The sequence below is a fragment of the Malikia sp. genome, assembly GCF_028687635.1.
Lineage (GTDB): Bacteria > Pseudomonadota > Gammaproteobacteria > Burkholderiales > Burkholderiaceae_C > Malikia.
The window spans coordinates 148,682-264,024 of record NZ_JAQTZS010000002.1; the positions used below are offsets into that span (position 1 = coordinate 148,682).

89 protein-coding genes, 3 tRNA genes and 2 pseudogenes (1 of these 94 cut by a window edge) are annotated in these 115,343 nt (G+C 67.5%); 53 read left to right on the top strand and 41 right to left on the bottom strand.

Going from position 1 to position 115,343, the window contains the following annotated elements; translation table 11 throughout:
• The 4 genes and pseudogenes from PHR85_RS02170 to PHR85_RS02180 all read right to left on the bottom strand — a co-directional run.
• Positions 1-9,585 (bottom strand): Ig-like domain-containing protein (locus tag PHR85_RS02170; RefSeq protein ID WP_300049849.1); only part of this gene is annotated, 9,585 nt, incomplete at its 3' end.
• A gap of 99 nt (positions 9,586-9,684) precedes the next feature.
• Positions 9,685-9,801, bottom strand: a pseudogene (locus tag PHR85_RS15215) (ESPR domain-containing protein); the annotation flags it as partial.
• An 81-nt stretch (positions 9,802-9,882) separates the two neighbouring features.
• Positions 9,883-10,713: an efflux RND transporter periplasmic adaptor subunit gene (locus PHR85_RS02175; RefSeq protein WP_300049851.1), complete on the bottom strand. Its 831-nt coding sequence runs from the start codon at positions 10,711-10,713 to the stop codon at positions 9,883-9,885.
• A gap of 14 nt (positions 10,714-10,727) precedes the next feature.
• The gene (locus tag PHR85_RS02180) at positions 10,728-12,221 is read right to left on the bottom strand and encodes a TolC family protein (protein WP_300049853.1); all 1,494 of its coding nucleotides are present in this window, start codon (positions 12,219-12,221) and stop codon (positions 10,728-10,730) included.
• Positions 12,222-12,456: 235 nt separating this feature from the next.
• Between PHR85_RS02180 and PHR85_RS02185 the strand changes: the two genes are divergently transcribed.
• From PHR85_RS02185 to PHR85_RS02195, 3 genes are all read left to right on the top strand, one after another.
• Positions 12,457-13,284 (top strand): response regulator, encoded by an 828-nt coding sequence (locus tag PHR85_RS02185; protein WP_300049855.1) that lies wholly within the window; start codon positions 12,457-12,459, stop codon positions 13,282-13,284.
• Complete coding sequence (locus PHR85_RS02190) at positions 13,277-15,535, top strand: sensor histidine kinase (protein ID WP_300049858.1); 2,259 nt, start codon at positions 13,277-13,279, stop codon at positions 15,533-15,535. Before PHR85_RS02185 ends, PHR85_RS02190 begins: the two co-directional genes overlap by 8 nt.
• Positions 15,536-15,782: 247 nt before the next feature.
• Positions 15,783-18,635, top strand: coding sequence for a PAS domain S-box protein (locus PHR85_RS02195; protein WP_300049861.1), 2,853 nt, complete (start codon positions 15,783-15,785; stop codon positions 18,633-18,635).
• 21 nt (positions 18,636-18,656) lie between these two features.
• On the opposite strand, the gene PHR85_RS02200 is transcribed toward PHR85_RS02195, so the two are convergent.
• Entirely contained in the window at positions 18,657-19,436 is a 780-nt protein-coding gene (locus tag PHR85_RS02200; RefSeq protein ID WP_300049863.1) for a hypothetical protein, read from the bottom strand.
• A gap of 156 nt (positions 19,437-19,592) precedes the next feature.
• Here PHR85_RS02200 and PHR85_RS02205 point away from each other — a divergent pair, with 156 nt between their 5' ends.
• From PHR85_RS02205 to PHR85_RS02220, 4 genes are all read left to right on the top strand, one after another.
• Entirely contained in the window at positions 19,593-21,497 is a 1,905-nt protein-coding gene (locus PHR85_RS02205; RefSeq protein ID WP_300049865.1) for a SurA N-terminal domain-containing protein, read from the top strand.
• A 42-nt stretch (positions 21,498-21,539) separates the two neighbouring features.
• Positions 21,540-21,615 (top strand) — tRNA-His (locus tag PHR85_RS02210).
• A 31-nt stretch (positions 21,616-21,646) separates the two neighbouring features.
• Positions 21,647-21,722 (top strand) — tRNA-His (locus tag PHR85_RS02215).
• A 226-nt stretch (positions 21,723-21,948) separates the two neighbouring features.
• Positions 21,949-22,140 (top strand): hypothetical protein, encoded by a 192-nt coding sequence (locus PHR85_RS02220; RefSeq protein ID WP_300049868.1) that lies wholly within the window; start codon positions 21,949-21,951, stop codon positions 22,138-22,140.
• A 48-nt stretch (positions 22,141-22,188) separates the two neighbouring features.
• Here the strand turns inward: PHR85_RS02220 and PHR85_RS02225 are convergent, their stop codons facing one another.
• The gene (locus tag PHR85_RS02225) at positions 22,189-22,824 is read right to left on the bottom strand and encodes a S24 family peptidase (protein ID WP_300049870.1); all 636 of its coding nucleotides are present in this window, start codon (positions 22,822-22,824) and stop codon (positions 22,189-22,191) included.
• Between the two features lie 153 nt (positions 22,825-22,977).
• Between PHR85_RS02225 and arfB the strand changes: the two genes are divergently transcribed.
• From arfB to PHR85_RS02250, 5 genes are all read left to right on the top strand, one after another.
• Positions 22,978-23,382: an alternative ribosome rescue aminoacyl-tRNA hydrolase ArfB gene (gene arfB / locus PHR85_RS02230; RefSeq protein ID WP_300049872.1), complete on the top strand. Its 405-nt coding sequence runs from the start codon at positions 22,978-22,980 to the stop codon at positions 23,380-23,382.
• Positions 23,383-23,445: 63 nt separating this feature from the next.
• Positions 23,446-24,135, top strand: coding sequence for an ABC transporter ATP-binding protein (locus PHR85_RS02235; protein WP_300049875.1), 690 nt, complete (start codon positions 23,446-23,448; stop codon positions 24,133-24,135).
• A gap of 4 nt (positions 24,136-24,139) precedes the next feature.
• The gene (locus PHR85_RS02240) at positions 24,140-26,770 is read left to right on the top strand and encodes an FtsX-like permease family protein (protein ID WP_300049878.1); all 2,631 of its coding nucleotides are present in this window, start codon (positions 24,140-24,142) and stop codon (positions 26,768-26,770) included.
• A 7-nt stretch (positions 26,771-26,777) separates the two neighbouring features.
• The gene (locus PHR85_RS02245; protein ID WP_300049880.1) at positions 26,778-27,977 is read left to right on the top strand and encodes a carotenoid 1,2-hydratase; all 1,200 of its coding nucleotides are present in this window, start codon (positions 26,778-26,780) and stop codon (positions 27,975-27,977) included.
• 91 nt (positions 27,978-28,068) lie between these two features.
• A complete protein-coding gene (locus PHR85_RS02250) occupies positions 28,069-28,767 on the top strand; it encodes a glutathione S-transferase N-terminal domain-containing protein (protein WP_300049881.1) in 699 nt (232 codons plus the stop codon).
• Between the two features lie 25 nt (positions 28,768-28,792).
• Here the strand turns inward: PHR85_RS02250 and recD are convergent, their stop codons facing one another.
• From recD to PHR85_RS02270, 4 genes are read right to left on the bottom strand one after another with little or no spacing between them, the layout of a single operon-like run.
• Entirely contained in the window at positions 28,793-30,916 is a 2,124-nt protein-coding gene (gene recD, locus PHR85_RS02255; protein WP_300049883.1) for an exodeoxyribonuclease V subunit alpha, read from the bottom strand.
• The gene (recB, locus tag PHR85_RS02260; RefSeq protein WP_300049885.1) at positions 30,913-34,665 is read right to left on the bottom strand and encodes an exodeoxyribonuclease V subunit beta; all 3,753 of its coding nucleotides are present in this window, start codon (positions 34,663-34,665) and stop codon (positions 30,913-30,915) included. The genes recD and recB overlap by 4 nt, the downstream gene beginning before the upstream one ends.
• Positions 34,666-34,703: 38 nt before the next feature.
• Positions 34,704-38,198: an exodeoxyribonuclease V subunit gamma gene (recC, locus tag PHR85_RS02265; protein ID WP_300049886.1), complete on the bottom strand. Its 3,495-nt coding sequence runs from the start codon at positions 38,196-38,198 to the stop codon at positions 34,704-34,706.
• A 34-nt stretch (positions 38,199-38,232) separates the two neighbouring features.
• Complete coding sequence (locus PHR85_RS02270) at positions 38,233-40,701, bottom strand: transglycosylase domain-containing protein (RefSeq protein ID WP_300049887.1); 2,469 nt, start codon at positions 40,699-40,701, stop codon at positions 38,233-38,235.
• A 165-nt stretch (positions 40,702-40,866) separates the two neighbouring features.
• On the opposite strand from PHR85_RS02270, the gene PHR85_RS02275 reads away from it, so the two are divergent.
• Positions 40,867-43,323 carry an EAL domain-containing protein gene (locus PHR85_RS02275; RefSeq protein ID WP_300049889.1) on the top strand — a complete coding sequence of 819 codons (2,457 nt, stop codon included), beginning with the start codon at positions 40,867-40,869 and terminating at the stop codon, positions 43,321-43,323.
• Between the two features lie 19 nt (positions 43,324-43,342).
• Here the strand turns inward: PHR85_RS02275 and PHR85_RS02280 are convergent, their stop codons facing one another.
• Both PHR85_RS02280 and PHR85_RS02285 read right to left on the bottom strand, forming a co-directional pair.
• On the bottom strand, positions 43,343-44,386 hold the full coding sequence (locus PHR85_RS02280) for an AI-2E family transporter (RefSeq protein WP_300049891.1): 1,044 nt from the start codon (positions 44,384-44,386) through the stop codon (positions 43,343-43,345).
• Between the two features lie 4 nt (positions 44,387-44,390).
• Complete coding sequence (locus PHR85_RS02285; protein WP_300049894.1) at positions 44,391-44,897, bottom strand: C40 family peptidase; 507 nt, start codon at positions 44,895-44,897, stop codon at positions 44,391-44,393.
• A gap of 100 nt (positions 44,898-44,997) precedes the next feature.
• Here PHR85_RS02285 and clpS point away from each other — a divergent pair, with 100 nt between their 5' ends.
• Both clpS and clpA read left to right on the top strand, forming a co-directional pair.
• Positions 44,998-45,345, top strand: coding sequence for an ATP-dependent Clp protease adapter ClpS (gene clpS, locus PHR85_RS02290; protein ID WP_300049897.1), 348 nt, complete (start codon positions 44,998-45,000; stop codon positions 45,343-45,345).
• Between the two features lie 78 nt (positions 45,346-45,423).
• Entirely contained in the window at positions 45,424-47,760 is a 2,337-nt protein-coding gene (gene clpA, locus PHR85_RS02295; RefSeq protein ID WP_300049899.1) for an ATP-dependent Clp protease ATP-binding subunit ClpA, read from the top strand.
• Between the two features lie 75 nt (positions 47,761-47,835).
• Here clpA and PHR85_RS02300 read toward each other — a convergent pair whose 3' ends face one another.
• From PHR85_RS02300 to PHR85_RS02315, 4 genes are all read right to left on the bottom strand, one after another.
• Positions 47,836-48,441 (bottom strand): M15 family metallopeptidase, encoded by a 606-nt coding sequence (locus PHR85_RS02300; RefSeq protein ID WP_300049901.1) that lies wholly within the window; start codon positions 48,439-48,441, stop codon positions 47,836-47,838.
• A 149-nt stretch (positions 48,442-48,590) separates the two neighbouring features.
• Positions 48,591-49,292 (bottom strand): hypothetical protein, encoded by a 702-nt coding sequence (locus PHR85_RS02305; RefSeq protein ID WP_300049903.1) that lies wholly within the window; start codon positions 49,290-49,292, stop codon positions 48,591-48,593.
• A 51-nt stretch (positions 49,293-49,343) separates the two neighbouring features.
• Complete coding sequence (locus PHR85_RS02310; protein ID WP_300049905.1) at positions 49,344-49,988, bottom strand: transposase; 645 nt, start codon at positions 49,986-49,988, stop codon at positions 49,344-49,346.
• 3 nt (positions 49,989-49,991) lie between these two features.
• Positions 49,992-50,294 (bottom strand): hypothetical protein, encoded by a 303-nt coding sequence (locus PHR85_RS02315; RefSeq protein ID WP_300049907.1) that lies wholly within the window; start codon positions 50,292-50,294, stop codon positions 49,992-49,994.
• 353 nt (positions 50,295-50,647) lie between these two features.
• On the opposite strand from PHR85_RS02315, the gene sbcB reads away from it, so the two are divergent.
• The 17 genes from sbcB (at position 50,648) to clpB (ending at position 67,464) form a co-directional block, all read left to right on the top strand.
• Positions 50,648-52,105 (top strand): exodeoxyribonuclease I, encoded by a 1,458-nt coding sequence (gene sbcB / locus PHR85_RS02320; protein WP_300049910.1) that lies wholly within the window; start codon positions 50,648-50,650, stop codon positions 52,103-52,105.
• A gap of 79 nt (positions 52,106-52,184) precedes the next feature.
• Complete coding sequence (locus tag PHR85_RS02325; protein ID WP_300049911.1) at positions 52,185-52,910, top strand: YebC/PmpR family DNA-binding transcriptional regulator; 726 nt, start codon at positions 52,185-52,187, stop codon at positions 52,908-52,910.
• An 11-nt stretch (positions 52,911-52,921) separates the two neighbouring features.
• On the top strand, positions 52,922-54,202 hold the full coding sequence (gene purD / locus PHR85_RS02330; protein ID WP_300050064.1) for a phosphoribosylamine--glycine ligase: 1,281 nt from the start codon (positions 52,922-52,924) through the stop codon (positions 54,200-54,202).
• On the top strand, positions 54,199-55,119 hold the full coding sequence (gene hemF / locus PHR85_RS02335; protein ID WP_300049914.1) for an oxygen-dependent coproporphyrinogen oxidase: 921 nt from the start codon (positions 54,199-54,201) through the stop codon (positions 55,117-55,119). Before purD ends, hemF begins: the two co-directional genes overlap by 4 nt.
• On the top strand, positions 55,116-55,775 hold the full coding sequence (gene nadD, locus PHR85_RS02340) for a nicotinate (nicotinamide) nucleotide adenylyltransferase (RefSeq protein ID WP_300049916.1): 660 nt from the start codon (positions 55,116-55,118) through the stop codon (positions 55,773-55,775). Before hemF ends, nadD begins: the two co-directional genes overlap by 4 nt.
• Positions 55,772-56,497, top strand: coding sequence for a ribosome silencing factor (gene rsfS / locus PHR85_RS02345; protein ID WP_300049917.1), 726 nt, complete (start codon positions 55,772-55,774; stop codon positions 56,495-56,497). Before nadD ends, rsfS begins: the two co-directional genes overlap by 4 nt.
• Positions 56,494-56,961 carry a 23S rRNA (pseudouridine(1915)-N(3))-methyltransferase RlmH gene (gene rlmH / locus PHR85_RS02350; protein WP_300049919.1) on the top strand — a complete coding sequence of 156 codons (468 nt, stop codon included), beginning with the start codon at positions 56,494-56,496 and terminating at the stop codon, positions 56,959-56,961. The genes rsfS and rlmH overlap by 4 nt, the downstream gene beginning before the upstream one ends.
• A complete protein-coding gene (locus PHR85_RS02355) occupies positions 56,958-57,572 on the top strand; it encodes a nucleoside triphosphate pyrophosphatase (RefSeq protein WP_300049921.1) in 615 nt (204 codons plus the stop codon). The genes rlmH and PHR85_RS02355 overlap by 4 nt, the downstream gene beginning before the upstream one ends.
• Positions 57,573-57,590: 18 nt before the next feature.
• Positions 57,591-59,111, top strand: coding sequence for a ribonuclease G (gene rng / locus PHR85_RS02360; RefSeq protein ID WP_300049923.1), 1,521 nt, complete (start codon positions 57,591-57,593; stop codon positions 59,109-59,111).
• Positions 59,112-59,143: 32 nt separating this feature from the next.
• Positions 59,144-60,457: a Tol-Pal system beta propeller repeat protein TolB gene (gene tolB / locus PHR85_RS02365; protein WP_300049925.1), complete on the top strand. Its 1,314-nt coding sequence runs from the start codon at positions 59,144-59,146 to the stop codon at positions 60,455-60,457.
• Between the two features lie 79 nt (positions 60,458-60,536).
• Positions 60,537-61,076 (top strand): peptidoglycan-associated lipoprotein Pal, encoded by a 540-nt coding sequence (pal, locus tag PHR85_RS02370; protein WP_300050066.1) that lies wholly within the window; start codon positions 60,537-60,539, stop codon positions 61,074-61,076.
• A gap of 5 nt (positions 61,077-61,081) precedes the next feature.
• A complete protein-coding gene (gene ybgF / locus PHR85_RS02375) occupies positions 61,082-61,873 on the top strand; it encodes a tol-pal system protein YbgF (protein WP_300049928.1) in 792 nt (263 codons plus the stop codon).
• Positions 61,870-62,733 carry a tRNA threonylcarbamoyladenosine dehydratase gene (locus PHR85_RS02380; protein ID WP_300049931.1) on the top strand — a complete coding sequence of 288 codons (864 nt, stop codon included), beginning with the start codon at positions 61,870-61,872 and terminating at the stop codon, positions 62,731-62,733. The genes ybgF and PHR85_RS02380 overlap by 4 nt, the downstream gene beginning before the upstream one ends.
• Positions 62,734-62,755: 22 nt before the next feature.
• Positions 62,756-62,831 (top strand) — tRNA-Lys (locus PHR85_RS02385).
• 113 nt (positions 62,832-62,944) lie between these two features.
• Positions 62,945-63,502 carry a lipocalin family protein gene (locus PHR85_RS02390; RefSeq protein ID WP_367278697.1) on the top strand — a complete coding sequence of 186 codons (558 nt, stop codon included), beginning with the start codon at positions 62,945-62,947 and terminating at the stop codon, positions 63,500-63,502.
• Between the two features lie 44 nt (positions 63,503-63,546).
• Positions 63,547-64,566, top strand: a complete 1,020-nt coding sequence (locus PHR85_RS02395) for an adenosine kinase (protein ID WP_300049933.1) — start codon at positions 63,547-63,549, stop codon at positions 64,564-64,566.
• A gap of 294 nt (positions 64,567-64,860) precedes the next feature.
• Complete coding sequence (clpB, locus tag PHR85_RS02400; RefSeq protein WP_300049935.1) at positions 64,861-67,464, top strand: ATP-dependent chaperone ClpB; 2,604 nt, start codon at positions 64,861-64,863, stop codon at positions 67,462-67,464.
• Between the two features lie 511 nt (positions 67,465-67,975).
• Here the strand turns inward: clpB and PHR85_RS02405 are convergent.
• From PHR85_RS02405 to PHR85_RS02425, 5 genes and pseudogenes are all read right to left on the bottom strand, one after another.
• Positions 67,976-68,719: pseudogene (locus PHR85_RS02405) on the bottom strand (peptidylprolyl isomerase); the annotation flags it as partial.
• Between the two features lie 23 nt (positions 68,720-68,742).
• Entirely contained in the window at positions 68,743-69,012 is a 270-nt protein-coding gene (locus PHR85_RS02410) for a BolA family transcriptional regulator (protein WP_300049938.1), read from the bottom strand.
• Positions 69,013-69,546 carry a septation protein A gene (locus PHR85_RS02415; RefSeq protein ID WP_300049940.1) on the bottom strand — a complete coding sequence of 178 codons (534 nt, stop codon included), beginning with the start codon at positions 69,544-69,546 and terminating at the stop codon, positions 69,013-69,015.
• Positions 69,547-69,553: 7 nt separating this feature from the next.
• Positions 69,554-69,961, bottom strand: coding sequence for a peptide-methionine (R)-S-oxide reductase MsrB (gene msrB, locus PHR85_RS02420; protein WP_300049942.1), 408 nt, complete (start codon positions 69,959-69,961; stop codon positions 69,554-69,556).
• A gap of 49 nt (positions 69,962-70,010) precedes the next feature.
• On the bottom strand, positions 70,011-71,525 hold the full coding sequence (locus PHR85_RS02425) for a YdiU family protein (protein WP_300049944.1): 1,515 nt from the start codon (positions 71,523-71,525) through the stop codon (positions 70,011-70,013).
• Between the two features lie 96 nt (positions 71,526-71,621).
• Between PHR85_RS02425 and PHR85_RS02430 the strand changes: the two genes are divergently transcribed.
• The 5 genes from PHR85_RS02430 to PHR85_RS02450 all read left to right on the top strand — a co-directional run bounded on the left by PHR85_RS02430 (position 71,622) and on the right by PHR85_RS02450 (position 75,848).
• A complete protein-coding gene (locus tag PHR85_RS02430; protein ID WP_300049946.1) occupies positions 71,622-72,569 on the top strand; it encodes a branched-chain amino acid ABC transporter permease in 948 nt (315 codons plus the stop codon).
• Complete coding sequence (locus tag PHR85_RS02435) at positions 72,569-73,834, top strand: branched-chain amino acid ABC transporter permease (RefSeq protein WP_300049948.1); 1,266 nt, start codon at positions 72,569-72,571, stop codon at positions 73,832-73,834. The genes PHR85_RS02430 and PHR85_RS02435 overlap by 1 nt, the downstream gene beginning before the upstream one ends.
• A gap of 5 nt (positions 73,835-73,839) precedes the next feature.
• Positions 73,840-74,619, top strand: a complete 780-nt coding sequence (locus tag PHR85_RS02440; RefSeq protein ID WP_300049950.1) for an ABC transporter ATP-binding protein — start codon at positions 73,840-73,842, stop codon at positions 74,617-74,619.
• Positions 74,612-75,322: an ABC transporter ATP-binding protein gene (locus PHR85_RS02445; protein WP_300049953.1), complete on the top strand. Its 711-nt coding sequence runs from the start codon at positions 74,612-74,614 to the stop codon at positions 75,320-75,322. The genes PHR85_RS02440 and PHR85_RS02445 overlap by 8 nt, the downstream gene beginning before the upstream one ends.
• An 88-nt stretch (positions 75,323-75,410) precedes the next feature.
• Complete coding sequence (locus PHR85_RS02450; protein WP_300049956.1) at positions 75,411-75,848, top strand: PaaI family thioesterase; 438 nt, start codon at positions 75,411-75,413, stop codon at positions 75,846-75,848.
• 12 nt (positions 75,849-75,860) lie between these two features.
• Here PHR85_RS02450 and PHR85_RS02455 read toward each other — a convergent pair whose 3' ends face one another.
• Positions 75,861-77,606, bottom strand: a complete 1,746-nt coding sequence (locus tag PHR85_RS02455; RefSeq protein ID WP_300049959.1) for an alpha/beta fold hydrolase — start codon at positions 77,604-77,606, stop codon at positions 75,861-75,863.
• Positions 77,607-77,811: 205 nt separating this feature from the next.
• Between PHR85_RS02455 and PHR85_RS02460 the strand changes: the two genes are divergently transcribed.
• The 5 genes from PHR85_RS02460 to PHR85_RS02480 all read left to right on the top strand — a co-directional run bounded on the left by PHR85_RS02460 (position 77,812) and on the right by PHR85_RS02480 (position 85,722).
• A complete protein-coding gene (locus PHR85_RS02460) occupies positions 77,812-78,177 on the top strand; it encodes a hypothetical protein (protein ID WP_300049961.1) in 366 nt (121 codons plus the stop codon).
• A 36-nt stretch (positions 78,178-78,213) separates the two neighbouring features.
• A complete protein-coding gene (locus PHR85_RS02465) occupies positions 78,214-79,977 on the top strand; it encodes a DUF262 domain-containing protein (RefSeq protein ID WP_300049963.1) in 1,764 nt (587 codons plus the stop codon).
• Between the two features lie 37 nt (positions 79,978-80,014).
• The gene (locus PHR85_RS02470) at positions 80,015-80,455 is read left to right on the top strand and encodes a hypothetical protein (RefSeq protein ID WP_300049965.1); all 441 of its coding nucleotides are present in this window, start codon (positions 80,015-80,017) and stop codon (positions 80,453-80,455) included.
• The gene (locus PHR85_RS02475; RefSeq protein ID WP_300049966.1) at positions 80,452-83,193 is read left to right on the top strand and encodes a ParA family protein; all 2,742 of its coding nucleotides are present in this window, start codon (positions 80,452-80,454) and stop codon (positions 83,191-83,193) included. Before PHR85_RS02470 ends, PHR85_RS02475 begins: the two co-directional genes overlap by 4 nt.
• Positions 83,194-83,337: 144 nt before the next feature.
• A complete protein-coding gene (locus PHR85_RS02480; protein ID WP_300049968.1) occupies positions 83,338-85,722 on the top strand; it encodes a Tex family protein in 2,385 nt (794 codons plus the stop codon).
• 33 nt (positions 85,723-85,755) lie between these two features.
• Here PHR85_RS02480 and PHR85_RS02485 read toward each other — a convergent pair whose 3' ends face one another.
• From PHR85_RS02485 to pedF, 6 genes are all read right to left on the bottom strand, one after another.
• Positions 85,756-86,145: a DUF779 domain-containing protein gene (locus tag PHR85_RS02485; protein ID WP_300049971.1), complete on the bottom strand. Its 390-nt coding sequence runs from the start codon at positions 86,143-86,145 to the stop codon at positions 85,756-85,758.
• A 34-nt stretch (positions 86,146-86,179) separates the two neighbouring features.
• Positions 86,180-87,631, bottom strand: coding sequence for an NAD(P)(+) transhydrogenase (Re/Si-specific) subunit beta (locus PHR85_RS02490; RefSeq protein WP_300049974.1), 1,452 nt, complete (start codon positions 87,629-87,631; stop codon positions 86,180-86,182).
• Entirely contained in the window at positions 87,628-87,960 is a 333-nt protein-coding gene (locus PHR85_RS02495) for an NAD(P) transhydrogenase subunit alpha (RefSeq protein WP_300049976.1), read from the bottom strand. The genes PHR85_RS02490 and PHR85_RS02495 overlap by 4 nt, the downstream gene beginning before the upstream one ends.
• Positions 87,961-87,985: 25 nt before the next feature.
• Entirely contained in the window at positions 87,986-89,134 is a 1,149-nt protein-coding gene (locus tag PHR85_RS02500; protein ID WP_300049979.1) for a Re/Si-specific NAD(P)(+) transhydrogenase subunit alpha, read from the bottom strand.
• A gap of 92 nt (positions 89,135-89,226) precedes the next feature.
• On the bottom strand, positions 89,227-90,096 hold the full coding sequence (locus PHR85_RS02505; RefSeq protein ID WP_300049981.1) for an ABC transporter substrate-binding protein: 870 nt from the start codon (positions 90,094-90,096) through the stop codon (positions 89,227-89,229).
• 24 nt (positions 90,097-90,120) lie between these two features.
• Positions 90,121-90,606: a cytochrome c-550 PedF gene (pedF, locus tag PHR85_RS02510; protein ID WP_300049982.1), complete on the bottom strand. Its 486-nt coding sequence runs from the start codon at positions 90,604-90,606 to the stop codon at positions 90,121-90,123.
• A gap of 331 nt (positions 90,607-90,937) precedes the next feature.
• Here pedF and PHR85_RS02515 point away from each other — a divergent pair, with 331 nt between their 5' ends.
• Positions 90,938-93,142, top strand: coding sequence for a sigma-54-dependent Fis family transcriptional regulator (locus PHR85_RS02515; protein WP_300049985.1), 2,205 nt, complete (start codon positions 90,938-90,940; stop codon positions 93,140-93,142).
• On the opposite strand, the gene PHR85_RS02520 is transcribed toward PHR85_RS02515, so the two are convergent.
• Positions 93,115-94,176, bottom strand: a complete 1,062-nt coding sequence (locus tag PHR85_RS02520; RefSeq protein ID WP_300049987.1) for a hypothetical protein — start codon at positions 94,174-94,176, stop codon at positions 93,115-93,117. The genes PHR85_RS02515 and PHR85_RS02520 overlap by 28 nt on opposite strands.
• Positions 94,177-94,185: 9 nt before the next feature.
• Positions 94,186-95,253 carry an alpha/beta fold hydrolase gene (locus PHR85_RS02525; protein ID WP_300049989.1) on the bottom strand — a complete coding sequence of 356 codons (1,068 nt, stop codon included), beginning with the start codon at positions 95,251-95,253 and terminating at the stop codon, positions 94,186-94,188.
• 131 nt (positions 95,254-95,384) lie between these two features.
• Here PHR85_RS02525 and pqqA point away from each other — a divergent pair, with 131 nt between their 5' ends.
• From pqqA to PHR85_RS02555, 6 genes are all read left to right on the top strand, one after another.
• Positions 95,385-95,459 carry a pyrroloquinoline quinone precursor peptide PqqA gene (gene pqqA, locus PHR85_RS02530; protein WP_082876953.1) on the top strand — a complete coding sequence of 25 codons (75 nt, stop codon included), beginning with the start codon at positions 95,385-95,387 and terminating at the stop codon, positions 95,457-95,459.
• Positions 95,460-95,543: 84 nt separating this feature from the next.
• On the top strand, positions 95,544-96,461 hold the full coding sequence (gene pqqB / locus PHR85_RS02535) for a pyrroloquinoline quinone biosynthesis protein PqqB (protein ID WP_300049992.1): 918 nt from the start codon (positions 95,544-95,546) through the stop codon (positions 96,459-96,461).
• Positions 96,458-97,183 carry a pyrroloquinoline-quinone synthase PqqC gene (pqqC, locus tag PHR85_RS02540; RefSeq protein ID WP_300049995.1) on the top strand — a complete coding sequence of 242 codons (726 nt, stop codon included), beginning with the start codon at positions 96,458-96,460 and terminating at the stop codon, positions 97,181-97,183. The genes pqqB and pqqC overlap by 4 nt, the downstream gene beginning before the upstream one ends.
• The gene (pqqD, locus tag PHR85_RS02545; RefSeq protein WP_300049998.1) at positions 97,176-97,430 is read left to right on the top strand and encodes a pyrroloquinoline quinone biosynthesis peptide chaperone PqqD; all 255 of its coding nucleotides are present in this window, start codon (positions 97,176-97,178) and stop codon (positions 97,428-97,430) included. The genes pqqC and pqqD overlap by 8 nt, the downstream gene beginning before the upstream one ends.
• Positions 97,414-98,574, top strand: coding sequence for a pyrroloquinoline quinone biosynthesis protein PqqE (gene pqqE, locus PHR85_RS02550; RefSeq protein ID WP_300050000.1), 1,161 nt, complete (start codon positions 97,414-97,416; stop codon positions 98,572-98,574). Before pqqD ends, pqqE begins: the two co-directional genes overlap by 17 nt.
• Positions 98,575-98,877: 303 nt before the next feature.
• The gene (locus PHR85_RS02555; protein ID WP_300050002.1) at positions 98,878-99,996 is read left to right on the top strand and encodes a porin; all 1,119 of its coding nucleotides are present in this window, start codon (positions 98,878-98,880) and stop codon (positions 99,994-99,996) included.
• 108 nt (positions 99,997-100,104) lie between these two features.
• On the opposite strand, the gene PHR85_RS02560 is transcribed toward PHR85_RS02555, so the two are convergent.
• The 7 genes from PHR85_RS02560 to PHR85_RS02590 form a co-directional block, all read right to left on the bottom strand.
• Positions 100,105-100,449: a c-type cytochrome gene (locus tag PHR85_RS02560; protein WP_300050004.1), complete on the bottom strand. Its 345-nt coding sequence runs from the start codon at positions 100,447-100,449 to the stop codon at positions 100,105-100,107.
• A gap of 111 nt (positions 100,450-100,560) precedes the next feature.
• Complete coding sequence (locus PHR85_RS02565) at positions 100,561-102,279, bottom strand: PQQ-dependent methanol/ethanol family dehydrogenase (protein ID WP_300050006.1); 1,719 nt, start codon at positions 102,277-102,279, stop codon at positions 100,561-100,563.
• 167 nt (positions 102,280-102,446) lie between these two features.
• Positions 102,447-103,484 (bottom strand): quinoprotein relay system zinc metallohydrolase 1, encoded by a 1,038-nt coding sequence (locus tag PHR85_RS02570; protein ID WP_300050009.1) that lies wholly within the window; start codon positions 103,482-103,484, stop codon positions 102,447-102,449.
• Positions 103,481-104,380: a quinoprotein dehydrogenase-associated SoxYZ-like carrier gene (locus PHR85_RS02575; protein WP_300050011.1), complete on the bottom strand. Its 900-nt coding sequence runs from the start codon at positions 104,378-104,380 to the stop codon at positions 103,481-103,483. The genes PHR85_RS02570 and PHR85_RS02575 overlap by 4 nt, the downstream gene beginning before the upstream one ends.
• Positions 104,381-104,400: 20 nt before the next feature.
• On the bottom strand, positions 104,401-105,222 hold the full coding sequence (locus PHR85_RS02580; RefSeq protein WP_300050013.1) for an ABC transporter permease: 822 nt from the start codon (positions 105,220-105,222) through the stop codon (positions 104,401-104,403).
• Positions 105,223-105,235: 13 nt separating this feature from the next.
• A complete protein-coding gene (locus PHR85_RS02585) occupies positions 105,236-106,495 on the bottom strand; it encodes a branched-chain amino acid ABC transporter substrate-binding protein (RefSeq protein ID WP_300050016.1) in 1,260 nt (419 codons plus the stop codon).
• Between the two features lie 36 nt (positions 106,496-106,531).
• A complete protein-coding gene (locus tag PHR85_RS02590; RefSeq protein ID WP_300050019.1) occupies positions 106,532-107,566 on the bottom strand; it encodes a beta-propeller fold lactonase family protein in 1,035 nt (344 codons plus the stop codon).
• A gap of 221 nt (positions 107,567-107,787) precedes the next feature.
• On the opposite strand from PHR85_RS02590, the gene PHR85_RS02595 reads away from it, so the two are divergent.
• Genes PHR85_RS02595 through soxZ form a run of 4 tightly spaced genes read left to right on the top strand, consistent with a single transcriptional unit; the run spans position 107,788 to position 110,425 of the window.
• Positions 107,788-108,831, top strand: coding sequence for a tripartite tricarboxylate transporter substrate binding protein (locus PHR85_RS02595; protein WP_300050023.1), 1,044 nt, complete (start codon positions 107,788-107,790; stop codon positions 108,829-108,831).
• Complete coding sequence (locus PHR85_RS02600; RefSeq protein WP_300050025.1) at positions 108,828-109,562, top strand: ATP-binding cassette domain-containing protein; 735 nt, start codon at positions 108,828-108,830, stop codon at positions 109,560-109,562. Before PHR85_RS02595 ends, PHR85_RS02600 begins: the two co-directional genes overlap by 4 nt.
• A gap of 33 nt (positions 109,563-109,595) precedes the next feature.
• Positions 109,596-110,051, top strand: coding sequence for a thiosulfate oxidation carrier protein SoxY (locus PHR85_RS02605; protein ID WP_300050026.1), 456 nt, complete (start codon positions 109,596-109,598; stop codon positions 110,049-110,051).
• Between the two features lie 59 nt (positions 110,052-110,110).
• Entirely contained in the window at positions 110,111-110,425 is a 315-nt protein-coding gene (gene soxZ / locus PHR85_RS02610) for a thiosulfate oxidation carrier complex protein SoxZ (protein ID WP_300050027.1), read from the top strand.
• Positions 110,426-110,434: 9 nt separating this feature from the next.
• Here the strand turns inward: soxZ and PHR85_RS02615 are convergent, their stop codons facing one another.
• From PHR85_RS02615 to PHR85_RS02630, 4 genes are all read right to left on the bottom strand, one after another.
• A complete protein-coding gene (locus PHR85_RS02615; RefSeq protein ID WP_300050029.1) occupies positions 110,435-111,139 on the bottom strand; it encodes a response regulator transcription factor in 705 nt (234 codons plus the stop codon).
• 10 nt (positions 111,140-111,149) lie between these two features.
• Positions 111,150-113,177 (bottom strand): sensor histidine kinase, encoded by a 2,028-nt coding sequence (locus PHR85_RS02620; RefSeq protein ID WP_300050030.1) that lies wholly within the window; start codon positions 113,175-113,177, stop codon positions 111,150-111,152.
• Positions 113,170-114,729, bottom strand: coding sequence for a methyl-accepting chemotaxis protein (locus tag PHR85_RS02625; RefSeq protein WP_300050073.1), 1,560 nt, complete (start codon positions 114,727-114,729; stop codon positions 113,170-113,172). The genes PHR85_RS02620 and PHR85_RS02625 overlap by 8 nt, the downstream gene beginning before the upstream one ends.
• Before the next feature lie 160 nt (positions 114,730-114,889).
• Positions 114,890-115,343, bottom strand: the end of a protein-coding gene (locus PHR85_RS02630) for a DUF748 domain-containing protein (RefSeq protein WP_300050033.1). 2,759 nt of this gene lie beyond the right edge of the window; only the last 454 of its 3,213 coding nucleotides appear in the window; its start codon lies off the right edge, out of view; its stop codon occupies positions 114,890-114,892.

Here is a 115,343-nt window from a genome sequence, read left to right on the forward strand (position 1 = left end):
GGCGAGGCTGAAGCTCTTGACCGTCACCGGCCCGTCCACGCTGTTGGTGCCCGTGAGCAGGTGGCCGGTGTGGTTGCTGCTGTCCTCCAGCACGTTCACGGTCTCGTTGGCGTCGCTGAAGTCGTCGCTGACCGCCGTGATGCTGTGGCCGAGCAACACGCTGGCCAAACTGTATGCGCTCGTGCCGCCACCCGTGGCATCCACAGTAGCGCCCGTGGTCACCATGGCGGAGGAATCGATCAGCTTCACCGTGAGGCTCGGTGCCGCGCCGTTGAAGTCAGCCGCCGGCACGAAGCGCAGCTGGTCGGCGGCCTTCAAGGTCAAGGCAGTAGCAGCGCCGCTGATGCTGGACAAGGTGCTCCAGTTAGTGCCGTCGGAGGAGTACTGCCATGAGCCCTTGGTGGCGTCGGCGCTGTAGCCGGAGATGGCAATACCCGCCAGCGTGTTGGCCGAGGAGCCGCCGCTGACCTGATCGGCGCTGTCGCTGAAGTTGTTGGCGAACAGCGAACCGACGGTGGCCGTGCTGACGCTGCCTGCCGCGGTGTCTTCCAGGTCGGCCACCAGGGTGGTCGATCCGCTGGCCGTCGGCGCATCGTTGACCGCCGTGACGTTGAACGTGATGGTGTTGGGGCTCGGGTCCAGATCGATGCCACCGTTGGTCGTGCCACCGCTGTCCTGCACCTGGAAGGTGAAGCTGGCGTAGCCCGTGCCATTGGCGTTGGCCGCCGGGGCGTAGACCAGCTGGCCCAGGTTGGCCAGCGCGATCGACTGGTTGCGTGTCACGGCCACGCCGTCGAGCTGGAGCGTGCCCGCGCCGGGCAGCGTGCTGATGAGGACGGCCCGCAGGCCGTGGGCCGGGCTGTCGCTGGCGTCACTGAAGCCGAAGTCGCTGGCGGCGAAGGTCTTGCTGCCGTCCTCGAGCACGGTGAGCGTCGCGCTCGCGCCGGCCGGCGCGTCGTTGACCGGCGTGACCATGATGGTGGTGGCGCCGACGTTGGAATCCACCGCGCCGTCGTTGACCTTGACGGTGATCCTGCGCGCTGTCGTGTCGGGCGCGTCGCTGGTATTGCTGAACCGGACCGCCCGCAGGGCCGTCAGGTAGTCGGCCTGGGTGGCGCTGCCCGTGAGCGTGATCGTGATCTGGCCCGCCACGCTGGTGTCGACCACGCCGGTGATGCCGCTGGGCAGCGTGCCCACGCTGAGCAGGTCACCGCTCTTGGCGTTGGTCAGCACGATCGTGGCCGAGGCCAGGTTGGCGTTGTCCACATCGGTGGTGCCGACATCCGTATCGACAATCGCGACGCCTGTGCCGTTTTCCGTGTAGCGGGTCTGGTAGTCCGCGCCCGTGGCCGTCGAGCTGTCGTTGGCATCAAGATCCAGCACCGGCGCGTCACTGACCGCCGTGACGGTGGTCCCCAGCAACACGGTCGCCGCAGAAATCGAGGTCGTGCCGCCGTTGCTGCTGGCATCCAGCGTGGCCGCGTTGCTGACGGCCTGTGGTGTTTCAATCAAACGCACGGTCAAGCCGGGCGCGGCGCCGTTGTAATCGGCGGTTGGCACGAAGCGCAATTTGGCACTGGTCTGCAAGGTCAGCGCGCTGCTGTCGCCACTGATGGCGTTCAACGTGGTCCAGCTGCTGCCGCCGTCGGTGCTGTATTGCCAATTGCCCTTGGTGGTATCGACGGCATGGCCCGTGATGGCGACGCCGGTCAGCGTGTTGGCGCTGCTGCCGCCCGAAACCTGGTCGGTGGTGTCGCTGAAGCGGGAGGCAAACAGATTGGACACGGTGTCGCCCGGCGGGTTGATCGTGTCTTCGCTGATCGACGCGAGCGTGGCCGTGCCGTTGGCCACGGGTGCGTCATTGACCGGGGTGACGGTGACGCTGATGGTGTCGGTTGCCGTGCTGAAGCTTGCCGGGTTAACGGTGAAACTCTGGCTGCCGTTGGCCGTCGTCAGGGTCAGTGTCCAACTTCCGATCGTTCCAGCATCCATACCCATATCGTCGTTGACATACAGGCTCCAGATGCCGTTGGGATCCGTGCCGTTGAAAACCGAAAGCAGACTGCCAAACGATGTGCCTGAAATCCCGGTGAAGCTATCAGGTGCATCAAAATTTGTTGGCTTGAAGCTGCCACTGACCAGTGGCCCGCTGTCAGCAAGCAAGGTGGCCGCAGCGTCGTCAAATGTCAGATTGATGGATTTGACACCCGCACCGCCGCCCGTGTCCGACATCAGCAGCACTTGCTGCCCTTGCGGACCGACCAGCAGAATGTCTAGATCGTCGGGAAAGGTATGGGTCAGTCCTCCCAGGGTCAGGTTGACGTCCGTGAGATTGCCGGTCATCCCACTGACAGTCTGCATGGAAGGAAATGGCAGAACTGCGCCGCTATTCGGAATCACAAAAGTGGAAGAACTTGTGCTGTCCACCTTGCTGCCCGCAGTCCAGCTGGTCTGATCCCAGGCCTTGAAGGTCAGACCACTGCTGACCGTGCCGTTGAAGTTGGCGTTGGGCTTGAAATACAGCCGCGTGTTGCTGTTGTCCGCCAACAGCAGGGCGCTGGTGCTGCTGACCGTCCCCACCGTTTGCCAGTTGGCCCCGCCATCCAGTGTGTAATACCAGCTTCCCTGGCTGGCATCGGCGCCCGTGACCGCGATGCCCTTGAGGGCACCGATATCGCTGTCACTGATGCCGCCGGTGAAGCTGCCGATCAGCGAGCCGACTGCTCCGACGGGTGTGCCCGCATCCTCGGCCACGGTCAGGCTCAGCGCGGTGTCGGCCAGGGTCGGTGCCGCGTTGAGCTGGACATTGAGCGTCACCGTGGCGGTGTTGGACTCGGCGCTTCCGTCCGTCACCGTGTAGCTGAAGCTGTCGCCGGCGCTGTCGCCATTGGTCGGCCGGTATTCGGTCGTGCCATCGGCCTTGATGAACAGGCTGCCGTGGGTCAGCGCCACCTGCATCCAGCCATTGGCGGCCAGATGGCTGGCATCGGTGCCGTTGGCCGAGAAGGCGACGTTGTTGACCTTGGCGACGGTGAACGTGTCACCCTCGGCATCGCTGTCGAGCGTGCCCGTGGCTCCGCCGTTGCTGATGATGTTCTTGCCCGTCAGCAGGGTGTTGAACGCGGTGGTGTAGCTGTTGTTCGCGGCCACGGGCGCGTCATTGGCGCCGTTGATGGTGAGGGTCAGCGTGGTCGTGCTGGAGTCGCCATCGGCATCGGTGACGGCATAGCTGAAAGTCTCGGTCAGCGGCGGGCTGGAGTTGTTCAGCGCATTGACCGTGGCATTGTCATCGTTCAGGTCATAGCTGTAGGAGCCGTCGGCGCCGATCACCAATTGGCCATAGGTACCGCTTACCGTGATGCCGGCCGCTGTACTGGACGATCCCGCTGTCACCGCCGTGGTGGGCGTGGCGTTGCCCGCGATCACTTTCGTGACCGTCACGGGCGTATCGGCTCCCTGGGTGTCAGCCACGTCGCCGGTGCTGCCATTCGCCAGCACATTGCCGCTCAGGTTGGCTGTCGGGCTGGCGGTGGTGCCTTCGGTCACGCTTCGTGCGTCGGCATTCGCTATCGGGGACGTATCGCTGATCAGGATGTCAATGCTTTCGGCGGTGACTGTCGTGTTCGCATCATCGGTGATGGTGACCGCGATGCTGTCAACGATGCTTTGATCCCCCAGGGTATGACTCTTGGCTAAGCCGGTTTGCTGGTACCTGTAGCTCACGACCCCGGTGCCCGAGGCATAGCCGTTGAGGACCAGCGTTCCCTTGCCCGTGCCGATGCTGACATGCGTGGCGGCTTGTGCGCCAACGATGGCTTGCAGACTGGCTTTGCTGACCACCGACGCGCCGACGCTGATTTCCTTGAGCCCCGCCGGCGCCGTGAGCGTGAATGTTCCAGTGACCGGATTGCCGGCGTTTTCCGCGATGCTGTTGTCGCCCAGGGCCGACCCATTGCTGTCCGTCACGGTCGCCGAGGGATCGGCCAAGCCGTTGATGGTGATGGTTGCCGTCGCGGTGCTGGTGCCGCCATTGCCGTCGCTGATGGTATAGCTGAAACTGTCGGTCGTGTTGGCCCCCGCGGCCAGGAAGTTGAAAGCGCCATTCGGGTTATAGGTGTACGAGCCATCGGCGGCAACCAGGACTGTCGCGCCAGAAGGCAGCGTCAAGGTCGTTCCCACCGCGCCAGCGTTGCCATTGATCGCGATGACGGTCAGCGCATTGCTGTTCGGGTCGGAGTCCAGCCCCGATCCTTCATTGCTCGTGATCAGGTTGGTCCCGGTGGCACTGGCATTCTCGTTGACGGTCCTGACGTTGGGCGTCGCGGTCGGCGCGCTGTTGGTCGGATTGGGCACGCTGATGACATCGGCGCTGACATCGGTGGCGTCGTCGTTGTCGGTATAGCTCGCCGACAACACCACGCCTTGAATCAGGCTGGCATGAGCGGACAGCGCGGTCTCGAAAATGCCGGTGTTGATTCCGGTTTCGGTCAGGGTGACGGTCGCGCCATTGAGCGAGGCCGTGACGGTCTCGACCGCCGCCGCATTCGTGTTCTCATCCAGGTCGGCCACGCGCAGGAAGGCGGCGGCGCCCACGGCATAGGTCGCGCCGGCATCGGTGCCGCCCAGGCCCGTGATGAAGGTCGTCACCGAAGGCGTGCCCAGGTCGCGCGCCGTGACGACGAAGTTGCCGGTCGCGGTATCGACGATGTCCTCGTAGCCTTCCTTGGCCGTCACGGTCAGCGTGTAATTGCCCGTGTTGTTGATCGTTTGCCAGACGTATTCAAAGGTCTTGTAGAGCGTGCCATCGTTGTCGGCATTGACCACGGTGGTGCCGACCGGCGTCGGGGTGCCGATATCACCATTGATGCCCGGTCCATCGATCGCGAGTTTCAGGGCGGTGATGTCGTAATCCCCAAACGGATCCTTGACCTTGACCCGCAGGTAAACAATGCCACCGGCATCGATGCTATTGGCCGTGATCAGCGCGCCGCCACCATTGCCCATCGATTGGTCGTAGAAACCGATCTCCTGCACGCCATTGCCGCTGTTGCCATCGACATCGACGATGTCGATCACGGTGCTGGTTGGCAACTCGATGCGCGATGGCTTGCTCGCGCTGTCGTAATCGATCTTGAAGCTCGAACCGGCCTGCGTGTTGCTTACCACCAGTTTCACCGAGGCGTCTTGCGGAATCGTCACGCCACTCGCGAGTGTTCCGCTCCAGGTCAGCGTGCCAGCGCTGGAGTCGTAGGTCGCGCCCGTCAGCGTGACGATGCTGCCCGAACTCCCGCCCTCATAGTTCAGCGTCGCCGTGATGCCGGCATAGCTCGTGCCATTGCCCAGGCCACTGACGCTGCTGACATGGGTGACGACATTGACGACGCCGCCGGCGGGCATTGAAAATGCCTCGGCCATCGGAATGTTCTGACCGAAGGTGACCGGAATCACCGCGTTGGCGGTCTTGTACTTGACCAGCAGGTTGTCGATCTGGAAATTCGCCTGGCTGCCCGCGCTGGTGATTTTGTTGCCGTCGAACTTGATGATGATGTTCGACAGCGAAGAGGATCCGGTCAGGTAATCTTTTATATTGTTGCTGTAGCTTGAGGTCTCGCTGCCTGAGTCGCCAGTGAAGGTCTGCAAGGTCGTCCAGGTCGAACCGCCATCGACCGAAATCTTGAGCTGGACGTTTTCCTCGGTACCGTTCAACTGATTGGTCCAGTAGCTGAAGCTCAGGTTCACCGCCTGGCTGGTATCGACGCCTGACAGGTCGATCGAGCGTTGGACATCGGCATCGCCGGAATTGCCCGTGAAGACCAGGGCGGTGCTTCCGGTATTGATCAGGCTGCTGTCACTGTTCGTGGTTCTGATGACGCCAGTTGAACGACTGCCATCGTCGCCGGTTTCGGTCCAGCGCGTCGTCCAGGACTTGTTCGTGTAGCCCGACGTGCCGGTCGTGGTGGTTCCGGTCGAGGCGTAACTCTTGGTCGAGAACTTGTCGTAGTAATAATAGCTCCCCGACTGGCTGGTCGGCACCAGCGCAGCGCTGGTGATCGCCGTAGCACCCGTGGGCAGGATTCGGTCCAGATCGGTCGCGAGACCATCATCGTCGGTGCCCGATTGGCCATCGGCGCCCAGCGTGTTGTCGGACAGGTACAGCACCTTGATCTTGGCGACGGCCGCCGTGTCGGTGTTGGCCAGGGTGCCGGGTGTCGTCGGATTGTCGCTGCTGCTGCCCGTGATCGGATCGGTGTATTCGACCTTGAGGCTGTCGCCGCTAACGGTCTTGAGCGTGCCGCTGTTGTTGCTGGCCTGGGCACTGGCACTGCTGGAGGCCAGCGTGCCACGGAATATTCCGCTGTTGACTCCGGTCTCGGTCAGCGTGACGGTCTCGATCTCGCTCGTGGTGATGTTGCTGACCTTCACGGTCAGCGTATCCATCGCCCCCGAGGAGAGATTCTGGTCACCATCGGTGACCTGCAGATAGAGCGTTCCTCCTTCAGTGAGGTTGCCGCTGGTTTTCGTATAGGCGCCGTCGAAGTAGAACTGCGCCAGCCCGTCGGTGGGCGTGATGTTGGAAATGGCGGCGGCGCTTTGGACGTTGGCGTTGCCGGTGGCGAAGCTGCCTGAAATGCCGGGCGCGGTCGGATTGTCGAAAACGCTTCCGGTGGTCGGGTCGGTGTATTCGACCTGGAACGTGTTGCCGATGCTGAGTTTCAGCGTCCCATCGTTGTCCGTGGTGGCGGCGCTGCTCGATGTCAGCAGCGTGCCGCGAAAGATTCCGGTATCGACCCCGGTCTCGGTCAAGGTGCGGACTTCGACCTCGTGGGTCTGGTTGTTCGTCACCGTCACGGTGAGCGTTTCGGCGACGGTGCTGCTCTTGTTCTGGTCGGAATCGCCGACCTGCAATCCGATCGTGTTGCCCGGGGTATAGCTCGATTGCCGCGAGGTGAAACTCGAATCGTAAAGCGACAATTCACCGTCGGTGATCGAGGTCGTGATGCTCGTCAGGTTGATCGATTGCTTGGTGGTCCCCGCTTGGTCATCGAGTTGTGCCGAGTTGTCGATCTGGTAGTTGTTGCCCGCCAGTTCGCCGATCTTGGTGGTTTCGCTGCTGTTGGGCAGTTGCAGCTTGTAGGTGACGACGATCTTCTGACCGCGACCCACGCCCTGGATGCCATCGAGATTCAGGTTGACATCGGCCAGGGTGTAACCGCCGGTTCCGGGGAGATTGAGCGGGAACAGATCGCTGTTTCCGTCCAGGTCGGTGATCTGGCGAATGACCGTCGTGCCATCGGTGTCATAGACGGTCAGCGTCGCGCTGTTGGCCACATAGTTGACCGCGGTCGCCGGTGTCCAGGAGTCGGTGATCTTGGGTGCGAACATCTCGATGACCGAGCGGTTCACGATGGTCAGCGTGTATTCGACCTGCTCGCCGAGTTCGACATTCGTGTTCGCGTCGCTCGGATTGGCTTCCTTCGAGGTCTTGGTGAACACATAGTCGGGGAAGGGCAGCACGGTCGTGCCCATGTCCAGGTACGGATTGCCGGCACCGGCGATCGAGGGATCCTCGCCCCAGGCCCCCGTGATCAGCGTGCCGTCCTTGGTATAGACGGTCATCCCGCTCTGGTCATTGTCCGAGTTGTCGAAGAAGCGGTAGGATTGTAGCGCGCTGACCGCGTAGGAATAGGTCGTGGTGCTGCCCACGCGCGTGCCCGCGATCAAATTACCCACCGCATCCTTGATCTGGAATTTGCTGACATCGGCGATGTTATCGACATAGAGCGTGGTATTGCCCATCGCGGTCACCCAGACCGGACTGCCGTTGGCCGCGCCGGTCATCGGACTGTTGTTGTTGCCAGGACCCCAGGCGACGATGAACTTGTCGGTCAGGTAGCTCTCGGGGACGAGCGAGTAACTCCAGTCGTGCGTCGCGTTGCTGGTGGCATCGGCATCGATCACGCTGACCGCGAAGAACTTGGCGCCGGTGGTCGTGTAGAAATGCGCTGCCGACGCCGGCATCAGGACATGGCCCGTGCTGTTGGCATTGACCGTGACCGACAGCCCGGTTTGGGTCGCGGTATCGTACTTGACGGTGATCGCGCTGCTGCCCGGGTTGTAGAGGATCACATAGGCCGGGTCGGCCGCCAGCGTGGTGCTGACCGGCGCATAGTAGCTGCCGGACCATTGCTCGTCCGGCGTCAGCGCGAACCAGCGGTTTTCGTAAGCCGAGCCGACGTCGCCCGCGATCAGATAGACGCCGATGCCCTTGTCGGCGGTGATTTTCGCCCCGGCGTTGAGTCCGCCATTGACCAGATAGGTCTGACCTTCGTTGAGCGTGACCGAGGTGATGTCGGTCGTCGTGGCGGCATTGCCGTCCCTGTCGATCGTGACGGTCGTCCCGTTCTGGGTCGCGATGATATGCGCCGAGGTGTATTCGAACAGCTTGTTGGTGCCGGTCGCGACGGTTTCCACGTTCTGGCCGATCGGCAAGGTGTAGCTCTTTCCGGCATTGGCCGAATCGATCACCGCGACCGCGCCCGCGAGCACCGTGCCCGGCGTGGCGGACCAGCCCGCCTTGGTGACCGATATCGCCTTGGTCGATCCGATCTTGTCGCGGCCGTCGTAATCGACGCTGTTGGGCGAGGCCGGATTGACCGCGTTGCTCAGCAGGATGGTCTGGCCGGCGTTGAACAGGTCATTCGTCATTCCCGGCGCGGTGCCGTTGGCGGTATTGCCGTCGCCCCAGATCTGCGTGGTGGACTGGATCGGGTTGTTGATGTCGGCCTCATAGCCGTCTTCCCAATGGTCATAGACCACGATTGTCCCGTTGCCGGTCGCGCTGAGCGCGATCACGGTCTGGATGTTGCCCGTCACGCTGCTCGATATCGCCTTCAGCGCGGTCTGGACATCGGATTCGGGCAGCGGCACATAGGTGGTCTGCGCGATGCCGTAGGGAGCCGCGGTTTCGACCTCGATCTGGCGGCCATCAAGCGTCAGCGTGAGTTGATCGTTTTCACCAATCACGCTGGCGAGATTCGCGTCGCCATTCAGGATCAGCGCGGCGAAGGCATGGCCCTCGTCGCCGAGACTGTCGGTGGTGCCGTTGAGCGCGAAGTCGATCGCGTGGCCGATCTCTTCGAGCAGGACCGCCTGCAGGGCTTCGGTCGAGGCGCTGGTCGCATGGTCCGCGTTGAGGTAGATCGTTGGCTGGCCATCGCCAGCCATCGCGGTGAAGGCCCCCAGCATGCCCTGCAGTTCAGCCGCCGTTCTGAGCTCGACCCGGATCGACTCGCTGCCCGACTGGACCGCGGCGATCAGCTGGTCAAAAGCCTGCAGCCATCGCGCCGAGGGCTCGCCGGTTTGTCCACCGGAGAACAGCTCGAACGCCTGATTTCTGGCCTCCCGCGTCTGGAAAAACTCGACGACCAGGCGCTCGGCCTGGGTCTGCGCGTTCGCAAGCGCCGCGGGCTGGGCGCGCTCAGGTGTTGCAAGGCGCAGCATGCCAGTGGCATCGGCATGCTCCGGCATCGTGATGGCGTCCGCGACCGCCGCCCCATCGAACATGAAGCGCTGCTCCAGCGCCATCGACCTGAAACCGCCGAACCTCAATCCGGTCGCTGGCGCTGGCGGCCCCTGTTCCCCGGTGGCGCCCGTCACTATCGAGCCGGCTTCAAGGCGGGCCTCGCTGCCTTCGGCGCCGCGGCTGCTCTTGCTGCCCTTGCCCTTGCCGCGCACGATTTCGGCGGTGGCGACATAGGTGCGGGTGATCTCGTTCCAGACGCTGCGGTAGATATGGTTCACGGGGGTACTCTCGGGAAGGCCGACGAGGTCGCTCGGGTGGCGGCTCTGGCAGAGGAAGTGGAAGGCGGTGGCGAGTCGGAATCAGCGGGCGGCGGGCGGCGTCACCTTGACGCGCCCGCTCATGCCGGCGATCAGCTCGGGGAACTTGCCGTCGATGGCGGCGGCGACCTTGATCGACTGGCTGACCGGATCGACCCGCGCACCAATGCGGATGAACTTGGCCGGGTAGCTCTTGTGCGTCTCGTCGATCTCGACTTGGAAGGCGCTGCCGACACGCAGCCAGCCCAGCCAGCCCGATGGCACGAGGAATTCGAGCTCCAGCATGCTGTCGTCGAGGATGTCGAGCAGCGCCTGGCCCGGCTGGACATACTGCTGCTCGCGCACCTTCTGCTCGGCCAGGCGGCCCGAGTAGGGCGCCGCGATGCTGCATTTGCCCAGCACCGCCTGGTTGGCGCCGACCTCGGCCCTGGCCTTGCCTTGCGCCGCCTTGGACAGGTCCAGCTCCAGCTGCCCGACCGAGTTGAGCTCGGCCAGCCGCTGGTTGGTCTTGTGCGTCTGCTGCGCGCCGTCGAGCTCGGCCTGCGCCTTCTGCAGCTGGGCCTGCTGCAGCGAGCAGTCGAAGCTGACCAGCAGCTGCCCGGCCCGGAAGGCCCCGCCCTCGCGGACCGGCAGCCGGTTGACCTTGGCGCCGATCTCGGCCGCGATCGTCGTGTAGCGCCTCGGCAGCAGCTGGGCGCGGATTTCCTGGCGTTCCATCGACGACTTGGCCGGCGCGGCTGCCGCAGCAGGCGTGGCAGATGCCGGCGTGACGGACGCGGCGGGTGTCTTGGTCTGGGCGCTCGCCTGGCCGGCCAAGGCCAGCGCGATGCTGGCCGCGAACAGGACGGGCCGCAGACAGGGCAGGGGACGCATGGCTATCCGGTGCGTCATTGGGGGGCCGCCTGCTTCAGTGCGGCCCAGGGATTGCCGCTGCCCTTGAGCTCTTCGGTCAGCTGCGCCAGGCTCAGTTCCCCGGTGCTGCCGATCCTGGGTTCGATGCCGAGGTTGGCCATCAGGCGGTTCTCGGCCGTGTGCACCTGCGCCAAGGCCTGGTAGCGGCGCAGCAGGCTCAGGATCGCGGTCGTCTCGTTGGCCACCTGGTCGAGCTGGCTCTGCGCCCGCACGCTCGCGCGGTTGCGCACCTGCTCGGCGATCTTCTGGTCCGTGGCGTAGATGGCGTCGGCGCGCGCGAACTGGCTGCGCGCGTTGGCCAGCTGCAGGCGGGCCAGGTGGACCTGCGTCACCACCGCCATCTGGGTGGCGACGCGGCGCTGGTCGGCCAGCGACACACCGGCCTCGGCCAGCTTGATTTGCGTGGGGCCGGTCAACAGGTTGAACAGGTTGAACGACAGCTGCACCCCGGCTTCGTTCCAGTGGTTGTGCACCAGATAGCGGTCGGAGTCGTACTTGAGCCCGTAGTTGAAGCTCAGGTTCGGGAACAGGCGCGCCAGGGTCTTGCGCACTTCCTCGCGCGCGATGCGGCTGTTGTAGTGCTGCTCGCGCAGGTCGGCGTTGTGCTCCAGCGCGACCTGTTCCAGCCGCTCCAGCGGCAGCTTGAGCACGCTGTCGTCGGCGAGGTTGAGCTGGGTCTCGGCGATCGGGACCGCCTGGCCGATGGGGGCGTTGATCAGCGTCGCCAGCTCGACTTGCGCGATCGAGAGCTCCTGCTCGATCGCCTCCAGCAGGCGCAGGTTCTCGAGCAACTGGCGCTGGTAGCGCAGCGCGTCGAGCGGATTGCGCATGCGCTCGGTCTCGACCTTGCGCGAGTCGGCCAGCGCCTTCTCGGCCATGGCGAGGGTCCTGCTCACCTCGGCGCGCAGCTTCTGCGCCGCCGCGGCCCGCCAGTAGGCGGTGCGCACGTCCTGCATCAGCAGGTGCATGGCCTTGCGGCGCTTCTCGGCGGCGATCAGCACGCGGTCGGCCTGCTGCCTGGAGCCGTAGTAGCCCAGGCCGAGGTCGATCATGTTCCAGGTCAGTCCCAGGTCCGCCGTGCCGTGGCTGGCTTGCGACGAGAACGAGGAGTTGGTCGCTTTGGGGCCGTACTGGGGGGTGTACGGCATGCTGTACGTCGCCCGCTCGCGGTTGCGGTCGGTGTAGCCGGCCTGCGCCATCAGCTTGGGCAGCATGTCGAGCTTGCCGACGTCGAGCTGGTTGAGCGCCAGCGCCTCCTCCATCAAGCGGGTGCGGCGCTCCAGGTTGTACTTGAGCGCGCGTGCCATCGCCTCGTCCAGCGTCAGCGCGCCCTGGATCGGCTCAACGTCCTGCTGGGCTGCCTGGCGGTCAGCCTGGTTGGTCTGTGCCAGGGCCTGCTGTCCCAGCTCGTTGGGGACGATCGAGCTGCAGGCGCTCAGGGCGGCAGCGGCAACGGTGATGCCCAGCAACCTGAGGAGCCACCCGCCTGGATCAGGACGCTGCGTGGAAGAAATGGCTTGAGCGCTTGAGGGTTCCTGGGATTTCATCTCTATTTTGATTAGTTTTTGCTTGCGTACAATAAATATGACATATATTTTAGGTTGTTCATCGCATAATCATCATTCCCATGGCGCAAAAAAAGATTCCTGCGCCGCAAGAATCCAGGCGGTTGCAGCGAACTTTTTCAGCCCACAAATAATCCGCATGCCAGACAAGCGCCCCCATATCCTGCTGATCGACGACTCCCTGGTGGAGCTGCGCCAGCTCATCGCCCTGATGACATCGAGGGACCTGCGGGTCAGCGTGGCCTTCAACGGCCGCGACGGGTTGCACAAGGCGGAACTGCTGCAGCCGGATCTGATACTGCTGGACATCAACATGCCGGTGATGAACGGATTCGCCACTTGCCGCCTGCTCAAGACCAGCGAGCGAAGCCGTGACATCCCGGTGATCTTCCTGTCCGCGGCGAACGACGCCGACCGACGCATCGAGGGCTTGGAGCTGGGCGCGGTGGACTTTGTCTCCAAGCCTTTCCACGACGTGGAGGTCCTGACGCGGGTGCGCATCCACCTCGAACTCGCGACGGCCTACCGCAGCCGCATGCAGGCCGGCTTGGTCAAGGACCCGCCCGGTCAGTCCGGCGAAGCCATCCTGGCCTCGAAGAAGGATGGCTTGCTGGTCAAGACGGCCGTGGAATACCTGAGGCAGCATCTCGCCAAGCCTCCTTCCACCAGGGAGCTGGCTTCCATCCTCTGCAGCAACGAGCGCCGGCTCAACAGCGCGTTCCAAGCCCATTTCGACCAGCCCGTGTCGGCGTGGTTGCGCGAGGAGCGCCTGCAGCAGGCCGCCCATTTTCTCCAGACGACCCAGACCCCCGTCGCCGACCTGAGCGAATACCTCGGCTTCTCGACCTCATCCAACTTCGCGAAGGCCTTCAAGGAGCGTTACCAATGTTCTCCGCGCGAGTTTCGCCAGTCACGACCAGTCGAACCGGGTGACCCGGGCGACCCAACGGGACAGCCCGATGGCTGAACCTGGCACCCGATGCGCGCGCCGCTGGCTGATCCCGCTGTGCCTGTTGCTGTGGGCCGGACTGGCCAGCGCCATGGCTTCAGGCACGACCAGGGCCGACGTCGCGCTCGACATTTCCCAGGCGCAGCGGCTGGACCTCTCCGACCATTTCCAGCTGTGCATCTCACCGCCGCGAACCGGCATCGAACAGATGCTGGGCGGCGCCTGCGAATGGGACCGCGAGCGAGCGCCATCGGTCTCGCGGGGATTCGACCGCAGGGTGTTCTGGCTTCGCCTCGATCTGGTCAACCGCGGCAAGACGCGGGTGGACCGATTGCTGTCGGTGGGGAACGTACGCCTGCAGGACGTGACCCTGTACCAGCTGCCGCCAGCGGGGCCACCCGTCGTCCTGGGCCGCGGCGGCACCCGGGTGGCCCTGAATGCCAAGTCGGTGCCCTTGCCCAAACCCAGCTTCAGGTTCGAGTTCGAGCCCGGCGAGAGGAAGATACTCTGGTTGCGGGTCGCCTCCGAGACGATCATCGAGCTGACACCGGTGCTCCAGTCGCTCGAAACGGGCTACTTCAATGCGCAGCGGCTGCAGTTGTTCCAGGCCCTGGCCATCGGCTGCATGCTGCTGTGCTTTTTCTACAGCATCGGGATCTACCTGATCCTGCGCGAGCACAGCTTGCTGTTTTTCGGCATCTTCATGCTGGCCGAGCTCATCATCGAGCTGACCCGCTCCGGTCTGTTGCAGACCTACCTGTGGCCCGCCAGCCTGCCATTCAATTCCAGGATACTGACGCTGGGCGCCGCCGTCAGCATCGGTGCCTGCTCGCTCTTCCTGCGCGCATTCATTCCGGGCCTGCCACGCCACCGGCTGATCCATGCCGCCTTCCGATCCGCCCTCACGATTTTTTACTGTGGCGTGTTCTGGTGTCTGTTCATCGACTACCGGGCGGGCGCGATCCTGTGGTCCTACGCCCTGTTCGCCTGGTTGCTGCTGGTGCTCATGCAGGTCATCCTGGCCTGGCGCGATGGCTCTCCGACGGCCAAGCTCCTGTTTCAGAGCTGCATGCTGCTGGCGGCCATCGAATTGCTGCGATTCTGGTCGGTGGCGGGCGTGCTCGACTTCAGCGACATCGAGACGCTCGCCAATCCGGTCGCCATCGCGTTGACCTCCGCCGTCATCCTGGTCGGCATGATCCGTCGCTTGCGGGCAATGCAAGGCGATCTGTCGAGGTCGCGCGCCGAGCGTGCCGCCAGCCTGAGCTTCATGTCCCAGATGAGCCACGAACTGCGCTCGCCCTTGACCACCATTCTGGGGCAGATCAGGCTGCTGGCCCAGACCGCCCTACCGGAGCGCGCCAGGCTGATGGTCGAAGCGATGCGCCAGGACGCCGGCCAGCTGCTCTCGATGATCGACGAGATCCTGGACTACGCGCGGGGCACGGCGGGCAAGCAGCGTCTGCGTTGTTCAGCACAGAGATGGCCCCATCTGGTCGAGCGCATGGAGCAGCGAGCCCGGGTACTGACCCAGGTCAACGGCAATCGACTCGTGTTCCACGCCGAAGGGTCTGTTCATGCCATGTTCTCGGTGGATGAGCGCAGGCTGCTGCAGGTGCTCAGCAACCTGCTGACCAATGCCGCCAACTACTGCCGCGACGCTGTCATCGAGCTGACCTGCCGGATCGATCCGCTCCAGTCGAGCGACGCCTGGAATCTGAGTTTCACGGTCAGCGACAGCGGGCCTGGCATCGCGTTGCAAGACCAGCAGCGTATCTTCCAGCCTTTCGAACGTGGCGCCGAGGCCTATCTGTCCGACCACAAGGGGGTGGGAATGGGCCTGGCGATCTCGCGCCAACTCGTCGAGCTCATGGGAGGGCAGCTGACCCTGCACAGCGAGCCCGGCCAAGGCAGCCGCTTCAGCTTCAGCATTGCCTGCCAGGCGGCACGGCCCGAGGAGACGGAGTGGGAAGAGGACGAACAGAGCCCTCCCTCGACTCCGGCGGAGGGCGGATCCGCCCAAGGCCAGCTGGCGGCGACTGCAGGGGCCGCCTCGGCCCGCAAGCTCGCGCCGCCAGGCCAGGAACCATTGGGTCGCCTGCTGCGCCTGGTCGACAACGGACAGATCTCCGACATGCTCGACATGATGGACGAGCTTGAGCAAGGGGATCCCGAGCTGGAACCGTTTTGCGCCACCGTGCGCGATCTCGCGCTGCAACTCGACCTGCCGGCACTGCGCAGGCTGTGCACGGGTCAGCGCCAGGATTGATTCATCACACTGGTTCCTGGGATGGCATCAGAAATTGACAATTTTTAAAATTTAAACCTAGTATGCCCAGCATCGGCCGCCGGCCCTCAGCCAGGCGGCCAGCTTCAAGGGGATGGGGATGGGAGAGAAAAATACACCGGCAAAAAACGGTGCGAGGCCAGCCTGTTCTTCGGTTTCGGGTCATGGCCCAGCGCGCGGGCCGCTTTTTTTCGGCCATCTGCTCGGCCCCCTGCTGTTCGTTTCGCTGTTGCTGCTGCTGCTGGCGTCCTGGCTCATTCATCATGAGTTTCGGGACCAGCGCCGGCAAGCCGAGGACCGGCTGCTGGCCGTGTCCGAGCTGCGCCAGTCCCAGGTCGAGGCCTGGCTCGACGACCTGAGGGGCCAGGCGCGCTTCCTGAGCGGCAGCGCCTACTGGTCCGACCTGTTGCTGCGCGGGCAGCGGGGTGATCCGGCCAGCCTTGAGCTGCTGTTCGAACGCATCGTCGAATGGCGCAAGACCCATGGCAGCGACAGTGCCTTGCTGCTCGGCGCTGGCGGTGAGGTGCTGGCGCGCGAACATCCATCCAGCCGCGCCGTCGCACCGCGGTTGCAGGCCGCCGCGCGTCAGGCGCTGGCCGAAGGCCTGCCGGTGCTGACCGCCATCTACCGCCGCGATGGCACCGAGATTCCGCTGCGCCTGGACGTCGTGATCCCGCTCCTGCGCACCGGCAAGCCGGCCCAGGCCGCCGTCGTGCTGCGCATCGATGCCCGGCGCTGGCTGTTCCCGACCCTGCGCGCCTGGCCGGTCCCGACCGAGAGCGGCGAGACCGCGCTCTGGCGGCGCGAGGGCGATCAACTGGTCGTCATGAACGAGCTGCGCGAGCAGATCGATGCCGCCGGTCAGCTGCGCCTGCCGTTGCGGACGGCGAACTGGCTGCCGGCGCGGCTCGAGCGCGCCGAGCACCGCGAGGGGGTCGTGTTCGAGGGACGGGACTACCGCGATGCCGCGACCCTGGCCGTGGGGCGCCGGGTCAAGGGCAGCGACTGGTGGATGATTACCGAGCAGGACATCGCCGAGATCGAGCAGCCCGCCTACCGCAATGCCTGCTGGATCGCTTGGGGTGCCGTGGCCTTGCTGCTCGCGCTGGCGGCGGCGGCGCGGGTCTGGGCGCAGCGGCAGTCGCTGCGCGAGCTCGAACAGCTGCGGGTACGCGAGCGGCAGGCCCGTGAACTGATCGAGGCGACGCCCGATGCCATGCTCATGCTGGACGCCTCGGGCCGCGTGGCCCAGGTCAACCGGCGTTTCGAGGCGCTGCTGGGCTACCCCGAGGTCGAGCTCGTCGGGCATACCGCTGAACGCCTGGTGCCCGCCGAGGCCCGCGCGGGCCATCCGCTGCTCGGCGCCCTGCGCGGCAGCTCGACCGTCGCGGCCGTGGCGGAGCCGGACCATGCCATGAGCCTGGTGTGTCGCGATGGCCGCGTCTTTCCGGCCGAGATCGCCATCAGCGCGGTGAGTCTGGGTCAGCAAAGCCTGTTCGTCGTGTCGATCCGGGATGTCACCGCGCGCAAGCAGGCGGAGGCCGAACTGCAGGCGTACCGGGTCAACCTGGAGCAGCTCGTCGCGCTGCGCACGCAGGCACTGGCGGACGCGATCGAGCGCATGCGCGTCAACGAGGAGCGGCTCGACTTCGCGCTGTCGGCCACCCAGGATGGCATCTGGGACTGGAACTTCCAGACTGGCGCATCCTTCGTCAATGCCGCCTACAGCACCATGCTGGGCTACGCGCCGGGCGAGCTGGCCAGCACCCCGCAGGGCCAGTTCACGGATCTGCTGCATCCCGACGAGCGCGAACGCCTCTGCGCCACCGAGCGCCAACTGCTGCAGGATCCCGGCAGTTTCGAGGTCGAGTGCCGACTGCGCTGCCAGGATGGCCGCTACAAGTGGGTGCTGCGCCGGGGCAAGCTGGTCGAGCGCGACCCGCAGGGCCAGCCTGTGCGCGCGGTCGGCACCCACCTCGACCTCGGCGCCCGCAAGCAGATCGAGGCGCAACTGCGCGCGGCCAAGGAGGCGGCCGAGTCCGCCGATCGCGCCAAGAGCGATTTCCTGTCCAATATCTCGCACGAGCTGCGCACGCCCATGAACGCCATCATGGGCATGGCGTTCATGCTGCAGAACACGGGGCTCGACGCGAACCAGCGCGAGCAGCTCCGGCAACTGCAGGCGGCGAGCCAGCAGCTGCTGGCGCTGATCGACGACATCCTGTGTTACATCCGCATCGATACCGGCACCCTGAGCGTCGGGCGCCAGTCCTTCGAGCTGAACGGGGTGCTCGACGCCGCGCTTGGCAGGGTGCGCGACAAGGCCGTGGCCAAGGGACTGAAGCTCAAGCTCGCTATTCCGCCTGAACTGCCGCCCTGCCTGGAGGGCGACGGCGTGCGGATCGGCCAGGTGCTGCACAAGCTGGCGGACAACGCGGTCAAGTTCACCGATGCCGGCGAGGTGGCGCTGGCCGTCGGGATCGAGTCCCGCCCGCAGCAGCGCGCCTTGCTGCGCTTCGAGGTCAGCGACAGCGGCATCGGGCTCAGCGCCGAGGAACAGGCCAGCCTGTTCCAGACCTTCCGCCAGGTCGACAACTCGTCGACGCGCAAGCAAGGCGGCACCGGGCTGGGCCTGGCGATCGCGAAACGCCTGGTCGAGCTGATGGGCGGCTCGATCGGCGTCGAAAGCGAACCGGGCCACGGCAGCCGGTTCTGGTTCAGCGTGCCGGTCGGCATCACCCAGCTCGACCCTGGTCATGAGGCCGCCGCGCCGGCGCAACCAGATCCGGCCCAGCCGGGCACCGATCCGCCGGTTCCGGATCGGTGCCCGGATCAGTCGCCGGCTGCACCGCGAGACGAGCGCCCGCTAGCGCAGCCCGCTGCCGACTTGCTGGCCTGGCCGCCACTGCGCGCGCGTCTGCTGGCGCTGCTCAGGGAGGACTGCACGGACAGCGTGCAGCTGTTCGAGCAACAGGCGGCGCTGATCGGCGCCGCGCTCGGGGAACGCTTCGAGCCGATGGCTGTGGCCCTGCGCAACTTCGACTTCGAGGCGGCGCTGGCGCTGCTGGAAGCCGCCGGCTGAAGGCAGCGGACTGGATGCCGCTCAGGCCTTGGGGTTGAAGTGGCTCAGCATGGCCGAGAGCGAATCCATCAGGCACTGGAAGTCCTGCCCGATGGCTGACTCCGTCAGCGTCAACCGGATCCGACAGTAGTGGCCGCGGTAGCTCGTCAGCGCCAGCGCCGAGAACTGGCGTCCGGCATCGAAGCTGGCGTAGCGCAGGTTGGCGCTCTTGTTCTCGCTCGCTGTGACGAGTCCCGGGAACTCGACCCGCAGCGCCGCCAGCGCGCGCTCCATCTCGGCTTGCAGACCTGCCTCGGTAATGGGACCTTCCGTGGCCGGGTAGACCGTCAGTTCGACCGCGGTCTGGCGCGCCCCGTAATTCAGCCGCAGGCCGGCGGGCTCGGAGGGGCTGGGTCCCATGCGCTCGAAGTGGAGCCAGCCGAACTGCGCCGGCAGGCCGAAGCCGAAGTGCTCGCCCAGCGCGAAGCCGCAGGCCGGCGTGCTGCGTCCGGCGGGCAGCTTCAGGCGCCTGGTGTCGAAATGGAGCTGGCGCGGCTCGGCCACCAGCTGCTCGCCGTCGATGAAGCGGATCTCGTAGTGGCAGCATTCCCGCTGCGGCCGCACCGGGTCGGGCCGCTTGGCCACCAGGCGCCACTGGTGCTGCGGGCCGCCAAACAGGCAGGCGGCGATGCTGTCCTGCGCCTCGATCGCGAGGTAGAGCGAGTCGGTGTCGATGACGATCGGGTCCTCGGCGTTGCGGCCGGAGCCGCCCGCGATCGGAAGGTCCAGGCCGTAGTCTTTGAGCAGCAAGTCGCGCAGCATCGTTTTCCTGTCTTGGAGGGGGTCGGCCGGCTTGGCCGCGAAGGAGGGTGAGCATGGATTTTCGCACTCCGGCGGCCCTGCTCCCGTGACAGGGCGGGCGGGCGATCTCAAGTAAACTCGTTCGACCTGCGTTTTTTGTTCTGACTGGTACCGGCTATGTTCGATTTCTTCCGCAAGCACATGAAGCTCTTCATGGGCCTGCTGTTCATCCCGCTCGTGATCGGCTTCGTGCTGTTCGGCGTCCAGGGCTACGACCGCACCGATGGCGCCGACAAGGTGGCCGAGGTCGCTGGCAAGGCCATCACGCGCCAGGAGCTCGACAACGCGCATCGCCGGGAAGTCGAGCAGCGCCTGGCGGCCGCGCCGACGCTGGACCGGGCCTTGCTCGAATCCGACCAGGCACGCCAGCTCACGCTCGAGCGCCTGATCGCCGAGCGCGTGCTGGCGCTGGCGGCACATGACCAGCATATCGTCACGCCCGACCAGCGCCTGGCGCGCGAGCTGCTGCAAGACCCCGGCATCGCGTCCTTGCGCAAGCCCGACGGCCAGCTCGACCTGCAGCGCTACCACGAGGCGCTGCGCGCCCAGGGCATGACGCCCGAGCAATACGAGAACTCGCTGCGCCAGGACATCGCGCGGCGCCAGGTGCTGGCCAGCGTGAGCGCCAGCTCGATCCTGCCGGCAGCGGTCGCCCAGCCCGCGCTCGGCGCCTGGTTCGAGCGCCGCGAGATCCAGCTCGCGCGCTTCGAGCCGGCCGATTTCGCCGCCAAGGTGCAGGTCAGCGACGCCGATGTCGAGGCCTACTACCAGGCCAACGCCGCCCGTTTCCAGTCGCCCGAGCAGGCCGACATCGAATATGTCGTGCTCGACCTCGACGCGGTGTCGCGCCGCGTCACGCTGTCCGAGGCCGACCTGCGCGCCCGCTACGAGCAGAGTCTGGCCAATCTGGCCAAGGACGAGCAGCGTCGCGCCAGCCATATCCTGCTGACGGTGGCGCCCGATGCCGCCGCGGCCGACAAGGCCAAGGTCCGGGAGCAGGCGCAGGCCCTGCTGGCCGAGCTGCGCCAGTCGCCGGCGCGCTTCGCCGAGCTGGCCAAGGCCAAGTCGCAGGACCCGGGCTCGGCGGCCAAGGGCGGCGACCTCGATTTCTTCTCGCGCGGCAGCATGGTCAAGCCGTTCGAGGACGCCGTCTTCGCGCTGAACAAGGGCCAGATCTCCGATCTGGTCGAGTCCGAGTTCGGCTTGCACATCATCTTGTTGACCGATGTTCGCCAGCCGGCCAAGCCCAGCTTCGAGTCGCAGCGCGCCCAGCTCGAGCAGGCGCTCAAGCGCGAGCAGGCGCTCAAGGCCTACGCCGAGGCCGCCGAGCAGTTCGGCAACCTGGTCTACGAGCAGGCCGACAGCCTCAAGCCCGCGGCCGACAAGCTGGGCCTGAGCGTCAAGACCTTCCAGGGCTTGCCGCGTGGCGGTCCGCTCACTGGTGACGCGCCGCTGGCCAACCCCAAGCTGCTCCAGGCCATCTTCGCCGATGATGCCCTGCGCTCCAAGCGCAACACCGAGGCGGTCGAGGTCGGCGCCAACCAGCTGGCGGCGGCCCGCGTGCTGCAGCATCGCCCGGCTGCCACCCGCCCGCTGGCCGAGGTCAGCGCCCAGGTGCGCCAGAGCCTGGTGCAGCAGCGCGCGCTCGAACTCGCGCTGGCCGATGGCAAGACCAAGCTGGAGGCCTGGAAGGGCGGCGCCGCCGCCAGCCTGCCGGCGACGATCGTGGTGTCGCGCCAGCAGCCCCAGGGCCTGCCGCAGCCGCTGATCTCGGCCGCGCTGTCGGTCAAGGTCGCCAAGGGCCAGCCGGGCTGGGCTGGCGTCGACCTCGGCGCGCGGGGCTATGCCGTGGTGCGCGTCAACCAGGTGCTCGCGCCCGAGTCGCTGGCCGCCGCCCAGGCCGAGCAGGGCCGCAGCCAGCTGGCCCAGATGTGGGCCCAGATGTGGGCCCAGGCCGAGGTCCAGGCTTACCTGGAGCTGCTCAAGCAGCGCTACAAGGCAAAAATCCTGCCCAGGAGCTGAGAAGGACCGTTTTTTCACTATAGAATAGCGGCTTCAACGACGGTGGCTGTAGCTCAGTTGGTAGAGTCCAGGATTGTGATTCCTGTTGTCGTGGGTTCGAGTCCCATCAGCCACCCCATCCAGTCGTCCGATGCAATTTTCCAGCCGTGGTGGCTGTAGCTCAGTTGGTAGAGTCCAGGATTGTGATTCCTGTTGTCGTGGGTTCGAGTCCCATCAGCCACCCCACGCCATTCAACGGTTTTGCAAAGTCTGTTTCCAGCAAGTCCCTCAAACGATACTACTGGAATCCTTTGTGAAGTCTGACCAGAAGCCCGGCCTTGCCGGGCTTTTTCCTTTCTGGCGTTGCCCTGCGCCCGGCAGAGGCTTGCGTTCAGCCGAGAAAACACTACCATCGCGCCTGTCAGGCCGATAGACCTGTTTTAGGCAAGGCCCTGGCGTTCAGGGAGGCACCATGCGTGACTGGTCAGACGACATCGACGACGTTTCCGACGAAAACCCCGCCAACTACGATTTGCGTGGCCGCTTCAAGCCCCACCAGCGGGCCCAGCTGGAGCATTCGCAGATCGCACACGAGAAGTTCGACGACGAGCTGCGGCCACGGCATGACTGGCAGCCGCCGTCATCGCCAGCGATCCGCCGCTAAACGCCAGCAGCGGACTGTCCGGTCCGGCTGGCATGACCGGCGTCCCGTTCAGCGGAACTGCCTGACGCTGGCTGTCACGACGCCCCAGATGGGCAGTTCCTGCCCCTCCTGCGCCATGATCTCGGGGAAGTCGGGGTGGGCCGGCAGCAGCTTGACGACGCCATCCTGCCGGTGCAGCTGCCTGCAGCTGAGTTCGCCGTCGAGCAGCACGACCACCAAGTCGCCATGCCGCGCGGCGAGCGACTGATCGACCAGCAACAGGCTGCCGTCCAGGATGCCGGCGTCGCGCATCGCGTCGCCACGCATCCGCACCAGCCGGTGGGCTGCCTCGTTCACGCCCAGCCCCAGCGCATCGGCCAGTGCCCGCGGCGAGGCGGCCCAGCTGTCGTGACAGGGCAGGGCGGCAGCCGGTCTGGGCTCTGGCTGGCCGTCCTGCGGCTGGTCCAGCCAGCCTGCGGGCTGACCGCAGGCGGACTCGATGCGCCGGGCGAGCTTGGGTCCGATCGGCGTGCCGGACTTGATGCGGCTCCACTGGCTGCCGGCGATCTCAAGCCGGTCCGCGAAATCGCGGTCCTCGCCGCTGCGGCCCTCGGCCAGCTCGCGCAGGCGCCAGCGTAGCCACAGGGTCAGGGTGTTGCGCTGGCGCAGGGCCACGAGTTCGGGGGGAATGGGCTTGGGCGGCATGGCTGTATGGTAATCAAACAGATTGACTTTAATGTAGCAGAATAAGATCGATGGTCATTGCTACCGAGTCGTCTTGTCTGTGCCATCCTCTTTTTTCGCCCTTTCTGTCTCCGCGCGCTTGGCGGTCGGCTGCCCCGCGCCGGGAGCCCGGGCATGAGGCCGGTGCTGGCCGTCGATCCGGCCGAGGTCGAGCTGCACGCGATCCGGGCGCAGGGGCCTGGCGGCCAGAACGTCAACAAGGTTTCGAGCGCGGTGCAGCTGCGCTTCGATATTGCCGCCTCGTCATTGCCCGAGGCGGTCCGGCTCCGGCTGCTGGCCCTGTCCGATCGGCGCATCAGCGGCGCGGGCGTGCTGGTGATCAAGGCGCAGTCGTTTCGGACCCAGGAGGCCAATCGGGACGACGCCTGGCGGCGCTTGCAGGAGTTGGTGAATTCGGTGGCCGAGGCCCCCAAGGCGCGCCGGCCGACGCGGCCGACCTATGGCTCGCGGCAGCGGCGCCTGCAGGGCAAGGCCAAGCGTGCCGAGGTCAAGGCGGGCCGGGGCCGCATCGACGGCTGAGCCGGTAGCCCCGAGCAAGGCCCAACTCGCACCTGGCATCGTGGCGGTGGCTACACTGGCCGCATGCCTGCCGCCATTGCCCCGAACCCCGCCTTGTCCCCAGCCTGCCTGGAGGCCAGTGGCCTGGGCAAGCGCTACCAGCAGGCCAGCGTGTTCGCGGGCGTCGATCTGACGGTCAGGCCCGGCGAGTTCGTCGCCATCGTCGGCGAGTCGGGCGTGGGCAAGTCGACCCTGCTCAATTGCCTGGCGGGCCTGGATTCGGTCGATGCCGGCCGGGTCAGCCTGCTCGGCAAGGACTGGGCCAGCCTGAGCGAGTCGCAGGCTGCCGCCTGGCGCCGCGCTCACCTGGGCTTCGTGTTCCAGGCCTTCCATGTGTTGCCGCACCTGAGCGTGGCGCAGAACGTCGGCTTGCCGCTGCTGTTGCTGGGCCGCAACGAGCCCGAGCGGGTCGAGGCCATGCTGGCCGCCGTGGGGCTGGGCGGCATGGGGGATCGGTTGCCGCAGACGCTCTCGGGCGGGCAGTTGCAGCGAGTCGCGATCGCGCGGGCGCTGGTGCACCGCCCCAGCCTGATCCTGGCCGACGAGCCGACCGGCAACCTCGATCCGCGCACCGCCGCGCTTGTCATGGAGCTGCTGCGGGCGCAGACTCGGGAACAGGGCGCCGCGCTGGTGCTGGTGACGCACTCGCAGGCCGCCGCCGGCCAGGCCGACCGCCTGCTGCGCCTGACGCCCGACGGCATCGCGCGGGACTGAAGCCATGCGGCTGGGCGTCTATCTTGCGCTGCTGCGCAGCTTTTCCTGGCAGGAGCTGCGACTCCATCCCTGGCGTCACGCGATGGCGGTGCTGGCCGTCATGCTGGGCGTGGGGCTGGCCCTGTCGGTGCACCTGATCAATGCCTCGGCGCTGTCGGAGTTCTCGGCGGCGGCGCAAAGCGCCAGTGGCGAGCCCGACGCGCAGCTGCGCGGTGCCGCTGGCCGACTCGATGAGCGCTGGCTGGAGTTGGTACAGGCGCAGGCCCAGGTGCGCGAGGCCAGCCCGGTGCTGGAGCTGCAGACCCAGCTGCTCGATGCCCGGGGCCAGCGCGTCAGCGCGCGTCTGTGGGGCGTGGACGCCTTGGCGATGCCGGCGATCCAGCCGGCGCTGGCGCTGCAACCCGACCAGGGTGCGAGCCGGCTGGATATCTTCGCGGCTGATGCGGTGTTCCTGAATCCGGCGGCGCAGCGGGCGATCGGCGATGGGGTAACCCATGCCGAGGTCCAGATCGGCCTGCGGCGACAGCCCTTGCGCGTGGCCGGCCGGGTTGCGCAGGGTGGTGGTGCTCCGCTGCTGGTGATGGACGTGGCGGCCTTGCAGGACCTGAGCGGCAGCCTGGGTCACTTGAGCCGGATCGACCTGCGGCTGGCGCCGGGCACGAGCCCCGAGGCGCTGCTGGCCTCGTTGCGGCAGGCGGCGCGGCAGAGTCCATGGGCACGGGAACTCGACCCCGGCGCGCTGCTGCTGCAGCGGCCCGCCGATGCTGGCAACCGTCTGGGGCAGCTCTCGCGCGCCTACCGGGTCAACCTGACGGTGCTGGCGCTGGTGGCGCTGTTCACCGGCGCCTTCCTGGTGTTTTCGGTGCTGAGCCTGAGCGTGACCCAGCGCCAGCCGTCCTTCGCGCTGCTCGGCGTGCTCGGCATGGATGCCCGTCAGCGCCAGCGGCTGGTGCTGGCCGAGTCAGCGCTGGTCGGCGCGGCGGGCAGTGTGCTCGGGGTCGCGCTCGGCACGGCGCTGGCCTGGGGCGCGCTGCGCCTGCTCGGGGGCGACCTGGGTGGTGGCTATTTCGGTGGCCTGGCGCCCCAGCTGGACTGGAGCCCGCTGGCCGCCACTGGCTATGGCGTGCTCGGCGTGGGCGCCGCGCTGCTGGGCGGCTGGTGGCCGGCGCTCGCGGTGCGCCGCCTGGCGCCTGCGCAGGCGCTCAAGGGCTGGGCCATGCAGCAGGGCGGTGCCGGCCGACTGGCCTGCTGGTCGGGGCCGGCGCTGCTGGCGCTGGCCTTCGGCCTGTGCTGGCTGCCGCCCATCGCCGGCCTGCCGCTGGCGGCCTATGTCGCGGTCGCCTGTGGCCTGCTCGGCGGCATCCTGGCGCTGCCGGCGCTGGTGCAAGCCACGCTGGGCTGGCTCGCGCCCCGGGTGCGGCGCCGCCCGCTCGCGCTGCTCGCGCTCGAACGCGCCCGGCGCTTTCCGCACAGCGCCTCGGTCGCGACTAGCGCGGTGGTGGCCAGCCTGGCGCTGTCGGTCGCGCTGACGGTGATGGTGGGCAGCTTTCGCGAGTCGGTCATGCGCTGGTTGGATGCCGTGCTGCCGGCCGAACTCTATTTGCGCGCCGCCGCCGGTGCCGGCGGTGCCGAGACCGCGCTGCTACCGCCCGATTTCGTGGCCGGGGTCGCGGCCCTGCCCGGCGTGGCGCGGGTCGAGGGCCTGCGCCTGCGCACGCTGACGCTGGACCCCAGCCGTCCAGCGGTGACGCTGATCGCCAGGCCGCTGCGGGCGGCTGGCGATTCTGTCTCTTCTGGCATACCACTGCCGCTGGTGGGTCCGGCGCTGCCTTGGCCCGCAGCCACGACAGCCCCGCAGGCGCCAGGAGCGGAAAAGCCCGTAGCTGGGCCAAGCCGGATCGCGGTCTTCGCGAGCGAGGCCCTGGCCGAGCTGCACGGCGCCCAGGTCGGTCGCGAGATCCTGCTGCCCGGCATCGGACCGTCCGGTACGCGCTTCTTGGTCGCGGGCATCTGGCGCGACTACGCGCGCCAGCAGGGCAGCCTGGTGATCGACGCGGCCGACTACCAGCGCCTCACCGGCGACCGTTCGATCAACGACCTGGCCATTCACCTGGCGCCGGACGCGCCGGCCGACTTGCGAGCCAGGCTGGAGCAGGCCAGCGGCGGGCTCTACGAGCTCAATTCGGCGCAGGATATTCGGCAGATCTCGCTGCGCATCTTCGACCGCAGCTTCGCCGTCACCTACTGGCTGCAGGCGGTGGCCATCGGCATGGGCCTGATGGGGGTCTCGGCCAGCTTCAGCGCCCAGGTGCTGGCGCGCCGGCGCGAGTTCGGACTGCTGCAGCATATTGGTCTGTCGCGCCGTCAGGTGCTGGGCCTGGTCGCGGCCGAGGGTGCGCTCTGGACCCTGCTGGGCGCGGCCGCTGGCCTGCTGCTCGGGCTGGCAGTCAGCGTGGTGCTGGTGCACGTGGTCAATCCGCAGAGTTTCCACTGGACCATGGAGCTGCATCTGCCCTGGGGCCGGCTGCTGGCGCTCGCCTTTTCGGTCGTCGCGGCCGGCACCCTGACCGCCTGGCTCAGCGGCCGGCTCGCCGCCAGCCAGCAGGCGGTGCTGGCGGTCAGGCAGGACAGTTGAATCCACCATGAACCCTTCCTTCGATCGCCTGCGCCGCCAGCTGCTGCTGCAGGGTCTGGCCCTGTCCTGCGCGGGGGCCGCGCCTGCGCTGGCGGCCCAGCCCGTCCAGGCCTCCGAGTCCGCTGGCCGCCGCACGCTCAAGCCCCGGCCGCTGGTCTTTCCGGCCGACCATGGCAGCCACAACGACGCGCGCACCGAGTGGTGGTATCTGACTGGCTGGTTGCGCGACGAGGCACAGCGGCTGTATGGCTTTCAGGTCACTTTCTTCCGCTCCCGGGTCGATCCGGCACAAGGCTTGCGCAGCCGGCTCGCCGCGCGTCAGCTGCTGTTCGCCCATGCCGCGTTGACCGATGTGGCCGGGCGTGCCCACTGGCATGACCAGGCGCTGGCGCGCTGGAACGGCGAGCCTGCCGAATGGCCCACGCCGCAGGCCAATGTGGCAATGCCGACCCAGCTGGGATTGCAGGCCAGCGCCGCAGTGCGGGATACCGACGTGCGACTGCGCGGCTGGCGCCTGCAGCGCCAGGCCGGTGACGGCGCCTACCGGACCCAGGTCCGCGCAGCTGATTTCGCGCTGACGCTGGACGCCGCGCCGACCCAGGATCTGCTGCTGCAGGGCGAGCGTGGCTGGTCGCGCAAGGGTCCTGGACCTGAGCAGGCCAGCCACTACTACAGTCAGCCACAGCTGCGCGTGAGCGGACAGCTGCAGCGGGCAGGGCGCAGCCACTCGGTCCGGGGCCAGGCCTGGCTCGACCACGAGTGGAGCGAGGCGCTGCTGCACCCCGAGGCCGTGGGCTGGGACTGGATCGGCATGAACCTGGACGATGGTTCCAGCCTGACCGCCTTCCAGCTGCGCCGCGCCGATGGCAGCGCGCTCTGGGCCGGCGGCTCCTGGCGGCCAGCGTCGGGGCCGGCTGGGCAGGCAGCAGCGCGCAGCTTCCAGCCCGGCGAGGTCACCTTCGAGCCTGGCCGCCGCTGGACCAGCCCGAGCACCGGCATCCGCTATCCGGTCGAGTGGCGGCTCACGACGCCGGCCGGGCGCTTCGCGGTGGCGGCGCTGCTCGACGCGCAGGAACTCGACAGCCGCCGCAGCACCGGCGCCATCTACTGGGAGGGGTTGAGCGAGCTCAAATCCGCCGATGGCGGGCCGCGCCTGGGGTTGGGCTACCTTGAGCTGACGGGATACGGTGCGCGGCTGGCGCTCTAGCCGGCGCCCGCAGCATCAGGCTGCATCCTGCGCTTGAAGGCCTGCAGCCTGGCCCTGGCAGTGCCAGTCCCTCTTGTGTAGCATGTCGGGCATGACTGATCTGTCCGCCTTTTCCATCACCCGCAAGTGGCCCGCCCACCATCCCGAGCGCCTGCAGCTGTACTCGCTGCCCACGCCCAACGGCGTCAAGGTCTCGATCCTGCTCGAGGAGCTCGGCCTGCCCTACGAGGCGCACAAGGTGAGCTTCGAGACGCGCGACCAGTTCTCGCCCGAGTTCCTGTCGCTCAACCCGAACAACAAGATCCCTGCCATCCTCGACCCCAACGGTCCGGGCGATCAGCCGCTGGCGCTGTGGGAGTCGGGCGCCATCCTGATTTACCTGGCCGAAAAGACTGGTCGTTTCCTGCCGACCGAACCAGCCAGGCGCTACGAGACGCTGCAGTGGCTGATGTTCCAGATGGGTGGCATCGGCCCCATGTTCGGTCAGGTCGGCTTTTTCTACCTGTATGGCGGCAAGGATTACGAGGACAAGCGCCCGCGCGACCGCTATGTCGCCGAGGCGACGCGCCTGCTCGGCGTGCTCGATCAGCGCCTGACGGGACGCGACTGGGTCATGGGCGACGAATACACCATCGCCGACATCGCGATCCTGCCCTGGATCCGCACCCTGCTCGAGCGCTACCAGGTGAGCGATCTCATCGGCTATGAACGCTTTGCCCAGGTTGACCGCGTCTACCGGGCCTGGCTGCAGCGTCCGGCCGTGCAGCGCGGCCTGAACGTGCCGGCCTGAGGCCGTCAGGGTCGTCTGGGCCGGATCAGCTGCCCAGCTTGGCCTTCAGCCCGCTGGCCCGCTTGAACTGGCGCCCGATCGCCAGGCCCAGCAGATTGGGTCGGGGTTCGATCACCGACAGGAACTCGCGCGCCCGGGTGACGCCGGTGTAGACCAGCTCGCGCGTCAGGATGTCGCCCCCGCTCTCCGGCAGCACCACCACGGTGTGGGCGAACTCCGAGCCCTGGCTCTTGTGGATGGTCATCGCGAAGCAGGTCTCGACATGGGCCAACCGGCTGACCGCGACCGAACGCAGCTGCTCGCCATCGAGGAACCAGACTCGCGGCGTGCGGCTTTCCGAAGCCGAGGGCAGCACCACGCCGACGTCGCCGTTGAACACGCCCAGCGCCGCGTCGTTGCGCGTGACCATGACCGGGCGGCCGATGAACCATTCGCCACTGGGCTTGAGCAGCCCGGCCCGGGCCAGCGCCTGCTGGATGTCCTGGTTCAGCTGCCGGTCGCCCCAGGTCCCGTCGTGCACCGCGCACAGGATGCGAAAGCGCTCGAAGCTGCGCAGCACGGCCTTGACCCAGTCGGCGTGCGCCGCCTCATGGTCCGTGCCGGGCGGCGGCTGATGCTGGTTGATGATGCCGAGGTAGTCGGCGAAGGAATCCGGCGCCAGTGGACGCCCGCGCAGCGCCAACCGCACGACGATGGCGGCATCATTGCCCGTCGCCAGCCAGACCTTGCCCGGGCTGGTCGATGGCTGGCCGATCGGGCTGGTCAGGGCTGGGTCCTGTGCCTCGGCGCTGCCCTTGGCCAGCAGCTCGTAGGCACCTGGCGGGTCGGCCCTGTCCGCAGAGGCCACGCCCTTGTTGACCGCGCGTGCCAGCAGGCCGATGTCGGTGCCGAAGCGCCGGCTGTGGCGCAGCATGACGGTCTGCTGCTCCAGCGGCGAACCGCTTGCTGTTGCAACGGTCAGTCGCTGGCCCGACACGGCTTCCAGGTAGGCCAGGGTCTGCGGGCTGTAGCGCGCCTCGCTGGCGCGGGCGCACAGGTCGCCCAGTACCGAGCCGGCCTCGACCGAGGCCAGCTGGTCCTTGTCGCCGAGCAGGATCAGCCTGGCCTGTTGGGGCAGCGCCTGCAGCAGCGCGGCCATCATTTCCAGGTGCACCATCGAGGTCTCGTCGACGATCAGCACATCGACATCCAGCGGCGTGTCGGCATCAAAGCGGAATTGCCGCGTGTCCGGCCGCGCGCCCAGCAGGGCGTGCACGGTCTTGGCCTGGCCGATGCGCTGGGTCAGCGCCCGCAGGTCCAGCTTGTCTCCAAAGCGCTGCTGGATCTCCTGCAGCGACTGGTCGATCGAGCTGCGCAGCCGCGCCGCCGCCTTGCCCGTGGGCGCCGCCAGCGCGACCCTGAGGCTGGCCGGCTCCGGGTGCGTGGCCAGCAGCAGCGCCAGCAGCCTGGCGGCGGTGTAGGTCTTGCCGGTGCCAGGGCCGCCGGTGATGACGCTCAGGCCGCCGCGCAGGGCCAGGCCGCAGGCCACCTTCTGCCAGTCGCAACCCTCGATCGGCGCCGGGCCGTCGAACAGCCGGTCCAGCCAGGCCCGGGCCATGGGCAGGTCGACCGCCTGCGTGCGAGCGGCGCGCCGGGCGATCTGCGTCGCTACCTGTTCCTCGTAGATCCAGTAGCGGCGCAGATACAGCATCGGCGCGTCCATCGTGCCTGCCAGCACCAGCGGCTGGCCACGGTCCTCGTCGCCAGCATCGGTGTCAGTGCCCATGCTGCTGGCGCTGCCAGCGGCTGGAACCACGCGCACCAGCGGGCTGGCGCGCAAGGCCTGTACCCAGTCCGATGCGTTTCGCGGCAGCCTGGCCCAGAGCAGGTCGAGCGCCGCTTGCGCCTCGCCGCTCCAGCCCAGCAGGCCCTGGGGCTGGCTCACGCAGGGCGCCAGCGCCAGCGCGGTGTGGCCGCGCCCTTCCATCTGCGTCAGCAAGGCACTGGCCAGCAGGACGGGGGCAGCAGCCTGCGCGTCGAGCTCGCGCACGAAGGCGGCCATCGCGCTGTCGAGGCGGCGCAGCCAGCCGCGGTCCGACCAGGCGCGCAGGGTCGCGAGCAGCTCGTCGGGATCAATCGGGGTGATGGTCGCGCTCATGCTCGCGTTCATGTGTCGAGTTCCTCGGGGTTCAGCATGGCGTCGAGCGCGGCCAGCAGTTCGGGCTCGGGCTGGATCAGGCAGACGCCGCGCGCCGGCCCCTCCATGCCACGCAGGAAGAGGTAGAGCGCGCCGCCGAGCTGCTCGGCCGGGTCATAGGATTCGCCCAGCCGGCTCCTGAGCAGGCGGTGCAGGGCCAGCAGGTAGATGGCCGCCTGCACGTCGTAGCGGTGCCTGGCCATCGCGGCGGCCAGGGCCGGCGCGCTGTAGTCGCCATCCGTCGCGCCCAGGTGGTTGGACTTGTAGTCCAGCACCCAGTAACGCCCCTCGTGTTCGAACACCAGGTCGGTGAAGCCCATCAGCATGCCGTGCAGCGCGCTGCTTTGCAGCCGGGGTCGGGGCCGGCCGTCGAGCAGGTGCTCGCGGCAGAGCCGGTCGATCCGCTCGGTGCGCAGCTGCCGGGCCGGCAGCCAGAATTCCATCTCGGCCTGGGCGCCGAGCAGCCCGGACAGCGCCACCTCGGGCCCGGGCAGGGGGGTCCGCACCACCGCCTGCAGCCATGGCAGCAGTGCCTCGGCATCGTTCTTGTAGGGCGAATGCTCGCAGCGCTTGCGTAGCCGATCGCGCAGTCCGGGGTCGTCGGCCAGCGCGAAGCCTTCGCCAGCCAGCCATTCCAGCTGATCGTGCAGGAAGTTGCCGGCCACCGAGCCGCGCTGGAAGCGGTGCCGGATGTCGGCCTGCGCTGGCAAGCGGACCGGCTGGGTCTTCTGTTCCGCCTCATCCACCCCGTCGGCGTCTTCCACCGACTCGTCATCGGCCGGACGCAGCGCCGCGAAGGGCGACAGCCCGCCGGCCTGGGTCTTGAGATCGCGGGTCAGGCGCGAGTAGCTCGCGATCGTCCATTGCCGGTCGAACTCGCCCGCGTAGTGCAGGGGCTCGGCCAGCGCCGCGTCCGAGTCCGGCCGGCGCAGGCGCGTCACACCCACCTGTCCTCCATCCTGGGCATTGGCATCGACCAGCGCGATCGCGGGCTGACCTTCGGCCAGGCGCTGCAGCGGCGCCAGCCAGTCGGCCCCGGCTTCGATCGCGCTGCCGCCAACCAGGTAGCCCAGCGCGCTCTTGCGGCTGTGGCATTTGTCGCTCTGGCCGATCTTGACGCTGGAAAACCCGATCCAGAGCGCGTGGCGCGGCCGGGTCATGGCCACGTAGAGCAGGCGCAGGTCCTCGCGCAGCCGTTCCCGGTCGGCGCGCTCGATGTCGGCCTCGCCGAGCTGCAGCACCAGCTCGCGCGCGCCGTCCGGGCCGGGCAGGGTGGCCGAACGGGTCAGCCGCCGCGTCACTTCCCGGAAGCTGGTGCCAAAGGGCAGGCAGACCAGCGGATATTCCAGCCCCTTGCTCTTGTGCACGGTGACGAGCTTGACCAGGTCGTCGTCGCTTTCCAGCCGCACCACCTGCTCCTCGCCCTGTTGCGCCCGTTCATCGATCTGGTGCTGCAGCCAGCGGATCAGCGCCTGCTCGCCTTCGAGCTCGCGGCTGGCGTTCTGCAGCAGCTCGGCCAGATGCAGGAAGTTGGTCAGGCGCCGCTCGCCGCCGTCCTGCCGCAGCCAGCGCGCCGCGAGGTCGAAGCGGTGCAGCGACTGGCGCAGCATGGTCAGCACGCCCTGGGTCTTCCAGGCCTGCTGCAGCTCGCGCAGCAGCAGCGCCTTGCGGTCGAAGGCCTCGTCGTCGGCAAACAGCGCGTCGAGCTCGGCCAGGCTCAGGTCCAGCGTGCGCAGCGCCAGCGCGGCGCGCACCAGCGCGGCATCCTGCGGCGTGGCGACCCCGCGCAGCCAGTGCACCAGGTCGCGCGCTTCCTCGCTCTGGAACACCGAGTCCTGGTCCGACAGGTAGACCGACGCCACGCCGCGCCGCTGCAGCGCGAAACGCACCGCGGCCGCTTCCTTGCCGGTGCGCACCAGCACGGCGATGTCGCGCGGGCGCAGGCGCTCGAAGCGGCCGTCGTCGCGCGCGAAGCCATTGCCCGCGTCGTTGAGCCAGCCCGTGATCTGCTCGGCACAGCGCCCGGCGAACAGCTTGCGGATCGCCTTGTTGCTGCGCGGCGCCAGGTCATGGACCAGGGTCAGCGCGGGCCGCCCGCCGCCGCCGTCGACCCAATGCTCCTCGCGGCCCTTGGCGGCTACCTCGACATAGGGCAGCGGGTTGCCCGTCTCGCTGCGAAAGCCGAACGCCCCCTCGACGCGATCCTGCTCGGCGCGCTGGAAGCAGTGGTTGACCGCGTCCATCAGCGCCTCGGTCGAGCGGTAGTTGACCTTGAGCCTGTAATGTCGGCCTTTGGTGGCCTGGCGCGCCTGCAGATAGCTGTAGATGTCGGCGCCGCGAAAGCCGTAGATCGACTGCTTGGGGTCGCCGATCAGCAGCAGCGCCTGCTCGCGGCGGTTGTCAGCCGTGCGGTAGATGCGGTCGAAGATGCCGTACTGCAGCGGCGAGGTGTCCTGGAACTCGTCGATCAGCGCGACCGGGTGCTGCGCCAGGATGCGCTGGCGCAGGCTGTCCGCGTTCTCGCCCTGCAGCGCTTCGTGCAGGCGCTCCAGCATGTCGGCAAAGCCGAAGGTCCCGGCGTGGGATTTCAGCTGCTGCAGCCGGTGCGCCACGCGCGCGGCGGCGTGCAGGCGGGCCGCCGCCGCCGGGCCCTGCAGCGCCTCCAGCTGCGGCTTGAGCCGGGCGAATTCGTGGCAGGCCTGCGGCAGCTCGGGCATGCCGGCCCCTTGGGTCCAGCAGGCCTGCAGTCCGGCGGGCGTGAAGCGCTCCCAGGCGGCCTTGGTCAGCTCCGGCAGCAGGTCGTCGCTCTCGCCGCTGGCCCAGCGCGCCAGTTTTTCCAGCCAGCCGCTCAGGGTCTTGATCGAGAACTGCCGGCCGTTCCAGCCCCTCTTGCCCGGTGGGTCCTGGCTCAGCACGAAGTCCAGCAGCTCCTGCGTCTGCGTCACCCATTGCGTCCGGATGGCGACCAGCTGCGTGTCCTGCACCGCCTGCGCCCGCGCCAGCGCGTCGATCAGGTTGCCCTCGCCGCCGTCCCGGCCGGCGCCCTGGGCCAGCAGGTCCTTGACGTCCTGGCGCAAGGTCTCGACATCCTGCCAGACCGCCATCACCTGCTCCAGCCCATCGTGGTCGAGCGGATAGCATTCCTGGCGCCAGTAGTCCTGCACGGCCTCGATCAGCAGCGCCTCCTCGTCGGCCACCAGTTCCTCGTCGAACAGGCTGCCACTGTCGAAGGCATGCTCGCGCAGCGTGCGCTGGCACCAGGCATCGATGGTGTGGATGCTGGCTTCGTCCATGCTCTCGGCCGCCAGCGCCAGCCGCCAGGCGGCCTGCTTGCGCTGTGCCTCGTCCGGGAATGCCGCCAGCAGCTCGTCGAGCAAGGCATCGGCTGGCCTGGATTCGGGGTGCCGGAAGGCCTGCGCCGCTTCCAGCAGGCGCTGGCGGATGCGGTCCGACAGCTCGCGCGTCGCCGCGCGGGTGAAGGTCATCACCAGGATCTCGGGCGGCGTCAGCGCCCGCGCATAGGCCCGCTCCGGACCACCATGCCCGAGGATCAGCCGCAGGTAGAGCGCGGCGATGGTCCAGGTCTTGCCGGTGCCGGCGCTGGCCTCGATCAGGCGCGAGCCCCACAGCGGCAGCCGCGCGGCGTGCAGCTCCTGTGGCCCGGTTGCGGTGGCCGCTTCGGGGGCGGGTTCCACGGAAGAAAAGAGATCGAATTGACTCATGGGCGTCTGGTCTCGCGATGCTGGCTCGGCATGCCGCTTCAGGGATGTGGGGTCACGCTGACGTGTTTGTCGATCCATTCCAGCATCGGACCGTAGACCGATGCGGCCAGCGCGTGCAGCATCGATTCGCCCGTCGGCGTCTGGATCGATTCGAGCGCGTCGAAGTCCGGGAAGCAGCGCGCCAGGCACATCTCCCTGACCTCGGCGTAGTCGGGCCGGAAGGCGCTGCCTTCGTAGGCCTCCTCGGCGTTGCCGTCGCCGGCTAGTGCCAGCGCGGTCTTGAGCGGCAGCGGCAGCGGGCTGCACATGCCTTCGCGCCAGGTCGCCAGCAGCTGGCCCAGCTGCTGCCGGGCTGGCCCGGCCGCCATCGGCGTGATGCGCAGCGTCGCGTCCGGTCCGACCAGCAGGCCGTGCAGCTCACGCCCCGGGTCGGCTCGGTCGGCCTGGCCCGCCGCCGCCAGCGAGCGCAGCCAGGTGTCGAGCAACTTGTCCGGGCGTGGCTGCTGCTTCTTGTCCAGTAGCTTGGCCGGACTCAGCTGCAGCCAGGCGGTCTGCGCCGCATTGCCGTGCAGCGGGTCGATCCAGTCGGTGATTGCCACGCCATCGTGGCCGAATTCGATCGCCAGCCGTGGCGCGGGCGCCGGGAACTCCTCGCAGGCCTGCTGCCAGGCGTTCGCCATCGCTTCGAGCGTCGCCTGCAGCGTCTGCCGCGTCAGCTCGCCAAAGCCCTGCATCGGCAGCACGCCCGAGCGCAGCAGGCGCTCGATGTCGCGCGCGATGCGCTGGCGCAGCAGGCCTGGGTCGGCGACCTTGGGCCAATGCCTGACCTGGGCCGCGATCAGCTGGTGCTGGTCCAGCCCCTCGACCACGAAGGCCTCCACGTCGGCGGCCTCCTCGTCGCGCTCGACAAAGCTCACGCCCAGCCGCTCCTTGAAGAAGGCCCGGGCCGGGTTGCGATAGAAGGAGGCCAGCCGTGGCAGGGTCAGCGGCGTCGCCTGCTCAGGCTGGCGCTGCTGGCGGCTGGCCGCGCCCGCGTCTTCTGGCGGTCCGTTTTCGAGATGCAGGCTGCGCCACTCGGCCGCGTAGGTTTGCAGCGGGATCGCAGCGTCGGGCTGCCGCTCGAAGTAGCGCCGGCTGAAGGGCTGCAGCGGGTGCTCGGTGGTGCGCGATTCGACACAGGACTTGCCCCAGATCGCCGCCAGGTAGTCGCGCAGCTGCGACACCAGCACCGAGGGCGGCTGCACGCTGTTGTCGCGTATGTTCCGGCCGGTCCAGCTGATGTAGAGCGTGCGCCGCGCCGACAGCAGCGCCTCCAGCATGAGCTGGCGGTCGTCCTGCTGGCGCGAGCGGTCGCCCGGTCGCTGCTGGCCCGCCAGGCCCATCAGGTCGAAGTCGCTGCGCGTGCTGCGGCGCGGGTAGTCGCCATCGTTCATGCCGAGCAGGCAGACCACCTCGAACGGCACCGCGCGCATCGGCATCAGCGTGCAGAAGGTCACGCCGCCGGCGCGGAAACGCTTGTCCAGGTCCGGCACATCGAGCGCCTCGATCCAGGACTGGCGCAGGGCATACAGCGGCACCGCCTGCTCGAAGCCGGCCTGCTCGCAGGCCAGCACCCAGGCCGCGAGCGCCTGCTCCAGCGCTTCGAGCACCTGGCCGTCGAGCGCCTCCGCTGGCTTGAACAGGGCCTTGAGCAGGTCGCGGCCGCGCTCGGCCCAGACCACGGGCGTCGCGTCGCTCTCGCAGCGCCGCCACCAGTCCAGCAGGGCGCGCAGCAGGTGCGCGAGCGACCCCGCCAGCTCCGCGTCCAGACCGCCGACCTCGGCATAGGGCTCGATCCCGGCCCAGCCCGCGGCCTGCGGCAGGTCGGCCAGCGAGCCCGCCGCGTAGCCCAGCAGCATGCGGTGCAGGCCGAACCAGGCGCTGTTCTGTTCGCCGCAGGCCTGCAGACCCATCTGCTCGCGCTGCGGCAGGTTCAGCCCCCAGCGTATGCCCGCGCCCGACATCCAGTGCGTGAGCTGGGGCAGCTGCTCGGAGCGCACGCCAAAGCGCCGGGCCACCGCCGGCACCTCCAGCAGGTCCACCAGCTCGCTGATGCGGCAGCGCTGCGCCGGCAGCTGCAGCAGCCATTCCAGCGCCGTCACGATCGGGCTGCTCGACTTGGCGCTCAGGTCGGCGATATCGAACGGGACATGGCGCTTGTCATTGCGCCCGTACTGGCCGAACACCGCGCGGATGGCCGGCGCCATCAGCTCGATGTCGGGCACCATCACCACCACGTCGCGCGGCTGCAGCGCCGGCCGGCCTGGCACGCTTGAACTCAGCATCCGCAGCAGCTGATCGTGCAGGATCTCCAGCTCGCGCACCCGGCTGTGCCCGATGTGGAAGACGATGGAGCGGTCAGCGGCCGGCAGCGGCTCGGGGCTCGCGTCCGGCTGCAATGGTTCCAGCGGCTCCAGGTCCCGGATGCGGTTCTGCACCCGGCCCAGCAGCGGGGTGTCGTCCTGCTCGGGTGACTCGTCGAACAGGTCGATGCGCGCCTGCGGGAAGCGTTGCCGGGTCTCGTCCGCGTCGTCGAAGGCGTCGAGCTGGCGGATGAAGTCGCGGCTCTGGCGACCCCAGGCCGCCAGCAGCGGATGCGCGTGCTGGTGCATGTCCTCCAGCGACACGCCAGACAGCTCGCGCCCCTCGCGCAGCGCATGCCGGCGCCGCTCGGCGCGCAGGAACTCGCGCCCCTCCATGATGTCGCCCCAGTAGTAGCGGCAGGGGTTCGGAATCGCCAGCATCACCTGGCTGTGCCGGCTCAGCGCCGCGAGTGCCTCCAGGGTCGAGGCTGGCATGTGGCTCATGCCAAACACCACCACGCGGCGCGCCACCCGGACGCCCACATCATCCTCACTGTTGAGGCGCTCCAGCGCCTGGCGGTGCAGCTTGGGCCGGATCGTGTCCCGTTGCGTTTCGCTCAGCGTATCGAGCACCGCGCGCCAGAGCTCGGGTTGCCAGGCCTGCTCCGTCGGCACGGGCGCCCGGTTGCCTTGCGCCTGCAGCAGCAGGTCGCGGCCCTCGGCCCAGTCGGCCAGCCAGTCGGAGCGGTAGTTCTGGTACTGGTCGAACAGGTCGGCCAGCTGCTGGGCCAGCTGCAGCTGACGCCTCGGGTCGTCCTGGCGCAGGTAGCGCCTGACGGGCTCGAACGCGGGTGTCGCCAGCAGTCCGGGCAGCACCTGCATCAGGCGCCAGGTCATCGGCAGCTTGTCCAGTGGCGAGTCGCGCGGCACCGCGCGCGGCCCCAGCAGCTCGCGGTAGCTGCGCCACAGGAAGCGCCCGGGCAGCTCGACCCGGGTCGAGCCGCAGACGCCGAGCTGCTGCGCCAGCTCCATCTTGAACCATTCGGCGATGCCGTTGCTCTGCACCAGCACCACCTCCTGTTCCAGCGGGGCCAGCGGGTGCTGCGCCAGCCAGGCGATCACGGCCTGCGCCAGCTCCTCCGAGCGGTTGCCGTGCAGGGCGATGAAGCCGGGTTTCAGTGAGGTTGGCATGGGGCAGGGCGGCGAGTCGATCTGACGGTGATTATCACGGAGCGGCTGACTGGGCTGGCGCGATCTCCGGTGTCGTCACGGGGGTTGCCGCCGGGCGCGTTTGCTCCTCGTTGATGATCTGGTCGATCTTTTCCTGTAACGGATCCACCGGGGTGGGGGCCGGTGGCGGCGTCAGCTCCGGTTCGACCAGATCGGGAACGGCATCGCGCACCGGCACTTCATCCTGCGGCAGCGGGGCCGCCGGTGGCCGGGCCGCTCGCTCGGGCCGTAGCAGCTCGTCCCAGCGCTGCCCCAGCTCCTTCCACATTCCCTGCCACCAGCCTTGCACCCAGTCGCCCGCGCCGCGCCACAGCCGGGTCAGCCAGTTGCTGTCGTCGGGCTCCTCGAAGCGCGCGCGCGGGTCGGCGATGCGCGCGCGCAGCGCCCGCGATGTCAGCTCTCCCACCATCGGCAGCGCGCTGTGCGCGCCCTGGCCCCAATGCTCGCTGCGCAGCGTGATGCGGCTGTCGTTGAAGCCGACCCAGGCGCCCGTGACCAGCTGCGGGTGCATCAGGATGAACCAGCCGTCGGCGTAGTCCTGCGTGGTGCCGGTCTTGCCCGCGACATCGGCCCGGATGCCGTATTGGCCGCGGATCGCGCGGCCGGTGCCGCGGTCGACCACGCCGCGCATCAGGTCATAGAGCGCCCAGGCCTGGTGCCGCGCCAGCACCGTCTCGGGCTTGGCCGGTGCGAACTCCTCCAGCACCCGGCCTTCGCGGTTCTCGATCCGGGTCACGAACACCGGCTCCAGGTAGCCCCCGCCGTTGGCGATCGTGCCGTAGGCGGTCACCATTTCCTTCAGCGTGACCGGGCTGGTTCCCAGCGCCAGCGACGGCACCTCCTTGAGCGGGCTCTGGCGCACCCCCATGGCGCGCGCCAGCTTGGCCACCTTGGCCGGGCCGACCTCCTGCACCAGCTGGGCCGTGATCGTGTTCTTCGACTGGGCCAGCGCCTCGCGCAGACTCATCGAACGCCCGCTCGGCGGGCCGCCGTCGCTCGGGCGCCAGATCTCGCCATGGCCGACGTCGATCTCGACTGCGCGATCCACCCATTTGTCATCCGGACTCAGCCCCTGGCGCAGCGCCTCGCCATAGACGAAGGGCTTGAAGGTCGAGCCCGGCTGGCGCCGCGCCTGCTGCACATGGTCGTAGGCGTCCTGCTCATAGCCGCGGCTGCCGACCCAGGCCAGCACATGGCCGTCTCTGGGGTCGAGCGCCAGCAGGCCGGCCTGCACCCTGGTCTTCTGCGCGCGCAGCCGCTGCATGAAGGCGCGGTCGGTCTGCAGTTGTTTCAGCGCCTGGGCCTCGTCGAGCCCGGTGTCGCGCGCCGCCCGGTATTCGGGCGACTCGATCAGCAGGGCGCGCACCACCGGGTCCTTGGCGTTCCAGGTCCGGCCCCAGGCCGCGTCGGCCACGCCCTGCAGCCGCGCCCCCTGGCGCGCCACCGCCTGGTTGGCCGCCGCCTGCAGGCGCGAGTCCAGCGTCGTGCGCACCACCAGGCCGTCGGCATAGAGGTTGTAGCCCCTGCGGTCGGCCCAGCTGATCAGCCAGCGCCGCAGCTGCTGGGAAAAATGCGGGGCGGCTCCCAGCGGCTCGCTCTGGCGCTCGAACTCCAGCCGCAGCGGTCTTTCCTTCAGCGCGGCGTATTTGGCCGCATCCAGCTTGCCGCGCTTGACCATCTGCGCCAGCACGGTGTTGCGCCGCTGCAGCGCGCGCTCGGGGTTGAGCACCGGGTTGTAGTAGCTGTTGCCCTTGAGCATGCCGACCAGCGTGGCCGCCTGCAGCCGGTCGAGCTCGCCGGCCGAGCGGTCGAAATAGGTGCGTGCCGCCATCTCGATGCCGTAGGCGTTGTAGAGGAAGGGCACCGTGTTGAGGTAGGTCTCCAGGATCTCGTCCTTTGAGTAGACCGCCTCGATCTTGAATGCCGTGATCGCCTCCTTCAGCTTGCGCGTCAGCGTCGGCGCGCGCCCGATCTCCTCCGGGTACAGGTTGCGCGCGAGCTGCTGCGTCAGCGTCGAGCCGCCCTGGCGGTCACCGCCGAAGGTGTGCAGCGCCGACGAGGCGGTGCGCCGCCAGTCCATGCCGAAATGCTCATAAAATCGGTGGTCCTCGGTCGCGACCAGCGCATCGAGCACATGCGGTGCCACATCCTTGAGTTCGATCCAGACCCGGTTCGAGCGCTTGAACTCGACCAGCAGGCGGCTGTCCGCGCTCATCACCTGCGCCGGCCGCTCGGTCGCTGCCTTGCGGATGTCGCTGATCGCCGGTGTGAACGGGATCAGCAGCAGCGCGTAGAGCAGCAGCAAGGCGGGCAGCGCGGCGATGGCGAGCAGCGCGCCGCGCCAGCCCAGGCGGCGCGGCCGGTCGGGCCGCCGCACGAGGGTCAAGCGCGCCTGCGCGATGGCGGGGGCCAGCCAGCCGTGGAGCCGGTGGCAGCGGTGCAGGAGGGCGGGTGGCAGCTTCATGTCGCCGCTATTTTGCGGCCAGTCGGCTCCTATCAAGCGATAACCCGGCCTGCAATGTCATGGGAGCCTGGTCCTATTACGTAATGACTTGTAACCCTGTAGGATGCAAAAACGGTATCAGATTGGCTGATCCCGGAATCATTCAGGCAGGAAGGAAACGCCAAAGTGCCGTCGACGAGTCCGATCTGCGATCCCGAGTCCGATGCCGGGCATTTCCGCATGCTGTTCGACGCGCTGCCCATGCCCGCGCTGCTGCTCGACGGCAAGGGCAGGATCCTGCAAGCCAGCGACCGGGCCTGGGCCTTGCTCGGTTGCGCCGGTGCGACGGGCACGGACCCCTGGTGCCTGCTCAAGGCGCTGTCACGCCACGACCGCGGCAGGCTCAGGAGCATCATCTTGGGTCAGGCCGCTGTCCCATCCGCCGGCAGGCTCGACAGCCTGCAGCTCGATGACGCGGGGCAGGGCGTGCGGCGTGTCGACGCACTCTGGCGCCGGCTCGACGGCGAGGGCCGCCATCGCATCCTGCTGCAGCTGTTCGACCGCAGCGCCGACTTCCTGAGCGGGCGCGACCAGCGCCTGATGCGCAGTCTGCTCGACTGCAGCAACGACAACATCTACGCCTTCGACCTCGAAGGCCGCTGCCTCTACGCCAACCGCAAGGCGCTGGAGCTGATGGGCAACCAGCTCCAGCGTGTCCTGGGCCTGAGCCTGGACAAGATCCTGCCCTTGCACGATGCGATCGTGCACTACCAGGAAAACCAGCAGGTCATCAGCTCGGGCCAGCCCGCCGTGTTTCACCACACCCTGCATCAGGCCGACCGACAGCGCGAGATGCGCGTGCTCAAGTACCCCTTGCGCGGCGCCGACCAGCGCATCTGGGGTGTCGGTTGCGTCTCGCGCGATGTCACGGCCGAGCGCGCGGCAGCACGCGACCAGCTCATGAGCGAGACGGTCTTTCTCCACAGCAACGACGCCATCGTCGTGGCCGACGCGCACGGCCACCTGTTGCGCGCCAATCCCGCCTTCGAGCGCTTGACCGGCTACGGCGCGCTGGCGCTGCCTGGGCGTTTCGCCCTGCTGCTCAGTCAGCATGGCTCGCCAGACGGCGAGCTCGAAGCCCCCATCCTGGAGGACTTGCGCCTGCGCGGGCGCTGGACCGGCGAGGCCCTGCTGCGCACGGCCAGCGGCGTGCAGCTGGTGGTGCGGCTGAGCGTGACCGCGCTGGTCGATGCCAGAGGGAGCGCGCAAGGCTACATGGCCGTCATCAGCGATCTGACCGAGGCGCGTCGCGCCAGCGACGAGATACTGCGCCTGGCCACCACCGACGGCCTGACCGGCCTGCCCAACCGTGTCCTGTTTCAGGATCGCCTGAACCAGGTGGTGTCGCAGGCGCGACGCGAGCGGGAAACCTTCGCGCTGCTGTTTGCTGACCTCGACCACTTCAAGGAAGTCAACGACACGCTGGGCCACGCGGTCGGCGACGAATTGCTGATCGTGATCGCGCACCGCCTGCGCGACGCGGTGCGCGAGATGGACACGGTCGCGCGCCTGGGTGGCGACGAATTCGTCGTGCTGCTGCCCAACATCAACCGCGACCAGGCCCTTGAACTCGCCGCCCGTCTGGTGCACCAGCTGCACGAGCCGATGGTGCTCGACGGCACGCCCGACTATCGGGCCCAGGCCTCGGTCGGCCTGGTCATGTTCCCCGACGACGGCGACAGCGCCGAGGCCCTGTTGCGCCATGCCGATCAGGCCATGTACGCCGCCAAGCGGGCCGGGCGCAACCAGCTGCAAGCCTATACCGCCGAGCTCGGCCATGCCCTGCTCGAAACCTACAGCCTGCACCAGGAGCTGCGCGCGGCGCTCGAACAAGGCCAGCTGGAGGTGTATTGGCAGCCCAAGTTCCGGCTGCACGACATGGCCGTCGTCGGTGCCGAAGCCCTGGTGCGCTGGCAGCATCCCCGCCTGGGCCTGCTCGGCAGCAACGACTTCCTGCAGGTGGCGGTGCAGCACCAGCTGCTGGGCCCGATCGACATCTGGATGCTGCGGACCACGCTGCGCCAGATCGCGGCCTGGGCCGGGCAGGGGCGCTGGCCCGGCCACTGGCGGCTGGCGCTCAACCAGAGCGCCTCCGACCTGCAGCGCCCGGACTGGCTGGACCTGCTGCGCAACCTGCTGGAAGAGCTGGGGCTGGAGCCGTCCTGGCTCGAAATCGAGCTGACCGAGGCGATCTGGGCCCGCCCTTCGCCCGAACTGCTGGAGCGCCTGCGGCAGTTCCGCGACCTGGGCGTGGCGCTGCTGATCGACGACTTCGGTACCGGCTACTCCAGCCTGTCCTACCTCAGCCGGCTCCCGGTCAGCGGGGTCAAGATCGACCAGTGCTTCGTGCGCGGCATGCTCGACCACGAGGGCGACCGCGTGCTGGTCGAGATCATCAGCGAACTGGTCCATCGGCTCCGGCTCGATCTGATGGCCGAGGGCATAGAAACCGAGCAGCAGCGCCAGCATCTGCTGCAGCTGGGCTGTCCGTTGGGGCAGGGCTTCCTGCTCAGCGGGCCACTGCCGCTGGCGGAGTTCGAGAGTCGCTTCCTGCCGCCGTCGGTCGCGCAGGATGCCGCCTGATGCGGCCTGATGCGCGCCTTCAGTCCGGCGCGCGGCTGCTCCATTCGCTGATCAGCCGGAAGCCCACCGCCAGCAGCGCCGGCCCCAGGAAGGCACCGATCACGCCGAAGGCCAGCACCCCGCCGAGCACGCCCATGAAGACCACCGCGAACGGCAGCTTGGCGCCCCGGCTGATGATGAAGGGCTTGATGAAGTTGTCGACCGTGCTGACGACGAAGAAGCCCCAGCTGGCCATGAAGATCGCCCACATCGGGTCGCCCTGCTGGAACAGCCAGAACGCGGCGCCGCCCCAGACCAGCGGCGGGCCGACCGGCACCACAGACAGCAGGAAGGTCACCGCGCCCAGCAGCACCGCGCCCGGCACGCCGGCGATCGCCAGCCCGGTCGAGGCCAGCACGCCTTGCGCCAGCGCGGTGCCGAGCACGCCGTAGATCACGCCGTTGACCGTGCCACGCGTGAGCCCGAGCAGGTGAGAGGCCCTGGCACCGCTGAGCCGCTCCAGCGCGTAGAGCACCCGCTGGGCCAGCGCCTCGCCGTGCAGGTAGAGGAAGAAGGCCAGGAACACCGACAGCGCGATGTCCAGCACCCCGCGGCCCACCAGGGAGCCGGCATCGAGCGCGAAGGACTGCGCCGGCTCGGCCAGCTTGGCCAGCTCCTGCATCAGGCGCTGGCCGTTGTGCGCGAACTGTTGCCAGTAGCGCTCCAGCGCAGGTCCCACCAGCGGCAGGCTGGCGAGCCAGGCGGGCGCATCGGGCAGGCCCTCGCTGACCAGCTTGCCGGTCGAGCGACCGAGCTCGGCGACGTCGTCCGACAGCGCCACCGCCAGCACCACCACCGGCAGCAGCACGACCACGGTCACCAGCAGCGTCATCAGGCTAGCCGATAGCGCCCGCCGCCCGCCCAGCAGCCGGTCCAGCCAGGCGAAGGTGCCCCAGCTGCTGGAGACCAGGATCGCCGCCCAGGCCAGCGAGGTCAGGAACGGCCAGAGCACGAACAGGCAACCCAGGCCGAGCAGGGTCAGCGACAGGACAGCGAGGACGCGATCTGGGGTGCGTGGATTCATCGGCTTAATCTAGCACGGTCTTGGCGCCTTCGAAGCGGGCCGCGTAGTAGCGGTTGCCCAGCCGGTCCATGCGCACGCCGCTGCGCTCGTTGGCCGCGTGCACGAACTGGCCCTGGCCCACGTAGACGCCGACATGCGAGCTCGGCTGGCCCAGGGTGTTGAAGAACAGCAGGTCCCCCGCCTGTAGCGCCGCCAGATCGACCGGACGTGACTGGCGTGACATCGCGGCGGCGTTGCCGCGCAGATCCACGCCGGCGGCCTCGCGAAACACATGGCTGACCAGTCCCGAGCAGTCGAAGCCGCCTTGCGCTGCCTTCCCGCCCCAGCGGTAGCTCTGGTCGAGCATGGACATGGCGTAGAGCGCGACATCGCTGCCCAGTTGGGCGGAATGCTCGGAGCGCACCGTCAGCGTGGACCGGCCCCCGGACGAGGGTGGCGCCGTCGTGCCGCAGCCCTGCAGCAGCAGCGCCATCGCGGTCGCGGTCGCGGCGACCCTATGGATAGGCTTCATGGGGTAATGCTCGAAATGGGGTGATGAAGGATTCTGCTCTGCCCACCTCCAGACGGTCAATCCGTGGGCTGGTGCGATTCCTGCCGCTAGAATCATTTTCATGGCCACTACACCCAAGAATCCGGACCTCAGTCCCTCCGTTCCGGCCGGCGGTGCCGAAGTCGTGCTCGAACGCAAGACCCAGCGCGTCGAGCCGCCCAAGATGTACCAGGTCGTGTTGCTCAACGACGATTTCACGCCGATGGAGTTCGTCGTGCTCGTGCTGCAGGAATACTTCCACAAGGACCGCGAGACCGCGACCCAGATCATGCTCAGGATCCACCTGGAGGGGCGCGGCGTCTGCGGCGTCTTCACGCGCGACCTGGCTACGACCAAGGTCGAGCAGGTGCTGCAGGTGGCCCGCCACCACGGTCATCCGCTGCAATGTCTGGCGGAACCCGTTGAATAAGCCAGGCCAGTCCCCATGTGGCCCTGCAGCGGAGTGAAAAACGCGATAAATTAGAGACACGTTTAAAGGAAGTGCCACATGATTGCCCAGGAACTTGAAGTCAGCTTGCACATGGCCTTCGTCGAGGCGAGGCAGCAGAGGCACGAATTCATCACCGTCGAACACCTGCTGCTCGCCTTGCTCGACAACCCGAGTGCGGCCGAGGTGCTGCGCGCCTGCGCGGCCAGCATCGACGATCTGCGCCAGGCGCTGGCGGCCTTCATCAAGGACAACACGCCCCAGGTCGCCGGCAGCGACGAGGTCGACACCCAGCCCACGCTGGGTTTCCAGCGCGTGATCCAACGCGCCATCATGCATGTCCAGTCGACCGGCAACGGCAAGAAGGAAGTCACCGGCGCCAACGTGCTGGTCGCGATCTTCGGCGAGAAGGACTCGCACGCGGTCTACTACCTGCACCAGCAGGGCGTGACCCGGCTGGATGTCGTCAACTTCATCGCGCACGGCATCAAGAAGGGCGACTCGCCCGAGCAGCCGCCCAAGCCCGCCGAGGGCGGCGCCGCCGAGAACGAGGAAGGCCAGGAGGCCAAGGGCAGCGAGAAAGCCTCGCCGCTGGAGCAGTTCACGCTCAACCTGAACCAGGCGGCCAAGGACGGCAAGATCGACCCGCTGATCGGGCGCGAGTTCGAGGTCGAGCGCGTGATCCAGATCCTGTGCCGCCGGCGCAAGAACAACCCGCTGCTGGTCGGCGAGGCCGGCGTCGGCAAGACCGCGATCGCCGAGGGCCTGGCCTGGCGCATCGTCCAGAAGGATGTGCCCGAGGTGCTGGCCGAGGCCCAGGTCTACTCGCTCGACATGGGCGCGCTGCTGGCCGGCACCAAGTACCGCGGCGACTTCGAGCAGCGCCTCAAGGGCGTGCTCAAGACGCTCAAGGACAAGCCGCACGCGATCCTGTTCATCGACGAGATCCATACCCTGATCGGCGCTGGCGCGGCCTCGGGCGGCACGCTCGACGCGTCCAATCTGCTCAAACCCGCGCTGTCCAGTGGCGCGCTCAAGTGCATCGGCGCGACCACCTTCACCGAGTACCGCGGCATCTTCGAGAAGGACGCCGCCTTGAGCCGCCGCTTCCAGAAGGTCGACGTGGCCGAACCCACCGTGGCGCAGACGATCGACATCCTCAAGGGCCTCAAGAGCCGTTTCGAGGAGCACCACAGCGTCAAGTACGCGAGCGCCGCGTTGCAGGCCGCCGCCGAACTCTCGGCCAAGTACATCAGCGACCGCCACCTGCCCGACAAGGCGATCGACGTGATCGACGAGGCCGGCGCCGCCCAACGCATCCTGGTGCCGTCCAAGCGCAAGAAGATCATCGGCAAGTCCGAGATCGAGGAGATCGTCGCCAAGATCGCCCGCATCCCGCCCGCCAACGTCTCCAGCGACGACCGCAGCAAGCTCGCCACGCTCGAGCGCGACCTCAAGTCGGTCGTGTTTGGCCAGGACAAGGCGCTCGATGCCCTGTCGTCCGCGGTCAAGATGTCGCGCGCCGGCCTGGGCAAGGTCGACAAGCCGATCGGCAGCTTCCTGTTCTCGGGTCCGACCGGCGTCGGCAAGACCGAGGCCGCCAAGCAGCTGGCCTACATCCTGGGCATCGAGCTGATCCGCTTCGACATGTCCGAGTACATGGAGCAGCATGCCGTCAGCCGCCTGATCGGCGCGCCGCCGGGCTATGTCGGCTTCGACCAGGGCGGCCTGCTGACCGAGGCCATCACCAAGAAGCCGCACTGCGTGCTGCTGCTCGACGAGATCGAGAAGGCGCACCCGGCGATCTTCAACGTGCTGCTGCAGGTGATGGACCACGGCACGCTGACCGACAACAACGGGCGCAAGGCCGACTTCCGCAACGTCATCATCGTCATGACGACCAACGCGGGCGCCGAGACCATGAACAAGGCCGCGATCGGCTTCAACAATCCGCGCCAGGCCGGCGACGAGATGGCCGACATCAAGCGCCTGTTCACGCCCGAGTTCCGCAACCGGCTCGACGCCATCGTCAGCTTCAAGCCGCTCGACGAGCAGATCATCCTGCGCGTGGTCGACAAGTTCCTGCTGCAGCTCGAACACCAGCTCGCCGAGAAGAAGGTCGAGGTCACCTTCACCGACGAGCTGCGCCAGCACCTGGCCAAGAAGGGCTTCGACCCGCTGATGGGCGCGCGCCCGATGCAGCGCCTGATCCAGGACATGATCCGCCGCGCCCTGGCCGACGAGCTGCTGTTTGGTCGCCTGACCGAGGGCGGCCGCCTGCGCGTCGACATCGATCTGCAGGATGCCGACAAGCCCGAGGTCAAGCTCGACATCCAGCCGCTGCCCAAGAAGGAAAAGCACGCCAAGGCCGAGCCCGAGGAAGCGGCTGCGGACTGAGCGCCGTTTAGAGCAGCGGCCCGGCCCGCGGGCAGTGTCAGTCAAGCCGGCTCCCCGAGGGGAGCCGCTTGCGTTTCAGGCGTAGACCGGCTGGTGCGAAGCGGTGCGCGTCCTGAGCTCGGCGAGCAACTCGCGGCTGCTCAGCCCCTCGGCCCAGGCCGGGCGCAGCTGGAAATGCGGCCGGTCGACGAAGTCGGTCCAGTTGCCACCCCATTCGAGCCCGAGCTCGCCGCCAAGCAAGCCGACGGCCTGGTATTTCGGCGAGTCACCGAGGTAGCGGCTGCCTTCGAACACACCGATGTCGAAAGCGATGCCGAAGTTGTGGTTCGAGTGGCCGCCACGCGCGTTGGTCACGATCGGGCCAGGCTCGGTGCGCCCGCGCGCATAGAGCGCGTTCTGCTCGGCGTAGCTGCGCGTGCCGCTGATGATCTTGACCGCGATGTCGTGGCTGGCGGCCCGGTGCACCAGCGCGCGCGCGTAGCCCCGCACCTCGGGCAGCAGTGTCGCGATCGCCTTTTCGCTGCGCACGTCGACCGCATTGATCCCGGCCGGCGCTGGCGCAGGCCCGGGCGCTCCGACGATGCGCTGGTAGATTTCGCCCCAGGTCTGCGGCCCGGCCCGGCCGTCGACTGCAACGCCAAGCTTGCGCTGCACCGCTTCGATCATCTCTTCCACTTTCATTGCTGTCTCCCTGTGAGGTCTTGCGACAGATCGCCGCGAGACATCGTAGGAACAGGCTGTTTGCGCGTCAAATAAATCATTTCAATATGAGAAGCATCGATGCGTGGCGCCTGCAGGTCTGAGTGGAGTGCGCCGGCGTGGCGTGCGCATCATTTGCCGGCGAGCAGTTTGCTCTTGTTCAAGTGGTTTTGAGCCAGCCACTGGTCGATCACGGCTGCCGTGGACTCGGCCTGTGATGCGTAGGGCTCCGGCCCGGCTTCCGGGGTCTGGGTCAGGATGTTCCGGATGTCTTCGGCATGCAGTGCTGCCTGCAGGTCGGCCAGTATCGCTTCACGGGCATCGGATGCGCTGGCCTTGCCGGCCAGGTAGCCGGAGTCGAGCATGATCCGGCAGACGGCGCGGGCGAATTCGTAATACAGCCAGCCCTTCTCCCGCCAGTCGCCGCGTATCCTGATCGCCGTGCTGAGTTCGGCCTTCGCCTCTTCCCACGCGGGCGGCGCCTTGTCCTTGAGCGCGAATCCCAGTTGTCCGTGGTTCATGTGGTACTGGTCGTCCGGGTCGTTGTGGATCAGGGCGCGAAAGATCGGAATCGTCAGCGCCATCTTGCCCTTGCTTTCGGAGTCGCGCCAGTTGTCGGCGCGCACCCTCCAGGCCTTGTTGAAGGCCTGAACCCTGACTGATCGCGAGGCCAGCCTCAGGGCCTCGTCGAGCTTGTCCTGCGCGATCGCGGGCAGTTCCGGGCTGGGGTTCAGCTGCCGGTAGACCAGGTTCAGGGCGTTGGCGTCGCGTTCAGCCTGCTGCTTCATGCCCTCGATCTCGCGGGAAGTTTCCTGCTGTACGCTTTCGACCAAAGGCTTCAGACCCTCGACCCGCTGTACGCGTTCGTTGACATCCTCCCCGCCTTAAAGGGCGGGGATTCCTGCTGCCAGACGGCGATGCCCCGCCGCGAGAATGTTCCTGGCCGCGTTCACGTCCCGGTCGTGGACCGTCGCGCACTGGCTGCAAGACCATTCTCTTATTCGCAAACCCGCCCTACCTTTCGGACTGCTGGCGGGGATGGCCCCGCAGCACGAGCAAGTCTGGGTGGAATACGCTTCGTTCACTACCTCGAAGACGATACCGGCCTGATGGCTCTTGTATTCCAACATCGTCTTGAACATGGCCCAGCCCGCATCCAGCGTGGACTTGGCCGTCTGGGTCTTGACCAGCTGGGCGCTGGCCACGTCGCCCACGAAGATGGCGGCGTTCCGTTGCACCAGGGCGGTGCTCAATTGGTGCAGCGCGTCCTGGCGCTGGTTGGCGATCCTGGCGTGGATGGCCTTGACGCGCCGTTTCTTTCTCGCCCGCTGGGCGGTCGCCAGCTTGTGCTCATGTGCCCGGTACCAGCGGCCTTCGATACGCTGGCCATCTGAACAAACAGCCGCCTCCTTGAGGCCCAGATCGATGCCCACGGCTGCCGTGCCCAGGCTCGGTTTTGCTGGTACCTGCACCGCCACGTTGAAGTACCAGCGACCTCGACTGTCTTCGCTGAACGAGCCGGCCCGCAACTCTTAATCCGACAGGCCGTAGCTGTCCCACAAGCCGAACTTGTGGCCGGCGAACTGGATCTGGCCGGCCTTGTAGCGGGCGTGCCCACCCTTGAACGGTATCCAGCCCAGCGAATATTTCGATGACTTGGGGTTCGACACCCGCCAGTGCAGGCGTGAGCGTTTGAACTGCTTGCGCCGGGTGGCGTATTCAGCGCAGACGACTTGCACGGTGCCGCTGCCGATGGCGATGCCGTCGCACTGGCTGAACCCGGCGGTGAGCTTTTGCAGGTCGTAGCCACCGAGCCACTGGTATGGCGCGGGCACTGGTCTCGTTGCAGAAGTTGAACACCTGATTGACCTCGCGGGCCATCGACGACAGCACGCGGGCGTGCTTGTCCTTGATGCGCAGCTGGAGGGTCTTGGTGGCGGTGTTCACGGCGAACATGATAGGGCATGGACTGTGCCGCAGGCTACAGGCCGTGCCGGCCTGATCGCTCGAACCTCGGGCTGAACCCCGAGGCTTGCCGCTCAGTTCTGGTCATTGTCAAGCAATCGGATCGGGTCTTTTGTCACCCGGGAGGTACCGGGATCGAGTCGGCTGGGCTTCCGTCATGAAGGTGGCGCGCAGGGCAGGGGAGCCCGTGAGTCCGTGCATTCGGGTGTCATACTTGGACGATATGAGCGCACTCACCTTCCTCTGGCACGACTACGAAACCTTCGGCATCAGTCCCAGGCGCGACCGCCCGGCCCAGTTCGCCGCCATCCGCACCGATGCCGAACTCAACGAGATCGGCGCGCCGCTGATGCTCTACTGCCGCCCGGCGCCCGACTACCTGCCCGCGCCCGAGAGCTGCCTGATCACCGGCATCACGCCCCAGCGTTGCCTCGAACAAGGCCTGCCCGAGCGCGAGTTCGCCGCGCGCATCGAGGCCGAGCTGGCCCGGCCCGACACCGTCGGGGTGGGCTACAACTCGATCCGCTTCGACGACGAGTTCACCCGCTACCTGTTCTGGCGCAACCTGATCGATCCCTACTCGCGCGAGTGGCGCAACGGCTGTGGCCGCTGGGACCTGCTCGATGTGCTGCGTCTGTGTCATGCGCTGCGACCCGAGGACATCGTCTGGCCGAAGAAACCCGACGGCAAGCCCAGCTTCAAGCTCGAAGACCTGACGCGCGCCAACGGCATCGCGCACGAGGCCGCGCACGACGCGCTGTCGGATGTGCGCGCGACCCTGGCGCTGGCGCGCCTGCTGCGCGCCAAGCAGCCGCGCCTGTTCGATTTCGCGCTGGGACTGCGCGACAAGAAGCGGGTGCTGGCCGAGCTGGGCTTGCCGGCGCTGCCAGCCGAGGCCAGGCCCTTCCTGCATGTCTCGGGCATGCTGGCGCCCGAGCGCGGCTGCCTGGCCCTGATGTGGCCGCTGGCGATGCACCCGGGCAACCGCAACGAGCTGCTGGCCTGGGACCTGGAACATGACCCGCGCGTGCTGCTCGAACTCAGCGCGGCCCAGCTCAGAGAGCGCCTGTTCACGCCCCGGGACGAGCTGCCCGAGGGCGTCCAGCGGCTGGCGCTCAAGAGCATCCACCTCAACAAGTCGCCGATGGTGGTCTCCAACCTGCGCACGCTCAAGGGCGAGATGGCGCGGAAATGGGGCATCGAGCTGGAGCGCGCGCTGCAGCACGCCGAGATCGCGCGCGCGCTGCCCGACCTGAGCGGGCGCTGGAGCGAGGTGTTCGCGCCGCGCGAATCCACCGGCCCGGTCGATGTCGACCAGGACCTCTACGGCAGCTTCCTGAGCGATGCCGATCGCCTGCGCCTGAACCGCCTGCGCGATTGCGACCCGGCCGATCCGGCCTGGCGCGAGGCCGGCTTCGACGATCCGCGCCTGCCCGAGCTGGTGTTTCGCTACCGGGCGCGCAACTTCCCCGAACAGCTGCTGCCCGAGGAGGCGCAGCGCTGGCAGGCGCATTGCCAGGCCCGCCTGCTGCGCGGCGAGGGCGGCTCGCTCAGCGCCGAGGCGCTGCTGGCGCGCCTCGACGAGCTGCAGGAAGCGGCCGCCGAGCGCGAGGACGAACGCGCCGAGGCCATCCTGTCCGAGCTCTACGACTACGCCTGCGCCATCACGCCCGAAGCCTGAGCCAATTCCTGCCCAGTCGGGCCAGGGTCCAAATTACAATAGCCAGTTAAGCACAGCATTTCCATTAGACGAGGTTTTCATGGCAGGGCATTCCAAGTGGGCCAACATCCAGCACCGCAAGGGGCGGCAGGATGAAAAACGCGGCAAGATCTGGACGCGCATCATTCGCGAAATCACGGTGGCCGCGCGCGCCGGCGGCCCCGACCTGAGTGCCAACCCGCGCCTGCGCCTGGCCGTGGACAAGGCCAAGGCCGCCAACATGCCCGCCGACCGCGTCAAGTACAACATCGACAAGGCCTCGGGCGCGCTCGAAGGCATCCAGTACGAGGAAATCCGCTACGAGGGCTACGGCATCGGCGGCGCGGCCATCATCGTCGACACCATGACCGACAACCGCGTGCGCACCGTGGCCGAGGTGCGCCACGCCTTCTCCAAGCATGGCGGCAACCTGGGCACCGAAGGCTCGGTGGCCTTCCAGTTCAAGCATTGCGGCCAGCTGATCTTCGCGCCCGGCAGCTCCGAGGACCAGATCATGGAAGTCGCGCTCGAAGCCGGCGCCGAGGACGTGATCACCGACGCCGACGGCGCGATCGAGGTGCTGACCGCGCCGACCGAGTTCGAGGCGGTCAAGAACGCGCTCGAAGCCGCCGGCCTGACGCCCGAGGTGGCCGAGGTCACCATGCGCGCCGACAACCACATCGAACTGAGCGGCGACGACGCCGCCCGGATGCAGAAGCTGCTCGACGCGATCGAAGACCTCGACGACGTGCAGAACGTGTTCCACAACGCGGAAATCAACGAATGAGCGCGAACAAGATGAAGGTACTGGTGATCGGTGGCGGCGGGCGCGAGCATGCGCTGGCCTGGAAGCTCAAGCAATCCCCGCGCGTGGAGCAGGTCTTTGTCGCGCCGGGCAACGGTGGCACCGCGCTCGACGCCGGCCTGACCAACCTGGCCGTGACGGACGTCGTCGCGCTGCGCGAATGGGCGCAGGCCAATGGCATCGCGCTGACCGTGGTCGGCCCCGAGGCCCCGCTGGCCGCCGGCGTGGTGAATGAGTTCCGCGCCCATGGCCTGCGCATCTTCGGCCCGACCCAGGCTGCGGCCCAGCTCGAAAGCTCCAAGGCGTTCTCCAAGGCCTTCATGAAGCGCCACGGCATCCCGACCGCGGCCTACGAGACCTTCAGCGACCCGGTGCAGGCCCATGCCTATGTGGATCAGGTCGGCGCGCCGATCGTGGTCAAGGCCGACGGCCTGGCCGCCGGCAAGGGCGTGGTCGTGGCCATGAGCCTGGCCGAGGCGCATGAGGCGATCGACTTCATGCTGGTCGACAACAGCCTGGGCGTGACCCACAACGAGGGCGGCGCCCGCGTCGTGATCGAATCCTTCCTGCAGGGCGAGGAAGCCAGCTTCATCGTGCTGTGCGACGGCAAGCACGTCACGGCGCTGGCTACCAGCCAGGACCACAAGCGCCTGCTCGATGCCGACCAAGGTCCGAACACCGGTGGCATGGGCGCCTATTCGCCGGCCCCGGTCGTCACGGCCGAGGTGCACCAGCGCGCGATGGACGAGATCATCCTGCCGACCATCCGCGGCATGGAAGCCGACGGCATCCCCTTCACCGGCTTCCTCTACGCTGGCCTGATGATCGCACCCGACGGCTCGGTCAAGACGCTGGAGTTCAACTGCCGCATGGGCGACCCCGAAACCCAGCCCATCATGATGCGCCTCAAGTCCGACCTGGCCGAGGTGCTGCTGGCCGCCACCGAGGAACGCCTGGATCAGGTCAGCCTGGAATGGGACGAGCGTTTTGCCATGGGCGTGGTGCTGGCCGCGGCCGGTTATCCGATGAGCCCGCGCAAGGGCGATGCCATCACCGCGCTGCCAGTCGACCGCGACGATGCCGTCGTCTTCCATGCCGGTACCGCCATGAAGGATGGCCAGGTCGTGACCTCGGGCGGCCGCGTGCTGTGTGCCACCGCGCTGGGCCATGGCGTGGCCGAGGCGCGCTCACGTGCCTACGAGCTGGTCGCGCGCGTGGCCTTCGACGGCATGCAATACCGCCAGGACATCGGCTACCGGGCCCTGGGCAAATGAGCCAGTCGCCAACGCAGATCATGCGCGACTACCTGCTCGGCCTGCAGCAGCGCATCACCTGGGCGGTCTCCGAGATCGACGGCAAGGCCTTCCTGTCCGACGGCTGGGAGAAGGCGCCAGGCGACAAGCTGCAGGGCAACGGCGTCACGCAGATCCTGGAGGACGGCCATGTCTTCGAGCGCGCCGGCTGTGGCTTCTCGCATGTCTCCGGTTCTGCGCTGCCGCCCTCGGCCACGCAGCACCGTCCCGAGCTGGCCGGCGCGCCGTTCGAGGCCATGGGTGTCTCGCTGGTGTTTCACCCGCGCAACCCCTATGTCCCCACCGTGCACATGAACGTGCGCATGATCACCGCCATCCCGGTCGGTGGCGGCGCGCCCGTGGCCTGGTTTGGCGGTGGCATGGACCTCACGCCGTTCTACGGCTTCGAGGAGGATGCCGCCCATTTCCACCGCACCTGCAAGAACGCGCTGGCCCCTTTCGGTGACGACAAGTACCCGCGCTTCAAGACCTGGTGCGACGAGTATTTCTTCCTGGCGCACCGCAACGAGCAGCGCGGCATCGGCGGCGTGTTCTACGACGACTTCTCCGAACTCGGCTTCGAGGGCGGCGCCGCCATGACGCGCGCGGTCGGCGACGCTTTCCTGCATGCCTACCTGCCGATCGTCGAGCGCCGCAAGGGGATCGAATACGGCGAGCGCGAGCGCCAGTTCCAGCTCTACCGGCGTGGCCGCTACGTCGAGTTCAACCTGGTCTGGGACCGTGGCACCCATTTCGGTCTGCAGTCGGGCGGGCGCACCGAATCGATCCTGCTGTCGATGCCGCCGCTGGTGCGCTGGTCCTACCAGGAGCAGCCGGCCGCCGGCAGCCCCGAGTCCCGCCTTTACCGTGACTTCCTGCCGCGCCGGGACTGGGTGTGAGCGAGTTGACCGCGCAAAGTCCGCAGCGCCCGCTGCGGGTCGGCATGTTCGGCGGCGCCTTCGATCCGCCGCATTGGGCGCATCGCGCCCTGGCCGAGACCGCGCTGCAGCAGCTCGAACTCGACCAGCTGCACATCCTGCCGACTGGCCAGGCCTGGCACAAGACCCGGGTCCTGACGCCGGCCGAACACCGTGTCGCCATGTGCGAGCGCGCCTTTGCCGGCCTGCCCCGTGTGTTGGTCGATCAGCGCGAAATCAGGCGCGACGGCCCGAGCTACACCGCCGACACGCTGGCCGAGCTGGCGACCGAATATCCGGGTGCCCGGCTGTTCCTGATCCTGGGTGCCGATCAGTTGCTGGCCTTCAAGACTTGGGTTCGCTGGCAGGAAGTGTTACAGTGCGCGACCTTGGCGGTGGCCAGCCGGGGCGTTAACATCGGCGCCGAGGCCGTCTCCGACAGCCAGCTGGCGCAGGACCTCAGCGGGGTGGACATTCCCTTCACTCGGCTTGGCATGCCTCTGCACAACCTGAGCGCCACCGCCGTTCGCGCGCAAGTCCAGGGCCGCAGCCGCCGCTATCCCGATCTAGATGTGCTGGTGCCCGAGGGCGTCGCGCACTATATTTCCGAACATCACTTATACCGACACGCTACATGAGCGAAACAGCCGACAAGAAAAAGATCCAGAAACTCCAGCGCGCCATCGTCGACGGCCTCGAGGACGTCAAGGCGCTGGACATCCAGGTCTTCAACACCGAGGGATTGTCGCCGCTGTTCGAGCGCGTGATCATCGCCAGCGGCAGCACCAACCGCCAGACCCGTGCGCTCGCCGCCAGCGTGCGTGACGCCGTGCGCGAAGCCGGCTTCGACAAGCCGCGCATCGAGGGCGAGGAAAACGGCGAATGGATCATCGTCGACTGTGGCCAGGCCGTGGTCCACGTGATGCAGCCGACCATCCGCCAGTACTACCGCCTGGAAGACCTCTGGGGCGAGGTGCCGGTGCGTCTCAAGAGCAACGAGGCCCGTGGCAAGGCCGCGCGCGCCGCCGCCGAGAAGTCCAACCTGGCTTCGGCGCGCAAGGCCGGCCTCAAGACGGGCGCGCAGTCCGAGGTCGAGGCGGTTTCGCCCGCCCAGGCCGCCAAGAAGGCCACCCGCGCCGCCCGCAAGACCACCGACAGCGCCGCTGCCGTGACCGACGAGCCCAAGAAAGCCCCGGTGCGCAAGGCCGCCAAGACGGTCAAGACCGGTGGCGGCTCGGCCGCACCGGCGGCCAAGAAGGCGCCGGTCCGCAAGGCCGCTGCCAAGAAGGTTCAGGTCGTCAAGGTCGGCGAGCCGGTCAAGAAGCCTGCGCCCAAGCGCGCTGCTCCCAAGAAGGCATGAAGCTCGTGATCGTCGCGGTCGGGCAGCGCATGCCCGACTGGGCGCAGACCGCCTACGACGATTTCGCCAAGCGCTTCCCGCCCGATTGCCGGGTCGAGATCAAGACCGTCAAGACCGAGCCGCGCGGCTCCAAGACGCTCGAGACCCTCTATGCCGCCGAGCGCGCGCGCATCGAGGCCGCGATCCCCAAGGGCGCGCGCATCGTCGTGCTCGACGAGCGCGGCAGCCAGCTGACCACGGTCGCGCTGGCGCGCCAGCTGAAGAGCTGGCAGCTCGAAGGCGACGATGTCGCGCTCGTGATCGGCGGCCCCGACGGTCTGGAGCCCGAGTTCAAGACCAAGGCGCAGATGCGCATCCGGCTGTCCGACATGACGCTGCCCCATGCCTTCGCGCGCGTGCTGCTGATCGAGCAGCTCTACCGCGCCTGGTCCATCAACGCCAACCATCCCTACCACCGCGAATGAGCACCAATCCGCCCTGGCTCTACCTGGCCTCGCAGAGCCCGCGCCGGCGCCAGCTGCTCGAACAGTGGGGCGTGCGCTGTGAACTGCTGCTGCCCGACCCGCAAGAGGACGCCGAAGGCCTGGAGGTCGTGCGCCCGAACGAGGCGCCCGCGACCTATGTCAAGCGAGTCACCCGGCTCAAGCTGCTGCACGCGGTCGAACGGTTGCAGCGGCGCGGCCTGCCAGACGGCCCGGTGCTGTGCGCCGACACCACGGTCGCGCTCGGGCGCCAGATCCTCGGCAAGCCCGAAAGCCCTGAGCATGCGGCGCAGATCCTGCGCCAGCTCTCGGGCCAACGGCACCAGGTGCTGACCGCGGTCGCGCTGGCGCACCAGGGGCAGATCCACCAGGGCCTGAGCCGCTCGACGGTGCTGTTCGCACCCTTGAGCGAGGCACGGATCGCGCATTACGTCGCCAGTGGCGAGCCCGTGGGCAAGGCCGGCGCCTACGGCATCCAGGGCCTGGCCGGTCTGTTGATCGAGCGCATCTCCGGCAGCTACACGGGCATCATGGGCCTGCCGGCCTACGAGACCGCCCAACTGCTGGCCCAGGCCGGCCTGGAACTGATCTAAGCCCACCGGAGACTCGCCATGGCACAGGACATACTCATCAACTGGTCGCCGCAGGAGACCCGGGTCGCCGTGGTCGAACAGGGCGCCGTGCAGGACGTCTACGTCGAGCGCACGCTCGAGCGTGGCCTGGTCGGCAACGTCTACCTCGGCAAGGTCTCGCGCGTGCTGCCCGGCATGCAGTCGGCCTTCATCGACATTGGCCTGGACCGCGCGGCCTTCCTGCATGTCGCCGACCTGATGCCCAACATCAATGCGCGCCACGCCGGCAAGGACAAGGACAAGCCCGTCGCCAGTGCCTCCGCCAGCGCGGGCGCCGCCTTGCCGGGCGCCGACGCCGCGCTGCCGATCGAGCGCCAGATCTTCGAGGGCCAGGCCCTGATGGTGCAGGTGCTCAAGGACCCGATCGGGACCAAGGGCGCGCGCCTGACGGCACAGATCAGCATCGCCGGCCGGCTGCTGGTGTTCCTGCCGCAGGACAACCACATCGGTGTCTCGCAGAAAATCCCCTTCGCCCAGCGCGAGGCCCTGCGCGCGCGCCTGCTGGCCCTGACCGCCGAGGGTGGCGGCGGCTTCATCCTGCGCACCAACGCCGAGGACGCCTCGGACGAGGAGCTGGCCGAGGACATCGCCTACCTGCGCAAGACCTGGGCCCATATCAAGAACGGCGCCATGCGGCTGCCGCCGGCCTCGCTGCTGCACCAGGACCTGACGCTGCTGCAGCGCGTGCTGCGCGACCTGGTCGGGGCCCAGACGCAGACGATCCGGGTCGATTCGCGCGAGCAGTTCGCTCAGCTCGAAGCCTTCGCGCGCGAGTACATGCCCAGCACCCAGGAGCGACTGCAGCTCTACACCGGCGAGCGGCCGATCTTCGACCTGCATCAGATCGACGATGACATCGCGCGCGCGCTCAGCCGCCGCGTCGAGCTCAAGTCGGGCGGCTACCTCGTGATCGACCAGACCGAGGCGCTGACCACCGTTGACGTCAACACCGGCGGCTATGTCGGCGCGCGCAACTTCGACGACACGGTGTTTCGCACCAACCTCGAAGCGGCACAGGCCATCGCGCGCCAGTTGCGCTTGCGCAACCTGGGCGGCATCGTCATCGTCGACTTCATCGACATGGTGCGCGAGGACCACCGCGAGGCCGTGCTGAGCGAGTTTCGCAAGCAGATCGGGCGTGACCGGGTCAAGACCATGGTGGGCGGCTTTTCGCAGCTCGGCCTGGTCGAGATGACGCGCAAGCGCACGCGCGAATCGCTGGCCCAGATGCTGACCGAGACCTGTCCCACCTGCGAAGGCAAGGGCCGGGTCAAGACCCCGCGCAGCGTCTGCTACGACATCCTGCGCGAGATCCTGCGCGAGGCGCGCGCCTTCAACCCGCGCGAGTTCCGTGTCGTCGCCTCATCCCAGGTGATCGAGCTGTTCCTGGACGAGGAGAGCGCCCACCTCGCGGGCCTGTCCGACTTCATCGGCAAGCCGATCTCGCTGCAGGCCGAAGGCTCGATGACGCAAGCACAATACGACATCGTCCTACTCTGATACCCGCTCAACCCTCCAAGACGCAGCACATCATGAAGATTTCGGGCCTTGACGACCTCTCCCCTGCCTCGGGCCGCCGCCGCAGCCTGCTGGCGCTGGCCGCGACCGGTCTGTTGACCGCACCGCTGGCGCCGGCCTGGGCCCAGTTCCGGGTCGAGGTCAGCGGCGTCGGCATCAAGCAGATTCCGGTCGCGATCGCGCCATTCCGAGGTTTCGAGGGCGCGCCCACCGATGTGCCGGCCGTGATCCGCTCCGACCTCGAGCGCAGCGGCGTGTTCCGCCTGGTCGCCGCGCAAGCCGGTCTGGACGAGAACGCCCGCCCCGACCTCGGTCCCTGGAAGGACCGCGCCGATGCCCTGCTGACCGGCAGCGTGACCCGGCTGGCCGACGGCCGCTTCGATGTGCGTTTTCGGCTCTGGAACACGCTGCGCGGGCAGGATCTCGGGGGCTTGAGCTTCCCGGTGGCGTCATCCGACCTGCGCCTGGCCGCGCACAGGGTCGCCGACTATGTCTACGAAAAGCTGACTGGCGCCAAGGGCGTGTTCTCGACCCGCATCGCCTATGTCTCCAAGAACGGCTCGCGCTACAGCCTCTGGGTCGCCGATGCGGACGGCGAGGGCGCTCAGGCCGCGCTCACCAGCAACGAGCCCATCATCTCGCCGTCCTGGTCGCCCAATGGTGGCCAGCTGGCCTATGTGTCCTTCGAGTCGCGCAAGCCCGTCATCTACCTGCACGACATCGCCAGCGGCAGGCGCCGTCCGGTCGCGACCTGGCGCGGCTCCAACTCGGCGCCGGCCTGGTCGCCCGACGGCAGCCGCATGCTGGCCACCCTGACGCTGTCGGGCAACTCGCAGGTCTACGAAATCAGCCCCAACGGCGCCGGCGAGCCCAAGCGCCTGTCGCAGTCCGGTGGCATCGATACCGAAGCCGTCTTCACGCCCGATGGCGGCGCCATCTACTTCGTCAGCGACCGCGGCGGCTCACCGCAGATCTACCGCATGCCCGCGCGTGGCGGCAGCGCCGAGCGCGTGACTTTCCAGGGCAGCTACAACATCTCGCCCGCGATCAGCCCCGACGGCCGCTGGCTGGCCTATATTTCGCGCGTTGGCGGCGCCTTCAAGTTGCAGGTGATGGAGCTCGGCAGCGGTAATATTGCATCTGTCACAGATAGCAGCGATGATGAGCGCCCCACCTTCGCGCCCAACAGCCGCCTGATCATGTACGCCACCAAGGTCGGCGGTCGTGAGGCCTTGATGACCACCACGCTTGACGGCCTGATCAAGACCCGGCTTGCCAGTGTGCCGGGTGACATCCGGGAGCCGAACTGGGGCCCTTTCCCGCGCTGATTGCAGGCCGTTTTTTCAAGCCCATTTTTTTCCGACTAAGATGAAAATCTCCAAAACCTTCCAACAACCCGCCCAGCGCATGACCCGACTGGCCGCCGTCGCCGCCTTCAGCGCGCTGCTCGCCGCTTGCGGCTCCAGCGTCAAGCTCCAAGACACTCCGGTGGCCGAGCGTTCCGCCACGGCCATCGATGCCAGCAGCACCAGCGCCGGTGCCGGTGCTGTTGGCATGGGTCAGCGTGACATCTCGGGCGTGCAGGCCGACCGCTTCATCGCCGGTCAGGCGCCCGCCAACGTCGAGCGCATCGTCTACTTCGACTTCGACAGCTACGCCGTGCGTCCCGAGTTCAGCGCGCTGATAGACAGCCATGCCAAATTCATCAACGGCAACAGCCAGCGTCGCGTCAACCTCGAAGGCCATACCGACGAGCGCGGCGGCCGCGAGTACAACCTGGCGCTGGGCCAGAAGCGCGCCGAGGCCGTGCTGCGCGCGCTGGTCGTCTCGGGCGTGTCCGACAGCCAGATGGAAGCCGTCAGCTTTGGCAAGGAAAAACCCGCCGCGCAAGGCAGCGGCGAGGAAGCCTGGGCCAAGAACCGCCGCGTCGAGTTGACCTACCGCTGATAGGCATGGCCAAGACGACCCAGATTCTGTTCAAGCTGGCCTGTGCCAGCGGGCTGGCCTTGGCCACCACCCTGCCGGTCCAGGCCGCGCTGTTTGGCGACGACGAGGCGCGCAAGGCCATCCTGGAACTGCGCGGCAAGGTCGATGCCAACCGCCAAGCCAGCGACAGCGCACTGACCGAGCTGCGCCGCCAGCAAGACGAGCAGGGTGGCAGCTCCCGTCGCGCCGTGCTCGATCTGGTCAACCAGGTCGAGGCGCTGCGCACCGAGCTGGCCCAGTTGCGCGGCCAGAACGAGCAGCTCGCGCGCGACGTCACCGAACTGCAGCGGCAGCAAAAAAGCGTGCTGTCCGTGCTCGACGAGCGCCTGCGCACGCTCGAACCGGTCCGCGTGAGCCAGGACGGCGTCGATTTCACGGTCCAGCCGCGCGAGAAAGCCGAGTTCGAGGCCGCCATGAGCGCGTTGCGCGCGGCCGACTTCGACAAGGCCGCCGACCTCTACGCCCAGTTCCTGCGTCGCTACCCCGACAGTGGCTACCTGCCCGCCGCGCTCTACTGGCAGGGCAATGCCCGCTATGCCTCGCGCGACTACAAGCCGGCCATCGACAGCTACCGCGCGCTGATCGCCAGGGTGCCTCATCACGCCCGCGTGCCCGAGGCCATGCTCGCGATCGCCAACTGCCAGCAGGAGCTCAAGGACGCCAAGGCCGCCCGGCGCACGTTGGAAGACCTGGTCAAGAGCCACCCCAAGTCGGAAGCCGGCATCGCCGCCCGCGATCGCCTGGCGCGCATGCAGTGAACGCCCCTGAAGACGACATTTTCGAGCGCCGCTTCGGTGGCCTGCGCCGGCTCTACGGCACCGAGGGCGCGCAGCGCATCTTCGATGCCCATGCGATCGTGGTCGGCATCGGCGGCGTCGGCTCCTGGGCGGCCGAAGCCTTCGCGCGCAGCGGGGTGGGGCGCATCACCCTGGTCGACCTCGACCACATCAGCGAATCCAACACCAACCGCCAGATCCACGCGCTCAGCAGCACGCATGGCCAGGCCAAGATCGAGGCCATGCGCGAGCGCATCGCGCAGATCAATCCGCAGGCGCAGGTGCAGCTGATCGACGATTTCGTCAGCCCCGACAACTGGCTCGACTGCCTGCGCCTGGCCGATTTGCGTCCCGGCCAGCGCCTGGTCGTGATTGATGCTTGCGACCAGGTCAAGGCCAAAACCGCCATGGCGGCCTGGGCCTTGCGCGCCCGCGCCCTGTTCATCACCGTGGGTGCGGCCGGCGGTAAGCGGCTGGCGCATGCGATCGAGATCGTCGACCTGTCCGAGACCACGCACGACCCGCTGCTGGCGCAGCTGCGCTACCGCCTGCGCAAGGCGCATGGCGGCGCGCGCCAGGGCCGCATGCAGGTGGCCTGCGTCTTCAGCCGCGAGCCCGTCGCACCACCCGACGCCTCCTGCGTGCTGCCCGGCACCAGCGACGGCACGCTCAACTGCCACGGCTATGGATCCATGGTCAGCGTCACGGCCAGCTTCGGCCTGGCGGCGGCCGGCTGGGCCATGGACGCCTGGGCACGCGGGCAAGGCCTGTGCAAAAATCCCATGCCGTCCATGAAAATGGCAGAAATTCCGCTAGAACGCGTGCTCCAGCAAAAAGCGTAAGCGTTTGCAGCAGTTTCAGGTGGGGTCGTTAGCTCAGTTGGTAGAGCAGTTGACTTTTAATCAATTGGTCGCAGGTTCGAGTCCCGCACGACCCACCACCCATCAAAGCCCCGAGCATTAGTTGCACGGGGCTTTTTTATCGCCCGGTTCGCGCTACCATGGCGGTATGAAACCTCGTATCGCTCGCGCTGTCCAGGCGTCGTTGGCCCCAGTGATCGCATCCATCGGTCTGAGCCTGAGCCTGCTGGCGGCGGCTCCTGCTCACGGCGTTGAACCCGCTCCTGTCGCGCTTCAGACCATCGAACGGCTGGACCTGCCGCGCTACCTCGGGACTTGGCACGAGATCGCGCGCACGCCCAACTGGTTCCAGAAGAAATGCGCCGCCGACACCCGCGCCGACTACTCGCTCAACCCCAGCGGCACGGTGCGGGTCGTCAACCGTTGCCGCACCCATGATGGCGAACTCAGCGAGGCCATCGGGGAAGCACGCCGCGTCGGCGGACCCGATTCGGCCCGGCTCGAAGTCCGTTTCGCGCCTCGCTGGCTGTCCTGGCTGCCGCTGGTCTGGGGTGACTACTGGGTGGTGGACCTCGACCCCGACTACCAACTGGTTGCCGTCAGCGAACCCCGGCGCGAATACCTCTGGGTGCTGGCGCGCCAGCCACAGGTCGATCCCAAGGCCTACGAGGCCCTGCTGGGCCGGCTGCGGCAGCAAGGCTTCGACCTGAGCCGGCTCCAGCGCTCGACGCAAAGTTCAGCCCTGCCATAGCCATGGTTCAGGCATAGCTGGCCTGATCGCATAGACTTCGAGGCATGACTACGCATCATTACCACCTCTATGCGATCGGCAACGCCCTGGTCGACACCGAATACGAAGTCTCCGACGCCCAACTGCAGGCCATCGGCGTCGACAAGGGCCACATGACCCTGATCGACGCGCCGCGCCGCGCCGAACTGCTGGCGCAACTGCATGAGCAGTCGGCGCGCCGCACTGGTGGCGGCTCGGCTGGCAACACCGTCGTCGCACTGGCGCAGCTCGGCGGCCACGCCTTCTACAGCTGTCGCGTCGCCGACGATGAGCTCGGCGCCTTCTACGCCGCCGACTTGGCGTGCAACGGCGTCGCCACCAACCTCAACCACACCAAGGCCGAGCACGGTCAGACCGGCAGCTGCCTGGTTCTGGTCACCCCCGACGCCGAACGCAGCATGAGCACCTTCCTCGGTGCCACCGCCGAGCTCGACGCCAGCGCGCTGCACCCCAAGGACATCGCGCGTTCCAAGGTCTACTACATGGAAGGCTACCTGGCTGCCTCGCCCACGGGGCTGCAGGCCGCGCTCGAAGGCCGCCAACTGGCGCGTTTTGCGGGCGCCGCGCTCGCGCTCACGCTCAGCGACGTCAGCATGATCCAGTTCTGTCGCCCGGGCCTCGACGCCATGCTCGCCGGTGGCCTCGACTACCTGTTCTGCAACGAGGAAGAAGCCCAGGTCTGGTGCGGCTCGCAGAACCTGCAGCAAGTCCGGAAAACGATGGCTGGTCTGGCCAAAACCGTCTGCATCACGCGCGGCGCCAAGGGCAGTCTGGTGCTCGAAGCCGGGCAGGTCATCGAAATGCCGGCTCCCACGGTCAAGGCCGTCGACACCAATGGAGCCGGGGACATGTTCGCTGGCGCCTTCCTCTATGCCGCTACCCATGGTTACCCGCATGCACAGGCGGCGGAGCTGGGCAACCGCTGCGCTGCCGCCGTCGTCAGCCAGCACGGCAACCGTCTCCAGCCCGAGCAGTTGCAGGCCCTCAAGGCCCGCTTCGAGCAGGAAAACAGCGTCACAGCCTGAGCCGACTCGCCGCAATGCGCTCCCTGGTCGTGGTGATCAATCGATAGCCAGGTCGCCTCGCAAACGACAAGCCCCGCCAAAGCGGGGCTTGGGACCGGTCTGACCTGCTTGGGGTGAATCTCGCCACCGAGTTGTCACGCGAGCATTTCCTTGCTGTGCTTCATTCCAGTGAGTCTAGCAGCAGGCTGGGCAACATCCCTGGGACATGTGGCTTCTTGATCGGCGCGCGTTGGCCTTGAAATGCTCGCCAGCGGCCCTCAAGTCCTGCACAATCAATCATCACGGAGGGCTTCGATGCGATCTGACAGACTCACCACCAAGTTCCAGGAGGCGCTGCGCGAGGCGCAGACGCTGGCGCTGGGCCAGGACCATGCCTATATCGAGCCGGCCCATGTGCTGGCCGCCATGCTGGCGCAGCAGGATGGGCCGAAATCGCTGCTGCAGCGCGCCGGCGTCAATCTGACGGCGCTGGGCCAGGCGGCCGAAGCGGTCATGAAAAAACTGCCCCAGGTGCAGGGCCAGGAGCAGGTCCAGATCGGGCGCGACACGGTCAGCCTGCTGCAGACAGCCGAGAAGGACGCGATCAAGCGCGGCGACCAGTTCGTCGCCAGCGAATCCTTCCTGCTGGCGCTGGCCGACGGCAAGACCGACCTGGCGGTGGCCGCGCGCGAGGCCGGCCTGCAGCGCAAGACCCTGGAAGCCGCCATTGTCGCGGTGCGTGGAGGACAGAGCGTGGACAACCCCGAAGCCGAAGGCCAGCGCGAGGCGCTGAAGAAATACACCCTGGACCTGACCGAGCGCGCGCGCCTGGGCAAGCTGGATCCGGTGATCGGGCGCGATGACGAGATCCGCCGCGCGATCCAGGTGCTGCAGCGCCGCAGCAAGAACAATCCCGTCTTGATCGGCGAGCCCGGCGTGGGCAAGACCGCGATCGTCGAGGGCCTGGCGCAGCGCATCGTCGCCGGCGAGGTGCCCGACACGCTGCGCGACAAGCGGGTGCTGGTGCTGGACATGGCGGGCCTGCTGGCTGGCGCCAAGTTCCGTGGCGAGTTCGAGGAGCGGCTGAAATCGGTGCTCAAGGAGGTCGCGCAGGACGAGGGCCGCATCATCCTGTTCATCGACGAACTGCACACCATGGTCGGCGCCGGCAAGGCCGAGGGCGCGATGGATGCCGGCAACATGCTCAAGCCCGCCCTGGCGCGCGGCGAGCTGCACTGCATCGGCGCCACCACGCTGGATGAATACCGCAAGTACATCGAGAAGGACGCCGCGCTGGAGCGCCGCTTCCAGAAGGTGCTGGTCGACGAGCCCAGCGTCGAGGACACGATCGCCATCCTGCGCGGCCTGCAGGAGCGCTACGAGAAGCACCACAACGTCGACATCACCGATCCGGCCATCGTCGCGGCGGCCGAGCTGAGCCACCGCTACATCACCGACCGCTTCCTGCCCGACAAGGCGATCGACCTGATCGACGAGGCGGCGGCCAAGATCAAGATCGAGCTCGACTCCAAGCCCGAGGTGATGGACAAGCTGGACCGCCGCATGATCCAGCTCAAGATCGAGCGCGAGGCGGTCAAGCGCGAGAAGGACGAGGCCTCCAGGAAGCGGCTGGCGCTGATCGAGGAGGAGCTGGAGAAGCTGCAGCGCGAGTACGACGACCTGGACCAGATCTGGAAGGCCGAGAAGGCCAGCGTCCAGACCTCGGGCGCGGTGCGCGAGGAGGTCGAGCGGGTCAAGCTGGAGATCGAGGACTTCAAGCGCAGGGGCAATTTCGACAAGGTCGCCGAGCTGCAGTACGGCCGCCTGCCCGAGCTGGAAAAGCGCCTGAAGGAAGCGCAGGCCAAGGAAGCCGCCGGCCCCGACAAGGCCAAGGCGCCCAAGCTGCTGCGCACCCAGGTCGGCGCCGAGGAGATCGCCGAGGTGGTGGCGCGTGCCACCGGCATCCCGGTCTCCAAGCTGATGCAGGGCGAGCGCGACAAGCTGCTGGCGATGGAGGACAAGCTGCACGAGCGCGTGGTCGGCCAGCATGAGGCGATCCAGGCGGTGGCCAACGCGATCCGGCGCTCGCGCGCGGGCCTGTCCGACCCGAACCGGCCGCTCGGATCATTCCTGTTCCTGGGTCCGACCGGCGTCGGCAAGACCGAGCTGTGCAAGGCGCTGGCCGGCTTCCTGTTCGACAGCGAGGACCATCTGATCCGCATCGACATGAGCGAGTTCATGGAGAAGCATTCGGTGTCACGGCTGATCGGCGCGCCGCCCGGCTATGTCGGCTACGACGAGGGCGGCTACCTGACCGAGGCGGTGCGGCGCAAGCCCTACAGCGTGATCCTGCTCGACGAGGTCGAGAAGGCGCACCCGGACGTGTTCAACGTGCTGCTGCAGGTGCTCGACGACGGTCGCCTGACCGATGGCCAGGGCCGCACGGTGGACTTCAAGAACGCGGTGATCGTGATGACGTCCAACATCGGCTCGCAGCTGATCCAGGCCATGGTGGGCCAGGACGCCGAGGACATCAAGGACGCGGTCTGGGGCGAGCTCAAGGCCCATTTCCGGCCCGAGTTCCTGAACCGGATCGACGAGACGGTGGTGTTCCATGGCCTGGACGCCACGCACATCACCGCGATCGCCCGCATCCAGCTCAAGGTGCTGACCGAGCGGCTGGCCAAGCTCGACCTGCATCTGCAGGTGAGCGAAGCGGCGCTGGAGGAGCTGGCCAAGGTCGGCTTCGACCCGGTGTATGGCGCGCGGCCCCTGAAGCGCGCGATCCAGCAGCGCATCGAGAACCCGCTCTCGCGCCTGATCCTCGAAGGCAAGTTCGCGCCCCAGAGCGAGATCCCGGTCAACGTCGACCCGATCACGGCGCCGGGCCAGTTCCAGTTCGGGCGCGTGGTGCATTAAGCAAGCAAAACAGCCCGCGAAGGGCTGTTTTGTTATCCGGAGTGGGCGCGGTTTACTGCACGCGCGCTTTTCGGATCAAGTTGTCCTGGAACTGGGCCACCTTCTGCTGCGCCAGGTGCTGGGCGATCTGGGACTTGATCTGCTCGAACGCGGGCAGTTCCTGGCCGGCGTTGCTGGCGGCGAACTTGTCGTATTCGGCCTTGAGCTCGGCGTCGCTGACGCTGACCTTCTTCTGGTAGTCGGCCAGCATCAGGCCGGCCAGGACCTGCTGCTGCGCGATGGTGGCTTTCTGCTCGTAGCCCTTGGATGCCTTGACACCCTGTTTCTCGGCGGCCTGGATGAAGGTTTCGAGGTCGAGCAGGTGCTGCACGACCTGGGCCTTGACGCCGTCGTCGACCGGGCGGCCGCTGCGCGTGACCTGTGCCAGCATGGCGTCGATGCGGGCCTGGGACAGGGGCTTGCCGTTGATGCTGGCCGGTTCGGTGCCGCGCTTGGCGGCTTTCAGGACCGATTCGCGGTACTGGGCGAGCTTTTGCTGGCCGAGGTGCTGCTCGATCTGGGGCTTGAACTGCTCGATGGGAGGCAGCTGGGCCTGGCGGACATCATCGACACGGATGATGTGCCAGCCGAACTGGCTCTTGACCGGCGCGTCGGTGAGCTGGCCCTTGTCGAGCTTCTTCATGGCTTCGGCGAACTCGGGCACGAAGTTGCTCGGGTTGGCCCAGTCGAGGTCGCCGCCGTTGGCGCCGGACCCCGGGTCCTTGGACTTGGCTTTGGCGAGTTCCTCGAACGAGGCGCCGCCCTTGATCTGCGCGATCAGCGCCTGGGCTTCGGCTTCGCTTTCGACCAGGATATGGCGGGCGCGGAATTCCTGGCCGGTGTTGCTGCCGACGAACTTGTCGTATTCGGCCTTGATCTCGGCTTCGCTGACCGGGTTCTTGCCCATGTATTGGGCGAACAGCTCGGTCACCAGCACGTTTTGCAAGGCCTGTTCGGCGGCCTGCTTGTACGCTGGCTTGGACTTGATGCCCTGCTGCTCGGCGGCCTGCGCGAAGATTTCGAGCTTGGTCAGGTGCTCCTTGATCTGACCTCGCAGGGCGTCATCCACCGGCCGGCCGGATTGCTCGAGCTGGGCGGCCATGGCCTCGACGCGCGAGCTCGGGATGGCCTTGCCGTTGACGACGGCCAGGTTCTGCGACCAGGCGGGGGCGCTCAGGATCGTGGCGAGGGCCACTGCGGTCAGGACTTTTTTCATGCGTGTGACGTAGAAATGCTAGATCAGCGCCGGATCTCGATCGCCACGGCATGCAGGCCGGCGTCGATGAAAGGCGACAACGCATCATACACAAGCCGATGCGCGGCGACACGGCTCAGGCCGGTGAAGCGGGGCGAGGCGATGGCGACGCGGAAATGGGTACCGTGGCCTTCGGCGTTGGCGCCAGCATGGCCGGCATGGGCCGCGCTCTGGTCTTCGACCTCAAGCTCGGTGGGATCCAGTTGCGCGCGCAGCTGCGCTTCGATGGCGGCGGCAGTGGGGAGGGCGTTCATTTATGGGTGTTCGTCCTTGAGGTGTGGGGCGACGTAGAGGCCCTGGCCGATGATGAACAGGAGCGGGAAGGCGTAGCCCCAGAGCTTGAAGTCCATCCAGGCTTCGGTCGAGTAATAGGCCGCGACATAGGCGTTGCTGACGGCCATGAACAGGAAATACAGGATCCAGGCCACGGTCAGGCGGCCCCAGACGTCCGCTGGCAGACGCAGCTGGCTGCCCAGCAGCAGTTGCAGCAGGTTCTTCTTCCAGATCCACAGCGCCGCGGCCAGGCCCAGCGCCATGCCGGCGTAGAGCACGGTCGGCTTCCACTTGATGAAGCGTTCGTCGTGCAGGCCCAGCGTGAGCGCGCCGAACACCAGCACCAGGGCCAGCGTGGCTTTCTGCATGGTCTGCAGCCGGCGGTCGATGGCATAGATGATGCCGCTCTGCAGCACGGTCGCGGCCATCAGCACCGCGGTGCCGACATAGATGTCGTGCAGCTTGTAGGCGCCGAAGAACAGCAGGATGGGGAAGAAGTCGATCAGGAAACGCATGGGAAGATTATCGCGGCTTGAAGTCGAGTGCCGCCGAGTTCATGCAGTAACGCAAGCCCGTCGGTGCCGGGCCGTCCTCGAATACATGGCCGAGGTGGGCACCGCAGCCGCTGCAGACGGTCTCGACCCTTGTCATGCCATGGGCACGGTCGACTTTTTCCTCGATCGCGCCGGCGAGCGACTCATTGAAGCTGGGCCAGCCGCAGCCGGCATCGAACTTGGTATCGGACTCGAACAGCTGCTGGCCGCAGCAGATGCAGTGGTAGCTGCCGTCGGCCCAGACCTGGTCGTATTTGCCGGTATGGGGCCGTTCGGTGGCGGCCTGGCGGGTGACGGAATAGGCCAGGGGCTCGGCGCCCTTGGCCGCGAGCAGCTGTCGCCATTCGGCATCGGATTTCTCGACGGGGTAGGGCATGGTCTTTTCCTTGAAGCTGGAGGGGTGGGCCGAATTCTGAACGATTCGATCAGGACGAACAGCTGATGCTGATGGCAGCGGCCCAGTCGGGCGGAAAATCGGCCAGGTCTGCGCTGTCGGACCGTTCATCGTAGGGGCTGGCCAGCGCGGCTTGCAGGCGCTGCAGCGCGCTCGGGTCGCCGGCCTGGGCCTGGCGGATCGCGACCTCGCCCAGGTGGTTGCGCAGCACGACCCTTGGGTTGGCGCGCAGCATGCGTTGGCCTGCTTGCGAATCTGAACCTGCGCTTGCACCAGCATCGGCTGGCAGCTGCAGGCGTTGGCGCCAGCGCGCCCACCAGTCATCAAAGGCTTCGGGCTGCAGGAACAGGTCGCGCACGGGTTGCCAGTGCGGGGTCAGCGGCCGGACGGCAGCGCCTTGACCCGCCTGGCCGGCATCGGCCTCGCTGGCGGCCTGGGCCAGGCTCAGGCGGCGCCAGAAGATGGTGTAGTCGGTGCGCTCGCGGGCCAGAAGCTGCAGCAGGTCTTCGGTCAGTTCGGCGTCGCCCGTGCGCGGATCGTCCAGGCCCAGCTTGGCGTTCATGCGCCGCTGCAGCGCTGCCGGGAACAGTGCCTTGTAGGGCTCCAGCGCGTCCAGCGCCTGCTGGCTGTCGTCGAGCAGCGGCAGCAGGGCCTGGCCCAGGCAGAACAGGTTCCAGTAGACGATGTTGGGCTGGCGTGCGTAGGCGTAGCGCCCGCTGCTGTCGCTGTGGTTGCAGACATGGCCGGGATCGAAGCCGTCGAGGAACTGGAACGGGCCGTAGTCCAGCGTCAGCCCCAGGATGCTCATGTTGTCGGTGTTGAGCACGCCGTGGCAAAAGCCCACCGCCTGCCACTGCGCGACCAGCTCGGCGCTGCGCCGGGTCACGGCGGCTAGCAGCCCGGCGTAGGGGTTGCCGTCGGCCTGGCGGTACTCGGGATAGAAGTTATCGATGACGAAGTCGGCCAGCCGGCGCAATTCGGCGTGGCGGCCGTTGTGGCTGAAATGCTCGAAATGCCCGAAGCGGATGAAGCTGGGCGCGAGACGGGTGACGACGGCGGCGGTCTCGACTTCCTCGCGTCGCACCGGAGCCGGCGAGCCGGTGACGCAGAGCGCGCGCGTGGTCGGGATGCCGAGCGCGTGCATGGCCTCGCTGCAGAGGAATTCGCGGATCGAGCTGCGCAGCACGGCGCGGCCGTCGCCACCGCGCGAGTAGGGGGTACGCCCGGCGCCCTTGAGCTGGACCTCCAGGCCGCTGGCAGCATGTTCGCCCAGCAGCAGCGCGCGGCCGTCGCCGAGCTGGCCAGCCCAATGGCCGAACTGGTGGCCGCTGTAGACGCTGGCGATCGGTGTCACGCTGTCCGCGATCCGGTTGCCGCTGAGCCGCTGCAGCAGCTCGTCGTCCGGTGGTGGTTCGGTGGGCAGGCCGAGCGTGGCGGCGGCCTCGCCGCTCCAGCCCACCCAGTGCGGCGTGGGCAGCGGGGTGGGGTGCAGGCGGGTGTGGAATTCGTCGCCCAGGGACTCGAATCGGCTGACTTGGAGTTGCATGGGTGCATTGTCGGGCGAGCCGGGTGGCCTTGCACTACAGGTGGTCATGGTAAAAACCCGGCGGGGCTGGCCGGTGCCGGCCCGGAATGTCGCATCTTGGTGTCTGTTCTTCTCTCTCTGCTCAATGGCTTGAGCTACGGCTTGCTGCTGTTCATGCTGAGTTCCGGCCTGACCCTGATCTTCAGCATGATGGGGGTGCTCAACTTCGCCCATGCCAGTTTCTACCTGCTGGGGGCCTATTTCGGCTGGGCGCTGTCGGCCCATGTCGGCTTCTGGCTGGCGCTGCTGCTGGCGCCGCTGGCGGTGGGGCTGCTGGGCGCCTGGTTCGAGTCGGCCTGCCTGCGCCGGGTGCATCGGCATGGCCATGTGGCCGAGCTGCTGGTGACCTTCGGCCTGAGCTACGTCGTGCTGGAGCTGGTGCAGCTGGTCTGGGGCCGGGCGCCGCTGGACTTCCAGCCGCCCGAGCTGCTGCGCGGTCCCGCCTTCACACTGGTGCAGCAGGCCTCGGCTGGCATCAGCCTGGCCTGGGGCGCTGCCGGCGAGGCGGTCTGTCGTGCGCCCGGCGTGCTGTGTCATCCGTTTCCGGCCACGCGCGCCTTCATCGTCGTGGTGGCGCTGCTCATCCTGCTGGCGCTGGGCTGGCTGCTGCGGCGCACCCGTATCGGGCTGGTGGTGCAGGCCGCTCTGACCCACCCCGAGATGGTCGAGGCGCTGGGCCATGACCTGCCGCGCGTCTTCATGGGGGTGTTCGGTGCCGGCACGGCGCTGGCCGGGCTGGCGGGCGTGGTCGGCGGCAGCACCTTCGTTACCGAGCCCGGCATGGCGGCGGCGGTTGGTCCGGTGATCTTCGTGGTGGTGGTGGTGGGGGGGCTCGGGTCGCTGGCGGGGGCTTTTGGCGCTTCGCTGCTGATCGCGCTGATCCAGACCTTCGCGGTGGCTCATGGCGGCTGGCTGGCGCAGGTCGCGCCCATGCTGCCTTATCTGCTGCTGGTGCTGGTTCTGCTGCTGCGCCCGGCAGGACTGTTCGGCCGGAGGGCGTCCTGATGCGCGCCGAGCGACTGGGCTGGCTGCTGGCCGCGCTGGCGCTGCTGGCCGCGCCCTGGTTCTGGTCCGGCAACGCCGCGCTGGGGCTGCTGACCCAGGTGGCGATCGCGGCGCTGGCCTGCCTGTCCTACAACCTGCTGTTCGGCCAGGGCGGCATGCTGAGCTTCGGTCATGCGGTCTATACCGGCCTGGGCTGCTATGCCGCGATCCACGCGCTGCGTGCCGTCTCGGCCGGCGAGTTGCCGCTGCCGGTCAGCCTGGTGCCGCTGGCCGGTGGCCTGGTGGGCCTGCTGGTGGCGCTGCCGCTGGGCTGGGCCAGCACGCGCAAGTCGGGCACGCCATTCGCGATGATCACGCTGGGGCTGGGCGAGCTGGTGTCGGCCGCCGCGCTGATGTTCCCTGCCTTCTTTGGCGGCGAAGCGGGGGTGTCGGGCAACCGGGTCGCCGGGCCGGCGGTGCTGGGCGTGACGTTCGGGCCGCAGCTTGAGGTCTATTACCTGTGCGCGCTCTATGCGCTGGTCTGTGCTGGACTGATGCGGGCTTTCAGCTTCACGCCGCTCGGACGCATGCTCAACGCCGTGCGCGACAACGCCGAGCGCGCGGCTTTTGTCGGCTACGACCCGCACGCGGTGCGTTTTCTGGCCTTTCTGGCGGCAGGCTTCTTCGCCGGCATCGCGGGTGGCCTGGCGGCGCTGCATTTCGAGATCGCGAGCGCCGAGGTGCTGGGCGCGCATCGGTCGGCATCCTGGCTGCTGTTTGCCTTCCTGGGCGGCTCGGCCTATTTCCTGGGGCCGGTGATCGGCGCGCTGCTGCTGGTGCTGTGCACGGGGCTGTTGTCCGAGTGGACGCCGGCCTGGCAGCTCTACCTGGGCCTGCTGTTCCTGTTCATGGTCATGCGCGCCCCCCAAGGCTTGGCCGGCCTGCTGGTGCAGGCTTGGGCGCAGGCCCGTACTCGCCCCTTCGGCGCCTGGCTGCCGGTCCTGCTGGCCCAGGCGCTTGCGGCTGGACTGGCGCTGCTGGGCGCCGGTGCCCTGATCGAGCTGAGCTATCGCCTGCAGCTGGAGTCGGTGATTGGCGGCGAGTTCCGCTACCTGGGGCTGGCGCTGGACAGCTCCCGGCCGTCGAGCTGGCTGGGGGCTGCCACGGTCCTGCTGGTCGGCTGGGGCCTGGGCCGCTGGCTCCGTGGTCGCAGGCGGCATGTGTCGACGCATGATTCCAGCCCAGGCGATGCACTAAGGCAAGGCCGATCCTGGAGGTCGAGATGAGCGGCATGGAAACCGTGACAAAGCCCGTGCTGGAAATCCGTGGCCTGGCCAAGCGCTTCGGTCGCACCGAGGTGCTGCGCGAGGTGACGCTGTCGGTCGCGCGTGGCGAACGGCTGGCGCTGATTGGCCCGAACGGCGCCGGCAAGTCCACGCTGTTCAATCTAATCAGCGGTCGCGAGGCGCCCAGCGCGGGCCAGGTCTGGCTGGACGGACAGCGCATCGACGGCAGGCCGCCGCACCAGATCAGCCGGCTGGGACTGGCGCGCAGCTTCCAGGTCAGCCACCTGTTTGCGCACCTGAGCGCCTTCGACAATCTGCGCTGCGCCATGCTCTGGAGCGCGGGCCAGCGCTACAGCTTCTGGCGTCCGCTGTCGCGGCTGCGCGAGCTCAACTCGCGCGCTGCAGTCTTGCTGGAACGCCTGGGTCTGCAGCCAAGGCGCGACGACAGCGCCGCCAGCCTGAGCTATGCCGAGCAGCGCGCGCTGGAGATCGGCGTCACGGTGGCGGGCGGCGCGGGTGTGATCCTGCTCGACGAGCCCACCGCCGGCATGAGCCGCAGCGAGACCGCGCGCTGCGTCGAGCTGATCCGCGAGCTGACCGCCGGCAGGACGCTGCTGATGGTCGAGCATGACATGGGGGTGGTGTTCGAGCTGGCCGACCGCATCGCGGTGCTGGCGCAGGGCGAGCTGATCGCCTGCGGCACGCCGGCGCAGGTGCGCGCCGATGCGCGGGTGCGGCAGGCCTACCTCGGCGCGCTGCCTGCAACGGAGCCGGCCCATGACTGAACCGAATCCGCTGCTGGAGCTCCGCGACCTGAACGCCTGGTACGGCAAGAGCCATGTGCTGCACGGGGTCGACCTGTGCGTGGGCGCCGGCGAGATCGTCGCGCTGCTCGGGCGCAATGGCTCGGGGCGCTCGACCACGGCCCGGGCCGTCATGGGGCTGGTCGACTGCGCGGGCGAGATCCGCTGGCGCGGCCGCTCCATCCTGGGCCGGCCGACCTTCGAGATCGCGCGCGCCGGCCTGGGCTATGTGCCCGAGGACCGCGCCATCTTCCCCGGCCTGACGGTCGAGCAGAACCTGGCGCTGGGCCGCCAGCGCGGCAAGTCCGGGCGCTGGCAGCTGGACGACATGTACCGGCTGTTTCCTCAGCTCAAGGCGCGGCGCCAGACCGAGGCCGGGCACCTGTCGGGCGGCGAGCAGCAGATGCTGACCCTGTGCCGCACGCTGATGGGCGAGCCGCAACTGGTCATCGTCGATGAGCCGACCGAGGGCCTGGCGCCCCAGCTGGTCGAGCAGCTGGGTGATTTCCTGTGCCAGCTGCGGCGCGAGGGCGTGGCGGTGCTGCTGATCGAACAGAAGCTCGCGATCGCCCTGGCGGTGTCGCAGCGCGCCCTGGTGATGGGCCACGGCCGGGTGGTGTTTGACGGCACGCCGGCGCAGCTGCTGGCCAGCCCCGAGCTGCGGCGCGAGTGGCTGGAGGTCTGATGCCGCCTCTGAGGCCGGCGGTACCGGCATGGGCTTGCGCTATGCTTCGCCCTCCTCACAACACAAGCAAGCCACTGGAAGCTGTCACATGGAATTCCCCGTCCACATCCCTTTTGTCGAGCTGTTGGGCCTTGAGCTGCTGCGCTGGGAGAACGACGAGGCCGAGGTCCGTTTCGATTCCCAGTCCGATCACCACAACAGCTTCAGCGTGGTGCATGGCGGCGCGCTGATGACCCTGCTCGATGTCGCGATGGCGCACGCCGCGCGCAGCGGCATGCCCGAGCTGGGCGCGGTCACGATCGAGATGAAGACCAGCTTCATGCAGGCCGCGCGTGGCCCGCTGCTGGCCAAGGCGCGGGTGCTGCACCGCAGCGCCACCATGGCCTTCACCGAGGGCAGCGTGCTGGATGCCGACGGCAAGCTGTGCTGTCACGCGACGGGCACCTTCAAGTGCATCCGCCGCCTGCCGGTCGGCGCCAAGGATGCCCAGGCGCTCAATGGCGCCGGCCCCGTCAAGACCGACTGAGCGCCGGCCGCGTCACTTTTCCAGCACGTAGCTGCCCGGGGCCGCGGCCAGGGCTGGGAATCCGGCGCTGGTCGCCGGGTAGGCCGGCACCAGCTCGCCGGTGCGCGCGTGCAGCCAGGCGGACCAGTCCTCCCACCAGCTGCCGGCTTGCTGTGGCGCCTGGCCGAACCAGTGCTCCCAGTCGTCGTTGCGCGCGGGCTCGCCGACCCAGTAGGCGCGCTTGGGCGGATTCACCGGCGGATTGACGATGCCCAGGATATGGCCCGAGGTCGACAGCACGAAGCGCACCGGCGCCTCCACATTGACCGACTTGCGGATCTTGTAGCAGGCCTTCCAGGGCGCGATATGGTCATCCTGGGCCGTGACCGCGTAGAGCGGCTGCACGATACGGTCCAGGTCGATCGTCTCGCCGGCAAGGGTGAGGGCGTCGCGCTTGACCAGCTGGTTGTTCAGGTACATCTCGCGCAGGTAGAAGCTGTGCATGGCGCGTGGCATGCGGGTGGTGTCCATGTTCCAGAACAGCACGTCGAAGGCCGGCAGCGGTTCGCCCAGCAAGTAGCTGTGGACCCAGTAATGCCAGATCAGGCCGTTGGAGCGCAGCAGGCGAAAGGAGGCGGCCATCTCACCGCCGTCGAGGTAGCCCTTGCGCGCCATCATGTCGTCGAGCGCGCCCAGGCTGTCCTCGTCGATGAAGACGCCGATCTCGCCCGGCTCGGAGAAGTCGGTCAGCGTGGTCAGCAGGGTCCAGTGCGCCACCGGCATCGCATCGGCTGCATGGCGCTTGTTGGCCCAGGCCATGTAGGCGGCCACCAGCGTGCCGCCAATGCAGTAGCCGGTCAGGTGGACCTGGGGCACGCCGCAGAACTCGCGCGCGACGCGCACCGCCTCGGCCACGCCGTCTTGCAGGTAGTCGTCGAAGCCGACCTCGCTCATCTCCGGGCCCGGGTTCTTCCAGCTGGTGATGAAGACCGAGAAACCCTGTTCGGTCAGGTACTTGACCAGGCTCTTCTTCGGGTTGAGGTCCAGGATGTAGAACTTGTTGATCCAGGGCGTGCAGATCACGATCGGCGTGGCGCGTACCTGCTCGGTGGCGGGCGCGTAGTGGATCAGCTCCAGCAGGCGGTTGCGGAACACCACCTGACCCGGCGTGGTGCCGAGGTCCTGGCCGACGCGAAAGGCGTCCTGTTCGACCATCAGGATGTTGCCCGCCAGCGCGTCACGCACGAAATGCTTCCAGCCCGCGAGCAGGCTGTCGCCACCAGTCTCCTGTGCGCGCTGCAGGGCCTGCGGATTGGTCCAGAAGAAATTGGTCGGCGCGATCGAATTGAGCCAGTTGTGGATCCAGAAGTAGGCGCGCTCCTGTTCGTGGCGCGCCAGGCCGGGGGCGGTGTTGTAGAGGGTCCGCAGCCGGTGGTCGAAGCTCAGGAAGCCTTCCTTCAGGATGTCGAAGCCGGGCGACTGCAGCCAGATCGGGTCGGCGAAGCGTTCGTCCTCGAACTTGGGCGTGACCAGATCGTCCTCCGCCACCCCCAGCGTGCGCCGCACGCCGTGCTCGTAGAGCGCCAGCGTCTCGCGCCAGGCTTCGTTGGCTTCGTGCAGCAGCTGCTGCGGGTGTGTCCACCAGGCCAGCTGCGCGTTGAACTGCGAGGACAGCATGCCGAACGGGTCGGTGGCTCGTCGCCAGGACTGCAGGCCGAGCTCGGCTGGCGACAGGCAGGGTGGGGTGGCGGGACTGGGCGGGTTCTGGGCTGACGGCATGTTTCGAATTCCTCCATTTCCATCATAAGCCCGTCACAGTTGGCTGGTGAAGGCTTTTCAGTGCTGACGCAGGGCAGTGCGCGGATGACGAATTGATTTTTGTTGGGTTTTGCTATATTGATGTCAATTTGGTGATATCGTGTCTGCGCAATCCATTATCTCGTCGCTTGCGGGCCATGTTCCTGGCTGTTTTTCGTGCTGATCAATGAACGTTTTTGAATTTCGCCAGAACCTGGTCAACGAGTACGCTGAGGTCTCCCGCAGCTTCGCCCGCATCAAGGCCGATGACATCCGCGCCTACGTGGACGCCGAGTACGCGTCGCAAAAATACTGGCCCGCGCCGCTGGTGCAGGTCAACCCCAACTTCCAGCCGGGTGGGACGGTCGAGTTCTTGTGCGCGGCCGGGCTGCTCAGCACACAGTGCGCGGAGATTTTCCGCTTCGGCAAGACAGCTTCGTCTGCCGGGCACTCGTTGCCGCTTTACAAGCACCAGGTCGAAGCCATCTGCCTGGCTGCTGCGGGTGAGAGCTATGTGCTGACGACCGGTACGGGCTCGGGCAGGTCTTCCTGAAAAATCTTGCAGAAAGCAAATTAAACTAATTAAAAGATGAGTGAAACCCTATTCAAAGAAGTTCGATATAATCTCGGCGGCCTCGTCAACGGCATCGGGATGGGGCAGATCGGACTGCCTGACATCCAGCGACCTTTTGTCTGGAGCAATATCAAGGTCCGCGACTTGTTCGACTCCATGTACCGTGGCTACCCGGTCGGCTTCTTCCTATTCTGGGAGACTGGCGCCGAGGGCGTGGAGACCAGGGTCATCGGTGAAGCCAGCAAGCAGAAGACGCCCTCGTTGCTGATCGTCGATGGCCAGCAGCGGTTGACTTCCCTCTACGCCGTGATACGCCGCGAGGCGGTTTTGCGGGAGAACTTCGAGCGCGAGCACATCCGCATCGCCTTCCGACCGCAGAACGGGACCTTCGTCGTCCCCGACGCCACCACGGAACGTGATCCGGAGTACATCCGGGATATCTCCGAGGTATTCCGAACTGACACCTTCGAATTTGTTTCTAATTACCTTGACCGCTTACGCTCGGCTCGTGAAGTCACCAAAGAGGAAGAACGTCTCATCGCCAAGGCCATTGGACGCTTGGCCAAGCTGACCGACTTCCCCTTCATTGCGCTGGAACTGTCGCAACAGTGTACCGAGGAGCAGGTGGCCGACGTTTTCGTCCGCATCAACAGCGAAGGCAAGAAGCTCAACCAGTCGGACTTCATCCTGACGCTGATGTCGGTGTTCTGGGACGATGGCCGCACCGAGCTGGAGTCCTTCTGCCGGGGCGCGCGACAGCCGGCACCGGCGGGACAGGCGAGTCCGTTCAACCAGCTCTTCCAGCCGGATCCAGACCATCTGCTTCGCGTCGATGTGGGGGTGGCATTTCGGCGGGCGCGACTGGAACATGTCTATTCCCTGCTGCGGGGCAAGGATCTGGCCACCGGCGAGTCCAGCCCCGAGAAGCGGACCAACCAGTTTGCCAAGTTGCGCGATGCCCAGTCTCGTGTCCTGAACCTGACGTACTGGGCCGATTTCCTGAACATCGTACGCTCTGCCGGGTATCGCAGCGCCAAAACCATCAGCTCGGTGAATGCACTGGTGTTTGCATACCAGCTGTTCCTGCTGGGGCGCACCGAGTACGGGGTCGAGGGCTTCAAGCTGAAGAACGCGATCGCACGGTGGCTGTTCATGTCGCTGCTGACCGGCCGGTTCACCACGTCGCCGGAGTCGCGCATGGAGCAGGACCTGGCCGAGCTGCGTGAGCTCAAGACCGCAGATCAGTTCCTGTCCCGGCTGGAATCGGTAGAGGCCGCCACGCTGACCGACGATTTCTGGACCAAGACCCTTCCGCTGGACTTGGCGACTTCGGCTGGCCGTAGCCCGGCGCTCTTCGGTTTTTACGCAGCGCAGACTTTGCTCGGTGCTCGGGCCTTGTTCTCCAAGAGCCCGGTGGCCGACCTGCTGGACCCGCCTGCACAGGGGCAGAAGAAGGCTCTGGAACGTCACCATCTGTTCCCACGCCAGCATCTGAAAGAAATCGGGATCGACAGCGTGCGCGACATCAACCAGATCGCGAACTACGCGCTGGTGGAGTGGGATGACAACATCGCCATTTCAGACGGTCCGCCATCATCGTACTGGCCCGAGTACGCCCAGCGCTTTGACTCGCAGGCGCTGACCAAGATGTCCGAGTGGCATGCCTTGCCGGAAAACTGGTGGACCATGTCCTACCCCGAGTTCCTGGCTGCTCGCCGTCCGCTGATCGCGGGGGTGATCCGGGCAGGCTACCAGAAGCTGGTCGGGGGCAGCGCCTGAAAGTGCTGGACGGAGCTGCAAATTACACTGAGGTGCCATGAGTAAGGCCTTTCCCATTACCAATCGCGAACTGGAGCGCGCCTGGCGCGAGTTGCGGCGCTCGTCGCAGGTCGAGTCACGCTGCAACTCGCATCGTCTGTTGATGGTCTATGCGGTGGAATGCGGCCTCAAGGCGGTCTGGCTGCGGTACCAGCGCCGAGACTTGTTCGAGGGGCAGGACATCGACCGCTTCGGACATGACCTCAACGAGGTCCTGCGTGAGCTCAAGCCTGGGCGTCAGTTCGAGCCTCTGCCCGCAGTGGTGCACCTCAAACCCATTGAGGTGGGGCGCCCGCCGCGCGAGCGCACGCGCAGCGGTGGACTCGAGGCCTTGCACCAGGCCTGGCGTTATGGCGCCCATTTGACCGAACCCAGCGACGAGGCGATGGAGCAGCATCTCGAACGCGTCGCGCAATGGATTGCCAAGGAATTGCAATGAACTACTGGACCGTCCGAGAACGCCTATTGACCTGGCTCGACATTGAGCGCGTCTTCAAGCAGGCCACCGAGCTGTGGACGCGGATGCCCGAGGGGGTTCAAGCGGTACGCTGCTACAGCGACGGCGTGGAAATCGAGCATACAACTAAGCCTGAGGCAATCAGCGCCTGGCTGGCCGAATTGTTCGCGCACGCCTGGGACTCGCGCCAGCAGCTCATACGCTTGCGCATAGGGCAGGCCGCCTATCCCGTGGATTTTGTGCGCGTGCTCGTTACGGAGCAGCCGCCTGCGCGCGAGCTGCCGAGCTACCCCTTGTGGCGCGATGTCACCTACTTGAAGGACCTTAGCGACAGCAGCGAGGCAGAGCAGGTCGCTGCCGGATTTGGCATGCCTCAGCCCTGGAGCAGTGGGCCGCGTGTCGTTTCCTTCCATTCGTTCAAGGGAGGCGTTGGTCGCACCACGGCGCTGATGACTTATGTGGCATCCAGGCTGCAATTGAGCAACCCGGACCGCCCCCTGAAGGTGCTGGTGGTCGATGCCGACCTCGAAGCGCCCGGTGTCACCCTCTGGCTGGATGATGCCAGTCGCCCCCAAGTCTCCTACCTGCAATTCCTGGAGGCCATGCATTACCCGCCTGTCAGCGTAGAAAGCAGCCTGGACTATTTCGCACAGGAACTGCGCAAAGCCTCGGTCAGCGTCGGGGGTGCCCAGCGCGAGCTGTTCATCCTGCCGGCCGCTTTGACACTGAGCGACATACAGGACATGCCCGTGCAGCCCGGTCATTTGGCGCGTAACCCGGAGAACCCCTGGATACTGACCGACCATCTGCATGCCCTGGGCGAGCGCCTGGGCGTCGATGCCGTGCTGATCGACTTGCGTGCGGGTTTGAGCGAGTTTTCCAGCCCAGTGCTGTTCGATCCCCGGGTCGAGCATTTCTTTGTGACCACAGTGGCACGGCAGGCCGTGGAAGGGACAGCAGCAGCACTGGAGCGGCTGCATGCCTTCAACAGTCGCTTGCCAGCAGCGCAGCGCAGCTATGCCAAACCCTGGCTGATCCTGAGCCTGCTGACCGACAACTTGCGCAAGCTGCCCGATTATGCCCGCGCCATTGAGCGGCTGGGTGGTGCGTATCCGGCTCCGGTTCAGGATGACTTGGCGATTTCATCGGGTCTGGAGTGGCTGGAGGCAGATTTTTCCGAGGCCTACATGTCGATCGGCAGCCTGGCACAGGCCCTGGATGTGTTGAGGAGTTCGACCAGGCTCTATCAGCGTGCCCAGGATTGGGCGCGTTCGCTGGACCTGCCAGCTGAACAGCCGGCAATCCTATCGGCAGCAGACGGTGTTGCACTGCCTGAGAAAGCACAAGCCTTGCGTGATGTTTGTCTGCGGATGCAGTACGCCGAGACCGCGGACGCATCCGCCATGCTGGTGACTGAGCCACTGCGCAAGATCGGCAAGCATTTCGCCAGCGAACTGCCCAACCTGGTGTCGGTCGGGGCCAAAGGGGCCGGCAAGACCTTCACTTTCCTGCAACTCTGCCGCTCTGGTGGCTGGCATGCTTTCCTGCGCAAGGTCGAAGCCGAGCCCTCGGGCGTACCAGACGCTGTGGTGTATCCGGTGTTGTGGTCTGGCAATCTGGAAAAGACGACCAAGCAATCCATTGTCAGCAATCAGGCGCAAGACCTGAAACGGCTTGGCTGCACGGTGCAGCCGCTATCGGCGTCAAACATCGAGCGGCTGGTGTCTGATGCCCTGAAAGATTCACCGGCACATTGGGCAGATTTCTGGGACGGCTTGATCGCACGTCATTTCGGACTGCCTGCTATGGGCCTTGAAGCACTTAATCGTCAGCTGGGCGAGCGCGGTACAGCTGTCGTGCTGGTGTTTGACGGCATCGAGGAGGCATTTCCAGATCCTACCACCGTGGCAGCGCGCGAAGCCATCCAGTCGCTGTTGCTACTGCCCAACCGGATTGACGAACTGCAAGACAGGCGGATAGGGGCCATGGTCTTCGTGCGAGCAGATTATGTACAGACCACGATACGGCAAAACGTCGCCCAGTTCCTCGCGCGTTATGCGCCTTTCCAGTTGCAATGGAGTCCTGAGGCCTTCCTGCGGCTGGCTTTCTGGCTCTGTGCCCGTTCGGGTATCGTCGATGACACGCTAGGTCAGGCGGAGCTCCTGGGTCAGGAAGCTCTGCTGGAAAAGCTCTTGCAGCTGTGGGGGCGCAAGTTGGGCCACGACAAGTCCCGCGAGGCGCTCTCGGCGCGCTGGGTCTTTGCGTCATTGTGCGACCTCAAGGGCAATGTGCAGGCCCGCGATCTGGTTCGGTTCCTGCGTTTCGCGGCTGAAATCGAGACTGATCGTCAGGGTTCGACCTGGCGGGACCGTGTGTTGGCGCCCGAGTCGCTGCGCAAGGCGATTCCAAAGTGCAGCCTTGAGAAAGTCGACGAAGCAGCCAAGGAGATCGAGCCGCTGCGTCAATGGCGAGAACAGCTCAAGCAGCTCAAGGAAGGTAGAGTCGTACCGTTCGATGCCAGCTCGGTGGGCCTCGATGCTCAGCAGCTGACGGTGTTGCAAGAGCTAGGTATTATTTTCGAGGATACACAAGTGCCGGTAGGCGAGCCCAGGTTGTACTTGCCGGAAATCTACCGAACCGGCCTTGGCTTCGAGACTTCGGTGACAGGTAGACCACGGACACAGGCATTGCTCAAGAGTAATGTCGCCTTGCCATTTTGAAATTTGCGTTGAGATGTCTCACTTGCGCAACTGCGCCAGCTGGTGCTGGAGTCGCGAAAACCACCGGCGGCATCTGGCAAACTCGACCGTTCCGAAATCCCGCATCCGGGACCCCGCAGGGGCGTCGCCGGATCCAGAGCCAGCATGCAGAAAATCATCGCGCAGATCGCGCAGGAACTCTCGGTCAAACCCCAGCAGGTCAAGGCAGCGGTCGATTTGCTCGACGGCGGCGCCACGGTGCCCTTCATCGCCCGCTACCGCAAGGAGGCCACCGACGGCCTCGACGACATCCAGCTGCGCGAGCTGGAGCAGCGGCTGGGCTACCTGCGCGAACTGGAAGACCGCCGCGCCGCCGTGCTGAAAAGCATCGAGGAGCAGGGCAAGCTCACGCCCGAGCTGCGCGCGGCGATCGAAGCCGCGCCGACCAAGCAGGAGCTGGAAGACCTGTACCTGCCGTACAAGCCCAAGCGCCGCACCAAGGGCATGATCGCGCGCGAGAACGGCATCGGCCCGCTGGCCGATCTGCTGTTTGCCGACCCGAGTCTTGTGCCGGCCGATGAGGCTATGGCCTATGTCAAGCCGGACAAGGGCGAGGACGGCAGCGACTTCACGACCGTGGCGGCCGTGCTCGACGGCGTGCGCGACATCCTGTCCGAGCGCTGGGCCGAGGACGCCGCGCTGGTGCAGGGCTTGCGCGAATGGCTGTGGCAGGAAGGCCTGCTGCAAAGCCGCAAAGTCGAGGGCAAGGACGAGAATCACCCCGACAACGCCAAGTTCCGCGACTACTTCGACTACGACGAGCCGATCTGCCGCGTACCCTCGCACCGCGCGCTCGCCGTGTTCCGTGGCCGCGCGCTGGAGATCCTCGACGCGCGTCTGGTGTTGCCCGAGGCCGAGCTGCCCGCGGGCGCCAAGCCCGGCAGCGCGCCGTCGCTGGCCGAGGGCCGCATCGCGCGGCACCTGGGCTGGAGCCACCAGGGCCGCCCGGCCGACGACCTGCTGCGCAAATGCGTGGGCTGGACCTGGCGCGTCAAGTTGAGCCTCTCGACCGAGCGCGACCTGTTCACGCGCCTGCGCGACGAGGCCGAGAAGGTGGCGATCAAGGTCTTCGCCGACAACCTGCGCGACCTGCTGCTGGCCGCGCCGGCTGGCCCCAAGGCCGTGATGGGGCTCGACCCCGGCATCCGCACCGGGGTCAAGGTCGCGGTGGTGGACCAGACCGGCAAGCTGCTCGATACCGCGACCGTCTACCCGCATGAGCCACGGCGCGACTGGGAAGGCTCGATCGCGACCCTGGGCGCGCTCTGCCTCAAGCATGGCGTGCGGCTGATCGCGATCGGCAACGGCACCGCCAGTCGCGAGACCGACAAGCTGGCGGCCGACCTGCTCAAGCGCCTGGCCGACCGGGGCCAGCCCGCCGAGGCCTTGCCCCAGAAGGTGGTGGTCAGCGAGGCCGGCGCCTCGGTCTATTCCGCCAGCGAGTACGCCAGTCAGGAGATGCCCGATGTCGATGTCAGCCTGCGCGGTGCCGCCAGCATCGCGCGCCGGCTGCAGGACCCGCTGGCCGAGCTGGTCAAGATCGACCCCAAGTCGATCGGCGTCGGCCAGTACCAGCATGACGTCAACCAGAGCGAGCTGGTGCGCACGCTGGAGGCGGTGGTCGAGGATTGCGTCAACGCGGTCGGCGTCGACCTCAACACCGCCAGCGCGCCGCTGCTGTCGCGGGTCTCGGGCCTGTCGAACAGCGTGGCCAAGTCGGTGGTGCGCTGGCGCGAGGCCAACGGTCAGTTCAGGAGCCGCAAGGATCTGCTGAAGGTCACCGGCCTGGGCGCCAAGACCTTCGAGCAGAGCGCGGGCTTCCTGCGCATCCGTGGCGGTGACAACCCGCTCGACATGACCGGCGTCCACCCCGAGACCTACCCGGTGGTCGAGCAGATCATGCAGAAAACCGGCAAGCCGGTGGCCGAGCTGATGGGCCGGACCGATCTGCTCAAGAGCGTCAAGCCCGAGCTGCTGGCCAACGAGCAGTTCGGCCTCATCACGGTCAAGGACATCCTGTCCGAGCTGGAAAAGCCGGGCCGCGACCCGCGTCCGGACTTCCAGGTCGCGCGCTTCAACGACGGGGTGGAGGACATCGGCGACTTGAAGGAGGGGATGGTCCTGGAGGGTACGGTCAGCAACGTGGCGCAGTTCGGCGCCTTCATCGACCTGGGCGTGCACCAGGATGGCCTGGTGCATGTGAGCCAGCTGTCGAACAAGTTCGTCAACGACGCGCGCGAGGTGGTCAAGACCGGCGACATCGTCAAGGTCCGGGTGGTCGAGGTCGACGTGGCGCGCAAGCGCATCGCGCTGAGCATGAAGCTCGATGCGGCCGCTGGCGCTGGGCGCGGCGAGCGGCGCGAGGGTGGCGGTGCCAACCGTTTCCAGCCGGCGGGTCGGGGGCAGCAGTCGCGCGGCGGGCGCGGCGACCCAACGCCGGCCGGCGCGCTGGCCTCGGCCTTTGCCAAGCTGCAAGGCAGCAAGCGCTGAAAACGCCGAGCACTGTGGACTGGCGCGGCGGCTTCAGCGGCCGGCGGCCGGCCCGCTGCCGGTTTCGCTGGCCAGCTCGGCCAGCTCCTCGGCCGTGAACACCCGCGAGCGGGTGTGGAAGGCCTTGCCCTCGGGACCTTCGAGCGAGAAGGTGCCGCCATGGCCCTCGATCACGTCGATGATGAGCTGGGTGTGGCGCCAGTAGCCGTACTGCGCCTTGCCGATGTAGAACGGGCAGCCACCGATCTCGCCCAGCTGGACATCGCCCTGGCCGATCGTGAGCTCGCCGAGCAGGTAGCAGTTGGCCGCGCTGTTGTCGCAGCAGCCGCCGGACTGGTGGAACATCAGGCCCGGGCCATGCCTGGCCTTGAGCCGTTCGATCAGTTCGAGCGCGGCCGGGGTGGCGATGACTTTTTCAACCATGGGGATCTCCTTGTGCCGAGCCGGACAGGCTGGTTTACTCGATGGCCTTGGTCATTTCCTCGACCACCTTCTTGGCGTCGCCAAACACCATCATGGTCTTGTCGAGGTAGAACAGCTCGTTGTCCAGGCCGGCGTAACCGGCGGCCATGGAGCGCTTGTTGACGATCACGGTCTTGGCCTTGTAGGCCTCCAGGATCGGCATGCCGTAGATCGGGCTGCCCTTTTGCAGCGCGGCCGGATTCACCACGTCGTTGGCGCCCAGGATGATCGCCACATCGGCCTGGCCGAACTCGCCGTTGATGTCCTCCATCTCGAACACCTGGTCGTAGGGCACCTCGGCCTCGGCCAGCAGCACGTTCATGTGGCCCGGCATGCGGCCCGCCACCGGGTGGATCGCGTACTTGACGGTGATGCCCTTCTCGGTCAGCTTGTGCGCGAGTTCCTTGACCGCGTGCTGGGCGCGCGCGACCGCCAGGCCGTAGCCCGGCACGATCACCACCGTCTCGGCGTGGCCCAGGATGAAGGCCGCGTCGTCGGCGCTGCCGCTCTTGGCGGTGCGCTGCACGCCGCCACTGGTCGAGACCCCTTCGCCGGCCTCGGCGCCGAAGCCGCCCAGGATCACGCTGAAGAAGCTGCGGTTCATGGCCTTGCACATGATGTAGCTCAGGATCGCCCCCGATGACCCGACCAGGCTGCCGGCGACGATCAGCATCGCGTTGTTCAGGCTGAAGCCGATGCCGGCGGCCGCCCAGCCCGAGTAGCTGTTGAGCATCGAGACCACCACCGGCATGTCGGCGCCGCCGATCGGGATGATGATCAGCACGCCCAGCACGAAGGCCAGCGCGAGCACGCCGAGGAAGGCGGCGAAGGCGGTCTCGCCCGAGCCCAGGGTGAAGACCAGCCCCAGCGCGAGCATGGCCAGACCGAGCACCAGGTTGAGCAGATGCTGGCCGGCGAAGGTCACCGGCGCGCCCTGGAACAGGCGGAACCTGTACTTGCCCGAGAGCTTGCCGAACGCGATCACCGAACCCGAGAAGGTGATGGCCCCGATGGCCGCGCCCAGGAACAGCTCGACCTTGTTGCCCAGCGGCGCTTCCGCCCCCTTGACCAGGCCCGGGAGCAGCGCCCAGGGCTCGACCACGGCCGCGACCGCGATGAAGACCGCCGCCAGGCCGATCATGCTGTGCATGAAGGCGACCAGCTCGGGCATCTTGGTCATCTCGACCCGCCTGGCCATGACGGCACCGGCGCCGCCACCCAGCACCAGACCGGCCAGCACCCAGCCCAGGCCCTGCACGGCGTCGACCCGCATCTGCTGCGCGAGCGTGAGGATCAGGCCGAACGTGGTCAGCACGGCAATCGCCATGCCGCCCATGCCGAAGGCGTTGCCCCGGATCGAGGTCTTGGGGTGGCTCAGGCCCTTCAGGGCCTGGATGAAGCAGACCGAGGCCAGCAGGTAGAGCAATACGACGAGGTTCATGCTCATTTGGCGGCTCCTTCAGCAGCGGAGGTGGCGGGCGCCTTGCGCTCCTTCTTCTTGAACATCTCCAGCATGCGGCGCGTCACGAGGAAGCCGCCGAACAGGTTGACCGCCGCCAGCGCCACGGCGAGCACGCCCATGGCCTTGCCCAGCGGGGTCTCGGTCAGCGCGGCCGCCAGCATGGCGCCGACGATCACGATCGCCGAGATCGCATTGGTCACGGCCATCAGCGGCGTGTGCAGCGCGGGCGTGACGTTCCAGACCACGTGGTAGCCGACGTAGATCGCCAGCACGAAGATGATCAGGTTGATGATGGTGGGGGATACGGCTTCCATCGGTGTCTTTCCTGTGAGGGGTCGGTCAGGACGGGCGGCGGACCTGGCCGCCCTGCGTCATCAGGCAGGCCGTGACGATGTCGTCGTCCTCGGGCAGCTGCAGCGCAGCGGCATCCTTGGGCAGCACGAGCTTGAGGAAGTCGAGCAGGTTGCGCGCGTACAGGCTGGAGCTGTCGGCGGCCACCCGCGCGGGCAGGTTGGTCTCGCCGATCAGGTGCACGCCGTGGCGGATCACGGTCCGGTCGGCCTCGGTCAGCGGGCAGTTGCCGCCCGGCGCGCCGTGCGGGCCGACCGGCCCCTTGCCGGCGGCGAGGTCGACGATGACCGAGCCCGGCTTCATGCGCTTGACCATCTCCTCGGTGATCAGCACCGGCGCGGCGCGACCGGGGATCAGCGCGGTCGAGATCACGATGTCGGCCTGGGCGACGCGCTTGGCGACCTCGGCTTTTTGGCGATCGAGCCAGCTCTGCGGCATCGGGCGCGCGTAGCCGCCCACGCCCTCGGCGGCGGCCTTCTCCTCGGCCGTTTCATAGGGCACGTCGATGAACTTGGCGCCCAGCGACTCGACCTGCTCCTTGACCGAGGGCCGCACGTCGGAGGCCTCGATCACCGCCCCGAGGCGCTTGGCGGTGGCGATCGCCTGCAGACCGGCCACGCCCACGCCCAGGATCACGACGCGCGCGGCCTTGATCGTGCCAGCCGCCGTCATCAGCATCGGGAACAGGCGCTGGTACTGGTTGGCCGCCAGCATCACGGCCTTGTAGCCGGCGATGTTGGCCTGCGAGGACAGCACGTCCAGGCTCTGCGCGCGCGTGGTGCGCGGCGCGGCTTCGAGCGCGAAGCTGGTCAGCCCGGCCGCCGCCAGGCGGGTCAGGCCCTCGGCATCGAAGGGATTGAGCATGCCGACCAGCGCGGCGCCAGGCTGCATCCGGGCCAGTTCGGCCTCGGACGGCGCGCGCACCTTGAGCACCAGCTCGGCCCCGAGGGCCGCCGCCGCGTCGACGATCTCGGCACCGGCGGCCCGGTAGGCCTCGTCGGTGGCGCTGGCCGCCACGCCGGCGCCCGACTGCACCCGTACCCGATGGCCCTGGGCCACGTACTTCTTGGCCGTCTCGGGCGTCACCGCCACCCGGGTCTCGCCCGCTGCCGTCTCGGCAGGAACTCCTATCAGCATATCGGTTCTCCTATGATGGCCAGGCCTGCGACCAGGCCCTGCAGCTGCGCCTGGCGCAGGCTGACACGCGCTGTTCTGTGGTCCTGTGGGCTTCAGGGGGCGACCAAGGTGAGTCCCCGCTCGCGGAACATGGCCAGCAATTCCCCCTTGTCGCGCAGGCGCTTGAGTGCCTCCTCCAGCGCACTGGCCAGCGCCTTGTGGCTGGACTTGGTCGCCAGGCCCAGCGGCCAGCCGTTGTCCTGCAGTCCGGGCAAGCCGAGTTCGCTGAGCAGGAATGGCTCGCCGCTGGCCTGGCGCCTGAATAGCGCGGTCTCCGCCTGAGCGCGGCTGACATAGGCGGCTGCGATGTCGCCGTTGATCACGGCGTCGGCGGCCTGTACGCCGCTGTCGAAGAGCCTGACCTGGTTGCGCAGCAGTCCGCCCTGGTAGCCCATCAGGCTGCTGGCCGCTCCGCCGCCGCGCTCGGTGCCCAGCGGCAGCTGGACCAGATCGTGGCCGCTCTGGACCTTGGCCAGCCTGCGCCGGTCGTGGAACACGACCAGCGTCTCGCGGGCGTAGGGCGCGAACAGCAGCACCTGCGGGTTCTGCCGCATCAGGTGCTTGTCGGCCGGCACATGCAGCATGACGTCGGCCGGCCCGTAGCCCAGGTAATGCCCGCGCCAGACCATGTTGCGCAGGTCGTCGTTCATGTTCTCGCCAGCGTCGAAGGGCAGCAGCTGCAGCTTCAGGTCGAGCTCGCGCGCCAGGCCCTGCGCGAGCGCCACGTCCACCCCGGCGAGCTCGTGGCCCTTGCCGTCGGAATAGGGCGCGTTGTCCTTGTAGAGCGCGACCTTGAGCACGCCGCTGGCGCGCACCTTGTCGAGGTCTTCCAGCTCCTGCGCCCGCAGTCCGAGCGCGGGCAGCGCCAGTGTCGCCGCCGCGGCGCGCAGCAGGGCGCGTCTTGTGCTTGCCTTGTCGTTCATGGCTGTCTCCTCGTTGGGGATGTCTCAGTCGGCGCGCCGGGTTTCGAGATAGGTCTTGACCGACCAGATCGCTTCCTGCGACAGCGTGCTCTCGAACGGCGGCATGTAGACGCGCCCGTCGCGCGTGCGTCCCTTGCGCACGGTGCCGACGAAGTATTCGCTGATCTCGGCGTGGCAGATGTTCTTCTGGGAAGCATCGGCCAGGCCGGAGCAGTCGCTGTCGAGCTTGCGCAGGTCGGGCGCGATGCCGCCCGAGATCGCCTCCAGGCCGTGGCAGCGGGCGCAGTTCTGGTTGTAGGCCGAGCCGCCGATGCGCAGTGCCTCCTGGTGCGCCGGGCCCTGTCGGTAGGGGTTGTCGTCGAGCCACTTGGCGCCCAGCTGGGGCAGCGTGCTGGTGTCGACCGCCTGTGGCACGACATCGCCGTGGGCGAGCACGGCGCCCACGGCTGTGGCCAGCACGGCGGCCAGGGCGGCTTGCTTGAGACGATGGAAGCGGGTCGGAAGGATCATGGGTCTGTCTCCTGTTGTTCTGGATGGCCATCCAGCGCAATATGCGTGCCAGCCAGCTGGCGGCCCGCCCGGGCAGAACGGGCCTGCGGGTGTTGCACAACGGAGCAGGCCTGTGTTGCGCCGTGACACCCAAGGGCCTGGCAGCTAGGGAATCTCCCTAGTGTTCAGGCCTCCTTGCTGGTCCGATCCGGCGGCGATATGCAGGAAAATCCAGGCCGACAGCCTTGAACCCCCGGGTAGGCAAGATTCCCGCCCTGACCCGAAAGCATTACAGGCGAGCCAGGCTGGCGACACCCCTTCGCTCCTGATGTTCGCCACAGGAGACCATGCGATGACTTCGATTCCATCCGCAGCCCTGGACGGTGTGTCCAGAGGTGGCTGGCCGTACTCGCCCGACATCGCCCAGCACGAGACCCTGATCCGCCTGTCGCATGAGCGTTCGCAGGGGTTCGGACTCTCGCACCGCGACCAGCCTGATTTCTCGATCGCTCCCAAGCAGGAGTTCCATGCCGCGCTGGAGCAGAACCGTTTTCTCTACCAGCACGCCGCGCCAGTGATGGAGACGCTGTACGAGCAGATCGCGAACACGCACAGCATGGTGCTGCTGACGGACAAGGAAGGCCTGATCCTGCACTCGCTCGGGGACACCGATTTCCTGGAGAAGGCCTCGCGCGTCGCGCTCACGCCCGGGGTCAACTGGTCCGAACGCAGCAAGGGCACCAACGCCATCGGCACCGCGCTGACCGAGGAGCAGCCGGTGGTGGTGCATGGATCAGACCATTACCTCTACGCCAACCAGATCCTGACCTGCTCCTGCACGCCGATCTTCGATCCGCACGGCAAGGTGGTCGGCGCGCTCGACGTCACCGGCGACGAGCGCAGCTACCACCGCCATACGCTGGCCCTGGTGCGCATGTCGGCGCAGATGATCGAGAACCAGATGTTCGCGAACGTGTTTTCTGACGCTGTGCGGATCCATTTCCACGCGCGCCAGGAATTCCTAGGCACGCTGGTCGAGGGCATCGCGGTGTTCAGCCAGGACGGCCGCTTCCTGTCGGCCAACCGCAGCGCCCAGTTCCAGCTCGGCCAGAGCGTCAACTGCCTGCGCGCGCACACCTTCTCGTCGCTGTTCGGCCTGTCGCTGTCGCAGCTGCTCGATCGCCTGCGCGGCGGCAGCGAGCAGCCCGTCATGCTGGTGCTGAGCAACGGCGTGGCGGTCTGGTGCCACGCCAAGCCCAAGCCGGTCAATGCCTGGTTCGGCGTGGGCGGCCAGGGGCCGAGCGCCACGGCCACCGATGCGCCGCCCGTCGCTGGCGCCCGAACGGACAAGCCGGTGGCCAGGCCGGAGGGGGGCGAGGGCAGCGCGCCGGTCTCGGCTTCCGTCTCGGCTTCGCGCCGCCGCGCGGCCGCGCGCCGGGGCCTGTCCAGCCTCAACTACCTCGACACCGGCGACCCGCAGCTGGCCCAGGTGGTACGCAAGCTACTGATGGTGCTCGACCGCGACATTCCGATCATGATCCTGGGCGAGACCGGCACCGGCAAGGACATCCTGGCGCAGTCGATCCACAACGATTCGGCCCGCGCTGGCAAGCCGTTCGTTTCGGTCAACTGTGCCTCGATTCCCGAGACGCTGATCGAGTCCGAGCTGTTCGGCTACGAGGAGGGCGCCTTCACCGGTGCCCGCCGCAAGGGTTCGCCCGGCAAGATCCTGCAGGCCCACGGCGGCACCCTGTTCCTCGACGAGATCGGCGACATGCCGACGCAGTTGCAGGCGCGCCTGCTGCGCGTGCTGCAGGAGCGCTGTGTCAACCCGCTGGGCTCGGGCAAGGAATACGAGGTCGATGTCGCCATCGTCTGCGCCACGCACCGGGACCTCAAGAGCGCGATCGCGCGCGGTACCTTCCGCGAGGACCTTTACTATCGGCTCAACGGCATGGTCGTCAAGCTGCCGGCGCTGCGCGACCGCACCGACTTCGATGTCGTGCTGCGCAAGGTGCTCGACAACCTGTGCGAGGAGGGGATGCGGCTGGCGATTTCCGACGAGGTGCTGGCGCTGTTCCGGCGCTACCATTGGCCCGGCAATTTCCGCCAGCTGCACAACGTGCTGCGCACGGCCGTGGCTCTGGTGGGCGATGAGGACCAGATCCGTTTGCCGCATCTGCCCGACGATTTTCTCGACGAAATGGCGGCGGTGGCCGTTTCGGTGCGGGCCTCGCTCGACGCAGTCCAGCCGGTCCCGGCCGAGGTGGCGGTCCCTGCCTTTGCCTCGGCTCCGACCGATGCCGCGGCGCCGTTCCTGCATGCCGCTCTCCATGGTGGCGAAGGATCGACGCAGCCGTCCCAGGCGCCGGTCGCGCCGCCCCGCTTGCAGTCGCTGGCGGCCAGCCGGCGCATGCAGGATGTCGCGCTCGACGCGATGGCCGCCGCGCTGCGCCAGTGCCGAGGCAATGTCTCGGCGGCGGCCCAGCTGCTCGGTGTCTCGCGCAACACGATCTACCGCAAGAAGGATCAGTTGCCGGACGACATCTGGAGCTGAGGATCGGGGTCGAGCGCCGGGCAGGCGAGCGGATCGCCCTGGATCCACAGCGGTTCGAGCTCGCGCCAGGCGCGCTGGAGGTTGAAGCCGTGCCGCTCGGCATGGCCGGCCCATCCAGCCCATTCGGCCGACCCGGCATGCGCCGGCCATTCGATCCGGCTGGCCTCGGCGGCGGACTGGCCCGACTCCAGCGCCCGCCGCACCGCCTGGCCGAGGTCGCACAGGTAGCGGTAGGTCGCTTGCAGCCCCCGGCTTGACCCGGGAGACTGGCCAGCCACCCGGGTCGGCTGCAGGCGATGCAGCTCGCGCAGCGCGGCGATCCAGCCCAGCCAGCTGCCCTGTGCCAGTTCGGGCAGCCGGTCCTGGTAGATCAGGCCGGGCGCGATCAGCAAGCGCTCGCGCTCGTTCCACCAGGCCAGATCGCTTTCGCTGTGCGCCGAGCGAAACTCCAGCGTCAGCCAGCTGCCCGCATCGCTGTCCCAGCGCTGGCCGTTGGCCAGGCTGGGCTCGGGCAGGACGATCGGTGTCGCGGCCAGTGCCGGGTCGGCCGCGGCGCGGGCGATCGATGCGCTGCAGGCTGCACAGCGCTCGGTCATGGCCGCTCGCGTCGTCGGCGTGGCCTCCAGGCGCGCTGTCATGCCCTGCCGTGGCAGGAAGGCGGCGTTGCCCAGCACGTTCTCGGCGTGCGCGTGGCTGTCGAGGACACGGTTGACGTCCAGGCCGAGCTCGCAGCGGGCCGACTCGATCACCGCCAGGCCGTGCGCCAGACCCGGGCCGGGGTCGATCAGCGTGGCGCTGCGGCCCCGTGCGATCAGCACCTGGCTGGCGACATGCCCGTGGTTGTCCGGGTTGATGTCCTCGGCGGCACCCGGCCAGACCCAGACGCCGGGAACGACGGCCTCCCAGTGACGCGAAGGGGTGGCGGGACAGCCCGTGCTGATGGCCTGTGCCCTCAGGTCGTGTGACAGGCCGAGCAACAAGGCGAGCGACAGGGCGAGCGACAGGGCCAGGCCGGCCAGCGCGTGGCCGATCAAGCGCCGCTCCTAGCCATGGCGGACCGCCGCGCGCAGGGCTTGCAGGTTGCCCGGCTCGCTCCCCAGGTGCCCGGCGCGGGTCAGTGTCAGTCGTGATGGGCCGCCCTGCGTCGGCAGCGCGGACATCCGGCGCTGCGAGTCCAGGCTGTTGGCCGGCGGGCAGACGGCGTCGTGGCGTCCGTGAATCCAGTGGGTCGCGATGCCCTGGGCGGCGACGGTTTGCAGCGCCCGGTCCCAGTCGCCCGGGCGCAGGCCGCAGCGGTTCGCGAGGTGGTGGGCTTGGATGCGGTATTTCTGCCACAGCGCCTTCGTCTGTCGCGCCGGCATCGGGGCGGGATGCTCGCGCCCGCGCCGCAGCAGGGCGGGGCGCATCGATTGCCAGTGACGGCGCAGCCGCCGTCCCTCGTCGGTCGGCCCGGCGTGCAGCCAGGCCTGGCGCGCGCCGTGCAGCGAGGCGGCCTGCTCCATGGTCTGCCAGGCTTGCAGGATGCGTCGCACGCGCGGCGTGACTGTTCCATTGCGCAACAGTTGTGACAGCTCGTGCAACACCTTGTCGGCCTGCGCCGGGCGCAGGCAGCGCGGTGACAAGCCGGCCGGTGCCCCGTTTCCGGCTGCAACGGGCGGGCCGCCCAGCGGCCAGAAGCGGCGCAACAGCCGTATCACCTCGCCTCGCGTGCCCCGGAAGCTGCCACGCAGGACCAGCGCCTCGACGCTTTCCGGGTGACGCGCCGCGTACATCAGCGCGAGCGTCGCGCCCCAGGAGCCGCCCATGACCGACCAGGTCGCCAGCCCGAGCGCCTGGCGCAGGCGCTCCAGATCATCGATCAGCGTGTCGAGGCGCTGGCCCCTGAGGCTGCCCCTGGGCCGGCTGTGCCCGCTGCCACGCTGGTCGGGGGCGACGACCTGCTGCATCGCCAGATCGAAGCCATGCCACAGGCCACTGGCGGCGCCACTGCCCGGGCCGCCATGCAGTACCAGCCAGGCGCGCGCGTCCGGCTGGCCCAGTCGGCGGTAGGCCAGGCTGTGACCTGATGGCAACGCCAGCCTCAGCAGACCCTCAGGGTAAACACTCATCATGCGGAATTCCTCCTTGGCATCGTTTTTGCTGTGATTAAGTAGGCTGTCTCGTGGACGGTGCCGGAATGTCACAGGCGATCCGATGCCAGATCCGTGCCAGCCTTTTCAAAACCTTTCAACGGAGACACACCATGCAATGGACCACACCGAGCTTCACCGACCTGCGCTTTGGCTTTGAGATCACGATGTACATCGCCAACCGCTGATCAGGGGGCCTGAGCCAAGAGAGCCGGGCGCCTGCGGCATCGCGCCGGATGCGCCCGTTTTTTCACACAGTCTTGCGAGGCACCATGCGTCTACGCGTTCTAGGATCCTCCGCCGGCGGCGGCTTTCCGCAGTGGAACTGCAACTGTGGCAACTGCGACGGCCTGCGCCGTGGCAGCCTGGCCGCCAGGCCGCGCACCCAGTCATCGGTGGCGATCACGGCCAATGACCGCGACTGGCTGCTCGTCAACGCCTCGCCCGAGGTGCTGCAGCAGATCCGTGAAACGCCGGGCCTGCAGCCCGCGCGCCAGATCCGCGACAGCGGCATCGCCGCCGTGCTGCTGATTGACGCGCAGATCGACCACTGCACCGGCTTGCTGATGCTGCGCGAACGCAGCGCGCCGCTGCCGCTCTACGCGACGGCCGAGGTGCTGGGCGACATCGGCACCGGCTTCCCGCTCACCCGCCTGCTGGGGCATTACTGCGGTCTTGAAACCCGTCCGATCGCCCTCGATGGCCAGCCGCTGGCCATCCCCTTCCTCGAACCGCTGCAATTGCAGGCGCTGCCGATCGCGAGCCAGCCGCCGCCTTATTCGCCGTTTCGTGGCCAGGCCAGACCGGGCGACAACATCGCGCTGCTGCTGCACAACCCGCTCAGCGGCAAGCGGCTGTTCTATGCCCCCGGCCTGGGCCGCATCGACGACAACACGCGCGCGCTGATGACGCAGGCCGACGTGGTGCTGATCGACGGCACCTTCTGGAGCGAGGACGAGATGATCCGGCTCGGCCTGTCGTCCAAGCCCGCCGCCGAGATGGGCCATCTGCCGCAGAGCGGCCCGGGCGGCATGATCGAGCTGCTCGACAGCCTGTCGGCGACGACGGTGAAGTGGCTGATCCACATCAACAACACCAACCCCATTCTGCGCGAGGACTCGCCCGAGCGCGCCGTGCTGGACCGGCACGGCATTCAAGTGGCCCACGACGGCCTGGAGATCGAGCTATGACCGCCAACTGCATCGGCACCGAGGCTGCCTGGGACCGCGCCGAGTTCGAGCGCCAACTGCGCGCCAAGGGCGCCGGCTACCACATCCACCATCCCTTCAACGTGAGGATGAACAGTGGCCAGTGCACGGCCGACGAGATCCGCTGCTGGGTCGCCAACCGCTTCTACTACCAGGTCTGCATCCCGCGCAAGGACGCGGCCATCATGGCCAACATGCCTGACCGCGAGCACCGCCGCAAATGGGTGGACCGCATCCTCGATCATGACGGCTGCGGCGACTACCAGGGCTCCCAAGCCGGCGGCATCGAGGCCTGGACCCGGCTGGGCGAAGCGGTCGGCATCGACCGCGAAGCGCTGTGGTCGCTGCGGCATGTCGTGCCGGGCGTGCGTTTCGCCTGCGACGCCTACGTCAACTTCGCGACCCATGCGCCGTGGCAGGAAGCGGTCTGCTCCTCGCTGACCGAGATGTTCGCGCCGCAGATCCACCAGGACCGGCTGGCCAGCTGGCCGACCCATTATCCGTGGATCGAGGCCGACGGCCTGCAGTATTTCCGCAGCCGCATTCCGCTGGCCACCCGCGATGTCGAGCATGGCCTGTCGGTCACGCTGGAACATTTCGCGACCCGCCCGGCCCAGCAGCGCGCCCTCGACATCCTGCAGTTCAAGCTCGACGTGCTCTGGAGCATGCTCGACGCGATCGAGAAGGCCTGCCGCCATGACTGATTTCCCCAAGCTCTCGCGCCTGTTCCGGCTGCAATTCGAGACCGTGCAGGACGCCTGGGTCCTGCTGTATCCCGAGGGCATGGTGCAGCTCAACCAGAGCGCCGCCGAAATCCTGCGCCGTTGCGACGGTCACCGGCATCTGGACGACATCGTGATCGAGCTGCAGACCCTGTTCGGGCTGGATGGCCTCCGCGCCGAAATCGAGGCCCTGGTGCAGGAAGGACAGCGCCGTGGCTGGATCGATTGATGCGTTGACGGCGCCGCCGCCGCCGGGACCGCCACTGTGGTTGCTGGCGGAGCTGACCTACCAATGCCCCCTGCATTGCGTCTTTTGCTACAACCCGACCGACTACACCCGTTTCCAGCCCGAGCTGACGACGCGCGAGTGGGTCGACGTGCTGACCCAGGCGCGCGCGCTCGGCGCCGCGCAGCTGGGGTTCTCGGGCGGCGAGCCGCTGCTGCGTGACGATCTGGAGGAGCTGGTGGCCGAGGCGCACCGGCTCGGCTACTACACCAACCTGATCACCTCGGGCGTGGGCCTGAACGAGAAGCGGGCCCGGGCGCTCAAGGACGCGGGGCTGGACCATGTCCAGCTCTCGTTCCAGGATTCGACGCGCGAGCTCAACGATTTCCTGACCCACACCAGGACCTTCGACCTCAAGCAGCGGGTGGCGTCCCTGATCAAGGCGCATGACTGGCCGATGGTCATGAACTGCGTGCTGCACAAGCACAATCTGCCGCATGTCGACAAGATCATCGAGATGGCGCTGGCGCTGGGCGCCGAGTATCTCGAACTGGCCAATACCCAGTATTACGGTTGGGCGCTGGAGAATCGGGCCCAGCTGCTGCCCACCCGCGCCGAGCTGGAAGCCGCCGAAGCGGTCGTCAACCGTTACCGCCAGACGATAGGCAATCGCTGCCTGATCCTGTTCGTGGTGCCCGACTATTTCGAGGAGCGTCCCAAGGCCTGCATGAATGGCTGGGGCAAGGTGTTTCTCTCGATTGCGCCCGACGGCACCGCCATGCCCTGTCACAACGCCGGCAACCTGCCCGGACTGCAATTGCCCAATGTGCGAACGCAGCCGCTGGCCGAGATCTGGCGCGACAGCGGGGCGTTCAATGCCTTCCGTGGCCATGACTGGATGAAGGAGCCCTGTCGCAGTTGCGACGAGAAGGCCAAGGATTTCGGCGGCTGCCGCTGCCAGGCCTATCTGATGAGCGGCGACGCCGCCGCGGCCGATCCGGTCTGTGCCAAGTCACCAGACCACGAACAGGTGGTGCGCATCGTGCGCCAGGCCGAGGCCGGTGAGCTGCCGCTGCAGCCGCTGGTCTTTCGCAACGATCAGCAATCCCGCCGGCTGCGCGCCTCGCCGAGCGGTCCTGCTGCCTGATTCCAGTCCGTATTTCAATTGCTCCTTGCAGCCGGGAATCGGGATGACCTGATTTCCGGCTTTTTGCTTGCCTGGGCATCCATTACGAATTCATTGAATTGATTATGCAACTGATGATTTGTCCCGGTTTGGAGCGGGCATTGTGTAAATAATGAACGGCAGCCTGTCATTTTCTGGTGAATTTAGCCAGGTAAATACCCCGAAATGCTGTCTCTGGTAATTGAAATGGATTGGCACGGAGTTTGCTGATTCTGCTTGACCGCGCAAGTCGGTCCATCACTATTCAATTGCCTGGAGACAACCATGAAGATGAAATTCACTGCCGCCGCATTGGCCATCGCCGCTTTCCCCGCCGCCCACGCCGTGGAGCTGACCGCCGGGGACTGGACGGTCACGGTGGGTGGCAACATCAATGCCTTCTACACCCATGCCAGCTGCGATCAGCCCGCGGGCACGGTGACGGGCACCGCGCTGGGGGACGCCGCCCTGGCTTGCGGCGGCAAGGATGCCAGCACCGTGATCGGCAATGGCCTGCTGCCGTCCATGCTCACCGTCGGCGCCAAGACCCGCCAGGACGGCTACGACATCGGCACCACGATCGGCATGGGCGTGGCCACCGCCACCAACAGCGCCATCGGCCAGAACAGCGTGGTCGATGTGCGCCATGCCTTCGTGACCTTCGGCAACGCCGAGATGGGCACCGTCAAGCTGGGCCGCGACTATGGCCTGTTCGGCCTGACCCCGGTGCTCAGCGACATGACCCTGCTGGGCGTGGGCGCGGCCACCAAGGCGACGCAGAACGGCCGGGTCTCCCTGGGCCATCTGGGCGCCGGCATGGTCTACCCGGGCACCTATGGCCAGGTGGCTTACTCCACCCCGAGCCTGTCGGGCGTGACGGTGGATGTGGGCGTGATGAGCCCGGTCGACGGCAACAGCAGCGCCGCCGACACGCCCCAGCTGCAGGCGCGCGCGACCTACGCCGGCCAGGGCTACAAGGCCTGGGCGAGCCTGAAGTCGCAGCAGTTCGACGCCCCTGACCGCTACACCATGAACGCCACCGAGATCGGTGCCTCGGTGACTTCCGGCCCCTTCGGCGCGGTCGCCACCTTCCAGTCCGGCAAGGGCCTGGGCATCCTGGCCGACGGGGACCAGGGCAACCACAAGACCAGCAACACCTTCCTGCAAGGCACTTACCAGGCCAGCGAGCGCGTCAAGCTCGGCCTGGGCTGGGGCAAGAGCAAGAACGACGACGGCACGGGCACTGCCTTGCAGTCCAACCAGAACGTGACCGGCGGCTTGTACTACCAGCTGACCAAGAACCTGACGCTGGTCGGCGAACTGGGTGAAACCACCTCCAAGGCCTTCAACGGCCACTCGGCCAAGCAGAACAACCTGTCCCTCGGCGGCATCTTCTTCTTCTGATCGACGCGCTCAAGCCGGGTCGCTGGTCGTGGCCCGGCTTGAGCAGACCGGCGGCCCGGTCATGGCGTATGCATGGCAGGCCCGACAGCACGGGCTGTTCAGTGCTTTTCAGGGCTTTTGCGCCAGCACCCAGGTCGCGAGCTCCTTGAGTTCGGCCTGTGACAGGCTGGGATGGGCGGGCATCGGTATGCGGCCCCATTTTCCGCGCGAGCCGTTCTGGATGCTCTGCATCAGCGACGCGGCCGCGTCCTTGTCGCCGGCGTATTTGGCCGCGACGGTCTGGAATGCCGGGCCGACGATTTTCTCGTTGACCGAATGGCAGGATGCGCACCCGTTGGCCTGCATCAATGGCGTGAAGGTGGACTGGTCCGGTGCCGCTGCGGCCATCCCGGCGCTCAGCGCCATGCCGACGCCCAGCGCCCAGGCCCGTTGCGTCATGCCCCATTTTTTCATGTCTTCTCCTTGTCGCGCCGGCCGCGCTCGCGGTCCGGCGCTTACCCACTTAAATCGCGGCGGCGGCGCCAGTCAGCGCAAGGCGCGGGATCAGGCGCCGCACCGCCCGGCTCACTTCATCAGCTTGAAGGTCCAGACCGAGCCGCCTTGCTCGAGCAGGTTGACCTTCTTGGCCACTTCACCGCCCCACAGCGGCACCGCGCCGCCCCAGCCCGAGACGACGGTCACATACTGCTCGCCGTCCTGCTTCCAGGTGATCGGAGGCGCGACGATGCCCGAGCCGGTCTGGAACTGCCAGACGACCTTGCCGGTCTTGGCGTCCGCTGCCTTCAGGTAGCCCTCCGGGGTGCCCCAGAACACCAGGTCGCCGGCGGTCGTCAGCACGCCGCCCCACAGCGGCGCCTCGTTCTTGACCTCCCACTCGACCTTGCCGGTCTTGGGGTTGACCGCGCGCAGCGCGCCGATGTAGTCGTCGTAGAGCGGCTTGATCGTGAAGCCCGCGCCGAGGTAGGCCGCGCCCTTCTTGTAGGTGATCGGCTCGTTCCAGATTTCCATGCCCCATTCGTTGGAGGGGACGTAGAACAGTTGGGTCTTGGGGCTGTAGGCCATCGGCATCTGGTTCTTGCCGCCCAGGAAGCCCGGGGCCGCGAACGCTGCCTTGCCCTTCTTGCCGTCGTCGCTGGCGGTGGGATCGCCGGGGCGGACTTCGGGCACGAAGTTGGGCCGGCCCGTCTTGAGGTCGATGCCATCGGCCCAGGTGGTCTTGGTCACGAAGGGGAAGGCATTGAGCAGCTTGCCGGTCGTCGCGTCGTTGACGTAGAAGTAGCCGTTGCGGTCGGCCTTGGCGCCGACGCGCTTGCCGTCCATGTCGAAAGTGACGAACTCGTTGACACCGTCGTAGTCCCAGCCATCGTTGGGCGTGGACTGGTAGTGCCACTTGATCTGGCCGGTCTTGACATCGATCGCCACGGTCGAGGCCGAGTACAGGTTGTCGCCCTTGCGCACATGGCTGTTCCACGGACCCGGGTTGCCGGTGCCGAAGTAGGCCAGGCCGGTGCTCGGGTCGTAGGTTCCGCCGAGCCAGGTGGCGGCGCCCCCGGTCTTCCAGGTCTCGCCCGGCCAGGTCGCGTTGGTGGTGCCGGTGATGCCGTTTTCCTGGCCGTCCTTGTAGCCCATGTGGCCTTCGACCATCGGGCGGCTCCAGACCATCTTGCCGGTCTTGGGGTTGCGTGCCTCGACCCGTCCCACCACGCCGAACTCGCCGCCCGAGACGCCGGTCAGCAGCAGGCCCTCGGCGATCAGCGGCGCGGCGGTGTAGCTGTAGCCGGCGGAGTAGTCGTCGATCTTCTCGCGCCAGGCGACCTTGCCGGTCTTGCGGTTGAGCGCGACGAGCTGGGCGTCGAGCGTGCCGAAGATCACGAGGTCCTCATGCAGGGCGGCGCCGCGGTTGATCACGTCGCAGCAGGGCATGATGCCCTCGGGCAGACGGTGTTCGTACTTCCAGAGCTTCTTGCCGGTCTTGACGTCGACCGCGAAGATGCGCGAGTACGAGGCGGTCACGTACATCACGCCGTCGTACACCAGTGGCTGCGACTGCTGGCCGCGCTGCTTCTCGCCGCCAAACGACATCGACCAGACCGGCGTCAGGCGCTTGATCGTCTTGGTGTTGATGTCGGTCAACGGGGAGAAGCGCTGGCCCTGCGTGCCCAGGCCCCAGCTCAGCACGTTGTCGGGAGTCGAGGCGTCCTTGGCGATCATCTCGTCGCTGACCTGGGCGCCCGCCTGCGAAGCGGCGGCCAGGACCAGAAGGCTCAGTAGTTTTCTTTTCACGTTCAGTCTCCTGCTTGCTGTGGTTGCTCTTTGGAAATCGACCCGCACCGCGTCAAGGCCACGATGCCGCGAGTCGATTCCTTAAACGCAATTCACATGCCAGCCCTGACGGGAGACTTTTTGCTCAATGTGACAGTCCGCGCCTTGTCACACTGTTCAGATTTGAATCACTGTGCCGTGATGTTCGTGCCACCGAGCGCCTGTCGCTCGTAGGCGGGGTAGAGGTGATGGACCGAGCGGATGAATTCGGCCGGCTGCGCGGCCCAATGCGCAAAGCGCCGCGGGATCGGCAGCCTGATCACCTCGCCGAGGTCGAGGCCGCGCTCGGCGCTCTCGCTCAGCGTGGCGCGCAGCCAGCGCAGCCAGTCGCGCGTCTGCTCGATGCCCCCGAGCCCGCGCTGCACCGGGCCGTGGCTGGGCACCAGTGTCTCGATGCCCCGCGCGCGCGCGAGCTGCTCCAGCTGGTCCAGGCTGGCGAGCCATTGCACGAGGTCGGCGTGTGGCGTCGTCGGGACCCGGTCGACGAACACCAGGCCGCCGGCGAACAGCACGCCGCTGTCCTGGTCGATCAGCACCAGGTCATCGCCCGTGTGGCCCGACAGGCGCAGCAGCTCGATCCGGTGGCCGCCGAACCGCAGGAGGCCGGGCTCGATCGCCTGCGTCGCCGGCTGGTGTTCGGTGCCCTTCATCCAGTCGCCGCAGAGGCGGAACAGGTTGTCCTCGTAGGCCTTGCCCTCGGCGCGCTGGCCGGCGATCGATCCGGCCAGCGCCCGCGTGGGCACATCCCGCCAGGCCTGGTTGCCTAGAAAATAGTCCGGGTGCAGGTTGAGATTGAGCACCTGCACCACCGGCCGTGGCGTCGCGCGCCGCACCGCGTCGCGCTGCTGCTCGCCGTAGCGGCGCGATGGCCCGGTGTTGATGACCCAGGTGCCCTGCGCCGTCGCGATGAAGGCGGTATTGATGATGTTGCAGCCGTTGGCGCGCGAGAAGTCCTCGACCGCGCCTTCCAGCACCCAGGTGTCGGCGGCGATCTGGCGCGGCTGGAGCCGGTAGTCGAGGCCGGCGGCTTGTGTAGCGGCTTGCGCGGTGGCTTGCGTGGCGGAGTCATGGCCCGGCTGCGCGATCGCGCTGGCCGACTGCAGAGCCAGCAGGCAGCACAGCCACCAGTGGCGAATCCGGATCGGATGGCTGGCGGCGCTGCTCATCCCTTGACCTCCTGCTCGATCCGGTTGCCATTGTTGTCGCGCCCTCGCAGGGTCAGGGGACCTGGCGGGCGCTGTTCGAGCTCGAAGGTCAGCAGCGGGTTCTCCGACATCGGCTCGTGCAGCTCGATGCGCCACCAGAGCTGCCGCGCGCTGTCGCGCAGCTCCAGCTCCTCGATATGGAAGGCCGGAATGCCCGCGACCAGGCCGGTGTCCATCGGGTGCATCACCCGCAGCCGCAGCCGCGCACCGCGACCCTGCAGGATATCGGGGAATAGGCGGGCCTGCACCTGGTTGAGCGTGCGCGCCCAGCTGCCGTCGCTGCGGCTCGTGCCCGGCACGGTGCAGCCGCCGCCAGCGGCGTCGATCCAGGTCTGCCCCACATGCCATTGTCCGCTGACGGTCCTGACCAGCGCCCGCACCGGCGACGCCTGCTCCAGGCGAAAGCGCAGCGCCAGCACCGGATGCGCCTTGCGCGGCATGAAGGTCGCGATATGCTGCACCGGGTTGCGGTCGGCGACGATGACGATGCGGTCGATCTCCTGCCCCAGCCCGCGCAGGCGGCGCGCGTCGACGATCAGCGGAACGCTCATCGCGTCGTCCGCCATCGGCGGACCCTTGACCTCGATGGCCGGGTTGAACTGCATGGGCTCGTCGCCGATGAATTGGTGGCGCAGCCGGGGCCACTGCATCGATGCAAGCGGATCGCCACCGCTGTGGTCCACCTGGGCGAAGGCGGTGCCGGGCCGACCGACTAGCGTCAGCGCCAGGCCGCCGAGCAGGCCCTCGACCCCTTGCCGCAGCCAGCGTCGCCGCGATCGGCCGGGCAGGGTGGCCAAAGTGGGTAGGGCAAGCTGAGCAGGCAGCGCTCGTGGCGCGGGCAGGTCGGGCTGGATCATCTCGTCTCCTGGTTCGATTGCTAGCGCGCGCCGCGCTGGCGCATCCAGCCGCGCTGCGGGTCATAGCCGCGCAGCGCGAGCGCGAAGCACAGCGCCGTGCCGCCCGCCAGTACCGCCAGGCTCGGGCCGTTGAGCTGGCCGCAGAGCGCGAAGCGTATCGACTCGACGGCATGGCTGAACGGGTTGTAGCGCGCCAGCGCATGCAGGACATGGGCGCCGGCCTCCTCCAGTTTCCAGAGCGGGTAGAGCGCCGGGCTGATGAAGAACATCGGGAAGATCACGAAATTCATCGCGCCGGCGAAGTTCTCCAGCTGGCGCACATGGACCGAGAGCATGAGCCCGAGCGCCGCCAGCAGCGCGGCGGCCAGCACCAGCACCGGCAGCGTGGCGAGCAGCCGCAGCGGCTCGAATTCGACCCCCAGCAGGGCCGCGATCAGCAGAAAGATCACCATCTGCAGCACCGACAGCGCCGTGCCGGCGAACAGCTTGAAGGCCAGCAGCCAGCCGCGCGGCAGCGGGGCGGTCAGCAGCAGGCGCATCATGCCCATCTCGCGGTCGTAGACCAGCGAGAGCGAACTCTGCATGCCGTTGAACAGCGCGATCATGCCCAGCAGCCCCGGCACCATGTAGACCTTGTACTCGATATAGGTCTCGTAAGGCGGGATGATCGCGACACCGAAGACGTTGTGAAAGCCGGCCGCGAACACGACCATCCAGAGCAGCGGCCTGACCAGCGCGGAGGCCAGGCGCGCGGGCTGGCGGATGAACTTGCCGATCTCGCGGCCGATCACGGCCCGCGCGGCGCGCAGCAGGTGGCGCGTGAATTGGGGGTCTTGCGTCATGGCGGATCCTTCTTCAGGGGGCCGCCTTGCAGCGGCTTTCCTGGCGGTCGATGCCCAGCGTGTCGAGCTGTTCGAGCGGGTGCAGCACGCCGTCCACCGGCGCGACGCCGATCACGCCGTCGCCATGGCTCAGAAAGACCGGCTGGCGCAGCTGGCCGTCCCAGGCTCGGTAGGACAGGCGCGGCCCCTTGGCGCCGTCGAGGTACACCGAGTCCCCGCGCAGCGCGCGCGCCTGCTCCAGAGCGCCCTTCGACGGCTGCTCGACCAGCACGGCAGCGATCGAGCGCACCGCGATCCAGGCCGACCAGTCCTGGCCCGTCATGGTCCGCCCGGCCAGCTTGCGAAAACGCCGTGACACCTGCGGTCCGCCGTTGCGCTCCCATTGCGGGTGCCAGGCCAGCGCGCTCAGCCCGTTGCTGCCGACGACCGGGCGCGGCTGCTGCGTGGCATAGGGCAGGGTGCGGGCGAACTCGCCATCGGTGTCGAGCACCACGACCACGTCATGCTCGCGGTCCGACGTCAGCAGCCGCGTGTTGGCGAGGTCGCGCTCGCGTGGGTCGCCCGACAGCTTGAACGGCTTGACGCCGACGTTCCGGATGCCGTAGCGCGCCGCCGCGCGGTTCCAGGCCTGCAGCAGCTGATCATCCTCGGCGCCCGGACCGTGCAGCACCCAGGCCTTGCGCCAGGACCTGGCCGCGAGGTATTGCGCGAGCGCATCCTGCAGCATGGCCTGGCTCGGCATGGTGTGCAGCAACGTCGCCGCGCAGTCGGCGCCGCGCAGGCTGTCCTGTGGCGCGCTCAGGTTGAACAGCAGCGCCGCGTCGCCCGCCGCCCCGACCGCCTGCGCGATGGCGGCCGGCGGCAGGTCGAGCAGCCAGTACCCGACGCGCTCCTGCCTGAGCTGGGCCAGCCGCGCGGGCAACGCCGCCAGGTCGGGCAGCAGGACGTCGCGCACCTGGATCGACCTGCCGATGCCGCGCAGCGTGACCTCCGAGTCGGCCGCTCCGAGCTGTGCCGCGTCGAGCAGGCGCCCCGCCGGATGACCCGGGTAGGCGCGCTCCAGCCTTCTCGCCGCGTAGCGCGGGTCGTCCGCCAGCGCGATCAGCGCGACCGTCGCGGCGCCTGCCGCCGACCTGGTGGCCGTGCCGTTGCCCGCCGCCGCCAGGGCTGGCAGCGCGAGGGTGGCGAACGCTCCGAACGTTCCGATCGCGCCGCCCAGCCAGGCGCGGCGGGTGCGGTGGGAGCTGCCGGGGCTGTCGGGGGCAGGGCGCATGCTGTGGTCCATCGTTTCTTGCCTCGGCGTCCTGACTCAGCGCAGCGCCAGCGGCGTGTGTGGCACGCGACCGGCCGCCACGGTGCGGATCGCCTTGCCAGTTCGGGTGTCGATCAGCGTCATGTCGTCCGACAAGCCGTTGGTGACGTAGAGCGTGGACTCGTCCGGGCTCAGCGCCAGGCCCCAGGCGCGCTTGCCCGCCAGCACCGTGCGCCTGACCTGGCGGCTGGCGACGTCGACCTCCGCGACATGGTTGGCCCGACCCAGGCTGACCCAGGCCGTGCGGCCGTCGCGCGTGAGCACGATGCCGACCGGCGTGATGTCGCTGGCGCGCATGCCCTCGATGGCGAACCTGAGCGTCGCCTTGACGCCGCGGCTGCCGGTGTCGATCAGGCTCACGCTGGCGCTGAGCTCGTTGCTGACCCAGAGCTCCTTGCCGTCCGGCGAGAGCGCGAGGCGGCGCGGGCGCTGGCCGGCCCGGATGTCCTTGACCACCTTCCGCGCCACCAGGTCGATCACGTGCACGACGTTGGCGTCCTCGGACGTCACGTAGGCGGTCTTGCCGTCGGGCGCCACCAGCACGCCCTCGGGCTCGCCGCCGGTCCTGATCTTGAACAGCGTCTTCTTGCTCGCGAGGTCGTAGGCGGCCAGCACGCTCTCGTCCTCGATCGAGACATAGGCGGTCTTGCCGTCCGGGCTCAGCGACATGAGCTCGGGGCTGTCGGCCACCGCGATCCGGTCGACCAGTTTGCCGGCGACGCGGTCGATCACGCCGATCTGGTTGCTGTCGCCGCAGACGACGTAGATCCTGCGGCCGTCGGCGCTGGGCTTCAGGTCGCGCGGCCGCTGGCAGACCTCGATCGTGGACTGCAGCTGGCCGGCGCTGTCGAAGCGCAGCACCTTGTGGTCCTTCTCGCTCGACACGTAGACCGACTGCGCGAGCGCGCCGCCGCTGGCCAGCGCGCCCAGCAGGACCAGTCCCGGCGCGCCCAGGCGCTGGCGTGGCCCTGTTGCCGATGCCGCGCCGCGGTCGGGGCCGTGCTGGTCAATGCGCTTGGCGCTGGGGGTCATCTCGTGCTCTCCTGGTTGGCTGGTCCCGTGACGGCCATGCCTGGCTGTAACGGCTGTCACGGCTGATTGGTCACAGCAAGCGCCGTGCCAGGGCTCTGGCGGGCTGGTCGCACGCCTTGCCGCCTCAGTCTGTTGCACTTTGGAGCAGTCGGCACGGGTGTCGGAACAGGCACGCGACTTGCTGCTGGTGACAGCGTGACCCGAGCCAGAGACGCCTCCGAATGAACGACACCAAACAACACCGCACCCGTCGCGCCGCCCTGCAGCGGCTGCTGACACTGGCCGGCGCCGGCCTCGGCTGGGGGACTGGCCAGGCGCGCTCCGTCGAGCCCCAGGCCGACGCGCCCGCCTGGCCGCTCAAGCCGGTCACCCTGATCGTGCCCTGGTCGGCCGGTGGCGGCACCGACCTGTCGCTGCGCGTGCTGGCCGAGGAGGCCGCCGCCCACCTGGGCCAGCCGGTCATCGTCGCCAACCGGCCTGGCGCCGCCGGTACCATGGTGGCGCCGCTGCTCAAGGCGGCCGTGCCCGACGGCCACACCATCGGCCAGTTGCCCGTCACCGTGTTCCGTCATGCGCTCATGAACCGCGTGGCCTGGAATCCGGTCACCGACCTCGCGCCCATCCTGCAGGTCTCGGGCACCACCTTCGGCCTGCTGGTGCCGGCCGCCAGTCCCTGGAAGCGCGTGAGCGACCTGCTCGACTGGGCCGCCGCGCATCCGGGCGAGTTGCTGCTGGGCTCGACCGGCATCGGCTCCACGCCACATCTGGTGATGGAGGAGTTGCTGCTCGACCATGGCATACGCTACACCCATGTGCCCTACAAGGGCACCACCGACCAGATGCTGGCGCTGGCCAGCGGCACCATCATGGCCGGCATGAACTCGACCGGCTTCGCGCCCTGGGTCGATCAGGGCAAGCTCAGGCTGCTGGCGCTGTTTGGCGAGCGCCGCAGTCCGCGCTGGCCGACGGTTCCGACCATGGGCGAGCTCGGTTTTCGCCATGCGGTCCACCATTCGCCCTGGGGCCTGGCCGCTCCCGCCGCGACGCCGGTGGCCGCGCTCGACATCCTGCACCAGGCGTTTCGCCAGGCCATGTTCACGCCGCGCCATCTGGCCGAGCTGGCGCGCTACGATCAGGAGCCGGCCTACCTCGGTCCGGCCGACTACCGCGCGGCGCTGGCCGATGCGGTCCTGCGTGAGCGCCGCATGCTCGAACGCATGCGGCTGCTGGTCGATCCGTCCCCGCGCCAGAAAGGCGACTCATGAATCCGGCCGTCCTCGAAGTCGCTGGACTCGTCAAGCAGTACGGCGACAAGACCGCGCTGGCCGGCATCGAACTGACCATCGCGGCGGGCGAGATGGTCGCGCTGCTGGGCCCCAACGGGGCTGGCAAGTCCACGCTGATGCAGCTGCTCACCGGACTGTTCGTGCCCGACCGGGGCCGCATATGCGTGCTCGGTCACGACATGCGGACCGACGCGCCGAGCGCGTTGGCCCGCCTGGGCGTGGTGTTCCAGCAGTTCGCGCTCGACCTGGACCTGTCGGTGCAGTCCAACCTGCTGTTCCATACCGATCTGCATGGGCTGCCACGGCGCAGCGCGCGCGCGCGCATCGGCGCCGGGCTCGAAGCCGTCGGGCTCGGGAGCGATGCCAGCCGCCCGGTGCGTGCGCTCTCGGGGGGGAACCGGCGCAAGGTCGAGCTGGTGCGGGCCATGCTGCATCAGCCTGGCTTGCTGCTGATGGACGAGGCGACCGTCGGTCTCGACCCGGTTTCCAGGCGTCAACTCAGTCAGACCGTGGTCAGCCTCTGCCGTCAGTCGGGGGTGGCGGCCTTGTGGACCACGCACCTGGTGGATGAAGCGGTGCTGGCCGATCGCGTGCTGGTGCTGCAGCGCGGACGGCTCCTGTTCGACGGCGATGTCCCGACCTGTCTGCAGCGCACCGGGGCTGGCGATCTGGAAAGCGCCTTCCTGCAACTGACGGGGCTGGCGACATGACCCAGCCGACCATCGATCCAAGGAGTCCGCGCCATGCCCACCCGACGCTCCATCCTCAGGCACGGCGCCACCGTGGCGGGCTTGCTGGCGCTGACGGGCCTGTTCCCGCACCCGGGCCGGGCCGATCAGGCCGCCGCCTTCGAGGCCAGCGAGCTCGACGCGGTGCTGGCGGCGCTGGGCAGCCGGACCCCGATCGAAAGCCCGCTGCTCGCGCTCAGCGGTCCCGACTTCACGGACAACGGCGCCTCGGTGCCGCTGGGCGTCAGCAGCTCGCTGGCCGACATCAGCATGCTGCTGATCCTGGTGGAAAAGAACCCCACGGCCCTGGTGGCCTTGTTCCGGCCTGGCCGGGGCGTGGCGGCCAACTTCACCGTCCGCGCCAAGCTGGTTGAATCATCCGAGGTCTACGCCGTTGCGATCACCGCGGACGGCGCGGCCTATTTCGCCCGCAAGCCAGTCCAGGTCACGCAAGGTGCTTGCGGCACCTGAACGGCCGCCGCCGCACGCGGCCGCCGCCACCATCCGAACGCATCATCGAGGACGCCGACATGCCAGATCCGATCCGAATCCGCGCCCAGGCCGCCGGTGACCATGCCGTGGTGCGGGTGCTGATCCGCCACGAGATGGAGTCCGGCCAGCGCCAGGACGCCATGGGCCGGCGGGTGGCCGCGCATTTCGTGCGGGAGGTCCGTGCCACGCACAACGGCCTGACCCTCTTCACGGCCGAGTGGGGACCCTGGGTGGCGAGGGATCCCATCCTGAGCTTCGAGGTCAAGGCGGCCAGAGTCGGTGACAGAATCGGGATCTGCTGGCGCGATGATCAGGGCCAGAGCCGCAGCGACGAGACCACCGTCGTCCCATGACGGCAGGCGCTAGCCCCCTTGGATCGAGATCGGGGCCGTGAACGCATAGCCCTGACGATGCGCCGTCTCCAGCGGGAACTCATGGCCCAGCGCCTCCCGGGTCTTGTTGCGCAGGCGGCGAACCAGGATCTCCATCCGACGCGGGTCGTAATGCTCCGGATCGTGGCCGAGCGCGACGGTCAGCTCGTGGCGCGACACCGACCGGCCCGGCGCGCGAGCCAGCTGGGTCAGCAGGGTCTGCTCCGAATGGGTCAGCTTGACCGCCAGCCCCTCGGGCGACAGCAGGCTCCAGCTCAGGATGTCGAGCACCCAGGCCTTGGGCGCGGCGGGCCTGAGCCGGCGCAGCAGATTGCGGATCACCGCCGTCAGCTCCTCCAGCTGGACGGGCTTGACCAGGTAGACATCGGCACCGGCCCTGACGCCGGAAATCCGGGCCGTCGCCTCGCCGCGTGCGGTCGTGATGATCACGCCCTTGTCGCGCAGGCCGGTCTGCCGGGACAGCCAGACCCGACCGTCGCCGTCAGGCAGGCCCAGGTCCAGCACCAGCAGGTCGAAGTCGTGCGTCGCCAGCACCTGTTCGGCCGATCTCAGGCTGCTGGCGCCCACGGCCAGCAGCCCTTCGAGTTGAAGGAAGCGCACCATGGCTTCGAGCAGATCGGGCTCGTCCTCGATGACCAGGACTCGGGCGGCAGGCGTTTGTTGCGTATGCGGCATCATTTTTCAATCACGATTTGGCTGGCAGCCAAAAGGAAAAACAGCAACCCTGGCCGACCGCGCTGTCGAGTTCCAGCTGTCCGCCATGTTTCTCGGCGATGCGCCGCACGATCGACAGTCCCAGTCCCATGCCCGAGGCGCCGCTCTGGGGCGAGACGCGGAAATACTCGCCAAACACGGCCTGCTGGTGCTCGGGTGCTATGCCGGGGCCCTGGTCGATCACGGCCAGGCCGACGAAACCCGGCTTGACCCGGGTCTCGATCACCACCGGGGCCTCCCTGCCCGCGTATTTGCGCGCGTTGTCGACCAGGTTGCCCAGCGCGATGTCGAGCAGGTATTCGTCACCCACCAGCTGGGGCACCCGCGCCTGCCAGCGCAGTTCGAGCGGACAGCCGTTCATGCTGTGGACGTTGGTCAAGACGAAATGCTCCAGCCACTCGGGCAGGGGAATCGGGTGCGGGTCGATGTCTTCGAGCGCATGGTTCAGGCGGTCGCTCTGCAACCACTTGTCGAACATCAGCACCAGCCGCCGCGTGGCGCCGTCGAGCACCGACAGCCGCTTGTCCAGCAACAGCTCGCCGCGTTCGTGCTCCTTGCGCATCAGGCTCAGCTGGCTGTTGATGATGCCCAGCGGGTTGCGGAACTCGTGCGAGATCATGGCGCCAAAGCGCCGGTATTGGACCAGCACCTCCTTTTCATGCTGCAAGGCCGATCGCAATTGCTCGGTGCGCTGATGCACCGTCAGCTCCAGCCGCTCGTTGGCCGTCTGGAGATTTTCGAGCAGGTGCTGGCGGGCGTCCATCTCGCGCGACTGCGCCTGCTCGCGCTGGTGGCGCTCGGTGCGCAGCAGGTCCGCCAGCGCGAGGGCCAGCAGCAGCATTTCAAAGACCGACGAGATCTGCAGGCTGTACGAGGTCCAGGGGTTGCTTGGCAGCCATTCGAAGGCGCGGCCGATGGCCACGAACATGCCCACCGACAGCATGGCCCAGGCCAGGGTGAAGATGCGCAGGTCGGTGCGCCGGTGCCGCCAGGCCCGCAGCAGACCGCTGACGAGCAAGACAATGCCTGCCACCGCGCTCAGCATCAAGGCCATGTGCAGCTGCCGCACCGGCAAGGGCACGTACAGGCTCAGGCCCAGCAACAGGGCCAGCAGGGCCAGCAGGCCCGCCATGAACAGCCAGGCCGGACCCGGCCAGGCTTGCCGATGCCGCTCCCGCAGGAAACTGCCACTGAACAGCAGCAGGAAAGCCCCGGACAGACTCAGCAGCAGGCTCTCGGCGATGGCGTTGAAGGCCGTGGCCTCGGGCCAGAGAAACAGGCGACCCAGGCCATTGCCCGCCAGCATGCCCAGTCCGAAGAACAAGACATAGAGCGCGTAGAACAGGAAACGCCAGTCCCTGATCATGAAGAAGACGAACAGGTTGTAGATCATCAGCACCAGCAGCCCGCCGGTGTACAGGAACTGCAGGCTCAGGACCTGATGGACTTGCATGCCGAAGAGCCGGTCGGGCCAGGCCCGCAGCGGCACCGTCAGCGGATTCTTGGACGCGACGCGCAGGTAGTAGTGCTGCGCATCGGGACCGAGCGCGAGCGGAAAGACGAAGAAGCCGTGGAAGTAGGGGCGGCTGCTCAGCGGGTGGGCATCGCCGGTCAGCACCGGGGCGGCGCCTGGCGCGTAGAAGGCCAGCTCGTCGATCAAGGCATAGGGGATTTCCAGCAGCCAGTCCGCCGTCTGGCCCGGGGCCTGTCGCAAGGACAGGCGCAACCAGTAAGCCGATGCCGTGAAGCCGAAATTCAGATCCCGACGGTTCGGGGCGGGAGGCTGGAAGCGCGCGGCCAGCGCGGGCTGGCGCACCTCGTCGAAGGTGAGTCGACCCGAGGGGTCCTCCAGTACCTCGACCACTCCGGTCAGATCGATGCTGCCCTGGCCATCGCCCAGCGCCATCGACCGCACATCCAGAGACCAGCAGGCCAGGCACAGCAGCAGGCATCTCGGGACGTTGGAGAACATCCGGCGCAGCGTGGCACGTTCAAGCATGCAAGCCGTTCCTGTAAACCGTCACGGCCGCTGCCAGTCGATTGGCCTGGGAGGTCAGACTGCGGGCCGCGGCCACGCTGACATCGACCATCGAGGCGTTTTGCTGGGTGACCTGATTGAGTTGCACCACGGCGCTGTCGACCTGCCTGACCCCCTGGGCCTGCTCCTGGCTGGCCAGGCTGATCTCATCGATCAACTGCGTGACATGCCTGACCTGGCGGACGATGCCCTTCATGCTGTGCCCGGCCTGTTCGACCAGCGCCGAACCGGTTCGCACGCTGTGCACGCTGGCATCGATCAGCTGCTTGATCTCCTTGGCGGACAAGGCGCTGCGCTGCGCCAGGCGGCGCACCTCGCTGGCCACCACCGCGAAGCCCCGGCCCTGCTCGCCAGCCCTGGCCGCTTCCACCGCCGCGTTGAGCGCCAGGATGTTGGTCTGGAACGCGATGCCGTCGATCACCCCGATGATCTCGGCAATCTGGCTTGAGCTGTGGCTGATGGTCTGCATGGTCTCGACCACCTGGGATACGACCTCGCCGCCCTGCAGCGCGGCCTCGCTGGCGCCTTGCCCCAGTTGGCTGGCTTGTTGCGCCGTGCCGGCGTTTTGCCGCACCGCGGCGGTCAGCTGCTCCATCGAGGAGGCCGTTTGCTCCAGGCCGGCGACCGACTGTTCGGTGCGTGCCGACAGGTCGTGGCTGCTGTGCTCGATTTGCTGGCCCGCCGCATGCAGGCCGCGGACCTGCATGTTGACATCATCGACCAGCGAGCGCAGATTCAAACCCGCCTGGTTGACCGAGCGCAGCAGCATGCCCAGCTCATCGACGCGGTCGAGCTGGATGTTGGGCCCCGGGCTGCCTGCCGCCACGGTCTGCGCCTGCTGCTGGATTTGCCGCAGGGGGCGGGTGATCTGGACTTGCAGCCAGGTATCGGCCAGCACGGCGGCGAGCAATGTCACGCCGGCCATCAGGCCCAGCCAGCCCGCCGCCAGTCCCTGCAGGCTGGCCGCGATCAGGCTCGCGAGGCAGAGAAACGCGATGCCGAGGTGGATGCGGGCGCCGACCGACAGCCGCTGCAACAGCGACAAGCCCGCCAGCCAGCCTGTGCGCACGATCAGACCCTGGTGAAAACGGCGTCGTCCCAGCCTGCCCTCGCGACAGGCTTGGTACAGCCGCTCGGTGGCCTCGACCTCCTGGCGCGAGGGCTTGGTGCGCACCGACATGTAGCCGGTGATCTGGCCGTCGCGCACCATCGGGGTGGCGTTGGCCCGCACCCAGTAGTGGTCGCCGTTCTTGCGCCGGTTCTTGACCAGGGCGGTCCAGGATCTGCCCGCCTTGATCGTCCGCCACATGTCGGCGAATGCCTCCTGGGGCATGTCCGGGTGACGCACCAGATTGTGCGGCTGCCCCAGGATTTCCTCGTGATCGAAGCCGCTGATCTGGACGAAGGCCTCGTTCGCGTACAGGATTCGACCTTGGGTGTCCGTGACCGACATCAAGGTCGTGTGCGGGTCGTAATCGAACTCGTGTCGGGTGATGGGGGTGTTCAGGCGCATCGTGGCTGGTCGATTCAGGTGCTGGTCGGCATGGCTTATTCTTTCGCCGCCGACCCTGCCGTTCAAGGCGCGCACACCGACAAATTCCGACAAAATCCGACAATCCGTTGGACCGTGGGCCAGCGCGCCAACCCGTCACCGTGCCACCGAGCGCCGCCGATCATTCATTTTTCAGTCCCAGTAGCACGGCCGGATGCCAGGGCTCGGCGTCGGCCTGGGCCGAGGTCATGGGCGCGAGCAGGTAGATACGCTGGTGCTCCACGCCGCGCCGGACCAGTTCGTCGCGCACCCGGGCGGCCCGATCGAGCGCCAGCTCGCGGATGCGGTCGGCATCGACCGCAATCGAGGCCAGCAGCAGCTTTTCCATCTCGGCGGCGGGCAGGTCCTTGGCCAGGCCGATCAGGTTGCGCGGCTTGGGGATGTCGGCGCGCCGGTAGACCGCCGCCAGCAAGGCCGGGGTTTCGGCCGTGGTCGGCGGCTGGATAGTCGTCTCGGGCAACTTGCCCTGGCGCGCGAGCTGGCGCTTCTTTTCCTCCAGCAGACGCTGCCGCAGCTGCGCCTGCTGATAGGCGCCGCGTTCGCGTTCCAGATCGCTCTGGCCTTGGAGCGTGAGC

What these genes read in the sequence shown, in the direction of transcription:
- PHR85_RS02175 (WP_300049851.1), bottom strand. Translation starts at nt 10,713, where the DNA reads ATGCGTCCCCTGCCCTGTCTGCGGCCCGTCCTGTTCGCGGCCAGCATC.
- PHR85_RS02185 (WP_300049855.1), top strand. Translation starts at nt 12,457, where the DNA reads ATGCCAGACAAGCGCCCCCATATCCTGCTGATCGACGACTCCCTGGTG.
- PHR85_RS02190 (WP_300049858.1), top strand. Translation starts at nt 13,277, where the DNA reads ATGGCTGAACCTGGCACCCGATGCGCGCGCCGCTGGCTGATCCCGCTG.
- PHR85_RS02200 (WP_300049863.1), bottom strand. Translation starts at nt 19,436, where the DNA reads ATGCTGCGCGACTTGCTGCTCAAAGACTACGGCCTGGACCTTCCGATC.
- PHR85_RS02205 (WP_300049865.1), top strand. Translation starts at nt 19,593, where the DNA reads ATGTTCGATTTCTTCCGCAAGCACATGAAGCTCTTCATGGGCCTGCTG.
- PHR85_RS02220 (WP_300049868.1), top strand. Translation starts at nt 21,949, where the DNA reads ATGCGTGACTGGTCAGACGACATCGACGACGTTTCCGACGAAAACCCC.
- PHR85_RS02225 (WP_300049870.1), bottom strand. Translation starts at nt 22,824, where the DNA reads ATGCCGCCCAAGCCCATTCCCCCCGAACTCGTGGCCCTGCGCCAGCGC.
- arfB (WP_300049872.1), top strand. Translation starts at nt 22,978, where the DNA reads ATGAGGCCGGTGCTGGCCGTCGATCCGGCCGAGGTCGAGCTGCACGCG.
- PHR85_RS02235 (WP_300049875.1), top strand. Translation starts at nt 23,446, where the DNA reads ATGCCTGCCGCCATTGCCCCGAACCCCGCCTTGTCCCCAGCCTGCCTG.
- PHR85_RS02240 (WP_300049878.1), top strand. Translation starts at nt 24,140, where the DNA reads ATGCGGCTGGGCGTCTATCTTGCGCTGCTGCGCAGCTTTTCCTGGCAG.
- PHR85_RS02245 (WP_300049880.1), top strand. Translation starts at nt 26,778, where the DNA reads ATGAACCCTTCCTTCGATCGCCTGCGCCGCCAGCTGCTGCTGCAGGGT.
- PHR85_RS02250 (WP_300049881.1), top strand. Translation starts at nt 28,069, where the DNA reads ATGACTGATCTGTCCGCCTTTTCCATCACCCGCAAGTGGCCCGCCCAC.
- recD (WP_300049883.1), bottom strand. Translation starts at nt 30,916, where the DNA reads ATGAACGCGAGCATGAGCGCGACCATCACCCCGATTGATCCCGACGAG.
- recB (WP_300049885.1), bottom strand. Translation starts at nt 34,665, where the DNA reads ATGAGTCAATTCGATCTCTTTTCTTCCGTGGAACCCGCCCCCGAAGCG.
- recC (WP_300049886.1), bottom strand. Translation starts at nt 38,198, where the DNA reads ATGCCAACCTCACTGAAACCCGGCTTCATCGCCCTGCACGGCAACCGC.
- PHR85_RS02270 (WP_300049887.1), bottom strand. Translation starts at nt 40,701, where the DNA reads ATGAAGCTGCCACCCGCCCTCCTGCACCGCTGCCACCGGCTCCACGGC.
- PHR85_RS02280 (WP_300049891.1), bottom strand. Translation starts at nt 44,386, where the DNA reads ATGAATCCACGCACCCCAGATCGCGTCCTCGCTGTCCTGTCGCTGACC.
- PHR85_RS02285 (WP_300049894.1), bottom strand. Translation starts at nt 44,897, where the DNA reads ATGAAGCCTATCCATAGGGTCGCCGCGACCGCGACCGCGATGGCGCTG.
- clpS (WP_300049897.1), top strand. Translation starts at nt 44,998, where the DNA reads ATGGCCACTACACCCAAGAATCCGGACCTCAGTCCCTCCGTTCCGGCC.
- clpA (WP_300049899.1), top strand. Translation starts at nt 45,424, where the DNA reads ATGATTGCCCAGGAACTTGAAGTCAGCTTGCACATGGCCTTCGTCGAG.
- PHR85_RS02300 (WP_300049901.1), bottom strand. Translation starts at nt 48,441, where the DNA reads ATGAAAGTGGAAGAGATGATCGAAGCGGTGCAGCGCAAGCTTGGCGTT.
- sbcB (WP_300049910.1), top strand. Translation starts at nt 50,648, where the DNA reads ATGAGCGCACTCACCTTCCTCTGGCACGACTACGAAACCTTCGGCATC.
- PHR85_RS02325 (WP_300049911.1), top strand. Translation starts at nt 52,185, where the DNA reads ATGGCAGGGCATTCCAAGTGGGCCAACATCCAGCACCGCAAGGGGCGG.
- purD (WP_300050064.1), top strand. Translation starts at nt 52,922, where the DNA reads ATGAAGGTACTGGTGATCGGTGGCGGCGGGCGCGAGCATGCGCTGGCC.
- hemF (WP_300049914.1), top strand. Translation starts at nt 54,199, where the DNA reads ATGAGCCAGTCGCCAACGCAGATCATGCGCGACTACCTGCTCGGCCTG.
- rsfS (WP_300049917.1), top strand. Translation starts at nt 55,772, where the DNA reads ATGAGCGAAACAGCCGACAAGAAAAAGATCCAGAAACTCCAGCGCGCC.
- rlmH (WP_300049919.1), top strand. Translation starts at nt 56,494, where the DNA reads ATGAAGCTCGTGATCGTCGCGGTCGGGCAGCGCATGCCCGACTGGGCG.
- PHR85_RS02355 (WP_300049921.1), top strand. Translation starts at nt 56,958, where the DNA reads ATGAGCACCAATCCGCCCTGGCTCTACCTGGCCTCGCAGAGCCCGCGC.
- rng (WP_300049923.1), top strand. Translation starts at nt 57,591, where the DNA reads ATGGCACAGGACATACTCATCAACTGGTCGCCGCAGGAGACCCGGGTC.
- tolB (WP_300049925.1), top strand. Translation starts at nt 59,144, where the DNA reads ATGAAGATTTCGGGCCTTGACGACCTCTCCCCTGCCTCGGGCCGCCGC.
- pal (WP_300050066.1), top strand. Translation starts at nt 60,537, where the DNA reads ATGACCCGACTGGCCGCCGTCGCCGCCTTCAGCGCGCTGCTCGCCGCT.
- ybgF (WP_300049928.1), top strand. Translation starts at nt 61,082, where the DNA reads ATGGCCAAGACGACCCAGATTCTGTTCAAGCTGGCCTGTGCCAGCGGG.
- PHR85_RS02395 (WP_300049933.1), top strand. Translation starts at nt 63,547, where the DNA reads ATGACTACGCATCATTACCACCTCTATGCGATCGGCAACGCCCTGGTC.
- clpB (WP_300049935.1), top strand. Translation starts at nt 64,861, where the DNA reads ATGCGATCTGACAGACTCACCACCAAGTTCCAGGAGGCGCTGCGCGAG.
- PHR85_RS02410 (WP_300049938.1), bottom strand. Translation starts at nt 69,012, where the DNA reads ATGAACGCCCTCCCCACTGCCGCCGCCATCGAAGCGCAGCTGCGCGCG.
- PHR85_RS02415 (WP_300049940.1), bottom strand. Translation starts at nt 69,546, where the DNA reads ATGCGTTTCCTGATCGACTTCTTCCCCATCCTGCTGTTCTTCGGCGCC.
- msrB (WP_300049942.1), bottom strand. Translation starts at nt 69,961, where the DNA reads ATGCCCTACCCCGTCGAGAAATCCGATGCCGAATGGCGACAGCTGCTC.
- PHR85_RS02425 (WP_300049944.1), bottom strand. Translation starts at nt 71,525, where the DNA reads ATGCAACTCCAAGTCAGCCGATTCGAGTCCCTGGGCGACGAATTCCAC.
- PHR85_RS02435 (WP_300049948.1), top strand. Translation starts at nt 72,569, where the DNA reads ATGCGCGCCGAGCGACTGGGCTGGCTGCTGGCCGCGCTGGCGCTGCTG.
- PHR85_RS02440 (WP_300049950.1), top strand. Translation starts at nt 73,840, where the DNA reads ATGGAAACCGTGACAAAGCCCGTGCTGGAAATCCGTGGCCTGGCCAAG.
- PHR85_RS02445 (WP_300049953.1), top strand. Translation starts at nt 74,612, where the DNA reads ATGACTGAACCGAATCCGCTGCTGGAGCTCCGCGACCTGAACGCCTGG.
- PHR85_RS02450 (WP_300049956.1), top strand. Translation starts at nt 75,411, where the DNA reads ATGGAATTCCCCGTCCACATCCCTTTTGTCGAGCTGTTGGGCCTTGAG.
- PHR85_RS02455 (WP_300049959.1), bottom strand. Translation starts at nt 77,606, where the DNA reads ATGCCGTCAGCCCAGAACCCGCCCAGTCCCGCCACCCCACCCTGCCTG.
- PHR85_RS02460 (WP_300049961.1), top strand. Translation starts at nt 77,812, where the DNA reads ATGAACGTTTTTGAATTTCGCCAGAACCTGGTCAACGAGTACGCTGAG.
- PHR85_RS02465 (WP_300049963.1), top strand. Translation starts at nt 78,214, where the DNA reads ATGAGTGAAACCCTATTCAAAGAAGTTCGATATAATCTCGGCGGCCTC.
- PHR85_RS02470 (WP_300049965.1), top strand. Translation starts at nt 80,015, where the DNA reads ATGAGTAAGGCCTTTCCCATTACCAATCGCGAACTGGAGCGCGCCTGG.
- PHR85_RS02475 (WP_300049966.1), top strand. Translation starts at nt 80,452, where the DNA reads ATGAACTACTGGACCGTCCGAGAACGCCTATTGACCTGGCTCGACATT.
- PHR85_RS02480 (WP_300049968.1), top strand. Translation starts at nt 83,338, where the DNA reads ATGCAGAAAATCATCGCGCAGATCGCGCAGGAACTCTCGGTCAAACCC.
- PHR85_RS02485 (WP_300049971.1), bottom strand. Translation starts at nt 86,145, where the DNA reads ATGGTTGAAAAAGTCATCGCCACCCCGGCCGCGCTCGAACTGATCGAA.
- PHR85_RS02490 (WP_300049974.1), bottom strand. Translation starts at nt 87,631, where the DNA reads ATGAGCATGAACCTCGTCGTATTGCTCTACCTGCTGGCCTCGGTCTGC.
- PHR85_RS02495 (WP_300049976.1), bottom strand. Translation starts at nt 87,960, where the DNA reads ATGGAAGCCGTATCCCCCACCATCATCAACCTGATCATCTTCGTGCTG.
- PHR85_RS02500 (WP_300049979.1), bottom strand. Translation starts at nt 89,134, where the DNA reads ATGCTGATAGGAGTTCCTGCCGAGACGGCAGCGGGCGAGACCCGGGTG.
- PHR85_RS02505 (WP_300049981.1), bottom strand. Translation starts at nt 90,096, where the DNA reads ATGAACGACAAGGCAAGCACAAGACGCGCCCTGCTGCGCGCCGCGGCG.
- pedF (WP_300049982.1), bottom strand. Translation starts at nt 90,606, where the DNA reads ATGATCCTTCCGACCCGCTTCCATCGTCTCAAGCAAGCCGCCCTGGCC.
- PHR85_RS02515 (WP_300049985.1), top strand. Translation starts at nt 90,938, where the DNA reads ATGACTTCGATTCCATCCGCAGCCCTGGACGGTGTGTCCAGAGGTGGC.
- PHR85_RS02525 (WP_300049989.1), bottom strand. Translation starts at nt 95,253, where the DNA reads ATGATGAGTGTTTACCCTGAGGGTCTGCTGAGGCTGGCGTTGCCATCA.
- pqqB (WP_300049992.1), top strand. Translation starts at nt 95,544, where the DNA reads ATGCGTCTACGCGTTCTAGGATCCTCCGCCGGCGGCGGCTTTCCGCAG.
- pqqC (WP_300049995.1), top strand. Translation starts at nt 96,458, where the DNA reads ATGACCGCCAACTGCATCGGCACCGAGGCTGCCTGGGACCGCGCCGAG.
- pqqD (WP_300049998.1), top strand. Translation starts at nt 97,176, where the DNA reads ATGACTGATTTCCCCAAGCTCTCGCGCCTGTTCCGGCTGCAATTCGAG.
- PHR85_RS02555 (WP_300050002.1), top strand. Translation starts at nt 98,878, where the DNA reads ATGAAGATGAAATTCACTGCCGCCGCATTGGCCATCGCCGCTTTCCCC.
- PHR85_RS02560 (WP_300050004.1), bottom strand. Translation starts at nt 100,449, where the DNA reads ATGAAAAAATGGGGCATGACGCAACGGGCCTGGGCGCTGGGCGTCGGC.
- PHR85_RS02570 (WP_300050009.1), bottom strand. Translation starts at nt 103,484, where the DNA reads ATGAGCAGCGCCGCCAGCCATCCGATCCGGATTCGCCACTGGTGGCTG.
- PHR85_RS02575 (WP_300050011.1), bottom strand. Translation starts at nt 104,380, where the DNA reads ATGATCCAGCCCGACCTGCCCGCGCCACGAGCGCTGCCTGCTCAGCTT.
- PHR85_RS02580 (WP_300050013.1), bottom strand. Translation starts at nt 105,222, where the DNA reads ATGACGCAAGACCCCCAATTCACGCGCCACCTGCTGCGCGCCGCGCGG.
- PHR85_RS02585 (WP_300050016.1), bottom strand. Translation starts at nt 106,495, where the DNA reads ATGCGCCCTGCCCCCGACAGCCCCGGCAGCTCCCACCGCACCCGCCGC.
- PHR85_RS02590 (WP_300050019.1), bottom strand. Translation starts at nt 107,566, where the DNA reads ATGACCCCCAGCGCCAAGCGCATTGACCAGCACGGCCCCGACCGCGGC.
- PHR85_RS02595 (WP_300050023.1), top strand. Translation starts at nt 107,788, where the DNA reads ATGAACGACACCAAACAACACCGCACCCGTCGCGCCGCCCTGCAGCGG.
- PHR85_RS02600 (WP_300050025.1), top strand. Translation starts at nt 108,828, where the DNA reads ATGAATCCGGCCGTCCTCGAAGTCGCTGGACTCGTCAAGCAGTACGGC.
- PHR85_RS02605 (WP_300050026.1), top strand. Translation starts at nt 109,596, where the DNA reads ATGCCCACCCGACGCTCCATCCTCAGGCACGGCGCCACCGTGGCGGGC.
- soxZ (WP_300050027.1), top strand. Translation starts at nt 110,111, where the DNA reads ATGCCAGATCCGATCCGAATCCGCGCCCAGGCCGCCGGTGACCATGCC.
- PHR85_RS02615 (WP_300050029.1), bottom strand. Translation starts at nt 111,139, where the DNA reads ATGCCGCATACGCAACAAACGCCTGCCGCCCGAGTCCTGGTCATCGAG.
- PHR85_RS02620 (WP_300050030.1), bottom strand. Translation starts at nt 113,177, where the DNA reads ATGCTTGAACGTGCCACGCTGCGCCGGATGTTCTCCAACGTCCCGAGA.
- PHR85_RS02625 (WP_300050073.1), bottom strand. Translation starts at nt 114,729, where the DNA reads ATGCGCCTGAACACCCCCATCACCCGACACGAGTTCGATTACGACCCG.